The 112,071-nt window shown below is 69.2% G+C and carries 111 protein-coding genes and 3 pseudogenes (2 of these 114 running past the window's edge); 50 read left to right on the forward strand and 64 right to left on the reverse strand.

The genetic code is table 11. From position 1 onward, the window contains the following. Positions 1-140: the final stretch of an NUDIX domain-containing protein gene (locus tag ACRSBM_RS22550; RefSeq protein WP_434445691.1), read on the forward strand. 304 nt of this gene lie to the left of the window's left edge; only the last 140 of its 444 coding nucleotides appear in the window; its start codon lies beyond the left edge, outside the window; it ends in the stop codon at positions 138-140. Between the two features lie 207 nt (positions 141-347). Here the strand turns inward: ACRSBM_RS22550 and ACRSBM_RS22555 are convergent, their stop codons facing one another. Beyond that, positions 348-737, reverse strand: a complete 390-nt coding sequence (locus tag ACRSBM_RS22555; protein WP_434445693.1) for a hypothetical protein — start codon at positions 735-737, stop codon at positions 348-350. Positions 738-921: 184 nt separating this feature from the next. On the opposite strand from ACRSBM_RS22555, the gene ACRSBM_RS22560 reads away from it, so the two are divergent. Further along, positions 922-2,076 (forward strand): metallophosphoesterase, encoded by a 1,155-nt coding sequence (locus ACRSBM_RS22560; protein WP_434445695.1) that lies wholly within the window; start codon positions 922-924, stop codon positions 2,074-2,076. Here ACRSBM_RS22560 and ACRSBM_RS22565 read toward each other — a convergent pair. The 3 genes from ACRSBM_RS22565 to ACRSBM_RS22575 form a co-directional block, all read right to left on the reverse strand. Next, entirely contained in the window at positions 2,063-2,680 is a 618-nt protein-coding gene (locus ACRSBM_RS22565; RefSeq protein ID WP_434445696.1) for a histidine phosphatase family protein, read from the reverse strand. The genes ACRSBM_RS22560 and ACRSBM_RS22565 overlap by 14 nt on opposite strands. Next, the gene (locus ACRSBM_RS22570; protein WP_434445698.1) at positions 2,674-3,864 is read right to left on the reverse strand and encodes an RNA-guided endonuclease InsQ/TnpB family protein; all 1,191 of its coding nucleotides are present in this window, start codon (positions 3,862-3,864) and stop codon (positions 2,674-2,676) included. Before ACRSBM_RS22570 ends, ACRSBM_RS22565 begins: the two co-directional genes overlap by 7 nt. A gap of 71 nt (positions 3,865-3,935) precedes the next feature. After that, entirely contained in the window at positions 3,936-4,850 is a 915-nt protein-coding gene (locus tag ACRSBM_RS22575) for a hypothetical protein (RefSeq protein ID WP_434445700.1), read from the reverse strand. Positions 4,851-5,185: 335 nt separating this feature from the next. Between ACRSBM_RS22575 and ACRSBM_RS22580 the strand changes: the two genes are divergently transcribed. After that, positions 5,186-6,295 (forward strand): hypothetical protein, encoded by a 1,110-nt coding sequence (locus ACRSBM_RS22580; protein WP_434445702.1) that lies wholly within the window; start codon positions 5,186-5,188, stop codon positions 6,293-6,295. Here ACRSBM_RS22580 and ACRSBM_RS22585 read toward each other — a convergent pair. Both ACRSBM_RS22585 and ACRSBM_RS22590 read right to left on the reverse strand, forming a co-directional pair. After that, the gene (locus tag ACRSBM_RS22585; protein ID WP_434445704.1) at positions 6,273-7,451 is read right to left on the reverse strand and encodes a sugar efflux transporter; all 1,179 of its coding nucleotides are present in this window, start codon (positions 7,449-7,451) and stop codon (positions 6,273-6,275) included. The genes ACRSBM_RS22580 and ACRSBM_RS22585 overlap by 23 nt on opposite strands. Positions 7,452-7,515: 64 nt before the next feature. Next, the gene (locus ACRSBM_RS22590; protein WP_434445706.1) at positions 7,516-8,868 is read right to left on the reverse strand and encodes a gamma-glutamyltransferase; all 1,353 of its coding nucleotides are present in this window, start codon (positions 8,866-8,868) and stop codon (positions 7,516-7,518) included. 195 nt (positions 8,869-9,063) lie between these two features. On the opposite strand from ACRSBM_RS22590, the gene ACRSBM_RS22595 reads away from it, so the two are divergent. Continuing rightward, the gene (locus ACRSBM_RS22595) at positions 9,064-9,657 is read left to right on the forward strand and encodes a DedA family protein (protein WP_434445708.1); all 594 of its coding nucleotides are present in this window, start codon (positions 9,064-9,066) and stop codon (positions 9,655-9,657) included. Here the strand turns inward: ACRSBM_RS22595 and ACRSBM_RS22600 are convergent. The 3 genes from ACRSBM_RS22600 to ACRSBM_RS22610 form a co-directional block, all read right to left on the reverse strand. Further along, the gene (locus tag ACRSBM_RS22600) at positions 9,564-10,790 is read right to left on the reverse strand and encodes an MFS transporter (protein ID WP_434445710.1); all 1,227 of its coding nucleotides are present in this window, start codon (positions 10,788-10,790) and stop codon (positions 9,564-9,566) included. The two genes, ACRSBM_RS22595 and ACRSBM_RS22600, sit on opposite strands and share 94 nt — an antisense overlap. A gap of 353 nt (positions 10,791-11,143) precedes the next feature. Continuing rightward, a complete protein-coding gene (locus ACRSBM_RS22605) occupies positions 11,144-11,878 on the reverse strand; it encodes a carbonic anhydrase family protein (protein WP_434445712.1) in 735 nt (244 codons plus the stop codon). Between the two features lie 308 nt (positions 11,879-12,186). After that, positions 12,187-12,348 (reverse strand): hypothetical protein, encoded by a 162-nt coding sequence (locus ACRSBM_RS22610; RefSeq protein WP_434445713.1) that lies wholly within the window; start codon positions 12,346-12,348, stop codon positions 12,187-12,189. Here ACRSBM_RS22610 and ACRSBM_RS22615 point away from each other — a divergent pair. Further along, positions 12,333-13,034 (forward strand): annotated as a pseudogene (locus ACRSBM_RS22615) (serine hydrolase); the annotation flags it as partial. The gene ACRSBM_RS22610 and the pseudogene ACRSBM_RS22615 sit on opposite strands and share 16 nt — an antisense overlap. After that, the gene (locus ACRSBM_RS22620) at positions 13,034-13,384 is read left to right on the forward strand and encodes an MmcQ/YjbR family DNA-binding protein (protein ID WP_434445715.1); all 351 of its coding nucleotides are present in this window, start codon (positions 13,034-13,036) and stop codon (positions 13,382-13,384) included. The pseudogene ACRSBM_RS22615 and the gene ACRSBM_RS22620, both read left to right, overlap by 1 nt. Positions 13,385-13,602: 218 nt before the next feature. Here ACRSBM_RS22620 and ACRSBM_RS22625 read toward each other — a convergent pair whose 3' ends face one another. Then, entirely contained in the window at positions 13,603-14,472 is an 870-nt protein-coding gene (locus ACRSBM_RS22625; RefSeq protein ID WP_434445717.1) for an MBL fold metallo-hydrolase, read from the reverse strand. Positions 14,473-14,554: 82 nt separating this feature from the next. Between ACRSBM_RS22625 and ACRSBM_RS22630 the strand changes: the two genes are divergently transcribed. Beyond that, entirely contained in the window at positions 14,555-15,376 is an 822-nt protein-coding gene (locus ACRSBM_RS22630) for a LysR family transcriptional regulator (RefSeq protein ID WP_434445718.1), read from the forward strand. Here ACRSBM_RS22630 and ACRSBM_RS22635 read toward each other — a convergent pair. After that, complete coding sequence (locus ACRSBM_RS22635; protein WP_434445720.1) at positions 15,373-15,906, reverse strand: class I SAM-dependent DNA methyltransferase; 534 nt, start codon at positions 15,904-15,906, stop codon at positions 15,373-15,375. The two genes, ACRSBM_RS22630 and ACRSBM_RS22635, sit on opposite strands and share 4 nt — an antisense overlap. Before the next feature lie 67 nt (positions 15,907-15,973). Between ACRSBM_RS22635 and ACRSBM_RS22640 the strand changes: the two genes are divergently transcribed. Together ACRSBM_RS22640 and ACRSBM_RS22645 are read left to right on the forward strand one after the other, a co-directional pair. After that, on the forward strand, positions 15,974-17,149 hold the full coding sequence (locus tag ACRSBM_RS22640; protein WP_434445722.1) for an SGNH/GDSL hydrolase family protein: 1,176 nt from the start codon (positions 15,974-15,976) through the stop codon (positions 17,147-17,149). 82 nt (positions 17,150-17,231) lie between these two features. Continuing rightward, entirely contained in the window at positions 17,232-17,792 is a 561-nt protein-coding gene (locus ACRSBM_RS22645) for a DUF4232 domain-containing protein (RefSeq protein ID WP_434445724.1), read from the forward strand. Between the two features lie 161 nt (positions 17,793-17,953). Here ACRSBM_RS22645 and ACRSBM_RS22650 read toward each other — a convergent pair whose 3' ends face one another. The 11 genes from ACRSBM_RS22650 to pdxY all read right to left on the reverse strand — a co-directional run bounded on the left by ACRSBM_RS22650 (position 17,954) and on the right by pdxY (position 29,524). Next, on the reverse strand, positions 17,954-18,883 hold the full coding sequence (locus tag ACRSBM_RS22650; protein ID WP_434445727.1) for a LamG-like jellyroll fold domain-containing protein: 930 nt from the start codon (positions 18,881-18,883) through the stop codon (positions 17,954-17,956). After that, entirely contained in the window at positions 18,883-20,886 is a 2,004-nt protein-coding gene (locus ACRSBM_RS22655; protein ID WP_434445729.1) for a PQQ-dependent sugar dehydrogenase, read from the reverse strand. The genes ACRSBM_RS22650 and ACRSBM_RS22655 overlap by 1 nt, the downstream gene beginning before the upstream one ends. A gap of 211 nt (positions 20,887-21,097) precedes the next feature. Continuing rightward, positions 21,098-21,889: an ABC transporter ATP-binding protein gene (locus tag ACRSBM_RS22660; protein WP_434445731.1), complete on the reverse strand. Its 792-nt coding sequence runs from the start codon at positions 21,887-21,889 to the stop codon at positions 21,098-21,100. An 11-nt stretch (positions 21,890-21,900) separates the two neighbouring features. Beyond that, positions 21,901-22,875: an ABC transporter substrate-binding protein gene (locus ACRSBM_RS22665; protein ID WP_434445733.1), complete on the reverse strand. Its 975-nt coding sequence runs from the start codon at positions 22,873-22,875 to the stop codon at positions 21,901-21,903. Between the two features lie 29 nt (positions 22,876-22,904). Next, positions 22,905-23,726, reverse strand: a complete 822-nt coding sequence (locus tag ACRSBM_RS22670) for an ABC transporter permease (protein WP_434445735.1) — start codon at positions 23,724-23,726, stop codon at positions 22,905-22,907. 136 nt (positions 23,727-23,862) lie between these two features. After that, positions 23,863-24,555 (reverse strand): phytanoyl-CoA dioxygenase family protein, encoded by a 693-nt coding sequence (locus ACRSBM_RS22675; protein WP_434445737.1) that lies wholly within the window; start codon positions 24,553-24,555, stop codon positions 23,863-23,865. Positions 24,556-24,560: 5 nt separating this feature from the next. Further along, on the reverse strand, positions 24,561-25,544 hold the full coding sequence (locus ACRSBM_RS22680; RefSeq protein ID WP_434445738.1) for an ABC transporter ATP-binding protein: 984 nt from the start codon (positions 25,542-25,544) through the stop codon (positions 24,561-24,563). After that, complete coding sequence (locus ACRSBM_RS22685) at positions 25,544-26,365, reverse strand: ABC transporter permease subunit (RefSeq protein WP_434445740.1); 822 nt, start codon at positions 26,363-26,365, stop codon at positions 25,544-25,546. The genes ACRSBM_RS22680 and ACRSBM_RS22685 overlap by 1 nt, the downstream gene beginning before the upstream one ends. Beyond that, a complete protein-coding gene (locus ACRSBM_RS22690) occupies positions 26,362-27,228 on the reverse strand; it encodes a carbohydrate ABC transporter permease (protein WP_434445742.1) in 867 nt (288 codons plus the stop codon). The genes ACRSBM_RS22685 and ACRSBM_RS22690 overlap by 4 nt, the downstream gene beginning before the upstream one ends. Continuing rightward, positions 27,221-28,600, reverse strand: a complete 1,380-nt coding sequence (locus ACRSBM_RS22695; protein ID WP_434445743.1) for an extracellular solute-binding protein — start codon at positions 28,598-28,600, stop codon at positions 27,221-27,223. Before ACRSBM_RS22695 ends, ACRSBM_RS22690 begins: the two co-directional genes overlap by 8 nt. Positions 28,601-28,672: 72 nt before the next feature. After that, entirely contained in the window at positions 28,673-29,524 is an 852-nt protein-coding gene (pdxY, locus tag ACRSBM_RS22700; protein WP_434445745.1) for a pyridoxal kinase PdxY, read from the reverse strand. A gap of 25 nt (positions 29,525-29,549) precedes the next feature. Here pdxY and bla point away from each other — a divergent pair. After that, positions 29,550-30,454 (forward strand): annotated as a pseudogene (gene bla, locus ACRSBM_RS22705) (class A beta-lactamase). Here the strand turns inward: bla and ACRSBM_RS22710 are convergent. Then, complete coding sequence (locus ACRSBM_RS22710) at positions 30,447-30,848, reverse strand: ATP-binding protein (RefSeq protein WP_434445747.1); 402 nt, start codon at positions 30,846-30,848, stop codon at positions 30,447-30,449. The pseudogene bla and the gene ACRSBM_RS22710 overlap by 8 nt on opposite strands. Before the next feature lie 82 nt (positions 30,849-30,930). Next, on the reverse strand, positions 30,931-31,326 hold the full coding sequence (locus tag ACRSBM_RS22715; protein WP_434445749.1) for an ATP-binding protein: 396 nt from the start codon (positions 31,324-31,326) through the stop codon (positions 30,931-30,933). A gap of 123 nt (positions 31,327-31,449) precedes the next feature. Here ACRSBM_RS22715 and ACRSBM_RS22720 point away from each other — a divergent pair, with 123 nt between their 5' ends. Together ACRSBM_RS22720 and ACRSBM_RS22725 are read left to right on the forward strand one after the other, a co-directional pair. Continuing rightward, on the forward strand, positions 31,450-32,622 hold the full coding sequence (locus tag ACRSBM_RS22720; RefSeq protein ID WP_434445751.1) for an MFS transporter: 1,173 nt from the start codon (positions 31,450-31,452) through the stop codon (positions 32,620-32,622). Positions 32,623-32,639: 17 nt separating this feature from the next. Continuing rightward, positions 32,640-33,188, forward strand: a complete 549-nt coding sequence (locus ACRSBM_RS22725) for a copper resistance CopC family protein (RefSeq protein WP_434445753.1) — start codon at positions 32,640-32,642, stop codon at positions 33,186-33,188. 91 nt (positions 33,189-33,279) lie between these two features. Here the strand turns inward: ACRSBM_RS22725 and ACRSBM_RS22730 are convergent, their stop codons facing one another. Together ACRSBM_RS22730 and ACRSBM_RS22735 are read right to left on the reverse strand one after the other, a co-directional pair. Next, positions 33,280-34,428, reverse strand: a complete 1,149-nt coding sequence (locus ACRSBM_RS22730) for an RNA polymerase sigma factor (RefSeq protein WP_434445754.1) — start codon at positions 34,426-34,428, stop codon at positions 33,280-33,282. Further along, on the reverse strand, positions 34,428-34,775 hold the full coding sequence (locus ACRSBM_RS22735; RefSeq protein WP_434445755.1) for a YciI family protein: 348 nt from the start codon (positions 34,773-34,775) through the stop codon (positions 34,428-34,430). The genes ACRSBM_RS22730 and ACRSBM_RS22735 overlap by 1 nt, the downstream gene beginning before the upstream one ends. Positions 34,776-34,835: 60 nt before the next feature. Between ACRSBM_RS22735 and ACRSBM_RS22740 the strand changes: the two genes are divergently transcribed. Further along, complete coding sequence (locus ACRSBM_RS22740) at positions 34,836-37,064, forward strand: PEP/pyruvate-binding domain-containing protein (RefSeq protein WP_434445757.1); 2,229 nt, start codon at positions 34,836-34,838, stop codon at positions 37,062-37,064. Between the two features lie 37 nt (positions 37,065-37,101). On the opposite strand, the gene ACRSBM_RS22745 is transcribed toward ACRSBM_RS22740, so the two are convergent. Further along, positions 37,102-37,395 carry an HPF/RaiA family ribosome-associated protein gene (locus tag ACRSBM_RS22745; RefSeq protein WP_434445759.1) on the reverse strand — a complete coding sequence of 98 codons (294 nt, stop codon included), beginning with the start codon at positions 37,393-37,395 and terminating at the stop codon, positions 37,102-37,104. Positions 37,396-37,716: 321 nt separating this feature from the next. On the opposite strand from ACRSBM_RS22745, the gene pip (ACRSBM_RS22750) reads away from it, so the two are divergent. After that, entirely contained in the window at positions 37,717-38,694 is a 978-nt protein-coding gene (gene pip, locus ACRSBM_RS22750; protein ID WP_434445761.1) for a prolyl aminopeptidase, read from the forward strand. Positions 38,695-39,382: 688 nt separating this feature from the next. Here the strand turns inward: pip (ACRSBM_RS22750) and ACRSBM_RS22755 are convergent. The 7 genes and pseudogenes from ACRSBM_RS22755 to ACRSBM_RS22785 all read right to left on the reverse strand — a co-directional run bounded on the left by ACRSBM_RS22755 (position 39,383) and on the right by ACRSBM_RS22785 (position 45,673). Then, positions 39,383-39,919 carry a hypothetical protein gene (locus tag ACRSBM_RS22755; RefSeq protein ID WP_434445763.1) on the reverse strand — a complete coding sequence of 179 codons (537 nt, stop codon included), beginning with the start codon at positions 39,917-39,919 and terminating at the stop codon, positions 39,383-39,385. After that, a complete protein-coding gene (locus ACRSBM_RS22760) occupies positions 39,916-40,575 on the reverse strand; it encodes a methyltransferase domain-containing protein (RefSeq protein WP_434445765.1) in 660 nt (219 codons plus the stop codon). The genes ACRSBM_RS22755 and ACRSBM_RS22760 overlap by 4 nt, the downstream gene beginning before the upstream one ends. 71 nt (positions 40,576-40,646) lie before the next feature. Beyond that, complete coding sequence (locus ACRSBM_RS22765; RefSeq protein WP_434445767.1) at positions 40,647-41,831, reverse strand: lanthionine synthetase C family protein; 1,185 nt, start codon at positions 41,829-41,831, stop codon at positions 40,647-40,649. Then, the gene (locus tag ACRSBM_RS22770; protein WP_434453180.1) at positions 41,828-42,772 is read right to left on the reverse strand and encodes a thiopeptide-type bacteriocin biosynthesis protein; all 945 of its coding nucleotides are present in this window, start codon (positions 42,770-42,772) and stop codon (positions 41,828-41,830) included. The genes ACRSBM_RS22765 and ACRSBM_RS22770 overlap by 4 nt, the downstream gene beginning before the upstream one ends. Positions 42,773-42,883: 111 nt before the next feature. Further along, positions 42,884-44,892 (reverse strand): annotated as a pseudogene (locus ACRSBM_RS22775) (lantibiotic dehydratase family protein); the annotation flags it as partial. An 82-nt stretch (positions 44,893-44,974) separates the two neighbouring features. Further along, on the reverse strand, positions 44,975-45,127 hold the full coding sequence (gene fxlA / locus ACRSBM_RS22780; RefSeq protein WP_211335582.1) for an FxLD family lanthipeptide: 153 nt from the start codon (positions 45,125-45,127) through the stop codon (positions 44,975-44,977). A 132-nt stretch (positions 45,128-45,259) separates the two neighbouring features. Next, the gene (locus ACRSBM_RS22785) at positions 45,260-45,673 is read right to left on the reverse strand and encodes a hypothetical protein (protein ID WP_434445769.1); all 414 of its coding nucleotides are present in this window, start codon (positions 45,671-45,673) and stop codon (positions 45,260-45,262) included. 327 nt (positions 45,674-46,000) lie between these two features. On the opposite strand from ACRSBM_RS22785, the gene ACRSBM_RS22790 reads away from it, so the two are divergent. From ACRSBM_RS22790 to ACRSBM_RS22800, 3 genes are all read left to right on the forward strand, one after another. Next, complete coding sequence (locus tag ACRSBM_RS22790; RefSeq protein WP_434445771.1) at positions 46,001-47,386, forward strand: helix-turn-helix domain-containing protein; 1,386 nt, start codon at positions 46,001-46,003, stop codon at positions 47,384-47,386. Positions 47,387-47,397: 11 nt separating this feature from the next. Further along, a complete protein-coding gene (locus ACRSBM_RS22795; RefSeq protein ID WP_434445773.1) occupies positions 47,398-48,054 on the forward strand; it encodes a YdcF family protein in 657 nt (218 codons plus the stop codon). Between the two features lie 1,233 nt (positions 48,055-49,287). Beyond that, positions 49,288-49,806, forward strand: a complete 519-nt coding sequence (locus tag ACRSBM_RS22800; RefSeq protein WP_434445775.1) for a lytic polysaccharide monooxygenase auxiliary activity family 9 protein — start codon at positions 49,288-49,290, stop codon at positions 49,804-49,806. Here the strand turns inward: ACRSBM_RS22800 and ACRSBM_RS22805 are convergent, their stop codons facing one another. From ACRSBM_RS22805 to ACRSBM_RS22825, 5 genes are read right to left on the reverse strand one after another with little or no spacing between them, the layout of a single operon-like run. Continuing rightward, on the reverse strand, positions 49,807-50,214 hold the full coding sequence (locus ACRSBM_RS22805; RefSeq protein ID WP_434445777.1) for a DUF1992 domain-containing protein: 408 nt from the start codon (positions 50,212-50,214) through the stop codon (positions 49,807-49,809). It lies immediately after the preceding gene. Further along, a complete protein-coding gene (gene pip, locus ACRSBM_RS22810) occupies positions 50,211-51,128 on the reverse strand; it encodes a prolyl aminopeptidase (protein WP_434445779.1) in 918 nt (305 codons plus the stop codon). Before pip (ACRSBM_RS22810) ends, ACRSBM_RS22805 begins: the two co-directional genes overlap by 4 nt. 18 nt (positions 51,129-51,146) lie before the next feature. Then, positions 51,147-52,127, reverse strand: a complete 981-nt coding sequence (locus ACRSBM_RS22815; protein ID WP_434445781.1) for a YCF48-related protein — start codon at positions 52,125-52,127, stop codon at positions 51,147-51,149. 48 nt (positions 52,128-52,175) lie between these two features. Beyond that, positions 52,176-53,375, reverse strand: coding sequence for an MFS transporter (locus ACRSBM_RS22820; RefSeq protein WP_434445783.1), 1,200 nt, complete (start codon positions 53,373-53,375; stop codon positions 52,176-52,178). Positions 53,376-53,379: 4 nt separating this feature from the next. Continuing rightward, positions 53,380-54,372: an ABC transporter substrate-binding protein gene (locus ACRSBM_RS22825; protein WP_434445785.1), complete on the reverse strand. Its 993-nt coding sequence runs from the start codon at positions 54,370-54,372 to the stop codon at positions 53,380-53,382. A gap of 211 nt (positions 54,373-54,583) precedes the next feature. Between ACRSBM_RS22825 and ACRSBM_RS22830 the strand changes: the two genes are divergently transcribed. The 3 genes from ACRSBM_RS22830 (at position 54,584) to ACRSBM_RS22840 (ending at position 57,247) form a co-directional block, all read left to right on the forward strand. Continuing rightward, a complete protein-coding gene (locus tag ACRSBM_RS22830) occupies positions 54,584-54,901 on the forward strand; it encodes a hypothetical protein (RefSeq protein ID WP_434445787.1) in 318 nt (105 codons plus the stop codon). Positions 54,902-55,070: 169 nt separating this feature from the next. Beyond that, positions 55,071-56,039, forward strand: coding sequence for a C40 family peptidase (locus tag ACRSBM_RS22835; RefSeq protein ID WP_434445789.1), 969 nt, complete (start codon positions 55,071-55,073; stop codon positions 56,037-56,039). A gap of 263 nt (positions 56,040-56,302) precedes the next feature. After that, positions 56,303-57,247, forward strand: a complete 945-nt coding sequence (locus ACRSBM_RS22840; protein WP_434445791.1) for a C40 family peptidase — start codon at positions 56,303-56,305, stop codon at positions 57,245-57,247. A gap of 173 nt (positions 57,248-57,420) precedes the next feature. On the opposite strand, the gene ACRSBM_RS22845 is transcribed toward ACRSBM_RS22840, so the two are convergent. Both ACRSBM_RS22845 and ACRSBM_RS22850 read right to left on the reverse strand, forming a co-directional pair. Beyond that, positions 57,421-57,723 (reverse strand): iron-sulfur cluster biosynthesis protein, encoded by a 303-nt coding sequence (locus tag ACRSBM_RS22845; protein ID WP_434445793.1) that lies wholly within the window; start codon positions 57,721-57,723, stop codon positions 57,421-57,423. Between the two features lie 282 nt (positions 57,724-58,005). After that, positions 58,006-58,650, reverse strand: coding sequence for a hypothetical protein (locus tag ACRSBM_RS22850; RefSeq protein WP_434445795.1), 645 nt, complete (start codon positions 58,648-58,650; stop codon positions 58,006-58,008). Positions 58,651-58,817: 167 nt separating this feature from the next. Here ACRSBM_RS22850 and ACRSBM_RS22855 point away from each other — a divergent pair, with 167 nt between their 5' ends. The 4 genes from ACRSBM_RS22855 to ACRSBM_RS22870 are packed head-to-tail and all read left to right on the forward strand — an operon-like array spanning position 58,818 to position 62,768. Further along, entirely contained in the window at positions 58,818-59,507 is a 690-nt protein-coding gene (locus ACRSBM_RS22855; RefSeq protein WP_434445796.1) for a VIT1/CCC1 transporter family protein, read from the forward strand. 24 nt (positions 59,508-59,531) lie between these two features. Further along, positions 59,532-59,753, forward strand: coding sequence for a hypothetical protein (locus ACRSBM_RS22860; protein ID WP_434445798.1), 222 nt, complete (start codon positions 59,532-59,534; stop codon positions 59,751-59,753). A 7-nt stretch (positions 59,754-59,760) separates the two neighbouring features. Then, complete coding sequence (locus ACRSBM_RS22865; protein WP_434445800.1) at positions 59,761-60,438, forward strand: HAD family hydrolase; 678 nt, start codon at positions 59,761-59,763, stop codon at positions 60,436-60,438. Further along, positions 60,435-62,768 carry a glycoside hydrolase family 65 protein gene (locus ACRSBM_RS22870; protein WP_434445802.1) on the forward strand — a complete coding sequence of 778 codons (2,334 nt, stop codon included), beginning with the start codon at positions 60,435-60,437 and terminating at the stop codon, positions 62,766-62,768. Before ACRSBM_RS22865 ends, ACRSBM_RS22870 begins: the two co-directional genes overlap by 4 nt. Before the next feature lie 187 nt (positions 62,769-62,955). On the opposite strand, the gene ACRSBM_RS22875 is transcribed toward ACRSBM_RS22870, so the two are convergent. Beyond that, the gene (locus ACRSBM_RS22875; protein ID WP_434445804.1) at positions 62,956-63,927 is read right to left on the reverse strand and encodes an alcohol dehydrogenase catalytic domain-containing protein; all 972 of its coding nucleotides are present in this window, start codon (positions 63,925-63,927) and stop codon (positions 62,956-62,958) included. Between the two features lie 84 nt (positions 63,928-64,011). Here ACRSBM_RS22875 and ACRSBM_RS22880 point away from each other — a divergent pair, with 84 nt between their 5' ends. The 4 genes from ACRSBM_RS22880 to ACRSBM_RS22895 all read left to right on the forward strand — a co-directional run bounded on the left by ACRSBM_RS22880 (position 64,012) and on the right by ACRSBM_RS22895 (position 67,355). Beyond that, positions 64,012-65,178 carry a beta-1,3-glucanase family protein gene (locus tag ACRSBM_RS22880; protein WP_434445806.1) on the forward strand — a complete coding sequence of 389 codons (1,167 nt, stop codon included), beginning with the start codon at positions 64,012-64,014 and terminating at the stop codon, positions 65,176-65,178. An 82-nt stretch (positions 65,179-65,260) separates the two neighbouring features. Continuing rightward, positions 65,261-65,932: a response regulator transcription factor gene (locus ACRSBM_RS22885; protein ID WP_434445808.1), complete on the forward strand. Its 672-nt coding sequence runs from the start codon at positions 65,261-65,263 to the stop codon at positions 65,930-65,932. A gap of 113 nt (positions 65,933-66,045) precedes the next feature. Next, entirely contained in the window at positions 66,046-67,086 is a 1,041-nt protein-coding gene (locus tag ACRSBM_RS22890; RefSeq protein ID WP_434445810.1) for an NAD-dependent epimerase/dehydratase family protein, read from the forward strand. A 113-nt stretch (positions 67,087-67,199) separates the two neighbouring features. Then, entirely contained in the window at positions 67,200-67,355 is a 156-nt protein-coding gene (locus ACRSBM_RS22895; RefSeq protein ID WP_434445811.1) for a hypothetical protein, read from the forward strand. 46 nt (positions 67,356-67,401) lie between these two features. Here the strand turns inward: ACRSBM_RS22895 and ACRSBM_RS22900 are convergent, their stop codons facing one another. Next, the gene (locus ACRSBM_RS22900) at positions 67,402-67,683 is read right to left on the reverse strand and encodes a hypothetical protein (RefSeq protein ID WP_434445813.1); all 282 of its coding nucleotides are present in this window, start codon (positions 67,681-67,683) and stop codon (positions 67,402-67,404) included. Positions 67,684-67,762: 79 nt separating this feature from the next. Between ACRSBM_RS22900 and ACRSBM_RS22905 the strand changes: the two genes are divergently transcribed. Then, positions 67,763-68,119: a hypothetical protein gene (locus tag ACRSBM_RS22905; RefSeq protein WP_434445815.1), complete on the forward strand. Its 357-nt coding sequence runs from the start codon at positions 67,763-67,765 to the stop codon at positions 68,117-68,119. A gap of 31 nt (positions 68,120-68,150) precedes the next feature. On the opposite strand, the gene ACRSBM_RS22910 is transcribed toward ACRSBM_RS22905, so the two are convergent. Further along, positions 68,151-69,335: a hypothetical protein gene (locus tag ACRSBM_RS22910; RefSeq protein ID WP_434445817.1), complete on the reverse strand. Its 1,185-nt coding sequence runs from the start codon at positions 69,333-69,335 to the stop codon at positions 68,151-68,153. Positions 69,336-69,456: 121 nt separating this feature from the next. On the opposite strand from ACRSBM_RS22910, the gene ACRSBM_RS22915 reads away from it, so the two are divergent. From ACRSBM_RS22915 to ACRSBM_RS22930, 4 genes are read left to right on the forward strand one after another with little or no spacing between them, the layout of a single operon-like run. Further along, positions 69,457-70,095 (forward strand): glycosyltransferase family 2 protein, encoded by a 639-nt coding sequence (locus tag ACRSBM_RS22915; RefSeq protein ID WP_434445819.1) that lies wholly within the window; start codon positions 69,457-69,459, stop codon positions 70,093-70,095. Then, positions 70,092-70,724, forward strand: a complete 633-nt coding sequence (locus ACRSBM_RS22920) for a TIGR04282 family arsenosugar biosynthesis glycosyltransferase (protein ID WP_434445821.1) — start codon at positions 70,092-70,094, stop codon at positions 70,722-70,724. The genes ACRSBM_RS22915 and ACRSBM_RS22920 overlap by 4 nt, the downstream gene beginning before the upstream one ends. After that, positions 70,721-71,320: a methyltransferase domain-containing protein gene (locus ACRSBM_RS22925; protein WP_434445823.1), complete on the forward strand. Its 600-nt coding sequence runs from the start codon at positions 70,721-70,723 to the stop codon at positions 71,318-71,320. Before ACRSBM_RS22920 ends, ACRSBM_RS22925 begins: the two co-directional genes overlap by 4 nt. Beyond that, on the forward strand, positions 71,317-72,366 hold the full coding sequence (locus ACRSBM_RS22930; protein WP_434445825.1) for a molybdopterin-dependent oxidoreductase: 1,050 nt from the start codon (positions 71,317-71,319) through the stop codon (positions 72,364-72,366). The genes ACRSBM_RS22925 and ACRSBM_RS22930 overlap by 4 nt, the downstream gene beginning before the upstream one ends. A gap of 344 nt (positions 72,367-72,710) precedes the next feature. On the opposite strand, the gene ACRSBM_RS22935 is transcribed toward ACRSBM_RS22930, so the two are convergent. Together ACRSBM_RS22935 and ACRSBM_RS22940 are read right to left on the reverse strand one after the other, a co-directional pair. After that, positions 72,711-73,526: a hypothetical protein gene (locus ACRSBM_RS22935; protein WP_434445827.1), complete on the reverse strand. Its 816-nt coding sequence runs from the start codon at positions 73,524-73,526 to the stop codon at positions 72,711-72,713. Then, complete coding sequence (locus tag ACRSBM_RS22940; protein ID WP_434445829.1) at positions 73,526-74,386, reverse strand: ABC transporter ATP-binding protein; 861 nt, start codon at positions 74,384-74,386, stop codon at positions 73,526-73,528. Before ACRSBM_RS22940 ends, ACRSBM_RS22935 begins: the two co-directional genes overlap by 1 nt. A 98-nt stretch (positions 74,387-74,484) precedes the next feature. Between ACRSBM_RS22940 and ACRSBM_RS22945 the strand changes: the two genes are divergently transcribed. From ACRSBM_RS22945 to ACRSBM_RS22970, 6 genes are all read left to right on the forward strand, one after another. Further along, positions 74,485-75,534: a sensor histidine kinase gene (locus ACRSBM_RS22945; protein WP_434445831.1), complete on the forward strand. Its 1,050-nt coding sequence runs from the start codon at positions 74,485-74,487 to the stop codon at positions 75,532-75,534. Then, positions 75,531-76,175 carry a response regulator gene (locus ACRSBM_RS22950; RefSeq protein WP_434445833.1) on the forward strand — a complete coding sequence of 215 codons (645 nt, stop codon included), beginning with the start codon at positions 75,531-75,533 and terminating at the stop codon, positions 76,173-76,175. Before ACRSBM_RS22945 ends, ACRSBM_RS22950 begins: the two co-directional genes overlap by 4 nt. Positions 76,176-76,242: 67 nt before the next feature. Beyond that, entirely contained in the window at positions 76,243-76,473 is a 231-nt protein-coding gene (locus ACRSBM_RS22955; protein ID WP_434445835.1) for a hypothetical protein, read from the forward strand. Positions 76,474-76,475: 2 nt separating this feature from the next. Continuing rightward, the gene (locus ACRSBM_RS22960) at positions 76,476-77,024 is read left to right on the forward strand and encodes a DUF6879 family protein (protein ID WP_434453182.1); all 549 of its coding nucleotides are present in this window, start codon (positions 76,476-76,478) and stop codon (positions 77,022-77,024) included. Further along, positions 76,981-77,883: a helix-turn-helix domain-containing protein gene (locus tag ACRSBM_RS22965; protein WP_434445836.1), complete on the forward strand. Its 903-nt coding sequence runs from the start codon at positions 76,981-76,983 to the stop codon at positions 77,881-77,883. The genes ACRSBM_RS22960 and ACRSBM_RS22965 overlap by 44 nt, the downstream gene beginning before the upstream one ends. 62 nt (positions 77,884-77,945) lie before the next feature. Then, positions 77,946-78,185 carry an AMED_5909 family protein gene (locus ACRSBM_RS22970; RefSeq protein ID WP_434445838.1) on the forward strand — a complete coding sequence of 80 codons (240 nt, stop codon included), beginning with the start codon at positions 77,946-77,948 and terminating at the stop codon, positions 78,183-78,185. On the opposite strand, the gene ACRSBM_RS22975 is transcribed toward ACRSBM_RS22970, so the two are convergent. Then, entirely contained in the window at positions 78,171-78,791 is a 621-nt protein-coding gene (locus ACRSBM_RS22975) for a DJ-1/PfpI family protein (RefSeq protein ID WP_434445840.1), read from the reverse strand. The genes ACRSBM_RS22970 and ACRSBM_RS22975 overlap by 15 nt on opposite strands. Continuing rightward, positions 78,791-79,756 (reverse strand): GlxA family transcriptional regulator, encoded by a 966-nt coding sequence (locus ACRSBM_RS22980; protein WP_434445842.1) that lies wholly within the window; start codon positions 79,754-79,756, stop codon positions 78,791-78,793. The genes ACRSBM_RS22975 and ACRSBM_RS22980 overlap by 1 nt, the downstream gene beginning before the upstream one ends. An 81-nt stretch (positions 79,757-79,837) precedes the next feature. On the opposite strand from ACRSBM_RS22980, the gene ACRSBM_RS22985 reads away from it, so the two are divergent. Next, positions 79,838-80,842 (forward strand): GDSL-type esterase/lipase family protein, encoded by a 1,005-nt coding sequence (locus ACRSBM_RS22985; RefSeq protein ID WP_434445843.1) that lies wholly within the window; start codon positions 79,838-79,840, stop codon positions 80,840-80,842. On the opposite strand, the gene ACRSBM_RS22990 is transcribed toward ACRSBM_RS22985, so the two are convergent. From ACRSBM_RS22990 to ACRSBM_RS23005, 4 genes are all read right to left on the reverse strand, one after another. Further along, entirely contained in the window at positions 80,839-81,627 is a 789-nt protein-coding gene (locus tag ACRSBM_RS22990) for a carboxylesterase family protein (protein WP_434445845.1), read from the reverse strand. The genes ACRSBM_RS22985 and ACRSBM_RS22990 overlap by 4 nt on opposite strands. Positions 81,628-81,683: 56 nt before the next feature. Beyond that, on the reverse strand, positions 81,684-84,101 hold the full coding sequence (locus tag ACRSBM_RS22995) for a hypothetical protein (protein ID WP_434445847.1): 2,418 nt from the start codon (positions 84,099-84,101) through the stop codon (positions 81,684-81,686). A gap of 120 nt (positions 84,102-84,221) precedes the next feature. After that, complete coding sequence (locus tag ACRSBM_RS23000) at positions 84,222-84,899, reverse strand: hypothetical protein (RefSeq protein ID WP_434445849.1); 678 nt, start codon at positions 84,897-84,899, stop codon at positions 84,222-84,224. After that, complete coding sequence (locus tag ACRSBM_RS23005) at positions 84,896-85,264, reverse strand: YchJ family protein (RefSeq protein ID WP_434445850.1); 369 nt, start codon at positions 85,262-85,264, stop codon at positions 84,896-84,898. The genes ACRSBM_RS23000 and ACRSBM_RS23005 overlap by 4 nt, the downstream gene beginning before the upstream one ends. A 95-nt stretch (positions 85,265-85,359) precedes the next feature. On the opposite strand from ACRSBM_RS23005, the gene ACRSBM_RS23010 reads away from it, so the two are divergent. Beyond that, positions 85,360-85,911, forward strand: coding sequence for a DivIVA domain-containing protein (locus ACRSBM_RS23010; RefSeq protein WP_434445852.1), 552 nt, complete (start codon positions 85,360-85,362; stop codon positions 85,909-85,911). 48 nt (positions 85,912-85,959) lie between these two features. Here the strand turns inward: ACRSBM_RS23010 and ACRSBM_RS23015 are convergent, their stop codons facing one another. Both ACRSBM_RS23015 and ACRSBM_RS23020 read right to left on the reverse strand, forming a co-directional pair. Further along, positions 85,960-86,367 carry a hypothetical protein gene (locus ACRSBM_RS23015; RefSeq protein WP_434445854.1) on the reverse strand — a complete coding sequence of 136 codons (408 nt, stop codon included), beginning with the start codon at positions 86,365-86,367 and terminating at the stop codon, positions 85,960-85,962. 121 nt (positions 86,368-86,488) lie between these two features. Beyond that, a complete protein-coding gene (locus ACRSBM_RS23020; protein WP_434445856.1) occupies positions 86,489-86,932 on the reverse strand; it encodes an Lrp/AsnC family transcriptional regulator in 444 nt (147 codons plus the stop codon). Between the two features lie 129 nt (positions 86,933-87,061). Between ACRSBM_RS23020 and ACRSBM_RS23025 the strand changes: the two genes are divergently transcribed. Beyond that, complete coding sequence (locus tag ACRSBM_RS23025) at positions 87,062-89,389, forward strand: transketolase-like TK C-terminal-containing protein (protein ID WP_434445858.1); 2,328 nt, start codon at positions 87,062-87,064, stop codon at positions 89,387-89,389. 145 nt (positions 89,390-89,534) lie between these two features. Here the strand turns inward: ACRSBM_RS23025 and ACRSBM_RS23030 are convergent, their stop codons facing one another. Next, positions 89,535-92,015, reverse strand: coding sequence for a DNA gyrase/topoisomerase IV subunit A (locus ACRSBM_RS23030; protein ID WP_434445860.1), 2,481 nt, complete (start codon positions 92,013-92,015; stop codon positions 89,535-89,537). A 32-nt stretch (positions 92,016-92,047) separates the two neighbouring features. Next, positions 92,048-94,099: a DNA gyrase/topoisomerase IV subunit B gene (locus ACRSBM_RS23035; protein WP_434445862.1), complete on the reverse strand. Its 2,052-nt coding sequence runs from the start codon at positions 94,097-94,099 to the stop codon at positions 92,048-92,050. Between the two features lie 456 nt (positions 94,100-94,555). On the opposite strand from ACRSBM_RS23035, the gene ACRSBM_RS23040 reads away from it, so the two are divergent. Genes ACRSBM_RS23040 through ACRSBM_RS23055 form a run of 4 tightly spaced genes read left to right on the forward strand, consistent with a single transcriptional unit; the run spans position 94,556 to position 100,109 of the window. Next, positions 94,556-95,731: a pyridoxal phosphate-dependent aminotransferase gene (locus tag ACRSBM_RS23040; protein WP_434445863.1), complete on the forward strand. Its 1,176-nt coding sequence runs from the start codon at positions 94,556-94,558 to the stop codon at positions 95,729-95,731. A 60-nt stretch (positions 95,732-95,791) separates the two neighbouring features. Then, complete coding sequence (locus ACRSBM_RS23045) at positions 95,792-97,390, forward strand: DUF4331 domain-containing protein (protein WP_434445865.1); 1,599 nt, start codon at positions 95,792-95,794, stop codon at positions 97,388-97,390. Beyond that, entirely contained in the window at positions 97,387-98,679 is a 1,293-nt protein-coding gene (locus ACRSBM_RS23050; RefSeq protein WP_434445867.1) for a tetratricopeptide repeat protein, read from the forward strand. Before ACRSBM_RS23045 ends, ACRSBM_RS23050 begins: the two co-directional genes overlap by 4 nt. Continuing rightward, a complete protein-coding gene (locus ACRSBM_RS23055) occupies positions 98,676-100,109 on the forward strand; it encodes a nickel/cobalt transporter (RefSeq protein WP_434445869.1) in 1,434 nt (477 codons plus the stop codon). The genes ACRSBM_RS23050 and ACRSBM_RS23055 overlap by 4 nt, the downstream gene beginning before the upstream one ends. A gap of 64 nt (positions 100,110-100,173) precedes the next feature. Here ACRSBM_RS23055 and ACRSBM_RS23060 read toward each other — a convergent pair whose 3' ends face one another. Together ACRSBM_RS23060 and ACRSBM_RS23065 are read right to left on the reverse strand one after the other, a co-directional pair. Then, positions 100,174-100,932 (reverse strand): anti-sigma factor family protein, encoded by a 759-nt coding sequence (locus tag ACRSBM_RS23060; protein ID WP_434445871.1) that lies wholly within the window; start codon positions 100,930-100,932, stop codon positions 100,174-100,176. Between the two features lie 217 nt (positions 100,933-101,149). Further along, positions 101,150-101,902 carry a TetR/AcrR family transcriptional regulator gene (locus ACRSBM_RS23065; protein WP_434445873.1) on the reverse strand — a complete coding sequence of 251 codons (753 nt, stop codon included), beginning with the start codon at positions 101,900-101,902 and terminating at the stop codon, positions 101,150-101,152. A 101-nt stretch (positions 101,903-102,003) separates the two neighbouring features. Between ACRSBM_RS23065 and ACRSBM_RS23070 the strand changes: the two genes are divergently transcribed. Beyond that, positions 102,004-102,948 carry an ATP-binding cassette domain-containing protein gene (locus tag ACRSBM_RS23070; RefSeq protein ID WP_434445874.1) on the forward strand — a complete coding sequence of 315 codons (945 nt, stop codon included), beginning with the start codon at positions 102,004-102,006 and terminating at the stop codon, positions 102,946-102,948. Further along, complete coding sequence (locus tag ACRSBM_RS23075) at positions 102,945-103,733, forward strand: ABC transporter permease (protein WP_434445876.1); 789 nt, start codon at positions 102,945-102,947, stop codon at positions 103,731-103,733. Before ACRSBM_RS23070 ends, ACRSBM_RS23075 begins: the two co-directional genes overlap by 4 nt. Here ACRSBM_RS23075 and ACRSBM_RS23080 read toward each other — a convergent pair. Beyond that, entirely contained in the window at positions 103,650-104,405 is a 756-nt protein-coding gene (locus ACRSBM_RS23080) for a lipopolysaccharide kinase InaA family protein (RefSeq protein ID WP_434445878.1), read from the reverse strand. The two genes, ACRSBM_RS23075 and ACRSBM_RS23080, sit on opposite strands and share 84 nt — an antisense overlap. 102 nt (positions 104,406-104,507) lie before the next feature. On the opposite strand from ACRSBM_RS23080, the gene ACRSBM_RS23085 reads away from it, so the two are divergent. Continuing rightward, on the forward strand, positions 104,508-106,022 hold the full coding sequence (locus tag ACRSBM_RS23085; protein WP_434445880.1) for a M20/M25/M40 family metallo-hydrolase: 1,515 nt from the start codon (positions 104,508-104,510) through the stop codon (positions 106,020-106,022). On the opposite strand, the gene ACRSBM_RS23090 is transcribed toward ACRSBM_RS23085, so the two are convergent. Both ACRSBM_RS23090 and ACRSBM_RS23095 read right to left on the reverse strand, forming a co-directional pair. Then, positions 106,015-107,397 (reverse strand): carboxylesterase/lipase family protein, encoded by a 1,383-nt coding sequence (locus tag ACRSBM_RS23090; RefSeq protein ID WP_434445882.1) that lies wholly within the window; start codon positions 107,395-107,397, stop codon positions 106,015-106,017. The genes ACRSBM_RS23085 and ACRSBM_RS23090 overlap by 8 nt on opposite strands. A gap of 57 nt (positions 107,398-107,454) precedes the next feature. After that, positions 107,455-108,309: a bile acid:sodium symporter family protein gene (locus tag ACRSBM_RS23095; RefSeq protein WP_434445884.1), complete on the reverse strand. Its 855-nt coding sequence runs from the start codon at positions 108,307-108,309 to the stop codon at positions 107,455-107,457. 135 nt (positions 108,310-108,444) lie between these two features. On the opposite strand from ACRSBM_RS23095, the gene ACRSBM_RS23100 reads away from it, so the two are divergent. Continuing rightward, positions 108,445-109,143, forward strand: coding sequence for an LLM class flavin-dependent oxidoreductase (locus tag ACRSBM_RS23100; protein ID WP_434445886.1), 699 nt, complete (start codon positions 108,445-108,447; stop codon positions 109,141-109,143). A gap of 44 nt (positions 109,144-109,187) precedes the next feature. On the opposite strand, the gene ACRSBM_RS23105 is transcribed toward ACRSBM_RS23100, so the two are convergent. The 3 genes from ACRSBM_RS23105 to ACRSBM_RS23115 all read right to left on the reverse strand — a co-directional run. Further along, entirely contained in the window at positions 109,188-110,201 is a 1,014-nt protein-coding gene (locus ACRSBM_RS23105) for an MFS transporter (protein ID WP_434445888.1), read from the reverse strand. A 171-nt stretch (positions 110,202-110,372) separates the two neighbouring features. Further along, a complete protein-coding gene (locus ACRSBM_RS23110; RefSeq protein ID WP_434445890.1) occupies positions 110,373-111,704 on the reverse strand; it encodes a cellulose binding domain-containing protein in 1,332 nt (443 codons plus the stop codon). 191 nt (positions 111,705-111,895) lie between these two features. Then, positions 111,896-112,071, reverse strand: partial view of a hypothetical protein gene (locus ACRSBM_RS23115; RefSeq protein WP_434445892.1) — the 3' portion only. It continues 136 nt past the right edge of the window; only the last 176 of its 312 coding nucleotides appear in the window; its start codon lies beyond the right edge, outside the window; its stop codon occupies positions 111,896-111,898.

Consider the following 112,071-nt stretch of genomic DNA (forward strand, 5'->3'; position numbering starts at 1 on the left):
GCGAGCCCGAGAAGTGTTCAGCCGTGCGGTGGTTCAGCCTCGACACCCTCCCCCACGAGCTGATCGCCTACCCGGCCGCCGGGATCACGGCCTACCTGGCCGGCGACTCGTTCGGCCTGCTCGGGTGGGACCCGCGGTAGGCGGTCGACTTGATCGGACGCCTGGGCGGCGGTGCGCGACGCCCAGGCGCGCTTCCGCCGCTCGCCCCACCGGGCGGTTCGGCGTTCCTCTTGAGACGCAGCCGGGATCGACCATGCAGGCCGCGACCTCGGGCCGCACGTCCACGCGCAAGGGCGGGAGGTCGGTCCCGCCGAAACACCCGCGCGTCTTGTCCGGTCGAGCGCTCGCTACAGGCCGAGTGCGCCCTCGATGCGGGCCACCATCGCGTCCTCGGCGTCCACGACCACACCGTCGGCCTCGGCGACCTCACGGCAGATGGCGAGCACACCGCGCGGGAAGGCGGCGGCGTCCTCCGGCGACTTGGCCGCGAGGGTCTTCATCGAGGAGCGCAGGGCCTCCAGGACGACCGGCTCGATCTCCTCGTCGGTGCCGGGGGGCACGGACGGGCGGGCGCCGCCGAGGACGCCGCGCAGGTCGGGCGACAGGTTCGCGAGGGCACGCAGACCGGCGAACCGCTCCTCCAGCACGGGGCCGGGGTCGGCGTGGGAAACCAGCAGCATGGCGCCGTAGACGGCGGTGCGCAGCGTGCGGCTTTCCTCGTCGGTGTAGAAGATCATGTGGCCTACTCCAGGTCGTCGGGTCAGGCGGTTGCTTCCCGTGTTGATATCAGGACTCCGGAGCAGCCCGACGGTTGCCTCCCGAACTGCGAAAACGCCTGTGACGGACATCTACGCGCGCGCACGCGAACAAATGGCGGCCTTCGAGCGTTGAGATGGTTTCAGACCTCAGGAGGATGTGCGCATGACGACCACCGCTACCCGGCCCCGCATCACGGTTCGGCGGGTGGTGTTCACGCTCGTCCTCTTCACCGTGACGACGCTGCTGTTCTGGGTACCGTTCGAGGGCCTTTTCGCGGCCAGTGCGGAGTGGCCGGACCCGGTCCGCCCGGTCGCCGCGGTGGTGTTCGCCGGTACCGCGATCGCGATGATCGTGCTGTTCACGCAACGCGGCAGCGACCGCGCGGCGCGGTTGTCACACTTCCTGCTCGGCTTCGTGTGGATCGCGTTCGTGTGGACGTTGATCTCGGACGTCGTGAGGCTCGCCCTTGCGCTGGGCGGCGTCGAGAACCCGTTCCGCGCCCGGTTCATCGCCGGCCTGCTCGCGGTCCTCATCGTCACCGTGACGGTCTACGGCGTGTACGAAGCCATGCGCGTGCCGCGGATCAAGCGGCAGGACGTGACGATCCCCCGGCTCGACCCGGCGTTCGACGGCCTGACGGTCGCGGTCATCACCGACACCCACTACGGCGCGATCAACCGCGCGAAGTGGTCGCGCGGGATGGTCGACGCGGTGAACGGGCTCAACGCCGACGTCGCCGTGCACGTCGGTGACATCGCGGACGGCACCGCCGAGCAGCGCCTGGAGCAGGCCACCCCGCTCGGCGACGTGAACGCGAAGCACCGCTTCTACATCACCGGCAACCACGAGTACTACTCGAACGCGCAGGGCTGGGTCGACCTGATGACCCGCCTGGGCTGGAAGGCGCTGCGCAACGAGCACGCGACGCTCGAACGCGGTGCCGCCCGCCTGGTGTTCGCGGGCGTGGACGACGTCACGGCCGACCACTCCGGCGAGCCCGGCCACGCCGCCGACCTCGCCCTCGCGCTGCGCGGCGCCGACTCCACCGCGCCGGTCGTGCTGCTCGCGCACCAGCCGTCGGAGATCCGCAAGGCCGTCGAGGCCGGCGTGGACCTGCAGTTGTCCGGCCACACGCACGGCGGGCAGATCTGGCCGTTCCACTACCTGGTGCGCCTGCAGCAGCCGGTGGTCGCCGGCCTGAGCAGGCACAGCGACCGGACGCAGCTCTACACCAGCCGTGGCGCGGGGTTCTGGGGCCCGCCGATGCGCGTGTTCGCACCCAGTGAGATCACGCTGCTCACCCTCAGGGCCGGCTGACGTTCGCCCCGGACAGGTGACCGCTGTCGTTGAACCTGATCAGCCGGGGTGACTTGCCGGTCGTGTAGCGGATGACCGTGAGTGCCGCGTTGTCGTGGTTCAGCGTCAGCCACCGTTCGGGCGGGGCGTCGAGCGCGTCCCGCACCAGCCAGCTGATCAGGAACGAGTGCGTCACGACCAGCACCGGGCCGTCGCCGGGACGAGCGAACCGCGTCTCGGCCTCGTGCGCCAGCGCGGGCCCCCGCGTGCGTTCCGACTCGGGGAACTGGTCGAAGAACTCGTCGTGGCCGGGGACGAAGTGCGGCACGTAGTCGTCCGCCGCCGCTTCGACGCGGCAGGGCACGCGCAGCACCTCGGCGATGATCGTCGCGGTCTCGGTGGCACGGGGCGCGGGGCCGTGGTGCACGGCCGCGAAACCCTTGTCGCGCAGTCGTTCCGCGAGCGCCTCGGCCTGCTTTCGACCGCGCGCGGTCAGCCGTGACTCGTCTTTCGTCGCCTCGCCGTGCCGGACCAGGTACAAATCTCTCTTGACATCCTTCCCAGCATCAGCGCCGGAAATTCCCTTGCGGCCATGCCGCAGCTGGGTTGGTTCCTGCTTCAACACCGACTGCCTCCATAGGGGTAAGGACTGACACCGGCTCCACAGGCGTTTAGCCTCTCTGCCTGCCCGGCAGCGAGGATGTTGCATGCGGCGTTGTGGTCCCGATCGTGCACCGTGAGACACGTGGGACACACCCAGTCGCGGATCTTCAACGGCATGGTTTCCATAACGTGCCCGCACTTCGAACAGGTCTTCGAACTAGGCAACCACCGTGACACCCTGTGCACGACGCGGCCATGCCGTTCGGCCTTTTCCTGGATCAGCCGTATGAACTGTGCCCATCCGGCGTCGTGGATCGCCCGTGCCAACCCACGGTTTCGCAACATGCCCGCAATGTTCAGGTTCTCCACATAGACCGCTTGGTTCTCGCGGACCAGAGTGAGGGCCTGCTTGTGGTGATGGTCCCGACGCGCACGAGACACCTTGCCGTGCAGGATCGCGACCTTGCGACGCGACTTCGCCCGATTCGCGCCGCCCTTGGCTCGCCGGGCTTTCTCCTTCTCCAGACGGGCTAGCTTGCGTCGCCTGCGGTCCAGGTGCTTCGGGTTCGGCACATCCATGCATCGACCGGTCGTATCGACGATCGTCGCCAGCCGAACCAGTCCCAGATCGATCCCCGCTTCCCTCTCGACCGGTGGGAACAGCAGCGGTTCGACCTCCACCACGAACGAGGCGTAGTAGTGACCATCCGGTTCCAGAATGACCGTGACCGAACTGGGCTCGGACGGCAGGTCGCGAGACCAGCGGACTTTGACGTCGCCGATCTTGGCCAAGTACAGACGCCCTGTCTGGCGCAGCGCGAAGCCGTTGCGGGTGAGCCGAAACGCCTGCCGGTTGTCCTTGCGGGACTTGAACTTCGGACGACCGACCTTGCGGCCTCGCCGCGTGCCTTTCACCGAATCGAAGAAGTTCCGATAGGCACGGTGTGCGTCCTGCACCGACTGCACCAGCGCGACCGATGCAACCTCGGACAACCAAGCGCGCTGTTCGGAGGTTTTGGCCTGAGTGATCACTTTGCGCTGCACTTCCGTCGAGGAAAGCTTCTCTCCTGCCCGAAACGCCTCATCCCGACATCGGATCGCGTCGTTGAACACGACGCGCGCGCAGCCGAACGTGCGTGCCAGACACTGCCGTTGAACCTCATTCGGTTCGATTCGGTAGCGGTAGCGAGCCAGCACGGCGATCACCGTAGCGTGTTCCCACAGCAGTTGAACCGCGCCCTGAAAGACGAAGGCTCAGGCAGCAGTTTGCATTCTCGTCACGCCGTGCAGTCTGCCTTGATGGCACTCGCGGCGTGATGGGCGTAGGTGGGTCCGGAGCCGTTCCAGTCCTGACCTCGGGTGAGCAGCTGCACGGTGAGGTTTCCGCTGGCCCTGAACTTCCCGGCGCTGACCCACTGGCCGCGCTTGTCGACCTGCTTGATCGCGAACGACGCCATCGGGGCGCCGCCGACGCCGTTGCGGTCGTAGACGGAGTACACGGTCGGGTTACCCCCGACCTCTTCCAGGTTGCCGTTCGGGATGTGCACGGAGACGTCGCACGTGCCGGACGCCGCGAACGTCCACACCGCGTAGGCGGAGGTGTCGTCCCGGCGGGGGTCGCCGGACATCGGGATCGACACGAACGTGGAGCCGCACCGGCCGTCGCCGTGGTCGACCCAGCCCTTGCGGCCGTCGCGGTACGAGCCGACGCTGGTGTAACCGCCGCAACCCGGGCCCGTGGTGAAGGACTTGGTGCCACCGGGAGCCCTGTTCACCGGGGGTTGCGCGACGGCCTGCGTGGTCGTCGGCACGAGTCCGAGCGCGGACGACGCGAGCGTCGGGTTCATGCTGTTCGACGGCGCCGGTGAGGACTCCTCCGGCAGTTCCTCCGGCGGGGTGATCAGACCGGGGACGTAGCTGTGCGAGGGCTGCGCGGTGTCCGTGCCGCCGCCGTCAGGGCCGCCGCCGAACGTCAGGATCGCGACTCCCGCGAGGACCAGGAGCGCGACCGCGGCGGCGATGGCGGCGATGCGCGGCTTGAACGGGTGGCCCGGCGGCTTCTCCTGCGGCACCGGCGGGTCACCGGCGGCGGCCCAGCGTGCGCGGCCCCTGGCGCGGGCGGCCTCCATCAACGCGGGATCGGGCGCCAGGTGGCGCTCGGTCGGTGGTTCGTCGGGGAACTGGGTCGGCACGGAGCGCAGTGTGCCAGGACCGCACGGTCACTCGAACGTGTGGTTCTTTCACAATCGTGTCGTTTGAGCTGAATGCACAACGGATGGTGATGGTCGGCAGCCCATTCGTTTACGGACCGTCACACCGAGCGGGTCGGAGGACGCCTCATAACTGACTCCCGAGTCAGACCAGGCACCGTCCCACACCTGCGGACACCGGCCGTGAGAGCGCGCCCAACCGGATCTTGCTCAGGTCCGCGGGGTCACAGTCGGGAAACACCTGCGGCACGCCTTGGTCTCGCGGGCGGTTCACCAGGTGCTTTGCCCACCGCGACACGGGGTTTAGGGTGCCCGGCATGTCAGGTAGACAGGTAGTCGTGCTGCTCGCCGCCCTCGTGGCCGGCTGCGGCACGACGATCCAGGGCTCTCCCGTCGCAGCCCCGTCCTTACCCACGGCGTCACCGTCGCAGACCGTCAGCGTGGTGACGCCGACGCCGAGCAGCAGCGCCGCACCACCGACATCCGCCGCTCCCCCGCCGCCGCCTCCCGCACCGGTCGCGAAGTTCGGCAACCCGAACGGCACCGCCGCCGTGCCACCGGAAGCCGCCGCCGAGGACACCTCCAGGCCCACCCGCGTGATCGGCACCGGCACGCCCGCGAGCTGCACGTCGCAGGCCGTTCTGGACGCGGTCGCCGCCGGCGGGGTCATCACCTTCAGCTGCGGGCCGAACCCGCACACCATCCCGATGGCCGCGACCGCGCGGGTCCGCGCGAGGGTCGTCCTCGACGGCGGCGGCCGGATCACGTTGAGCGGCCAGGGACAGCGCCGGCTGCTCGACCAGAACGGGCCGAGGCTCGTGGTCCAGAACATCACCCTCGCCGACGGCAACTCGACCGGTGACACGGCCGACGGCGGAGGAGGCGGCGCGCTGATCGTGCGCGGCGGCCGGCTCAAGGTCGTGAACTCCCGCTTCGCGAACAACAGGTGTGACGCCAACGGCCCCGACCTCGGCGGTGCCGCGATCCGCGTGACCGACTGGGCCGACAACGTGCCGGTCCACATCACCGGCAGCACCTTCGAGGGCGGCGTGTGCTCCAACGGCGGTGCGTTGAGCAGCATCGGCACGTCGTGGGTGGTGCTCAACAGCCTGATGAAGGGCAACAAGGCCATCGGCCGTGGCGCCAACCCCGCGCGCGATGGCACGCCGGGTGGCGGCAGCGGTGGCGCGATCTACAACGACGGCAACACGTTCACGCTGCGGATCGCCGGGTCGCTGATCGAGGACAACCAGGCCAACGAGGGCGGCGGCGCGGTGTTCTTCGTCAGCAACGACAGGTCGGGCTCGATGTCGGTGGAGGGCTCCACGTTGCGCCGCAACCCGAGCCTCGGCTTCGAGACCGTCAAGGGGATCTTCTACCTCGGTACGGGCGAGCGGCCGAAGGTCACCGCCTCGACGATCCAGTGAGCCTGCCCGCGACCAGCAACAGCGCGAGACCGCACACGCACATCGCGAAGCTGAAGCCGTAGACCCAGCGGAAGCCCAGCCCCTGGGAGACGCCGAGCAACGCGCCCGCGACCATGCCGCCGACGATCTGGGTGTTGCTGAACATCGTCGTGGCGTGGCCGGGGCGGCCGGGGTCGAGGCTCTGGAAGTAGGTGATGCCGACGCCCATGATCAACGAGATGACGGTGGCGTGCAGCAACTGCGCGGCCATGACCTGCCACATCGAGTCGGCGAACACCATCAGGCCGTGGTAGCTCAACGAGATCACCGCGCCGATGAGCACGAGCCTGTGCTGCGACGTCCGGTTCGCCAGCGACCCGAACCACAGGATCATCGGGATCTCCAGCGCCGCGCACAGACCCATCGCGAGCCCGGCGTCGGCGGTGGTGCCGTTGAGCTCGGTCGTGACGAACAACGGCAGGCCGCTCACCGCGAGCGAGACGGCTCCCTGCAGGAACAGGAACGCGGCGGAGACGACCGACATGTTGCCGCGCGCCGGTCCCGCCACCTCCTCGGCCTTTTCCTGCCGCGGAACCGCTGCGGGAATCGGCAGCAGCAGCGCCAGCACCGCGACACCGAGCTGGAGCAGGGCGGTGGCGGCGAAGAGCCCGATCCACCCGGTTTTCGCGACGAGCAGCGCGGCCAGCGGCGGTCCGGCGACCCACGCGACCGAGAGCAGCGTCCGCAGCACGCTGACGACCATCGACGGTCCTTGTGAGACCTGGCGGCCGTACGCGAAGAGCTGCGGCAGCAACGACGACGTGATCGCGATGAAGACCACGGACGTGCCGAGCAGGAACCAGTAGTCACGCAGCACGGCGAACAGGCCGTAGCCGATCGCACCGGCGACACCACCCGCGGCGAGCATGTACCGGCGCTGCACCCGGCCGTCGGACAGCCTGCCCATGACCGTGCTCGCGACGACCGACGCGAGCGGGCTCACGATCAGGAAGAAGCCGAGCTGGAACGGCGTGACCCCGACTTCGCTCGTGAGGAACAACGAGCCGAACGGCAGCGCGAGCGCCATCGACACGCCGGACACGACGCTGATGACCGAGAGTTGGAGGAAAGTACGGGACAGGAGCGGCGAGGATCTTCTCTCGCTGAGTGCCGTCACGCGTTCATCGTGCGCGGTGACAGGTGAATCAGGAAACTAGATATCCCATTATGCGGGCAAAATCTCACACGACGACGACCGCACCGTCGCGACGGTGATCTGCACCACCTCTGAGCAGGCCCGATCCGGTCATTTCGACCACCTGGCAACCGCCGAAGAACATGCTCGGAGCGCTGAAGCGGGTGACCGGCAATTCACTTTCCGGTCGAATTCCCGGTTCGACGTGGAGATGGTCGCCGCTCAGGTGCATCCGGGGTGCGTCGACGGCGTCCTGGGCGGGCATGCCGCGGTCGAGGACGTTCGCGAGCACCTGCAGGATCGCGCCGCAGATCCGGCTGGACCCCGCGCTGCCGAGCACGAGTTCGGCGGCGCCGTGGTGGGTGACGACCGTGGGCGCCATCATCGACGGCAGCCGGTCGCCGGGCGCGTGGCTGAAGAACCCGTCGGGCGACAGGTCCTCCTCCCCCATCATGTTGTTCAGGTGCACGCCCGCGATGGAGATCCCGGAGCCCGCGCCGTTCGTGGTCGTGACCGAGCAGGCCGTGCCGTCGGCGTCGAGCACCGAGATGTGCGTGGTGGAGCCGAGGCGGTTCAGGTGCGTCTTCGGCGTGGCGAGCGCGCGGATGAGGTCCTGCTGCGAGGGGTTGTCCGGCAACGCTTCCAGCATCTGCGTGAGCAACGCACCGCCCGCAGCGGGCGGTGGGTTCGTATGGATGTCACGGCCGCGGTGCCGCACGTGCAACGGCTCGCGCTCGGCGACCTCGTAGGCCGCGAGGTCCGCTCGGGTGAGGTCGCCGCCCCGGCCGGTGATCCAGTCGGCGATCGCGGCCGCGATGTCCCCGTTGTAGAACGGCTCGGCGCCGTCACCGCCGAGCCGGTCGAGGGCTTCGGCGAGCTCGGGCTGCACGAGGAGCTCGCCTTCCTCGAAGGCGTTGAGGCCCGCGCTGTGGGCGAGCGGCAGCAGCAGTGACGTCACGTAGGCCTGGTACCGGTTGACCCGGTGGCCTTCGCGGGCGTGCTTCGCCGCCGTGGCCACGAGTTCGTGCAACGGCGCCCGGCCGTAGGTGGCGGCCTTCGCGGCACCGGCGGGCATGCCGTAGGCGGCGACCGACGACGGTCCCACGTGGAACTCCTGCTGCGCGTCACCGAAGTGGACGGTGATCGGGTCGAGCGGAGCCCTGTCCCCGGTCCTCCCCCGTCCCGGCGCCTCGGCCGAGAAGTCCAGCAGCACAGGGGTTTCACCGGCCGGCGCGATCATCATGTACCCGGCGGCGCCGAGCCCGGTCAGCAACGGCTCGGTGACGCACGACGTCAGCATCGCCGCGACGGCCGCGTCCACGGCGTTACCACCAGCGCGCAGCATCGCCGCGCCGGCCTGTGCGGTGAGCGGGTGGCCCGCCGCGATCGCGCCTCGCACCGTCGACCTCCTTCAGGAGAAGGCGGTCAACGGTAGACCTGCTGACGATCGGCCTGCCACCCGGCCTGACCACGTGCGGGCCTGCTGCGGCGGAGAGAGTGGGTCTTCCCGGCGGCCTTGAGGAACGTAGCCCAATCGGAGACGCATCTCCGCCCGGAGGTTGAACAGCAGGGCAAAACGGGTAACTCGACAACCATGGAGTGGATCACTCGGTTGATGGAGGCGTTGGGCTCGCCCGGCGCGGGCCTCGCGGTCGCGCTGGAGAACGTGTTCCCGCCGGTACCGAGCGAGGTGATCCTGCCGCTGGCCGGCTTCACCGCCGGTCAGGGGAAGATCTCGCTGATCGCGGCGATTCTGTGGACCACGGCGGGGTCGGTCGTCGGCGCGCTCCTGCTGTACGGCCTGGGCGCGTGGCTGGGCCTGGAGCGGCTGCGCCGGGTCGCGGACAAGATCCCGTTCGTCACCGTGTCCGATGTGGACAAAGCAGACGAGTGGTTCGACGAGCACGGCAACAAGGCCGTGTTCTTCGGGCGGATGGTCCCGGTCGTGCGGAGCCTGATCTCCATCCCAGCCGGGGTGTCGGGGATGCCGATCGTGAAGTTCACGCTCTACACCGCGGCGGGCAGCCTGCTCTGGAACACCGCGCTGATCCTCGCCGGGTACGCGCTCGGCGAGAACTACCAGCTCGTCGACCGTTACCTGGGCTGGGTCTCGACCGTGGTGCTGGCCGCACTGGCCATCGCCATCGTCTGGTTCGTGGTCTCCCGCGTCAAAGCCCGCCGTTCGTAGAGCACCGACGCCACCGCGATCGCCAGGCCGGCCACCGACAGCGTCACACCGACCCACGCCGTGGACGTGTAACCCCAGCCGGCGGCGATAGCGAGGCCGCCGAGCCACGCGCCCGCGCCGTTCGCGACGTTGAGCGACGAGTGGTTGGACGAGGCCGCGAGCGACGGTGCGTCCGGAGAGGCGTCCATCAGCCGGATCTGGAGCGCGGCCGCGAGGATCTGCACGACGAAGCCCAGCAGGAACAGGAAGACGAACAGGAACGCCGGAATGGTCGCGGTGAGCCCGAACAGCACCAGGATCACGCAGACGGCGATCATCCCGCCGAACACCGAACCCGTCACCGACCGGTCCACGAACCGGCCGCCGAACGTCGCGCCGAGCGTCATGCCGAGCCCGAACACCGCGAGGATCCACGGAACGACACCCGCGGACAGCCCGGCCGTCTCGGTGGTGAGAGGCGCGACGTAGGAGTACACGGCGAACATGCCGCCGAAGCCGATCATGCCGGTGAAGATCGCGAACCACACCGTCGGCCGCCCGAACGCGCGGACCTCGCCCTTCATCGACGCGCCCTCGACCGTCGGCACCCGCGGCACCCACGCCGCGATCGCCAGGGCCGTGACCACCGCGATCAGCGCGACCGCGAGGTACGCCGTGCGCCAGCCGATCTGCTGGCCCGCCGCCGTGGCGAGCGGTACGCCCACGAGGTTCGCCACGGTCAGTCCGACCATCACACGCGCAACGGCCGTGCCGCGCCGTTCGGGAGCAACGAGCGTGGCGGCGACAACGGCCGCGATGCCGAAGAACGCACCATGCGGCAGTCCGGCGACGAACCGGGCGATGAGCAGGAGGGTCTTGTCCTGGGCCGCGGCCGACAACCCGTTGCCCAGGGCGACCGCGAGCATCAGGCCGATCAGCATGCCCTTGCGCGGCAGCTTGGCGCCGAGCACCGCGATCAGCGGGGCACCGACGACGACACCGGCGGCGTAGAGGCTGATCGCGTGACCGGCCTCGTAGTCGGGGATGCGGAAGGTCTCCGCGATCTGCGGCAGCAGGCCCATCGTCGCGAACTCGGTCGTACCGATGCCGAACCCGCCGAGCGCGAGTGCGGTCATGGCGCGGGTGGTGTTCACATTCGCTCCTGGTCGAGGTGTCCGCGGTCGGCACTGACGCAGGACGAATTAGTTAGCGACTGGAACCATCCTACGGTCTTTCTGACGCGCTTCAGAAGCCTCCGGCCGGTGCCACTGCTCACACGCCGGTGCTGCCGGATCGAGACGATGGCGACCGCCAGAACACCGGCGGGAGCAAGGGCTCCGATCCGGTTCGGCGCGGTGTAGCCAGCCCGCCCTCGATCGCGAGGCCGCCGAGCCGCCGCCGCGATGTTCGCCGCCGGCGGCCTGCATACCGCAGTCCAGGGCCGGGTGAGGCCTCACCCGGCCCTGGACGGAACACACCGCCCAGCGGGTCGGTCAGCCGCGAACCGTCAGATACGCGGGACGTCCACGAGCGTCCTGCCGTTGAGCGGCTGCGTCGCACGGGCGTTGCCCGCGGTGAACAGCCCCTTGAACCGCGCGATGGTCGCGGCCGTCACGTGCTGCTCACCAGTGAGGTACCACTCGACGCCCTCGGTGAACGGCGCCGTGGTGAGCGAGCCGGTGTAGTGCAGCGTGTGATGACCACGCGGCAGCAGCCGGTTGAGGTCGATGGGCGCGATCTCCACCGGCGCACCGCACTCGGGCGACAGCGTCGCGAGGACGTCGTCCACGACCGAGTGCGAGCCGACGACCAGCGGAACGCCGACCACCAGCAGCTTGCCCTCGGCGTTGCGGTGCACCAGGTGCATCTCCAGCGGCGTGTTGCGCCCGCCGAACTGGTGCTCGGACGGCGTGTGGAAGTGGAACTGCACCAGGTCGTATCTGGTGCCCGCGACCGTGACGTGGCCCGATCCGGGCTCTACCTCCGCCTCCTCTGTCTCCTCGTGGTCGCGAACCGTGCACCCGTCGGGCCTGGCCGCGTCCTTGCGGACGTACTTCAACTCCAGCGCGGAGTGCCCATAGGTCACGTCCAGCTTCGCCGCGTGCGGGTCGTGCCGGACCGCGTTGGACGTGATGTTGACGGGACTCTGCATCGGCGTCTCCGACTCGGCCGTGCCGACCGCGACGAACGACGCGGCGAGCACAAGCGGAAGGAGGGCCGGAATGGACCGTTTGAGGTTCATTCCACCACTTTTCACCCGATCGGATGCAATAGGGAAGTGGAGTGTGTTCGCACTCTCATCGAACGAAATCATTACGCCGTCTCAATTGGCATTTTCCTTACGAAAGTATTAGGCAGCGAGCTGGAATACGGACCATCTCCGCAGGTGAGCACACGTTCACGCGCTCACAATAAGTTGCCACGACAACTACCGACCCAGGGCGCGAACATTGGCGAACTCGGTGCCATTAATGTCGATTGTCCGATTCGTTCCCATTGCCGAATTCGGAACTGCCATCCATTGGCAATTAACGGAGTCACCGTCCGTAACTAGGATCGACCGGTGGAGTTGAACACGACGTACCGGGCGCCCAGGTCGCCGTGCTCGCCAACGAGGAGGTCCAGGACTTCGCCGCCGGCGTGCTGAGCCTGCACACCGGGGTCGCCCTGGTGGACGAGGGCCTCCTCGACCGCGACCGCCCCGTGCGCCACTACCTGCCGGACCTCCGGCTGACCAACTCGGCCGACTCCCTCACCGCGCGCCACCTGCGGTGCCAGACCAGGGTCGCGGTCCAGATCTTGGTGATCGAACCGATCTTGAAGACCGAGTCCGTCGTGGCCACCTCACCGATCCCCGCCTGGCGCCACTGCGCGAACCCCAGCTCGACACCGTGCCGGACTTCGGTGGCGGCATCCGCGGCTGGGGACTCGGCTGGATGCGGTACCCGGACGGCGTCGTCGGCCACACCGGCGTCTCCAAGGGACAAAAGGCCTTCCTACGCGTCCTGCCGTCCGCAAAGGTCGCCGTGGCAGTCCTGACCAACAGCGCGGGAGCCGAGCCGCTGGCCCACGAGATCTTCAGCGCGACGCTCACCGGCGTCGAGTCGCCGCCACCACCGCGACCACCCGCGAACCCGGCGCCGGTCGAGGCCTGGATGTGCGGCACCTACCGCAACACCCTGTACGACATCACCCTCGGCACCGCCGGCGAACGCGCGTTCCTGACCTACCGCCCGCGCGCCTTCCCCGGGAACCGCGTCGAGGTCGTCCGCCTCGGCGACCGCACGATCATCACCGCCGAACCGGACGCCGGAGGCCACCAAATCCTGTCGCTGGTCGGCACGGGAGATCGCGCCGATTTCCTGCACGACGGCGCCGCCGCGAGGAGGATCTCCTGATGGTCACCGCCGCCGACATCCGCGCCGTGGCACTGACGTTGCCGCGCACCACCGAGCACCTCATCCGCGACCGCGTGAAGTTCCGCGTGGGCAAGATCGTCTACGCGGCCCTGTCCCGCGACGAGACGGTGCTGGGCTTCGGCTACCCGCGTGAGGAACGCGAGGCGCTGGTCGCGAGCGACCCGGTCAAGTTCGCGTTCCCCAGCCAGTCCGACATGCGCTTCCAGTGGGTGCACGCCTCGATGGCCGAGCTGGACGTCGAGGAGATGACCGAGCTCGTCGTCGGCGCCTGGACCATGTGCGTGCCCAAGAAGGTCATCCGCGCCCACTTCGGCGAGGGCTATCTTTAGTCAACACTGAACCTATTGAGCACACCATCGTTGAGCGAGACGAACGTGCCGTCGTGGTGCGCGGTCGGCCGGAACCCGCGCACCAGGCCGATTCGCGCGCCGCGCTCGGAGCAGCCGGTAGAAATCCGGCGGCTCCTCCACCAGCAGGTGCTCACAGACGCGCGGAGAACCGGCGTTGGCCGCGTGGCCGCATTCGAGGAGTCTCACGTGAACCGAGGCTACTCAGCGCACAGGCAGCCCACCCCGGGCTCGATCCACTCCCGCCCCGCCCACTCCGGGTGCCGCTCGACCAGCACCGCCCGCACCTCGGCCACGATCTCGTCGGGCCCCATCGCCGAGTCCCGGCGCCGCCACGTCTCGTCCCGCAGCTCCCCGAGGTAGTCCCGAACCCCTTGCAGCACCGAAAGATCGCCCACCGACCCGTGTCCGGGCACCACGACCCGCGGTCCACCCGCGATCAGCCGGTCCAGCACGTCGATCCACGCGACGCCGGACACGTCGGTGTCGTGCGGCGGGAACCACGGGAAGATCGCGAACTGCCCGGTCTCGGCCAGGTCGCCGGTGAACAGCACGCCCGCGTCCGGTACCTCGACCACCTGGTCGCCCAGCGTGTGCCCGCGGCCGGTCGGCCGCAGGAGCACCGTCCGGCCGCCGAGGTCGAGTGACAGCGTCCCGTCGAACACCTCGTCCGGCACCGGCACCTCGGTCCCGGCCAGCCGTTCGGCGACCGCGCCACCGAACCCGCTGAACATCTCCAGGTAGCCGGATCCCTTGCGGCGCAGGTCATCCGCTTGCGCGCGGTTGACCACATAGGAGCCGCCGAACACGGAAGCGCCGAACGCGTGCTCGGGGTGGAAGTGCGTCGTCGTCAGGTGGATCCGCCGGCCGCGGGCCACCTCCGACGCGAACGCGAGCACCTCGGAGGCGTTGGCGAGGCCGAGTCCGGTGTCCACGACGAGGATGGCCTCGGTGCCACCGACGACGCCGATGTTGGGCACAAGGCTGACGTGCTCGTTCGGGATCACCAGCACGTCGGCGGCCACCTCGACGGCACCGGAGACGCGGACGACGGGGTCAGGGAGGTTCATGCCCCCACTTCAGCGCCGGAGGACACCTCTCGTCCAAGACCGGCTGCGCACACCCGATACCGCGCGAGTATCGTGGCTGGTCATGGAGCTGCGGACGCTGCGTTACTTCGTCGCTGTCGCCGAGGAACTCCACTTCGGCCGCGCCGCGCAGCGGTTGCACATGAGCCAGCCACCGCTCAGCCGGGCGATCAGGCAGCTCGAGTCCGATCTCGGCGCCACGCTGCTGCACCGCTCCCCCGCCGGCGTCACGCTGACTGGATCGGGCCGAATCCTCTTGCAGGAGGCCAAAGCGCTGCTCGACCAGGCCGGTCGCATCCGCGCCAAACTCGCGCGGACGACGATCACCGTCGGCATGCTCGGCGACCACGGCGCGGCGACGCTCGCGGCCGCGTTCCGGCAACGGCACCCGGACGTCGAGATCCGCGTCCGCGAGACCGACCTGACCGACCCCACCTGCGGCCTGCGCACCGGCCAGGTCGACGTCGCGTTGACGCGCGGCCCGTTTGACGAGACCGGCTTGAAGACCCGGATTCTGCGACGAGACCCGGTCGGCGCGGTCCTCAGGGCGGACGATCCGCTCGCACGCCGGGAGCGGATCACCACCGGCGACCTCGCCGACCGGGACTGGTTCCAGTTCCCCGACGGCACCGACGAGGTGTGGCGGAACTACTGGAACGGCGGCGAACCGCGCCGCGGCCCCGTCGTCCGCGCGGTCCAAGAGTGCGTGCAATCCGTGCTGTGGAACGGATCCGTGGGCCTGGCCCCGCTCGGCCACGACCTGGGCCGCGAGCTCACCGTGGTGCCGCTCGACGACCTGCCGCCCAGCCCCGTCGTGATCGCCTGGCGCGAGGACGACCCGCTCACCAGGGACTTCGTCGAGGCCGCGATCCGCGCGTACCGCTAGTGGCGCGTGTGGACGGACACCGCGTAGTCCCCGCCCTGGAACGCCTCCCGGTCCCACGTCGCGAAGCGCTCGACGAGCCTGAGCCCGACCCGCGCGCAATGCTCGTCGTACTCCTCGACGGTGTACCCGCGGTCCAGGCTGAAGCCGGCGACCAGGACGCCTCCCACGTGCCGCGCCACGCCCGCGACCAGCGCGTCCTGCGTGCCGGGCGCGGTGAACAGCGGCACGTTGCCCGCCATGACGACCACGTCGAAGGTGCGTCCCAGGTCGAGCGCGGCCAGATCGGACCGCACCCACGTGATGTCCGGCGCCTGCTCGCGCGCGTAGGCCAGCATCGAGGCGTCGAGGTCGGCACCGACCACCTCGATGCCGTGCCGCGCGAGCTCGATCCCGACGCGCCCGGTGCCGCAGCCCGCGTCCAGCACGGACTTCGGCCCGAACGCCCGCACGAACGTCGCCTCGCCGTGCACGTCCACGCCCGACTCGGCGAGCGAGTCGAACCTGCGCTGGTACTCCGCCCCGTTCCACACGCCGCACAGCATAGATCCGAAGATCAGCGGATACCGTCCGGGTGAGAGCGCTGCCAAGGTCAAGTGCATGACGCGCTTTCTGCTGGCAGTGGCGTTGCTCGTGGCCGCGGCATCACCCGCGCAGGCCGCACCTCCGAGATGGGTCGGCACCTGGGCGACAGCACCGTCCTCGGCCGTGCCCGGCACCGACAACGGCTATCCGAACTTCACGATCCGCAACATCGTGCACGTCAGCGCCGGCGGCAAGGAGATCCGCGTCCGGCTCTCCAACGCCTACGGCCGCACGCCGATCCTGTTCGGCCACGTCACGGTCGCCCGCGCGGCCGGCCCGGACACGCCGCTCGCGGTGCCCGGGACCATGCGCACGCTGACGTTCGGCGGCTCCCGGTCGATCATGGCGCCGCCCGGTGCCGACGTGGTCAGCGACGGTGTGGCGCTGACCGTCCCCGCCGACTCGGACCTGCTCGTGAGCGTCCACACGCCCGAGCCCGGCGGCCCGGTCACGCGCCACCAGCTGACCATGCAGAACTCGTACTTCACCCGCGACGGCGACCACACGGCCGACGAGTCCGCGGCGGCCTTCCGCGAACGCACGACGAACTGGCACTACGTCTCGGGCGTCGACGTGCGCTCGTCGACGTTGCGGGGCAGCGTGGTCGCGCTCGGCGACTCGATCACCGACGGCGCGAACTCGACGTGGGGCGCGAACCTGCGCTGGCCCGACCAGCTCGCCGACCGCGTCAACACCCGCCTGGGCGTGCTGAACGCGGGCATCAGCGGCAACCGGCTCCTGCTCGACGGCGGTTCGGCCGGCCCCAACGCGCTCGCCAGGCTGAACCGCGACGTGCTGACCCAGTCCGGCGTCCGCACGGTGATCGTGTTCGAGGGCATCAACGACATCCAGCAGACCCCGCACCAGACGGACCCCGCCAAGATCATCGCCGCGCTGCGGCAGATCGCCCAGCGCTCGCACGACCGCGGGCTGAGGGTGATCGGCGCGACCATCACGCCGTTCAAGGGCTGGAACAGCTACACCGAGGAACTGGAGTCGGTGCGGCAGGCGGTCAACGCGTTCATCCGCACCAGCGACGACTTCGACGCGGTCGTGGACTTCGACGAGGTCATCCGCGACCCGGCCGACCCGCAGCGGATCCGGCCCGACTACGACGAGGGCGACCACCTGCACCCCGGCGACAAGGGCTTCGAGGCGATGGCGAAGGCGGTGAGGACCGCCACGCTCTGACACCCGATCGAGCGGTTTGAGCCACCCCGTCCGGCGGTTACTCGGAGGTGATCAACTCGAACCACCGGTAAGGGGCCAGCACATGCGTCTCACGATCCTCGCCGCCGTGCTCGCGGTCGGTGCCACGGCCTGCGGGGCGTCGGACCCGGCGCCCCAGGGTCAGGCATCCTCCCCGACCGGCTCGGCCACGCCCACCTCGGCCTCCGCTTCCGACAAGCAGGAGCCGACGGTGAAGGCGGAGCTGACCATGCAGGGCAAGCCCGGTCTGGGCCTGCTCGCCGCGACGAACGAGAGCTCCGCGCCGATCACGTTCCAGGGCTGGCCCAGGCTCGCCTTCACCAACCCCGCGAACGAGCCCGCCGCGATCCCGGTGGAGCAGAAGCTGGTGCCCGGCGAGGGCCCGTCGATCACCCTGCAGCCAGGTGAGACCGCGTTCGCCGGCGTGCAGCTCGACGTCGACGACGAGACCGGCTCGTTCGCCATCAACGAGATGACCGCCGAGCTGCCGGGCATGACGCCGGTGAAGGTGAAGTTCATCGGGACGGACGGCCAGCCGATCACCGACCTGACCACGATGAAGGTCAGCGAGGCGAAGGTCGGGACGATGCAGCCGGCCGCCCAGGGCGTCCTCGTGTTCGACTAGGGCCTGTATCGAAGTCCCGTTCGATGAGAGTCGCGCCTGAGGTGGTTTCTGGTGGTGCGGCCGGATGGCCCGCATACCGGTGTTGTATGTGGGCCATCCGGCCGTGCCGCCAGGGGCCGCCTCAGGCCCGGCTATCGCGGACATGGACTTCGATACAGGCCCTAGTTCGCCATCCAGCGGTACTGCAGGCGCACCTCCCACGGCCGCGCGACGCGGTCGAGGAACATCAGGCTGTCCATCCGGCAGTTGCAGGCGTTGCCCTCGCGGGTGTTCTGCGGGTAGCTCCCGCCGATCTTCATCCCGCGCGGGTCGGTCGCCGAGGAGACGTCCGGTTCCGGCTCGCCTTCGAGCTGCCACGGGTCCCCGGCGGTGACGTACCTGCCCGTCAACGGCTTTCCGTTGCGGTACAGGGCCATCGCGCCCGTGTCGAAGTCGAACGTGGCCGCGAGGAACACCCATTCGTTCTGCGGCAACAGCTTCCGCCAGTCCTCGGCGGCCGCGAACGTCTGCGACCCGCCGCCGTCGACTCGCCGGGCCAGTGCGACCAGCTTCAGCTCACCGTCGACTCCGATCAGCTCCAGCAACGCGCGCACCGCGTGGCCGTTGGAGTCACCGGACAGCACGCCGGCCAGGCCGATCGCGCCGTAGAGGTCGGCCGGGTCGGCGGAGTTCGAGTTCGGGGCCGGGTTCTGGCCGGTCATCTTCACCCAGCCCATGATCGACGCCTGCCGCGCGCCGTTGAACTCCTTCAGCGACGGCACGCCGGTTTCGCTGTACAGGCCTGCCTTCCAGTCGTCGTTGCCGGCGGTGGCGGGGTCGATCTGCTTCAGCTGCAACGAGTTCCGGCTCCGCCCGAAGGCGCCGTCCCGCACGCGCATGTCGGCGCCACCGTTGATCAGCCGCAGCCGGGTTCCCGAGCGGCCGCTGTCCTGTTCCAGGGAGCTGTCGCCGCGTACCGGATGTTCGAAGTCGTAGTACGACACCAGGTCGCGGGCCAGCGTCGGCAGCACCGTGCCGAACGTGGCCTGGGCAGGCGCGGCGAGGCCGAGGCAGAACACCGCGACCACGCCGAGGACGAGCAGTCGCCTCATCACCGGATCCCCCTGCCCTGCACGCGCAGGTCGCGAAGCCTGCCGATGTTGTCGAACGAGCCGAACCCCACCCGGCCGGACGAGAACGTCGTGTCCACGGCGGTCATCAGCGGATAGGACGAACCGTCCAGATAGACCGCGATCTCGCCCGTGTCGGCACAATGCTTCACCCGCACGCGATGCCACGCCGTGTCATTGACGGCGGGAGCCGCGCCGACGGAACGTACGGCGTCCCACTGGTGGTCGAGGCGCAGCCGGTCCGCGTTGTTCACGACGAAGATGCCGTTGTGCGGGTAGATCTTGTTGTCCGACGAGAGATGCGCGTAGTAGAACTCCGTGTCCGACCGGTAGCCGAACACCATGATCACGTCCCGGTTGGACTCCGCGACCGGCGTGTCCAGCCGTACCGACGCATCGACCTGGACGGAACCGAACTCTGGCCCCTTCTTCAGCACCGCGTACTCGAACGGCCGCCGGGGACCGGGCCGGGCCACACCGGGTTCGGCCAGCACGACCTCACGGCCGGGGAACCGCCACAGTTCCGGCGTCACCGGCTGCCACGCACGCTCGGCCCCGGCGCCGTTGACGAAGTCATGACCGGTGCGGCAGGACGCGAAGGTGCGCGCCCCTGTCACCTTCCAGACCTTGCCGTTCGCCTTGGCCAGCACGTAGAGCTCGCCGTCGGCGTCCTGGCCGAACCTCAGGTCGACCCGGTTCGGGTCGTTCACCAGAGCTTTGAGGGTGGTCAGCCGGCCGTCGGCGTACACCATCAGCTCGCGTGACACGGCCATCGGCTGACCGGCGCGCATCTCCCGTTCGTCGGCGTAGTAGAGGAGCCCCTTCACGCCCTCGCCGTAGATGTACTTGCCGTGCAACGAAGGGATCTTCGAGCCGCGGTAGACGAAACCGCCCATCAACGCGTTGCCGCTGTCGGCACACGGCCGGGTCGACGAGAGCCGGTTGTGGTCGAACGCCGTCACCGGATAGGTGTAGCCGTACTTCGCGTCGTCGGCGGGCAGCGGGAACACGCCGCACGACGGGTCGCCGCGCCGGTACTCCCAGATGCCCTCGCGCTCGCTCCAGCCGAGGTTGGCGCCCTTGCGCACCTCGTAGACCGAGTCGACGGCCTTCTCCCCGATGTGGCCCATGAACATCCGGTGCGAGCCACCGCTGTCCCAGCTGAAGCGGTACGGGTCGCGCATGCCGTACGCGTAGATCTCCCCCAACGCGCCCGCCTTGCCCACGAACGGGTTCGAGCGCGGGATGCCGTACCGGCCGTTGACGCCGTTCGTGCCCGCCGGGTCGATGCGCAGGATCTTGCCCTGCGGCAGCGCGAGGTCCTGCGGCAGCGTCGTCGAGACGCCGATCCCGCCGTCGCCGGACGCGATGTAGAGCAGGCCGTCGTCCTCGCTCCACGGCCGCGCCGTCGGGTTGAAGCCGATCTCCTGGAAGCCGTGGATGAACGACGCGAAGCCGACGCGCAGCAGTTCGCGATGCGTGCCGGCGAAGACGTCGGCAGACGAATCCGCGGCGGTCCACTCGGTGATCACCCCGTGCACCTGGGTGTTTCCGAGGGACGGCAGGTCCGGCTTCTTGGACGTCAGCGCGGAACCGGTTTCGGTGTGGACGGTGTAGAACTTGCCGTTGCTCCGGAAGTCCGGGTGGAACGCGGCGAACCCGAAGCCGCTGCCCAGGCCGCGGTGGGTGTGGAAGTCGGGGCCGATCACCGCGCCCAGGTCCAGGAACGCGTGCTGCGCCCCGTTCTCCAGCAGGTACAGCTTGCCGTTCATGTCGGGCACGAACAGCCGGCCGGAGCCGTCCGGCACCTCGCCGAGGTAGTTGATCCTGTTGTAGCGCACCAACCTGGTGTCCGTCGGCGGCGGCACGGGCTGGGACGCGGGCAGCCGCGCGACCTCGGTGAGTTCCAGGCCGATGCCGGAGGCGCCCGGCGTCGGCAGCGGATCGGCGATAGGCACGTCGGACTGGGCCGAGGCGTTCGACACCACGGGCACCCCCGGCTGAGCCGAGGCAACGGGCACGAACAAGGCTGAGAGCACCAAGGTTGTGACGGCCAAGCGGGACAAGCGAGACAAGCGTCGGTACATTCCCCACCACCCTGTGGGCCAAGCCGTGACAGCACGGCAGCGGAAAGCGCTTTCCAACGCGGCGGAGTTCCGAACCTACCCAGCTAATAAAGCTGTTACAACCCCGCCGTCACTCGTGCCCCGGCACCGCTCCGAGCAGGTCCCGGATGCGCGCGGTGGCCGACGCGAACTCCGGCCGCGCCATCGTCGCGGAATAGTCCCGCTCCGCCGGCAGGACGACCTCGATGACCTCCTTGACCACCGCGGGGCGTTGCGTCAGCACGATCACCCGGTTCGCCAGGTACACCGACTCCGCGATCGAGTGCGTCACCAGCAGCACCGTCGTGCCGGTCTCCCGCCACACCCGGTGCAGCTCGACGTTCATCTGCTCGCGCGTCAACGCGTCCAGCGCGCCGAACGGTTCGTCCATCAGCAGCACGCGCGGCCGATGCAGCAACGCACGGCACAGCGCCACGCGTTGCTGCATGCCCCCGGACAGCTCGTGCGGCAGGGCGTTCTCGAACCCGGAGAGCCCGGTCATCTCGATCAGCTCGTCCGCGCGCCTGCCCGCCTCGGCCGCGTTCATGCCGCGCATCTCGGCCTGCAGCAGGATGTTCCTGCGCGCCGACCGCCACTCGAGCAACGCCGCCCGCTGGAACACGAACCCGATGTCGTGCCGTGGCCCGCGTACCTGTTCGCCGAGCAGCGTCACCGACCCCGACGACGGCTGCAGCAGGCCGGACACCAGCTTCAGCAACGTCGACTTGCCGCAACCGGACGGACCGACGATGGACACGAACTCGCCCGGCGCGACGTCGAGCGAGACCTGCTCGATCGCCGTGACCTCCGTGCGCTTCGAGCGGAAGCGCACGGACACGTCGTCGATCGCGACGGCGGAAGAGGTTCCCAAAGTGATGCTCATTCCCGCGGTACTCATCCCTTCGGCGCAACGCTTTCTTCCCAGTAGGCCGAAGGCTCGGCGGCCTCCTTGATGATGCCGGTCTGCTGGAAGGTATCGATGGTCTTCTTCCAGTCGTCCACGGAGTTGACCCCCGGCGCCTTGTCCTTCGTGGCGTCGGTGTGCAGCAACGTCAGCGTCGTCCTGAACTGCTCCAGCACGACCGCCGGTGACGGCAGCTGCTCGGCGGCGCCCTTCATCGACTCGGCCGCGGCCTCCGGTGCCTTCTCGGCCTCGGTCCACGCCTCCTGCGTGGCCGCGACCATCTTCCTCACCAGCTCGGGGTCCTTCTGCAGCATGGACTTCGAGGTCAGCAGGCCGTTGCTGAAGTAGTTCAGCCCGAACTCGGAGAACCGCAGGTAGCCGACGTCCTTGCCGGACTTCTCCTTGATCGTCGGCCCCTGGTCGGACGCGAACCCGAGCAGCACGTCGGTGCGGTTGGAGATGACCGCGGCCATCTTGCCCGCGGGGTCGATGTTCTGGATGGAGACGTCGGACTCCTGCATGCCGTTCCGCTTGAGGAACGCGGGGAACGTCTTCGTCAGCGCGTCGCCCGCGGTCGTGGCGACGGACTTGCCCTTGAGGTCCTCGGGTTTGGAGATGTTCTTCTCGGTGAAGAACTGCACGGACGCGGGCGTGGTCTGCAGGAACACCCCGATGCTCTTGGCCGGCACGCCCTGCTCGACGGCCGTGGCGAGCGCGGACGTGTCGGCCCACCCGAAGTCCGTCTGGCCGGCACCGGTCGCCGTGACGGTCTTGCCGGAGCCCTGGCCGGCCTGGATCTTCAGCTTGATGCCGTGCTTTTCGAAGATGCCCTGCTTGACGCCGTAGTAGAACGGCGCGTGCTCGCCGTACGGGTACCAGTTGAGGGTCAGCGTGACTTCCTTCGCCTCGCCACCGCTCTCGGAAGAAGTGCCACCGCCTCCACCACAGGCAGTGATCACCAGCATCGCGGGAAGTAAACCTGCGAGCAGTTTCCTCATGATCCGCCTTTCGCGAGAAGGGTTGTGACGGCGGCGCCGCGCCGGCTGGCATGCCACGGCAACATCAGCTTTTCGGCGAGGTCGAGCAGGAGAAAGAGCAGAACGCCGACCACCGAGATGACGATCAGGCCTGCGAACAGCATCGGGGTGTCCATGTTGCCGTTGGCCTGCAGGATCACGTAGCCGAGGCCTTCGTTGGAGCCGACGAACTCGCCGACGACGGCACCGGTGACGGCGAGCGTGACCGCCACCTTCAGACCGGCGAACAGGTGCGGCAGCGCGGCCGGGAAGCGGATCTTCACGAACGTCTTGACCGGGCCGCCGCCCATCGTCGCCGCGAGTTCGAGCATCTCGGTGTCGACGGACTTGAGGCCGGTGACCGTGGAGATCACCACGGGGAAGAACGCCATCAGCACGGCCACGACGACCTTGGGCTCGAAGCCGAAACCGAGCCACACCACGAACAGCGGCGCGATGGCGATCTTCGGGATGACCTGCGCGAACAGCAGGATCGGGTACGCGGTGCTCTCGATCGTGCGCGAGTAGACCATCGCGACGGCGACCAGGACGCCGAGAACGCCCGCGATGACGAACCCGAGGATCGTCTCGTAGGTGGTCACCCAGGTGTGGCCCCAGAGGTAGGACCACTTGTCGATCATCAGCTCGAAGGTCCTGCCCGGCGACGGCACGAGGTAGGCCTCGACCAGCCCGGTGGCGGTGACGAGCTGCCAGATCGCGAGGCAGCCGGCGAGCAGCGCGGCCGGACGCCAGGTCCGCCCGACCACGCCTCGCCAGCGGTCTTCCGAAACCGTGTTCACGAAGCTCCCTCGGGTCGGAAAGCGCTTTCCCGTACGACGCTAGGTCCGGTGCACTGAACGGTCAAGATGCGGCGGACGACGAAGCCGACCCGGACAATCGGCCTGTGCCCCGGCGAAGAGCACGACTGAATCGATTTCAAGAGCGTCCGGCCGGGCTGTAGGTGTTGCCGGCGTGGTCACGGCCGCGAGCGAGGTAGATCTTGTGGCTGTCCGGTTTCAGGAACCGGACAGTGGTCGGCATGTACCGCATGGTGTAGCCGCAGCGCCGCAACGCGCTCCGGTTCGGCGGGCTGCCGTGCACCAGCATGGCCGAGTGGACGCTGCACGCCCCGCGTTCCAGTTCCACGTCGACGGCGCGCGACTCGTCGACCACCGTCTCCTGGTTGAAGAACGAGTCGGCGGTGCCGATGTGCTCGACGGCCGCCAGGTGGCTGCCAGGAAGCACCCGCAGGCAACCGTTCTCGACGGTCGACGGGTCGATCGCCAGCCACACGGTGATCGCGTCGCCCGCCGGATCGATGCTGTCCCGCCAGAAGTGCGCGTCCTGGTGCCACGGCACGGGTTTGCCGTCACCGGCGGGCTTGCAGATGAAGTGCGAGGAGAACAACGCGATGTCCGGCCCGATCAGCGACTCGACCAGGTCCAGCACGTCCGGGTCCAGCAGCCACTCGAACAACGCCGGGTCGGTCAGGTGCGGCACGTCCATGTGCTCGGGGCGCTGTCCTTCCGGCAGGGCCGCCAGCTTCGCCTCGAAATGCGCCGCCAGCGCCTCGAACTTCGCCGGAGCGAGCACGCTGGAACGCGTCTCGTAACCGTCGGTCTGGAACATCGTCGTCACCTCACGAGTAGGCCGGACTCCTTGTCATAGCGCAGAACGCGTGCGGGCGGGGCGTCCACGGTCACCGTCGTGCCGACCGCGGGTTCGGCGTCCTCCGGCACGACGTAGCCGATCTGGTCGTCGCCGCAGTCGAGCGTCACCAGCGACGTCACGCCGAGGTTCTCCACAATGGACACCGACCCGGTGAACAGGCCCTCGGTCGCGGGCGAGAGGTACTCCGGCCGCACGCCGACGATCTCCGAGCCTCGCGGCACGAGGTTCATCGGCGTCGAGCCGATGAAGTTCGCGACGAACGTGTCCGCGGGCCGCTGGAACACCTCGCGCGGAGTACCGAGCTGCCGGATCCGGCCCGCGTCCATCACCGCGATCCGGTCGGCCAGCGCCAGCGCCTCCGCCTGGTCGTGCGTCACGAACACGGTCGTCAGCGCGAGCTCGCGTTGCAGCTTCTTGAGGAACGTCCGCGCTTCCAGCCTCAACCGGGCGTCCAGGTTGGACAGTGGCTCGTCCAGCAGCAGCACCTCGGCCGACGCGGCGACGGCACGGGCCAGCGCCGCCCGTTGCTGCTGGCCACCGGAGAGCTGCCCTGGCCGCCGGTCCAGCAACTCCCCCAGGCTCAACCCGCCGGCGGTGCGCGCCGCCGTCTCCCGCCGCACGGACTTCGCCTCGCCCCGCACCCTCAGCGGATAGGCGATGTTCTCCGCCACCGTCATGTGCGGGAACAGCGCGTAGTCCTGGAACACCATCGCCACCCGGCGGTCACCGGGCTGCAGCCGCGTGACGTCCCGCGCGCCGATCGCCACCGCACCGCCGGACGCGGGCTCCAGGCCGGCGATGGTGCGCAGCAGCGTGGTCTTGCCGCACCCGGAGGGGCCGAGCAGGGCGAACAGCTCGCCGTCGGCGATCTCGAGGTCCAGTTCGTCCACCGCCCGCACCCCGTTGGGGTAGACGGTGGACAGACCCTCGACAGTGATACCCGCCATCAGCTCTTGATGCCTCCGTGGAATCGGAACCCGTACCGCTTGCTCACGAACAGGTACAGCACGACCACCGGGATCGAGTACAGCAGCGAGAACACCGGGATGACCGTCAGGTTGGCGCTGCCGCCCTCGTCGTACAGGGTGCGCAGCAGCACTGCCGCCGGCTGCCGGCCGACGTCGCGCAGCAGCAGGAACGGCAGCAGGAAGTTGCCCCAGGCGTTGACGAACGCCCACACGAAGATCGTCGCGACGCCGGGCCGCGCGACCGGCAGCACGACGTGGCCGAGCACCTGCCACGGCGAGGCGCCGAACACGCGCGCCGACTCCTCGTACGACCGCGGCACGGCGTCCATGAAGTCCTTGAGGATGAAGATGGCCGCGGGCAGCATGCCACCCGCGATCACGAGCGCCGTGCCGAACTGCGAGTTGATCAGGCCGAGCTGCAGCATCATCACGAAGATCGGCACCATCGCGGCCGTGCCGGTCACGACGCTCGACAGCAGCAACAGCAGGTACAGCAACAGATCCCGGCCGGGGATCCGCACGCGCGACAACGCGTAGGCCGCCAGCGCGGCGAGCACCGTCGTCACCACGGTCGCGATCGCGCACAGCACCAACGAGTTCACCAACGACGTCAGCGCGTACGGATGCTCGAACGTCGCCGCGACGTTGCCCAGCGTCCAGTCCGGCCACCGCAACCCGAGACCGGGCTTCGAGTCGAAGGGCGCACTCGCCAGCCACAGCATCGGCACCGCGAAGAACGCCAGCACCACCGCGACCAGCACGTAGAAGCCGATCCGCCGAACCATCCACAGAGGACTCACGCCCGCCTCCGCAGCAACCGCAGGTACACCAGGGCGATCACGAGGTTGCCCACCAGCAGCAGCATCGACATCGCGGACGCGTACCCGAGCCGCCCACCCTCCAGCGCCTGCCGGTAGATCAGCACCGGCAGCACCTCGGACTGGTGGTTGGGCCCGCCCGCGGTCAGCAGGAACGGCGTGAAGTCGTTGGCCGTCCACAGGCTGATCAGCAGCGTGTTCGTCAGCACGTGCCCGCGGATGTGCGGGAACACCACGTCCCGCACGGTCTGCCACCCCGACGCGCCCATCAGCCGCGCGGTCTCGAGCTGCGTCGGCGGCACCGCGGCGAGCGCCGAGGTGTAGAGCAGCATCGAGAACGCCGTGCCACGCCAGACGTTGAAGATGATGAGGCTCGTCATCGGGTACTGCACCAGCCACGCGGTCTGCGGCGACCCGAGCAGCATGCCCAGCGTGCCGGTGTCGCGGCTCAGCACCGCGAACCACAGGTACGCCACGACCGTGCCCGGCAGGATCCACGACAGCAGCACGAGACCTTCGACGGTCCGCCGCAGCGCGGGCCGGACGGTCCGCAGCAGCCACGCCAGCCCGAACCCGAGCAGGTTCTGCCCGATCACCCCGGAGCCCAGCACGAACAACGCCGTGAGCCACACCGAGTTCGTGAACAACGGGTCGCGCACGGCTTCGACGACGTTGTCCAGCCCGACGACCTGGGGGTTGGCCGCGGCGGGACCGGTGAGCTGGTAGTTCGTGATGCCGATGTAGAGCGTCCACAACGCCGGGAAGACCAGGAAGACCCCGATCAGCACCAGCGCCGGCGCGACGAACGTGACGGCGCGCCGGACGCCCAGACCGGAGCTATCCAACGTTGTCCTCGCCGACGGCCTTCACGAGTGCCGCGCGATAGGCCGTCGCCGCCTCATCGGGACTCCTGCCCGCCACGATGTCCGCCGTCGCCTGCTGCAACGCCGCCGACACCTTCGGGTAGTCGGCGAGTCCCGGCCGGTACCGGGTGATCGGCAGGACCTTCTCCGCGATGAACGTCAGCATCGGGTCGCCCTTGAGCACCTCGTCGTTGACGTCCTGCCGCTGGGTCGTCTGCGCGGTGCCCGCCAGCGACTCCTTCACGGCCTCGGCGGAGTTCAGGAACTGCATGAACTCCCAGGCCTGCCGGGGATACCGCGTGTTCGGGTTGATCACCCGCACGCCACCGCCGGACACGCTCACGAAGTCCTGCCCGCCCACACCGGCCTTCGGCTCCCTGGCCGGGATGAGCGCCCAGCCGACGGCGGTGTCGCGGTCGGCCATCTTCGCCACGCCGTTCCTGGGTTCCAGGACCGAACGCCAGAAGTAGTCGCTCTCCAGCAGGATGCCGATCTTGTTCTCGCTGAACAGCTGGAACGACCGGTCGCGCCCCTTGGCCTCCTGCTGCAGCACGGGATCGCCGAGCCCGCCACCGTAGACCTTCTGGTACAGCCCCAGAACGTCCTTGACGTTCCGCGAGTCCCCCTGCCACTTCCCGTTCTCGTAGACGAGCTTGCCGGTCCCCGCCAGCGCGGGCAGCACGCCCTGCGTCGTCGTGGCCTCGCCCATCGCGGTGCCGGCGTTGAGCTGGATCGGCGTGACACCCGGCACGGCCTTGAGCTTCGCGCCCGCGTCGAGCACGTCCTGCCACGACCTCGGCTGCCAGTCGGCGGGCAACCCGGCCTGCGCGAACAGGTTCTTGTTGAAGAACAGCACCCGCCCGTCCGTGCCCATCGGCACGCCGTACCGCTTGCCGTCGAACTCGCCGAGCCCCTGCACGGCCTCCGGAATCTGCTCCCAGCCGTCCCAGTCGGTGTTCCCGACGACGTCGCCGAGCGGCTTGATCTGCCCGGCCTGCGCGAACTCGCCGAGCCAGATGCCGTCGATCTCGATGATGTCGGCACCACCACCGGTCTTCAGGTCGAGCGCGACCTTGGTCTTGAAGTCCTCGTCGCCCGCGCCGTTCTGCTCGAACTTGATCGTCGCGGTGACGCCCTTGGCCTTCTGCGCCTCGGTGAACCTGGGAATCACCCAGTTCTGGATCCAGTTGGCCCCTCGGGAGTTCTTCCCGCCCGCCACCGCGTTGGCGACGATCGTCAGCGTGATCTCCTTGGCGTCGGCGTTTCTCGCCTGATCACCGCTCTGCGTCTGCCCCAGACAGCCCGCAAGCAGGCCGCACACCGCCAACAGACCGAACACCGTTGTTCGCCGCATCCGTCCAACCTGGCACTGGATCACCGCGGCCACAAGGTCTGGCCGGCCGCGCGGCCAGACCTGCGGGCGACGTCAGCGCACCTGCTCCGCCTTGAACTGCATCCGCGGCGCCGCGTAGAACTCCTGGGCCTGCACCAGCCGCAACTCGCGCTCACCGGAGCGGTAGGTCAGGTCGATCAGGTCGAAGACGCTCGACGCGGTGCGCTCCAGCGCCAGCGCCGCGTCCTTCGTCTCCACGTAGTGCGCGGTGAACAGCGCGGCCGTAACGTCGCCGGACCCGTTCGCCTTGAACGGCAGGTGCGGGGTGCTCACCAGCCACGCCCCGGCGTCGGCCACGACGAGCATCTCGATCGTGCCCTCCTCCCGGTCCGGCCGCTCGACGCTCGTGACCAGCACGGTCGACGGGCCCATCGCGCGGGCGAGGTCGGCGGAGGCGAGGGTCGAGGAGATGCTCGCCGGCTCGGTGCCGGTCAGGAACCCCAGCTCGAACTGGTTCGGGGTGATGATGTCGGCCACCGGCACGACGCGGTCGCGCAGCAGCTCGGGGATCTCGGGAGCGACGAAGCACCCGGACTTGGCGTTGCCCATGACCGGGTCGCACGCGTAGACCGCCGCCGGGTTCGCGGCCTTCACGCGGCGCACCGCGTCGATGATCACGTCACCGATGCCCACCCCGCCCTGGTAGCCGGACAGCACGGCGTCGACCTGGGGGAAGACCCCGCGCTCCTCCACCCCGAGCAGGATCTCGGCCACGTCCGACGGCGGCAGCAGCGGCCCCCGCCAGGCGCCGTAACCGGTGTGGTTGGAGAAGGCCACGGTGGGGATCGGGACGACCTCGACCCCGATGCGCTGCAGCGGGAACACGGCCGCGGAGTTCCCGACGTGGCCGTGAGCGACGACGGACTGGATGGACAGAACCTTCATCCGGACAGCCTAATAGGCTGAACGGGTGGCCGATCGACGCACAGTTCTCCGCACCCTCGCCCTGCTCCCCCTCGCCGGCTGCGCCGCCCCGCAGGTGACCGAGCCGGCCAAGACGTCCGAAGCACCGGCCACGACGACCACGAGTGCCGTGCCCGTGCGGCACGACGCGTTGTTCGAGCTCGAGAAGAAGTTCGACGCGCGCCTGGGCGTCTACGCGATGAGTGACTCCGGCAGGACGATCGAGCACCGGGCGGACGAGCGGTTCGCGTTCTGCTCGACGTTCAAGGGCCTGGCCGCGGCGGCGGTCCTGCACCGGCACCCGATGACGTACCTGGACACGGTCGTCACCTACACCGAGGCCGACCTGATGAAGAGCTCGGCGATCACCCGGCAGCACGTCCAGTCCGGCATGACACTGCGCGATCTGTGCGACGCCGCCGTCCGCTACAGCGACGGCACGGCGGGCAACCTGCTGCTGCGCACGGTCGGCGGACCCGCGGAACTCACCAGGTACCTGCGTGAGCTCGGCGACACCGAGACCCGCATGGACCGCGTCGAGCCGGACATCACCTCGGCCACGCCCGGCGACCCCCGCGACACCGCCACCCCGCGCTCACTCGGCACCGACTACCAGCGGCTCGTGCTCGGCGACGCCTCCCGGCGGAGAAGCGCGACTTCCTGAAGGACCTCCTCGAACGCTCGGTCACCGGAGCGAAGCGGGTCCGGGCCGGCGTACCCGAGGGCAGCAGGGTCGCGAGCAAGACCGGCACCGGCGACTACGGCACGGTCAACGACATCGCCGTCGTGTGGCCGCCGGACCGCGAGCCGATCGTTCTCGCGATCATGTCCAGCAAGTCCACCGCGGACGCCGAATACAACGAGGCGCTCATCGCCGAAGCGGCCGCCTACGTCGTCAGAAACCTCACCTGACGGTCGACACGTCAGCCCACACCGTCTTGAGGTCGGGGAACCGGTTGTGGCCCCACACCTGTGCCAGGCCGTTGACCAGGAGCAACCCGCGCTGTCTCCGTCCCAGGAACCCCATTCGCCCGAGTTGGGGGAACCGGCCGGGCGTGCCGTCGTCGACCTCGACCCGCACGACCTCGCGTTCAGGCAGGCACAGGATGCGAGCACGGCGCGGCGACGCGGCGTGGTGGTACGCGTTGCTCACGAGCTCCGTGGCCACGACCATCACGTCGACCACGAGGTTCTCGTGCATTCCCTGTAGTAGACGACGCACTTCCGCCCGCACGTCCGCGAGCGGCAGAGCCTCTTCTGGTAGGACGAGGTCCACGCGTTCACTGGACCGTCCTGCGATACCCATCAGCATCTCCCCGCGCCCTGTTCTTTCAAGGCAGGAGGTTCCATACCCAGGAGCGCACACGTCGAAACACACCGGACTTCGGTCATGACTGCCTCGGGAGATCGGCCCAGACCACGGTGCCGCCGTGTGCTCTGTCCACGCCCCACCGGTCGGACAGCCGGGCCACCAGGACCAGGCCGTATCCCCGCTGCGGACGGGAAACCTTGCGCAACGGCGGATGAGCGCGGGCGTCGTGCTCGATCTCGACGCGGATCTTGACCTTCTCCACGACGACGCGCAGGAACGACGGTTCCGACGTGTACCGATACGCGTTGCTGACCAGCTCGTTCACCACCAGCAACACATCGGAGACCGCGTCGGCGTCCTCGCCCGTCAGTTCCACCCGCACCCAGCGCCGGACGGCTGCGAGTGACGGCCGCTGCCTGCCCAGTGGCAGATGTGCGGCCTCGCCCGCCCGCGCTGCCTGGTCGTGCGCCAAACCGCTCCTCGGTCAGTTGATCAGTTCGGAGGGCGGTTACCCAGGCGCATCGGTCGCCAAACCAACCGTTCACCGACGTGAACTACCCTCACCGCTCCGCCGCCACACCGCAGGGGGAACCGCGTGCCCAGATCGTTGACACCACTGCTGGTCGCACTGCTGGTCATGTACTCGGTGCAGCAGATGCTCACCCCGGTCATCGCCCCGCTCTCCCACGATCTCGCCCTCACCACGACCCAGCTCGGGCTCGTGTTCACGGTGGCGGCGGTGGCGCTCACGCTGGCGAGCCCGCTCTGGGGACTGCTGCTCGACGCCGCCGGTCCGCGCCCCGTGCTGATCACCGGGCTCGGTCTGTCCGTTCTCAGTCTGACCGGCTTCGCCGCCGCGGTGACGTTCGGCACCGACGAGACACTCATGCCGGATGTGGCGTTCGTCGTCGTGCTCGTGTTCCGCAGCCTGCTCTTCGGTGCCGGACTCGCCGCGCTGCCCGTCGCCGCGCTGGCCGTCGCGGGCACCGCCGCCCACACCGAGACCGGGCGCACCACCGCCGTCGGCCTGATCGGCGCGGCGCAGGGACTGGCCACCGTGATCGGCCCGGTCGTCGGCGGCACGCTCGCGGTGGTCTCGCTGAGCCTGCCGCTCCACCTCGCGCCCGCGATCGCCGTGCTGCTGACGGTCGTGGTGCTCCTCGTCTTCAAGCCTGCCGCACGTTCCCAGGAGCCGGTGAGGTCGCGGACGTGGGAACTGCTGCCCGCCTTCGGCGTCGGGCTCCTGACGCACCTGGCGCTCGGGCTGGTGCAGGTCGTCGCCGTGTTCTTCGCCGCGGACAGGCTGGACGCCGCTCCGGGCTCCGTCGACGGCGTGCTGTTCGCCGCCGGCCTCGGACTCGTTCTCGCGCAGGGCGTGCTCGTGCCGTTGCTGAAGTGGTCGCCGGCCCGGTTGATGAGGATCGGCACGCCGATCGCGCTGGCCGGCTACGCGCTCATCGCGGCCGTGCCCGCGCTGATGACGTTGGCGTTCCTGGTGGTGGCGGTCGGGGCCGGCTTCGCGATCACGGGGTTCGCCGCGGCGGCGTCACTCGGCGTGGGGCCTCGGCACCAGGGGCTCATCGCCGGGTTGGTCACCGCCACGAGCGGCGTGACGTTCATCGTCGGGCCGGGGCTGAGCACCGTGCTCTACGACGTCGACCCGCTCGCACCGGTGATCGCCGCCGGTGTGGCCGCCGCGCTGGCGGTCGTGCTGTCGCTGCTGCCGGTGACCGGAACGCCGTCACGACCTGCCGCGCTGATCGACTGAGCCGTTACGCTGCGCACGTGAGGCGTTACTTCAGCGTGCTCGTGCTGGCCCTGCTCGCCGCGATGGCCGTGGCCGTCCCCGCGCATGCCCACGCCGAGCTCAAGAGCAGCAATCCGGCGAACGGCGCGGCCCTCGACGCCCCGCCCCAGCACGTCGAGCTGGTGTTCAGCGACGTCGTCAGCCTGCCCGACGGCGCCGCGGTCACCATCACGGGACCCGACGGCGCCACCTGGCCGGTCACCCAGGCACACGCCCTCGACAAGACCATCACGGCGACGATCGACGCGTCCGCGGCCAAGGCGGGCGCGCACACGATCGCCTGGCAGGCCAAGGCCGACGACGGCGACACGATCTCCGGCACGCTCACGTTCACGATGAACGTGGCGGCGCCGCAACCCTCCTCGGCCGCACCGACGTCGTCGGTGCCCGTGAGCGCGCCGGTGTCGAACGCTCCCCCGTCGACCTCGTCGTCGGAGTCCGGTGGCGTGCCGATCTGGGTGTGGGTCGTGGTGGCGCTAGTGGTGCTCGTCGGCGCGATCCTGCTGGTCCGCCGCCGCAAGGCCTAGAGCCATGACCGGCGAGCTTCACCTCGTCTTCCGGCGCCCAGCAGGGCGCCTCGCGGCCGTCTGAACGTCGGTACCGGGCAAAGGCTGCCGGTCACGGCTCAAGCCGTTTCCGCAACAGGTCGCGTTCGGCCGGGTGGTCCGCCCGTTCGAGCGCGGCCTCCAGTGCCGCCGTGGGGTCCTCACCGAGCCGTTGCAACAGATCCGCGCGCACGGCGTGGAACAGGTAATAGCGGTCAAGGTGCAGAGAGTCGACCTCGCGCAACGCCTTCGCCGGGCCGTCGGTCTCGGCGACCGCGACGGCGCGGTGCAGGGCCACGACCGGGCTCGGCGCGATCGCCATCAGCTGGTCGTACAGCGCGACGACCTGGTGCCAGTCGGTCGGCGGGTCGCTGTGCACGGCGTTGATCGCGGCCTGGATCTGGTACGGCCCCGGCCGGTTCCAGCGCAGGCAGCGGCGCACCACGTCCTGGCCCTCTGCCACGAGGTCCGCGTTCCACAGCGACCGATCCTGGTCCGCGAACAGGACGATCTCGCCGTCGCGCAGCCGTGCCTCCCGGCGGGACGTGACGAGCAGCATCAGCGCGAGCAGCCCCCACACCTCGGGTTCGTCCGGCATGAGCGCCGCGAGCACCCGCCCGAGCCGGATCGCCTCGTCCGCGAGCTCCGGTTTGTCGAGGTAGCCCTCGTTGAAGATCAGGTAGACGACGGCGAGCACGGCCTTCAGGCGTTCGGGCAGGTCGGCGTCGCGCGGCACCCGGTACGGGACGCGAGCCGCGCGGATCTTGCCCTTCGCGCGCACGATCCGTTGCGCCATCGTGGGTTCGGGCACGAGGAACGCCCTGGCGATCTCCGCCGTCGTCAGGCCGCCGAGCAGTTTCAGCGTCAGCGCGACCTGGGCCTGCGGCGCGAGCGACGGGTGGCAGCACGTGAAGATCAGCCTCAACCGGTCGTCGGGCACGTCCCCCACCTCCTGCTCTCCCGGCTCGTGCTGGAGCAACGCGGCCTGCGCGTGCTTCTCCTGGCCTTTCGCCGTACGACGCAACCTGTCGATCGCGCGGTTGCGGGCGGTCGTGATGATCCATCCGGCGGGCGAGGGCGGGGCGCCGTCCACCGGCCACCTCGCGACCGCCGTGGTGAAGGCGTCCTGCACCGCCTCCTCGGCGAGGTCGATGTCGCCGAGGACGCGGGTCAGGACGGACACGGCACGGCCGTACTCGGCCCGGAAGATCTCCTCGATCATCAGGACGCGATCGGCCTGACCTCGATCGACAGCGGACGGAGCACGCCCGCGAGCCGGCGTCCCCACTCCAGCGCCTCGTCGAGGTCGGCGGCCTGGATGACCGTGAAGCCGCCGATGTGCTCCTTGCCCTCGGCGAACGGCCCGTCGGTCATCAGCACGTCGTCGTCCTTCGCCGTGAGCACGGTGGCGGTCGACGGCGGGTGCAGGCCGGCCGCGAACACCCAGGCGCCCTTGGCCCGCATCTCCTCGTTGAGCGCCGCCAGGTCCGCCATGATCGGGTCGAGGACCTCGGGAGGAGGTGCCTCTCCGTCGGGCTGGTAAATGCTGAGCAGGTACTTCTGCGTCATCGTGGGCTCCTTTCGCCCCTTGTACGAACGCGGCCGGCCCGTTTCGACAACTATGGCGACATGATCCCGTTGATCCTCCCGCTCGACGACTCGCGCGCCACCCTGGCGGCGGCCGGCGGCAAGGGAGCGTCGCTGGCGAGGCTCATCCGAGCAGGCCTGCCGGTGCCCGGCGGGTTCTGCCTCACGACCCGCGCCTACCGCGAGCGGTCGATGGAGGGCCTGCTGGAGGCGTTCCGGGCGCTCGGCGGGCCGGTGGCGGTGAGGTCCTCGGCCACCGCGGAGGACCTGCCGGGACTCTCGTTCGCCGGGCAGCACGACACCGTGCTGGGCGTGTCCGAGGACGGGCTGTTCGACGCGGTCCTGCGGTGCTGGGACTCGCTGCGCTCCGAGCGGGCCGTCGCCTACCGCGCCCGCAACGGGATCACCTCCGCCGAGATGGCCGTTGTGGTGCAACGGATGGTGCCCGCGCACGTGTCCGGCGTGCTGTTCACGGCGGACCCGGTGACCGGGCGCGCCGAGCCGGTCGTCAACGCGGTGCGCGGGCTCGGTGAGGCGCTGGTCGGCGGTGAGGCGGACTCGGCGGACCTGCTCACCGCGTCACAGAAGGCTTCGTTGATCGCGTTGGGCGAGCGGATCGAAGCGCTGTACGGGATGCCGATGGACGTCGAGTGGGCGCTCGCCGGTGACGAGTTCCAGCTCCTGCAAGCACGGCCGATCACGTCGTTGCGGGTCGAGTGGAACGACACGCTCGACGGCGACTACCTGTGGTCCAACGGCAACGTCGGCGAGGCCGTCCCGGAGGTGATGACTCCGGTGACGTGGTCGCTGGTGCGCGTGCTGTCGAGCATGGCGATCGGGCCGCACCGGATCTCGGGCAACATCGGCGGCCGCTTCTACCTCAACATCAGCACCTACACCGCGCTCGGCACGGCGATCGGCAAGGCGGACGAGATGCTGCGCTCGGGCGAGGAGACGTTCGGCCGCATCCCGGACGGGGTGACGGTGCCGCCGCTGCCGATGTCGCGGGCGGCCGTGCTCCGCGCGGTGCTGCGAGCCGCGGGCGGTCCGCTCAAACAGCAGTTCCTCTACCGCACCCGGCTTTCCGGGCTGGTGCGCGACAACCCAGGGCGGTGCGCCGCCGTGCACCGGGCGATCGCCGCCTGCTCGACGGCCGCCGAGTTGCTCGACCTGTGGCGAACCGATCTCGACCGGCTGCTGCGGTTCGTCTGCCCGATCCTCGACGCGGGTGCGCGCATGATCGGGGGCGGACCCGCGGCGTTGCGGCGGGAGCTCGTCGCACTGGTCGGTGAGCAGGACGCGGCCACCCTGCTCACCGGGTTCCACGACGGCGCCGGACTCGCGAGCATGGGCCCGCTGGTCGGTCTGGCGAAACTACGATCCGGTGAGATCGACCGCGACACCTACGCCCGGACCTGGGGACACCGCTGCGCCGCCGAGTTCGAGATCTCCGCGCCACGACCGGCCGAGGACCCGGAGTGGATCTCCCGGCAACTGGAGACTCTGACCGATCCCTGCGAACTGCTGGCGCGGCAGGCCGCAGCGCGTTCCCTGGCCTGGGCCCGGCTGACGGCCGGCCATCCCGAAAAGGCCGCCAGGATCCGGAAGCGGCTCGACCGGATCGGTGCGAGCGCGCGGGCACGTGAGCAGGCCAGGTCGGAGATGGTGCGGACGTTCGGGGTGATGCGCGCCTTCGTGCTGCGGGCCGGCGAGCTCACGTCGTCCGGCGACGCCCTGTTCTTCCTGCCGATCGACGACGTGCTGCGCGTGCTGGGCGGCGCGACGTCGTTGCTGGACCGGGTTCCCGCGCAACGCCAGGCCTACGAACGTTATCGCGCGCTCCCGCCCTACCCGGCGGTGATCCGCGGCCGGTTCGACCCGGAGTCCTGGGCGGCGTCACCGGACCGGCGCGCCGACCTGTACGACGCGACGGCGGACGTCCCGATGCCGTCCGACGTCACCGGTTTCCCCGGTTCGGCGGGCGTGGTCGAGGGTGTGGCGCGGGTGCTGGCACGGGTCGAGGACGGCGATGCGTTGCAGCAGGGCGAAATCCTCGTGACCACGGTGACGAACATCGGCTGGACACCACTCTTCACCCGCGCACTGGCGGTGGTGACCGACGTCGGCGCACCACTGTCGCACGCCGCGATCGTCGCGCGGGAGCTCGGAATTCCGGCGGTCGTGGGCTGCGGGAACGCCACGACGCGCATCGCCACGGGAGACGTCGTCCAGGTCGACGGAGCCCGCGGAACCGTGAAAAGGGTGCGGTGAACCCACCACCCGTCCGCCGTCGGAGTGGTGGTGGGGCTCAGCTCACCGAGGTCAGCCGCATCGAGACGAGCTGCCGCCGCATGCGTTCGCGCAGCAGGTCGATCACCTCGGTGACCGTTCCGGCCTCCGCGTACGCCTGCACCTCGACCCACTTCAGGTCGAGCCGGGCGTGCGCGTGGATCACGGTCCTGTCCGACGTCAGGTTGACCCAGGCGAAGTCGACCCGGTCGGGGGCGTAGCGGTCCAACGAGCCGATGCACGCCGACGCGTAATCCCGAGCGTGCTCGGGGATGGACTCCGCGAGCGAGACCTGGATGTAGTCCATCGACACCTAGCCTCCTCAAGGCCACGCGACATCGCCGCGCGGCCCGTTCGACCCTACGACTGCGATCGCGGCGCCGAACCGGGCGTTGGTCCCGACGGCACAGGGTCCTTCTCCCCCGGTGTCTCGGAGACCAAACTGTGGCGTCGAAGGACGTGACGAAGCGCCGTCTGGCCAAGGCCGCAGGAGAAGGCAGACGCGGAAGAAGCGGTCGGCCTGACCGGGCACACCCGTGCCCTGGGATCCGCTCCTCCCAGCAAGCCGACGACTTCGCTGCACCCGTCGGTAAATGGCACGCCCTCTCGTCGGCCGGTACGCGATCATGCCGGTATGACGAGTACATCCGACGACGGCCGTTATCCCTCGAGCGAGCCACACAAGTCAGGCATGCTGGACGTCGGCGACGGCCATTCGCTGTACTGGGAGGTGTCAGGCAATCCCGACGGCAAACCGGCCGTCGCGCTGCACGGTGGTCCCGGCTCAGGGAGCTCTCCGAGAACACGGAGCCTGTTTGACCCGGACCGCTACCGCGTGGTCCTGTTCGACCAGCGCAACTGCGGGCGCAGCACCCCTTCGGCGGCCGACCCGGTCGTCGACCTGTCGGCGAACACCACCCAGCACCTGATCGCCGACATCGAGGCGCTGCGCGTCCACCTGGGAATCGAGCGCTGGCTGGTGTGGGGTGGCTCGTGGGGCGTCACACTCGCTCTCGCCTACGCGCAGGCATATCCGGAGCGGGTGACCGAAATGGTGCTCGCGGCCGTGACCGACGGCGACCGCCGCGACACCGACTGGATCACTCGTGACATGGGCCGAGTCTTCCCGCGCGAGTGGGACCGGTTCCGCGACGGCGTGCCCGCCGCCGAACGCGACGGCGACCTGTCAGCCGCCTACAGCCGGCTGCTCCACGATCCCGACCCAGAGGTCCGGGCCAAGGCCGCACAAGGGTGGTGCGAGTGGGAGGACACGCACATGTCGCTGGCCCCCGACGCCGCACCGTCCCTCTCGATCGCCGACCCGGCGTTCCAGCTGGCCTTCGCCCGCCTCGTGACCCACTTCTGGTCCCACGGCTGCTTCCTGGAAGACGGGCAGCTACTGCGTGACATCGAACGGCTCCACGGAATCCCCGCCGTGCTGATCCACGGGCGTTACGACGTGAGCGCCCCACTCGGCACAGCCTGGGCGCTGCACCGGGCCTGGCCCGGAAGCGAGCTCGTGGTTCTCGACGACACCGGTCACGGCGGTGGCAGCATGACCGCGGCGATCGTCGCCGCGACCGACCGCTTCGCCCGCGATCACGCCGAATAGCCGTTGCAGGCCCTAGTTCGCCGACGGAGGCGGCACGGCCACCCGCGCCCGAGCTGACACGGTCGCCGCGTCGTACGGCCGGATCGAGAAGCCCCTGCGCCAGCTCGCGTTCTGCGGCCCGGTCGAGGGCTGCTATCAGCCCTCGACCGGAGTCGAACCGGGATCGATGCCAATTCGCTTTGTTACACAAAGCTGTGACCGGACAGTTCACGTGCGTGTGCCTGGACCTGGTTGGCGGAATCCAGGGCGCGCCGGTCGCGCGGCGGTGACCGGCGTCGGGACGCGCCCAGCGTGCCGATCACCGCGGTCCCCCAGCGGCCGACATCATGGCGAGGCCGACTCGCCGCCCGCCGTGCTCACCGGCGTACGCGAGCCCGAACCACTCCGCCAGCGACGGCGGCACCCCGCCGACGACAAGATCGAGTTTCGGCCGCGTGCCGCATGGGGGTCACCACCACCGACAACCAGCTCCGGACGCCGACACGACTACCGGCAAGTACATCCGGACACCGACAACTTCGCGCGTACAAGACACAACCTTGTCCCGTCTGCTTGAACCTGCCGGAGGACAAGACCGCCGAGCTGCGGCTCACCAGTTGCTTCACCTTCGGCCCCACACGTGTGTGAAGTGGGAGTCCACGAAGACGCGAGTTCACCGTGAAGATGGCTGAGGGGCGCCACTTCCTGGCTACACCGACACGCTGAGAACGGTCCAACGCTTCGTGATAACACGGTAGGTATCGAACCGCTCGCGAGCCGTGTCAGCCAAGTAGGACGTGACAGTGGGCTCAGTGGTTCGGTCTTCACCCCATGTCCGAATCTGTTGGCAGAGTCGGTCGGCCAACCGTTGAGCAGTTGTGCCGTGGCCGATCGCGCCGAGCTCCGCGCCACCGTCCACGCGGCGATAGGTGAGGTAGGCCAGCGAGCCGCCTTCGACTATGGCTGGGCTGCGGTCCCGGATTGCCGGATTGCAGAGGCCTTCGGTTACCGCACCGGCGTCGGCGGCGATTCGGCAGGTACCCGGCTCCGCTCCCGTCATGCGCAGCCAGATGCCGTCGAAAGGCTCTTCTCCTCCAACGGTGACGCCGGACCAAACAAGCGTTTTGGGCTGGCTGAGCACACCGTAGAGGTCGGCGAGGATGATGTCCTGGTCAGAGTCCCAGTGCAGGGCGACGTGCCCTGCGGCATCGATGTTGCCGGACACCTCGTTGTCCTGACCGATCATGGGCACGAAGCCACACAACCGCACCGAGTCCGAGCGCAACACCTCTCCATCGCGACGAACGCGACGCTGCGGGTCTGACCTCGCCAACGCAGCGGCATAATGAGCCGGCCGCCAGGCTTGAGCTGGTCGCGCCAGGCGTCCGGGATGTCGAACGCACCGACAGTGACGATGATCCGGTCGTATGGAGCGTTCTCGGATGCACCGAGCGAACCATCCCTGGTGATCACCTCCACCCGCGGGAAGTCGTTCTCGTCGAGCGCTCGCCGAGCCTGCGCGGTGACTTCAGGATCGATGTCGACAGTCGTAACGTGACCAGCCGGGCCGGCGAGCTCTGCCAGGAGGGCGGCGTTGTAGCCGGTTCCGGCGCCGATCTCGAGGACGTTGTGGCCGGGCTGGACGTCGAGCTGGTCGAGCTGCATGGCGACCACGGTGGGTACGGAGGCGCAGCTGAGCGGAGTGCCGTCGCCATCGCGTTTGGTGATCACTGCGACGTTGGCGTACGCATCCTCAGTGGTCGCCTCCGGGACGAAGCGGTGGCGGGGAATAGTGCGAAGTGCCTGTTCCACTGCAGGGGTTCGGGCGTGACCGGCCATTTTGACGCGGTCGACCATGGCGGCGCGCAGCGCCTCGGGCGAGGTGTCGGTGACGGCGTTCATCGTTTCCTTCTGTGCGGGCAGCCGGATGGTAGCGGGTTGCGATTGGTCAAGATCGAGCTCTGAGGTACAGGTCAGCCCTCTAGCAACAGGCATGCATCCCATCGGGTGATGAGGTCTGCGGTCGTGGTCGCATGCTGTGCGAGCAGCACGCCGGCGGCGCCTTCCAGCAGGCCGGGCTCGGCGGGTTGGCCATTGTCGTGCAGGTGCTTGGTCAGTCGTGCGTGCAATACGGGTAGCTGTTCGGTGAGGCGGTCGTCGGTGGCATCCGCGGCACTGCGGCAGGTGGCCTGCAGAAGGCCAGCCCAGCCGTGACAGAGCGACGGGTCGCTCAACAGCGCGAGTTGTCCATCGTCGCTGATGCATCCGGCGAGGGCATGTTCGGCGGCGCGTTGCCGTGTTGGGTCGTCAAGTGCGATCGCCGCGAGCTGTTGTGCCCGTGCGAGACCAGCGGTGCCGTAACACCAGGACGGGCGTTGGGGTCCCGATTGCCGCAGCGTCTGGTCGTGCCATTCGGCGCGGGAAATCATGCCTGGCCACCAGGCGTCGTAGCCGGTGCCACCGCGCCAGCGGTCGAGCCAGCGGGTGATGTGGCTGATCGCCTCGGTCTGTCCGGCGACCGCAATTCCTCGTCTGCTCGCGGTTGCCAGCAGCGCCAGCGGCCCGGCGACGCCATGCGCGATCCCGAAGTTGGCGTGGCCGCCAGGCCAGTCGTTGGAGGGCTGCCCGCTGGGACTGTCCTCGCTCCACCATCCAGGCAGGTGCTCACCGTTGGCGGTGATCGGTTCGGTGAGCCGCACCAGGTAGGCGAGAACGTCACCCAGCAACTCGGGGTGACGGTCTCGATGTAGCAGTCCGACACCGAGACCGGTGAGTCCGCTCATCAGGTCGAACTCCCGAAGCCGCGGGAGCTGTCCGCGGTCGATGCGGTTGTGGGCCTGGCACAGTCGGTGGCGCGTGATCGTGGCGATGTGCTCGTCGAGTACACGAAGAACTTCGGCGTAGGCGGGTTGGCGGGCCGAGTGCAGGGTGAACGCGACGGCAGGTACTCCTCGGAAGAGCCCCGCAGTGTCAGGGTCGGCGGTCACCGAGTCGCGAATCATCGCGCGAGCCCACTCGTGGGCCGTGCTCCAGGCACCCGCACCCGTGTGCACGTTCTCCAAGTGCAGCAGGGTGAGTCCGGCTGCACCGGTGGACAACGACTGTCCCCAGCCCAGCGCGGCGTCGCCTGGTGGAACGTCGAGTTGGACGAGGTTCATCGGCTGGCCTCCGGCTGACGGGCGTGGACGGCAAGTGCGAGGTGCCGTGCCATGCGCCGCGTTGCCCTTTCGGCATCACGGTCGACGCCAGCAGCACGGTTGTGGTGCATGTGCAGCAAGGACTCCAGCACGGCATCGGAGTCGGTGTCGGCAGACAATTGCGTTCGGTACGCAGCAAGCGCGGCAGCGCGCCGTGTCCAGGTCTTGGCTACCTGTCCGGTCCATCCAGGCCGATCGCCGACATCACTCTGGACGAGGCGGATTGCCTCAGAGAGTACGGCGCGGTCGGCTGTGGCCGTACCTGGAAGGACGGGCCGGGTGCGCAGCCAGGTCATCGCGGCGGTCTGGCCCCCGAGGAACCCTGCCACGATGTCCACAAGACCGAGCACCAGGCCGACGGCGGCATCATTACCAAGAATTGAGTCGTGCCGCAGCTGAGCGGCAACAGCAGCAGAGTCGGCGGCGAACACGTTTTCGGCGGCAGTCATCGACACGCCACAGCCGTAGCGTCCTATCTCCGGCAGGTAGGTGTCGACGGCCAGTCGACCGGCGACGCCGTCGGCGCGGAGTTGCTGCCCCCAGTCGCCCAGCGCAGCCAGGCTGCGGGCGTAGGCGTCGCGATCTGCGGTGGCCAGGCGGAGGCGGATGTGGTCGGTCTCGTACGAGTTGCGGTAGCGCACGAACCACCAGCGGGCCTCGGAGCCAATCGCCTGCAGAAGGTGTGGAATTCGGCTGGCGATGATCTCGTTGATTCGGTCGGGGTGGGTGAAGACCTTGGCGTAGAGCCAGGTGCTGTTCGCTGCTCCTGGCGGTTGACCGTGGCCGCCGTTGGTCAACACAGCCCTGGTCGCAACCGGTGGTGATGGTGTCCGCGGCTGGGTGGAGAACAGGGGCACCGCGATCTCGTGGACGTAGCCACCCGCCCATCCGAACGCCTCCATTGCGGCAGCTTCAAGCAGCACGGCGTGGCCGTGCTTGCGTACGTGGGTTTGAAGAATCGCCACGTGGGCTGGTTCGCCGAGAGTGAGTCGCAGGGAGCGGTCGGCATCGCGTAGTTCCACCGTGGCAGGGCATCGCCACCGACGACGCCACTGACCGAGGTGCGCCGTCCACTGGTCATCGTCGAGGCTGGCGGGAAGGTCTGTGGCGTCGAGCCGCCAACGGGCCGGGCTGAGTACCGCGCGGCCGTGCCGTACGCGCGGAAGCACCGGCAGTTGCTGAGCGTGCGAGCCCCAGTCGAACTCGTGCCACGTGGCTCCCAGCGCGCGGGTGAGATTGGCGAGGAATCGCGCCAGTGGCGGCGCCTGCTTGTCCAGGGCGAGTGCATGAAAGACCTGGGGCTCGATCACTCTCCCCATGGAGAGACTGACCAGGTGCAGCCCGTCGCGGGTCGCGATGATCGCCAGGTCGTCCGGTGCGATCACCAGCTGTTCGGGGTGCTGTGCCCGGTGTTCTCCCAGGGACAATAGGTGAGGCAGATAGGCAGGGACTCGGCAGACGTTCTCACCGGTCGCGTAGATCGGCGGGAACGACAGCTGCACAGGCAGCGCTCCACTGGCGCCGGCAGGCGCGTCCGCGTACAGGTGCTCCAGCCCGGTGTCGGACGCAATGGTGGTGAAGCGCGAGGTGAACGTTCCCGCTGATCGGGCGGGCGCGACGGTGAAGCTGTAGTCGCCGCGGCGCAGTGCGTCCGCGCTGGCCGCGTGCACGCGGGCGGCGAGCTCGACGTGTGCGGGAATCCGTCGCTGCGCGGCGGGGTCACCCACGGTCAGCGCAGTGACGGTGTCCTCGGTGAGGACGATCTCGCCGGTGCCATCGGCCCAGGCGGTCCAAGCAAGTGCGAGAAGCTTCTGCTCGCGTTCGGACGAACCTTCAGACGGCGGCGGCAGAACGCTGCCGGGATAAGTGTGTGGCAGGCCAAGTCCCGCGTCCGGGTCGACGACGTCGGCCAGCGGCACGAGGGCACCGGTACCGTAGCGTTCGCAGAACGCGATGTAGAAGTCTCGCCAGGCCGGGTTCCCGGTCGGCTGGTTGGACAAGCGTGCCAGCACGGTGGCGGCACGCTCGACCTCATGCGCGAGTTGTTCAGGAAGCCGTACTTCGGCGTCCAGGCGAAGGTCCAGAGACAGCGGAACGCGCCCAGCCGTCGACAGTATCCGCATCCGGTCGGCCAATGCCGCTCTCAGGTCGCGCTGCGCGGCGCGGTCCGTGCCTGGCCGGTTGTGGCTGCGCAGATCTTCCTGCACTCGTTCCAGCTCGACGAGGATCGTTGCCGTGGAGGGGATCGCGCCGGCATCGGCCGTGTGCAGGCGATCAACCAGGTAGCCAAGGGAGTCGGTGACGGTCAGCGGCGCTCGCAGGTTGGTGGCGAGAAAACCTTGCCCACAAGAGTTGTGAGCATGGCGATGATGGTGTCGTGATCTACAGCCGGAAACTCAGCGGTCAGCTTGTCAATGAGGTCAGCAACGCGGATGGGTGTGCTTGCGGCATTCTGGACCGCTTGCAGAGCGCGGGTGTTGCGTGCGGTCACCGTATTGGGTCCTTGCGGGACTTCCAATCGCTCGCCACGAGTGGTCGCGAGGTTGGTGAAAACGGCGTCGAGCTGGCGCAGTAGCTCGTGGCACGCTTCAAGTCGGTCGATGAGATCCGCGAGCCACACCGCGTCGATGCGAGCGAAGGCCTGGTGCTCTGAACCCCATCGGCTCTCAGCGGCTGGTCCACCAACAGCGACCGGCGCGACTCCTGCGAACAACCCGAACGGGGTGTGGCGACCAGTGATGCGCAGCAGGTAGCGGATCACGGACAGGGTGACGCGCCGGACCTGCTTGGACTCCATTGTGCCGGTGTCGGTCAGCAGCTGACCGGCGAGTGCCGGGCTCGCATGGCCGATCGCGTCGGCGAGTTCGGTGTGCGTCGACATCTTCAGCAGCCATTCGCGGCACGCCTGGGTGTCGGACAGGTCTGGCCACTGTGCGGGCAGTTGGTGAAGCGGGACTGCCGCGGCGCGAAGCAAGGCAATTCCGCGGTGCCTGTAGGTCGACGCGCTCTTCTGAGTACTCATCCTGCCCTCGCGTTCGTCATCCGGAGGCGAAGCTGAGGCACGGACAGCGCGGTCCGTGCCCCAGCTCAGGTGCAGAGTCAGGTCAGACCGCGCTGATGCACGAGGACGCGCACGTCGGATCGCAGCCGTCGCTCGTGTCGCAGGCCGATGCCACGCCTGGAGTGGCCGTGGTGGTGATCCGCAGGTCGAGGTCGAAGTCCGAGTCGGCGACGGTGTCGATGGTTGGTGCAGACATCAGTGGTTCCTCCATGTACCTGCTTGCTCGATCAAGCAGAGGTTTTCCTTGGTACGAAACGGTTGCGGCGGCACTACAGCCGGTCATAGTGGTGGGACTTCGCCTCCTTGCGGGGGTATGGACATCGGTGGCTCAGTTCCCCGCGGCTTCTTGCCCAATGCAGGGCAGATAGCCGCCGGTGACGGGATCACGAACATCGGCCTCGTCGCGATCGCAGCCAGATCGAATGCAGCGCGGGACCACGCCATGGGGCAGGTACTTCCACGCGAACCAGTGGCCGGCTCTGCACGGCCAGCACGCCGGGCAGTACGGCCAGGCCGGTTGCATCACGTCGGGTACGGGAGGTCGGACGGCGAACTTGCAGGCGGCGAATTGGACAGTCCTGCCATCTCGCGTGACCAGCGTGCGCGGAAACACCCGATCCACGAGGTGCAGGTAGTGCTGGAACCATCCAGCGGCGATCTTCGAACCGCTGTGGTTCGTTTGTTGATTGCCCATGGCTGGCAGTACGACCGTCTGCTCAACGTCTTCGGCTGCGGCGATCATGACGCGAGCTCGTTGTACCGGACTGTGCGACGCCTGCCTGCGGCTGCCCTGTCTGCCGGATCCTCGTAGTCCCAGCCCAGAGGCATGTCCTCGTGGCTGGTGCACAACGACCCGTGCACGCCGTGATCCCACCTGACGGGGAAAGAGTGCTGGTAAGGCCAGATGCCCTCGTAGTACTGCACGGTCCCGGCCCGACGCACCTCCCCGTTGGGGTTCCGGATGAACACACGGGTGCCGGGACGGGGTCGGCCTTGAGTACCTTCCGCGTGGGTGTCCCACCACTGAGTCGGGTGTTCACCCAACTGGCCAGGTTGATGCCTCTCGCTCATGGCCGCTCCCTTGTGGACGAACTCAGACACGTTGCCCGTGCAAGCGAGGTGTCACACGGCGTCATCGCAGACGCTAGGTACGCCCAGCGGCGTGAACCGTGAGGATTTCTCTGGGGTGCCCACCTGCGCGGATGCGAGGGTGGACGCCATGCGAGGAATGACCGACGGCATGACGATCGGGAAACGCGTCGCGTTCTACCGGCAGCGGCGGGGTCTGACCCAGATCGTCCTGGCCGGGCTCGTGGGTCGCACCGAGGACTGGCTGCGGAAGGTTGAGCACGACGTGCTTCCGCTGGACCGACTCTCGGTGCTGCGCCGCCTTGCCTACGCGCTCGATATCGCCCTCGGCGATCTGATCGGCGAACCGGTACTGATGGCCTGGGCAGACGAGCCCAGTCGGCGGACTGTGCCCGCACTCAGGGTGGCGCTCATGGACCACCGCCAGTTCCTGACCGGCCCGCGGCCAGGAGAGCCGGTCCGGCTGGACACTCTGGCCATCAACATCGATGAGCAGTGGAGCGACTACCAGAACTCTCGCTACGCCCGGCTCACCCAGCGCCTGCCACTCCTGATCACCGATGCCCAAGCTGCCTGTCAACGCTACGGCACTACCAGCGACAACGGGTTCCGCGCGCACGCGCTCGCGGCTGCTGCCCACCAGTTGGCCACCGCGTTGCTGACCAAGCTCGGCGAAGCCGATCTCGCGGCGATCTCTGCGAGCCGTGGCCTTGCCGCCGCCAACACCAGCGGCGACATTCTGATGATCGGCTCGCTGTACCGGTCGGTGGCACACGCGCTGTTGTCCATCGGCGAGTTCGAACAGGCCATCGCACTGACCCGAGCCGCCGCAGACCACCTCGAACCCGGCCTCGGCAATGCGACCCCGGAGTACCTCTCGGTCTACGGAATGCTGCACCTGGCCGGCGCGGTCGCCTCATCCCGCCGAGACGACCGCGCCGACACCACGGCATTCCTCACCGAGGCAGACCAGGCCGCAAACAGACTCGGCCGCGACGCGAACTACCTGTGGACCGCGTTCGGCCCCACCAACGTCAAGATCCACCGGGTCACCGCCGCGATGGAACTCGGGGACGTTCAAGTCGCGGTCGACCTCGGTCCCCGCGTCGACACCCGCAGTCTTCCGACCGAACGGCGCGTCCGCCACGCCATCGAGACCGCTCGCGCCTACGTCCGGTGGAACCGCGTTGACGAAGCACTCGCTGTGCTCCTTGCCGCTGAACAGGACGCACCTGAACAAGTCCGATACCACCGGCTGTCCCGCATCCTCGTCCGCGAGATGATCAGACTGCCTTGTCCTGCCACCCGCGCCGTCGAGCTGGCTTACCGGATGGGTGTGCACGGCACCGACCCTCGTCAGCCGTAAGGTGCCTTGACATGGCGACCACCATGCTTCCCCGAGACTTGCGCGCGGATGTCGAGACCTTGTGGGCATACCACGACATGGGTCACGAACCTCGCCGCTGCGACGTTGGCATCGGCCTGGGCAGTCACGACCTCGGTGTCGCCACTTACACCGCCGAGCTTTATCACCAGGGCATGTTCCCGCGCATTGTGTTCACCGGCGCCAATGCGCCCACCACGATCGAACGATTCCCCCGCGGTGAAGCCGTGCACTACCGCGAACACGCCATCACTCTCGGCGTGCCCGCCGAGGTGATCAGCATCGAGACCCAGGCCACGAACACCAGCCAGAACCTCACCAACAGTCGCCAGATTCTTGCCGAAGCGGGAGTCCGACCCGAGTCGGTCATGCTGATCTCCCGGCCGTACCAGCAGCGACGAGCCTATGCGACCTGCCGCAAGGTATGGCCTGAGATCAACGTCATGTGCTCGTCCCAACCGCTACCACTCGACAAGTACATCGCCGGCATCGGCGACGTGGACCGCGTGATCAACATGTTGGTCGGCGACACCCAGCGCATCACCGAGTACGCCCGGCGAGGATTCGCCATCGAACAGGACATGCCCGACAACGTCGTCGACGCGTTCCAGCGGCTTGTTGCGGCCGGGTACACCAGCCGCCTTGTCTAATTGCCGCCGCCGTGCGCGGCGAGGCACAGAGCAGTGAGGCCAGCTCGTGCGTGGATAAGGGCGACATGATTACGTTGTGGATGTGCGGCCGCTTCTTCGCTAAGCAGACTTGACAGCTTTAGCCGGACAGGACAAGTGGTGTCCGTTCCACTCAAAGTTGGCGGCCGCCCGAACGGCTGACCTGCGGTTTCGCTAATTAGCTCCGGGCAACTGGCAGACGAAGCGTCCAGACCTAGTTGGCGGAATCTGTTGGTGTCGAGTTCGAGCGCGCCCGGTTGAGAGCGCATCCTCGCGGTCATGGTCGGTCGAATCGACTCAGCAGGTCACGGCGAGCGCGAGACCAGGAGCAGGATCTGGACAAGACAGGTGGAATCATGCGGCAGCACTCGGTGGGACAAGCCCAGAGTTCGTCGCTTCAGGCCAGGATGGCAGCGCTGACGCTACCCAGTTCGATCCGACTCCCGACGCGGTCAGGAGTGCAACGCTCATGAAAAGCGTCATGTGACCACCTCCTCGACGCTCACTTTCTGCCCACTTGAGACTGATGTACGAGGCAACGTGAGTGAAAAGCAGGATGATCGCTATCGCGAGCATGTACGCATGGACGGAACCCAGCCCGAGGAAACCCTCGCCTCAAGCGACGAACCCGATCATGCTATCAACGAGCACCGACAGCCGGGAACGGCGTCTCCAGATCGGAACACCCGCTGAGTTCACGACGTACCCGAACGCGACCTCGATGGCCTCGAATGGGGCTGCCGGAGCGCCCCGAGGACCAGCTCCAGTTCGGGCACGCGGGACTTTCTCCTGGCTGCTCGCGGTGCCGCAGGCACCGTAAGCAGCCATGAATCCCGAACTTCGCCACCGCACCGCCAACTAGGTCCGAATGCCGCGCTTGGCAGCTGTCGGAACCTAGGTGTTGAGGTACTCGGGCCAGCCGTTCCGGATCAGCGAGTTCAGCTTGATGAACAGCCGCTCGGAGCGTTCAAGGACCGCAGGGGTCGATCTCGAAGCCGCCTTGGACCGCGGCCGGCGCGCCGCCATGTTTCCCAGACACCCGCCAACCGGCCCGCAACTATGCCGGACTCCGCCGTCTTCGCGCGTGGACAGGACACAACCTGACCGATCTACCGGACACGTCTTGTGGCGCCACGATTACGCGCGGTATGGTCTAGACCTTCAATCGCCGCCGCGATGTAACGGGAGTACGCACATCAAGGCAAAGGAAGTCACATGAAGATTGGACGCAGGGTTGCGGCTGCCATGGCCGGCGTTGTCGCTGCACCGTTGCTCGTCGTGGCTCTCCCATCCGGCACGGCGTTCGCGCACGGCTACGTGTCCGCGCCCGCCAGCCGTCAGGCGCAGTGCGCCAGCGGCGTCGTGAAGGACTGCGGGGCCATCCAATGGGAGCCGCAGTCGGTCGAGGGTCCCAAGGGCCTGCAGAGCTGCCACGCCAACCTGTCGCACTTCTCCGTGCTCAGCAACGACAACAAGGGGTGGAGGGTCCACAACACCGGGCGTTCGGTGACGTTCAACTGGACGTTCACCGTCCGGCACCGCACGCGGGACTACGACTACTTCGTCGACGGCCGCAAGGTGGCGACGTTCAGCGGCAACAACCAGCAGCCGCCGGCCAGCGTGCAGCACACCGTCAACGTCGGTTCCCCTGGCAGGCACAAGATCCTCGCCGTGTGGAACATCGGTGACACCGCGAACGCGTTCTACTCCTGCATCGACATCAACGCGAGCTGATCACCGGCCGCGTGAGGTCCCCTTCCTCTCACGCAGCAGCTCTTCGACGTCGAACGGCATGAGGTTCAACGGCGGACCGGACAACGGTTTCCGCAGCGCGTCGAGGATCTTCGCGTTCATCTCGCCGATGATCGCGCGCGCCTCGTCGTCGGTCTCGGCCGCCAGGGCACGGGCCCTGGCGGTCTCGGCCTGCTTGCGCAGTACCAGGGAAGGGGGCAACCCTGCAGTGCCCTCTTCCTCCCTGACCTTCTTCTTGATCCACCAGTCCTCGTCGGCCGGTTCGCCGGCGCCGGGCAGCGGCTTTCCCGCGCTCGGCAGGCCGTCGAACTCGCCGCGCTCCTGGGCCTCGCGGATCTGCCTGTCGATCCACGACTCGAAATCCATCCCGGGTGGTTTGCGCTGTGTCACGGGGAGAACCTCCTGACCGCCGTCTGAATCGCCTCGCCGAAGGCGGGGCCGCCCTTGTGGCCGGCGTCGTCCACGAGGGTCAGCTCGGCTTCCGGCCACGCCTGCGCCAGCTTCCACGCCGTGTCCGCCGGGCAGCTCATGTCGCGGCGGCCGTGGATCAACGCGGCCGGGATGCCCGCGAGCTTGCCCGCGTCCGCCAGCAGGCCGCCCACGAAACCGTGGTTCGCGTAGTAGTGCGCGATGATCCGCGCGAGCGCGACCACCTCGGCGGACGCCCGATCGGCGAACACGTCCGGTTTGCCGAAGTTCTCCAGCGAGAGCACCGTGTCCTCCCATCGGCACCACTCGACCGCCGCCTGCTCCCGCACGGCCGGATCCGGGCTCTCCAGGAGGTTCGCGTACGCGCGAACGACATCCGGCGCGTCGCCCGCGTGCGCGCTGAACCGGGCCCAGGCCTCCGGGAAGAACCGGGAAACGCCCTTGTACAGCCAGTCCAGCTCACGCTCGGACGACAACGTGACCGCGATGAGGATCATCTCGGACACCCGCTCGGGATGCCGTTGCGCGTAGGCGACGGCGAGTGTCGTGCCCCAGGAACCGCCGTACAGCAACCACTTCTCGATGCCCAGGTGCTCGCGGAGCTGCTCCATGTCCGAGATCAGGTGCTCGGTGGTGTTGACGCTCATGTCGGCGGCCGGGTCGCTCGCGTGCGGCGTGCTCTGGCCACAGCCCCGCTGGTGGAAGATCACGATCCGGAACTTCTCCGCGTCGAGCGACTTCCGCGCGCCCTTCGCCGGCCCGCCGGGGCCGCCGTGGAGGAACACGGCAGGCTTCCCGCCGGGGTTGCCGACGACCTCCCAGTAGACCTGGTTGCCGTCGCCGACGTCGAGCATGCCGTGTTCGTAAGGCTCCACGATCTTCAGCGTACCGAGCTACACCGACACGAGCTTCCAGGTCAGGCCCGCGTCGTCCGACCGGTGGATCTCGGCGAACTCCTGGCCCGGCCCGCCGCGCACCAGCGTGGCGTGGCGCGCGTCCGAGAACGCCAGGTCCTCGAACGGCGGTCCGCCGAGGGTGAGCGGCGTGTCCCACTTCTCGCCGGGAGCGCGGTGCACGAACGACCAGTCACGCCCGGTCGCGGCCACGAGCGCCGCCTCCGGTGACACCGCGAAACCGGTCGTGATGCCCTCACGCGGCGGCACGCCGACGGTCTTGAACGGCTCACCGCCGGAGGACCTGCGCAGCTCCTTGGTCATGTTGCCGAAGCCGGGATCCGAGCCGCACAGGGCATAGCGGTCGGCACCGACCGTGCCGAGCCGGGTCACCGCCTCGACCGGGCACGGCGCGGGCTCCTCCAGCCAGCCCGCCGCCGACCGCGTCCAGTACCGGTTCTCCACGAAGGTCGTGGACAGCGAGACCTGGCCGGGCACGATGTCACCGCGCGCCTGGCCCTTGACCTCCACCCCGGGCACCGGCTGCCACGGGCCGAACCACAGCTCGCGGTGGAACAACCGCGACGACGTGCCGTCGTAGACCACCGCGAGGAACCCGGAGTCGTCGAACCCCAGTGCGCCCACGGTTCCCTTGATGCCGGACGGTTCCCAGCGCGTACCGCCGTTGCTCGTGACGAACAGCTGCTCGCCGTCGGTCACCATGCCGGCGGCGTCGTTCCCGAAGACGACCCGCAGCCGGTCGGTCCCGGGCACGGACAACGCCGGTGTCTTCACCCGCGTCCAGGTCGCCCCGCCGTCCAGCGTGCGGACGAGCTGCGGGCAGTTCGCGGTCTGGCACAGGGTGTCGAGGCCCAGCACCCAGCCGCGGTCAGCGGACGGCCACGACGTCGACGCGGGCACGACCCCGGTACCGGCGTGCGCGACGGAGGTGGCCGGTCCCGCCACTCCGATCAACGACAACGAAAAAGCAAGAACAGCAATGCGTTTCCCCCACATCGCCTACTCCCCTCAAGAGGCAGGTTCCCACTCAACACCTCTCGCCCGTGCGGCGGCAACCACCCACAACGCCACCAGAACCCCGGCGGCACCGGCCAGTACCAGGACCGCCCGCGCGCCCAGGACGTCGATCAGCAGACCACCGGCGAGGTAGGAAACCGCTGCGGCGACACCGATTCCGCCGTAGAAGTTGGCGAACACCCTGCCCGTCCGATCACCGGGCACCAGCCGCTGGACCAGCGTGCTGTGCGCGACGTCCATCGCCGCGATGCCGAGGCCGCGCACGGCCTGCAGCGCGAACGCCGACGCCACACCCCACGCCAGCCCGGTGAACAGGTTGCCGGCACTGCTGATCACGAACCCGGTGACGAGCAGGGCCACCATGCTCCACCGCGCGGATCCCCTGGCCAGCAACGCGTAGCCGAGCAGCAGACCGACGCCGACCGCCCCGAGGACCACTCCCGCGACGGTCTCCGACTCGCCGAACACCCCCATCGTCAGCTGCAGCACCGCGACGTCGTCGATGGCGGTGCACGCGACGACACCGCAGAAGCCGAGGAACACGATCCGCAGCGCCCGGTTCCGCCAGATCTCGCTCAGGCCGGCCTTCGCGTCGGTGAACACCGTCTCCCCCGGCTCCGCCGGGACGACGAGCTTCGGCAGCCGCAGCAACAACAACGCCGACAAGCCGAACGACACGGCGTCGACGAGCAGCACGCCCTGGGTGTCCATGAACGTCAGCAACACGGCGGCGAGGAACGGCCCGATCACGTCGGCGCTGTTGGACCCCAGGCCCAGCGCGGTGTTCGCCTGCGCGAGATCCTTCTCGGCGACCAGGCTCGGCACCGCGGCCCGCGAGGCCGGGATGAAGACCTGCCCGATCACCGCCCGCACGCCCACCAGCGCGAGCAGGACCGGCAATGGCGGCAGGGTGAACGCGATGACCGCCAGCAGCACGCCCTGGGCGACCTCGCAGACGATCATGACGGTGCGCCGGTCGAACCTGTCGCTGACGACGCCGGTCAGCGGGCTGAGCAACGACGGCGCGAAGTCGCCCACGAGCAGCAGCGCGGCGACCGCGACGGCCTTACCCAGCACGGACTGCACGTGCACCATCAACGTGACGAGACTGAGCGCGTCCCCCACGACGGAAACGACCCGTGCGATGGTAAGCACGCGCAACGGGCCGTTTTCCTTCAGAAGCGTCAGCACATGGCTACTTTGCCAAGGCCTGCTCCAAGTCTTCAGCCAGTTTGTCGATGATCTTGGCGTAGGAGGCGTAGCTCAACGGCGCGACCGCGTTCCACGCCACGAACCGGTCGGCCTTCACGGCGGGCAGCCCCTGGAAGACCGGATGGCCCTCCTTCATCTTCTCCGGGGTCATCCACGCCGTGCGGGCGTCCCACATGATCACGTGCTCCTTGTACGTGCCGGAGTTCTCCCACGACAGCGACTGGAAGTAACCGCCGCCCTCGGCGTCCGGCTTGTCCGGCGTGAGCATCGGCAGGCCGAGCTCCTTGGAGTACCAGTCGAGGTCGGGGTTGCGACCGGGGACGGCGACGTAGAAGAGCTTCGGATCGCCGGCGACGACCTGGATCTTCTGGCCCGCGTCCGTCATCCTCTTCCCGATGGCCCTGAGCCGGTCGGCGGCCTTGGTGAAGGCCTCCTCGTCGGCCTTCACCTTCGCCGACTCGACGTCGCCGCCGAGGGCCTTGGCGAGCTCGCGGAAGCGCTTGATCCCGTCCGGCAGCTGGATCTTCGACTGCCCGATGCCGACGGTCGGGGCGACCTTGAGCACCTTCTCCTCGAACTCGGCGGTGAGGTGCCAGAGCCCGGTGACCTCCGGGTAGTAGCCGGCGACGACCAGGTCGGCGTTCAGCGCGGCGAACTTCTCGAAGTCGATCTCGCCGTAGCCGGGACCGGTGACGTCCGTGACCTGGTTCGGGTCGATGCTGCCCGCCTCGGGGTCGACGCTGCCGTCCGCCCGCTTGAGCGGGCCGAACGTGCCGACCACGTTCACGCCGTAGTCCTTGAGGGCGCCCGCGGCGGACACCTGGGCGACGACGCGCTCGGGGCGCTTCGGCGCGGTGACCTCCTTACCGCGATCGTCCTTGAAGGACCACTGGTCACTCTCTTGCTCCGTGGGAGCGTTTCCGCCACACCCGGCCACTAGGCCGAGCAGCAGAACCGCGGCAACTGTCCTGCGCACCTGTCCACCTCCTGAGTTTAGGCTTGCCTAACCTATCAAGAGGGTTCGCGGGATCGTGCACGCCGGTAGGTCTGTCACCTTGCGAGATCAGTCCGCGACAAGGCGTCGCCTCGCCGTCTCGCGGCCCTGAGAAAGCCGCCGTCGCATGTCGATTCCGCGGTCGCTCCTTCGACGTATCCGTAGAAGGCAGGTACCGGATCGGAGGGTCGCCATGATCGCCACGCTCATCGCAACACTGGCCGAAGAGGACCACGCGGAGGACGACGGCGTCCTGGCGCCCGACGACCGCCTCACGTGCCACGTGCACGGCGGCTGGATCCACCGCTGCGTCTCGTCACCCGTGCACGCCAACCCGGTCACGCGGCACCGCTGGTGCCGCGGCTGCGACACCCCGCTCGGCGTGGTGGTCGACGAGCTCACCGCCGACGTCTCGATGCACTGCCCCCGCTGCGGGCGCGGCGGCAGCACCGCCACCGCCCGGCTGATCGCCGCGTGCCGTGCCTCGATCGAGGCGCACCGGGCCGCCTGACGACGGAAGTCGCGTCGGCACCCATGCCCTGTCGGCGACCTGATGGACGTCGAACAGGACGGAACCGCCCGCCGTCGCCGAAAGGCCGTTCACCGAGCTCGACTGAACCCCTGCACCCGATCGGCCGTACGCCTTCCCAGAAGCCGATTCCGACTCCTGAGGAGGCCGCGTGCCCGGCCGTGCTGCAAGGACCACCGCGTTAGCCGCCGTAGTCGCCGCGACGGTGGTGTCGATGCCCTCGGCGCACGCGCAACCCGCCGCTGACGCGTTGAAGGTCTACAACGACCTGACCAGGGAGGCCGAGAAGCTCAGCCAGGACCACCTCAAGGCGCAGAGCGACCTGTCCCAGGCGAACGCGACAGCGGCCGCCGCCACCGAGGCCGAGAAGAAGGCGCTGGCCGAGTCCGAGCAGTTCCGCGGCCAGGTCGACGTGCTGACCGAGGCGACGTTCGAGGGCGCGCGGTTCAACAACATCTCCGCGTTGCTGACGTCGTCGTCCCAGCAGGACTTCCTGGAGCGCATGCAGGCGATGAACATCATCGCCGCCGACCAGAACGACGCGGTGCGGCGGCTGGACGCGACGCTGACCGCCGCCGGCAAGGCCCGCACCGACGCCGCCGCCGCGGCGTCCGCGGCGGAGAAGTTCGCCGCGGACGTGTCCACCCGCAAGGTCGCGATGGACCAGCAGGTGGCGGCCGCGCGCACGAAGTACCGGTCCCTGTCCGCGCCGCAGCAACAGACGCTGAAGGCTCCCGGCGACCAGTCACCCGTCCCGGTACCGGCCGGCGCGGCGGGCCGGGCGCTGAACTTCGCGCTGGGCGAGCGCGGCAAGCCGTACGTGTTCGGGTCGAACGGGCCCAACTCGTGGGACTGCTCGTCGCTGATGCAGGCTGCCTACCGGGCCGCGGGCGTGTCCATCCCCCGCGTCACCTACGACCAGGCGAAGGTCGGCCGCCCAGTGGGCCGCGGCGAGGTCGCTCCGGGCGACCTCATCATCTACTACGCAGGTCAGTCGCACGTGGCGATGGCCGTGGACGGTGTCCGGGCGGTGCACGCGTCGACCGAGGGCGTGCCGGTCAAGATCGCCGACATCGACTCCATCGGACCCATTTCGGTGATTCGCCGGGTGGTCGGGTGACCACCGTCTCCACCCCGCGATAAACCGACGTAGCCGACTGTGAGAGCGTGCTGGCCAGTAACTGTTGGGGACCCGGTGGTGGACGAACACAAGGTCGTTCCGTAACCTAGCCGAGACCTTCGGCCCAGCAGTTAACCCAAACGGGGCACCCGCCAAGGTTGCCGCCTTACGCGCAGTAGTTCTCGCTGGGGCGGCTGCCAGGAAAAAGGAGGACCCGCGACGTGGTGTCGCACCCCTCACGCCGCGCCGTGCGTGGAGCACTCGTGGCGACCGCAGCGGTCGTCGCAACTGCCCTCCCCACGGCCCCGGCCACCGCGCAGCCTTCGGCCGCGGACGCGCTCAAGAAGTACAACGAGCTTTCCGAGCAGGCTTCCAAGCTCAACCAGGACCACCTGAAGGCCAAGGACGACCTCGCGGCCAAGCAGGGCGAGTTGGACAAGGCCAAGGGCGACCTCGCGGCCGCCCAGAAGGCCGAGGAGTCCCTCCGCGGTCAGGTGGACCTCCTCACCGAGGCCACCAACTCCGGCGCGAACTTCAGCCAGATCTCCGCGCTGCTGGTGAGCGACTCGCAGCAGGACTTCCTCAACCGGATGTCGGCCATCAACATCCTCGCGGCCGACAACGCCGAGGCGCTGCAGCGGCTGACCGACGCCGTCAACGCGGCCGACGCGGCGACGAAGACGGCGAACGAGGCCACCGAGACCTCGAGGAAGCTGCTCGCCGAGATCGACCAGAAGAAGGCCGATCTCGACAAGCAGATCGCCGACGCGAAGGCGCAGTACCAGTCGCTGAGCGCGTCCGTTCGCAACCAGATGGCCCAGACCGGCGACACGTCGAACATCTCGGTCCCGGCCGGCACCGCGGGCAGGGCCCTGCAGTTCGCTCTCGACCAGCTCGGCAAGCCCTACGTCTACGGCTCCAACGGCCCGAACACGTGGGACTGCTCCTCACTGATCCAGGCCGCGTACCGTCACGCGGGCGTGGCCATCGGCCGTACCAGCTACGCCCAGGCGGACGCCGGTCGCCGAGTCAGCCGCGGTGAGGTCAAGGCAGGCGACATCATCGTCTACTACTCGAGCCAGTCCCACGTGGCGATGGCGGTGGACGGCATCCGTGCCGTGCACGCGTCGACCGAGGGCGAGCCGGTGAAGATCGCCAACATCGACTCGATCGGCCCGATCTCGGAGATCCGCCGGGTCGAGGGCTGACGTTCTCGTCCGTTCTCGTCGTGAACGCCCCTTGCCTTCGGGCAGGGGGCGTTTCGCTTTCTGTTGTGCCTTCGTGGTCCGGCGACCCGTTTCGCGCGTCTGGTTCGGGGTTCCGCGACACGGGCCGGACCCCTGCGGAGGACCCGGCCCGTGTCAGCGGCAAACCGCGTCGATCAGGTCGGCAGGTCCTGGCGCGCGATCGCGAAGGCCGGGTTGCCCTCGTCGTCCTGACGCACGTCGAGGACCTTGTCCTCGAGGTACTGGGCGGCCGCCGGTTCCAGGATGACCTTGGCACCCGCGGGCGCGGCCACCACCTCGTCGCCGTCGACGGCCTCGCTCAGCGACAGCTCGAGGGCCGCCTGGCTGTTCTGTTCGGTGGCCAGGGCGAAACGCAGGCCGATGTCGTCTTTGGTGCCCTCTGACTGCGACGTCAGCTCGTTGATGACCTCGGCTGCCATCGGCGTCACTTCGAGCATGTCGGCCCCTTATATCGGAAACAATAAACTTGTCAGGTGTTCCCAGACCGGGTCCTGTTCAATCACAGATCGCCGAAGTCGCAGGTCAACGGCCCGCGTCGGGCGTTGCCGGCACCGGCGAACCGCCGGCGGTCACGGCAGGCACGGACCGAGTCAGCGATGTGTGACGGCGCGGAAACGGTCCGCCCGCGCCGGCAACCAGCCTGTCGCCGCCAGGCGCGCCGTCGGCACGGGCGCCGCCGGCTCCGCGGAGCGCCCCCTCACGCCTCCGCGCATGGCCCCCTACGCCACCCGATGAGCCGGCCGCGACACCTCGTTGCGCACGTGCCCGCAAGCCGAGCACACCCGCGGCACCGGAACCAGCTCCGCCACCAGCCGCCACGAGTCGGCGAACGACGGCACCTCCCGGCCCGGCACGAGCAGGCTGTCGAGCACCTCCTGGCGGCGGCGGCCCTTCTCGCGGCTGCGCTCCACCGGGTCGCGGCGGTGGGCCAGGGCACGGGACTCGGCGCGGGCCCGCTCGCCCTCCGACGACAGGTCGCGACGGGACCGGGGGGCGTGCAGGGCGGCGTTGCGGCGGTTCACGCGGTACCACTCGCCCAGCGACGTGCCGGTGAGAGGCGGTCTGGCCAGCTTCGCGCCGTCGGCGGTCCAGGTGCGCAGGCGGGCGCGCAGGAACTCGTGGGCCACCTGGGCGCGGGAGCGGGGGCGGCCCTGGCGGGTGCCGTCCGGCTTGGTGTCGATGGCGACCAGCAGGGCGTCGACGCTCCAGCCCGCCGCGAACCACGGCTCCAGCAGGCGCCGCACCCAGCGGCGGTCGGCGTCGGGCCAGGAGGCGCGCACGCACAGGGACTCGACGGCGACGTCCACGTCGGCGGGAGTGGACGGCACCACGCGGCCTGGCCAGCGACGGGGTTCGATCTGCATCGGGACTGACCTCCTTGAGCACGCACACGAACACCTGTTCGACATGCTGCCACGGGGGTCTGACAAAAAATGAACACCCGTCACCTGACCAGGCAAAACTCACCCGAACAGCAGAGCGGCAGCGGTGTGCCGGCAGCCAGCCGGGCGATACCCGTTAGCCTGCGGAAATGACCCACGACGAGGTCACCGGCGACCGGATGAACTGGCTGCGGGCAGGCGTCCTCGGCGCGAACGACGGCATCGTCTCGACCGCCAGCCTCGTGGTGGGCGTCGCCGGTGCCACGACGGACCGCGCCCAGATCCTCGTCGCGGGGCTCGCGGGCCTGTTCGCGGGCGCGATGTCCATGGCCAGCGGTGAGTACGTCTCCGTCAGCAGCCAGCGCGACGCCGAACGCGCCCTGCTGGCCAAGGAGCGCGAGGAGCTCCGCACCATGCCGGAGGAGGAGCTCGACGAGCTCAAGGAGATCTACGAGGGCAAAGGCCTCGACGAGGACACGGCCGAAGAGGTCGCCAGACAGCTCACGAAGCACGACGCCCTGGGAGCCCACGCCGAGGCCGAGCTGCACATCGACCCGGACGAGCTGACCAACCCGTGGGGCGCCGCCATCGCGAGCTTCGTCGCGTTCACCATCGGTGCCCTGCTCCCCCTCGCCGCGATCGCCCTCACCCCCACCAGTCTGCGCGTGCCGGTCACCGTGGCGGCCGCCGTCCTCACCCTCGCGCTGACCGGCTTCATCAGCGCGAGGCTCAGCGGCGCGGGTAAACGGCGGGCGGTCGTCCGCAACGTCGCGGGCGGGCTGATCGCGATGGGCGTCACTTACGCCATCGGCTCGCTCGTGGGGCAAAGCATCGGATGACGCAGAAGTGGGTATTGCCCACGCATGAGCGAAGAACGCGGTGCGTACGTCCCCGAAGACATGGACTACGAGGGCCTCGACGAGGACAACCTCAAGAAGGACCCGCTCGAGGAGGGCATGGACCCGCCGGAGGACTGGGCCGAGTCCACCAAGTACGGGATGACCGAGTACGAGCAGGCCCACCCGCGGCCGTTGGACGAACGTCTCAAGGAAGAACGCGGCGATGTCGGAGAGACGGGTGCATGATCGAAGCATGAGCCTCGGCGTCCCGGAGAAGATCACGGCGTTGCTGTTCGACCTCGACGGAGTGCTCACCAGCACCGCCGTCCTGCACCGCCAGGCGTGGCGGCAGACGTTCGAAGCGATGGGTCAGCCGTTCAGCGAGCAGGACTACCTCGCCTACGTGGACGGAAAGCCGCGCTACGACGGCGTTCGCAGCTTCCTCACCTCGCGCGGCCTCGCGCCGACCGAGGACCAGGTCCGGCGCATCGGTGACCAGAAGAACGACGTGGTGAACGAGATCATCGACGAACAGGGCATCTCGCCGTACGCGGGCTCGGTCCGCTACCTGCAGGCCGCGCGGGCAGCCGGGCTGCCCATCGGCGTCGTCACGTCGTCGGCCAACGCCATGCGCGTGCTGCGGGCGGGGAACCTGCTGGACTTCGTCGACGCGCTGGTGGACGGCAACGTGATCGTGGCGTCGAACCTGCACGGCAAACCGGCGCCGGACTCGTTCGTCGAGGGCGCCAGAAGACTGAAGACGGCACCGGAGAACGCCGCCGTCTACGAGGACGCGCTGGCGGGCGTCAAAGCCGGGCACGACGGCGGCTTCGGGTTCGTCGTCGGCGTCGACCGCGGCCACCAGGCGGAGGCGCTCAAGGCCAACGGCGCCGACGTGGTCGTCAACGAGCTCGACGAGCTGCTGTCATGAGCTACGCGATCGAACCGTGGCAGCTGCGCTGGCAGGGCCTGTCCGTGGGCAACCTGCACCAGACCGAGTCGACGTTCGCCCTGTCCAACGGCCACATCGGCATGCGGGGCACGCTCGACGAGGGCGAGCCGAGAGGTCTGCCCGGCACCTACCTCAACGGCTTCTACGAGGAGCACCAGCTGCCGTACGGGGAGGGCGGCTACGGCTACCCCGAGGCCGGTCAGACCGTCGTCAACGTCACCGACGGCAAGATCATCCGGCTGCTGGTCGAGGACGAGCCGCTGGACATGCGCTACGGCAACGCCGTCGAGCACGAGCGCACGCTCGACTTCCGCTCGGGAACGCTGCGCCGCCGCACGGTCTGGGAGTCGCCGACCGGCCGGCGTGTGACCGTGCGCAGCGAACGGCTCGTGTCGTTCAGCCAGCGCGCGGTCGCCGCGATCCGCTACGAGGTCGAGCCGGAGGACGACCTGCAGCTGGTCGTGCAGTCCGACCTGCTGGCCAACGAGCCGATCCTGAGCCGCAGCAACGATCCCCGCGTCGCCGCCGCGCTGGACTGCCCGCTGGTCAACGACTTCACGATGGCGGAGAAGACGCGCGCGGTGCTGTGCCACCAGACCAAGGTGTCCGGTCTGCGCATGGCCGCCGCGATGGACCACGAGCTCGACGTCGCCCTCTCGACGAACGACCTGCACGACGAGCCCCGCACGGAGATCCGCGCCGAGGACGACCTGGCCCGGTTCACCGCGGCGGTGGACGTGCCCGCCGGCGGATGTCTGAAGCTCACCAAGTACCTCGCCTACGGCTGGTCCGGCCAGCGTTCGACGCCGGCGCTGCGGGCCCAGGTCGAGGCCGCGCTCGCCGGCGCGTGCCAGACCGGCTGGGACGGGTTGCTGAAGGAGCAACGGGCCTTCCTGGACGACTTCTGGAACGTCGCCGACATCGAGGTCGAGGGCGACGACGCGCTGCAGCAGGCGATCAGGTTCGCGCTGTTCCACATCCTGCAGGCCGGTGCCCGCGGGGAGACCCGTGCCATCCCCGGCAAGGGCCTCACCGGCCCCGGCTACGACGGCCACGCGTTCTGGGACACCGAGATGTTCGTGCTCCCGGTGCTCACCTACACGGTGCCCGACGCCGCCCGCGACGCGCTGCGGTGGCGTCACTCCACATTGGACAAAGCCCGTGAGCGTGCGCACGTGCTGGGGCTCAAGGGCGCCGCGTTCCCGTGGCGTTCGATCAACGGCGCCGAATGCGGCGCGTACTGGCCGGCCGGCACGGCCGCGTTCCACGTCTCGGGCGACGTCGCGTTCGCCACCCAGCAGTACCTGAACGCGACGAACGACGAGTGCTTCGACCGCGACGAAGCCACCGAGATCCTCGTGGAGACCGCACGGCTGTGGACCTCACTCGGCCACCACGATCCGCACAACGGGTTCCGGATCGACGGCGTCACCGGCCCGGACGAGTACTCGGCGATCGTCGACAACAACGTCTACACCAACCTGATCGCGCAGCAGAACCTGCGGGCCGCCGCCGACGCCGCCGAGCGGAACCCCAGTGACGCGACGGAACACGAGATCGCGACCTGGCGCAGGGCGGCGGACGCGATGTCGATCCCGTACGACGAGTTGCTGCAGGTGCATCCGCAGGCGGACAACTTCACCAAGCACGCGGAGTGGGACTTCGAGAACACCCCGGAGGAGAAGTACCCGCTGCTGCTGCACTTCCCGTACTTCGACCTGTACCGCAAACAGGTCGTGAAGCAGGCGGACCTGGTGCTCGCGATGCACGTGCGCGGCGACGCGTTCACCGCCGACGAGAAGGCGCGCAACTTCGCCTACTACGAGGCCCGCACGGTGCGCGACTCGTCGTTGTCGGCGGGCACGCAGGCGGTGCTGGCGGCGGAGGTCGGGCACCTGGGGCTGGCGTTCGACTACCTGGTCGAGGCCGCGTTCACCGACCTGCACGACCTGCACGAGAACGTCACCAACGGCCTGCACATGGCGTCGCTGGCGGGCGCGTGGACGGCTTTGGTGGCGGGTTTCGGCGGCATGCGCGACCACGGCGGCGAACTGACGTTCGCCCCGCGGATCCCGGACGAGCTGACCCGCTACTCGTTCCGGATGTGCTTCCAGGGCACGAGGATCTCCGTGGAGGTGGCCGGGAACGAGGCCACCTACCGGATCGTGGACGGCACGCGGCTGGAGACCAGGCACCACGGCGAGCCGATCACCATCACGGCGAACGGTCCGGTGACCATGCCCATCCCGGCGCCTCCCGATCTCGAACGACCCCAGGGACCGTTCGGGCGGGAGCCTCGCCGGTACTGACTCGGAGCAGGGAGACCTGGCAGTCAGGTCTCCCTTCACGAGCACGCTCGGGTACACGTTGCGCGACGGCCGGTCGTCGAACGAACCGTCGCGGCGACCTCACCGCGGATCGGCGCGGAGCTGGGCTTCCCGCGCGCCGCGGCCGTGCTCACCACCGGCTACCCGGCGGTCGTGCTGATTGCCGCTTTCACAGCTCCAGCACCACCTTCACGTCGCCGGGCCGCGGCTCGAAGGCCTCCGCGAAGGACTCCAGCGGAACCCGCCGAGTGATCATCGCCGACAGCCACCCGTCGTCCGCGCGGTCGAGCATGGCCGCGGCCTCGCGGTAGTGCCGCACGTTCGAGTTGACGGTGCCGAACACGATCCCGTTACGCAGCACCAGGTCCCGGTTGAACTGCCCGACGTCCGCCGGCAGCACCTCGGTGGACGGCACGCCGGTGAGGCAGACGAGGTCGCGCCCGAGCAGCTGCGCGACGAGTGAGGGCGCGCCGGTCGCCTCGATCACGACCTGGTGGTCCGGCAACGTCCGGTGGTAGGTGGCGCCCAGCGACTCGACCAGCGCGGGCTTCGGCCCGTCGGCGGCGAGGTCGAACACGTGCACGTCCAGCCCGCGCTGCACCCCGATCAGCGCCGCCAGCAGCCCGATCGGACCCGCGCCGGTCACCAGCACGCTGTCGAACGGGAACAACGCCAGCCGGTCCAGTCGTTCCCAGGCCTTCACGACCACCGAGGCCGGTTCGACGAGCACGCCTGTCGAAGAGCTGACGGCGACGGCATAAGCAGCCGGAACCGTCCACAGTGTCGAGCCGTAGCCGTCCAGCCCGGTGATCCCGCGCTCGGTGTACCGGCCGTTCCTGCACATGTCGAACTCGCCGCGCGCACAAGCCACGCACGGCACCGGATCAGGTCTGCGGACCACTCCCGCCACCAATGATCCCGGATCGAAGCCCGGTCCGCTGATCACGCGTCCCAATGACTCGTGTCCGATCACGAGGGTCCCGCCCGTGCCGAACTCGCCGCGCACGATCTCCCGGTCCGTCCCGCAGATGCCGATCGCCACTCCCTCGACGAGCAAGTCGCCTGGTCCGGGCACCGGATCGGGGAGTTCGGCCAGTTCCAGCGATCCGGCTCGTGCAAGATCCACAGTCAACGCGCGCATGAAGACCATTCTTGACATATGAACACGTTCACGCAGAGTATGAGAGCGCTCTCACGAACCCTGTCTCAGTGAGGAGATAGTCCGATGCGCAAGCTCCTGCTGCTCGCGACATCGGCCCTACTAGGGCTGACAACGATGTCCGCACCGGTGCAAGCGGCTCCACCGAGCCAGCTTCCGCTCACGATCACGAACAACTCGGGCCGTGGCGACGCGGTCCACCTGTACATCACCGGAATCTACAACGGCCGGCTCGGCTACGTGAACGGCAACGGCCAGTTCACGCCGTGGTCCGGCGGGGCGATCCCACCCGTTCCCGCGCCGGACTTCTCGATCCCCGGCCCGGCCAACGGAGCCAGCCGGACCGTGCAGATCCCGCTCAACCTGGCCGGTGGCCGTATCTACATGTCCTTCCGGGACAAGCTGAAGTTCAGCCTCGTCCCGGACGGCCTCGTGCAACCGGCACCATGGGCGGGCGGCGACCCCAACCGCGACATCCTGTTCGACTGGAGCGAGTTCAGCTACGACGGCGGCGGTCTGTGGCTCAACAGCTCCCAGGTGGACATGTTCGCGGTCCCGCACGCGGTCGAGGCGACGTCCCAGGGCGGCACCACGAAGCGGGTCGGCCAGCTGGTCGCGGGCGGGCGCAACCGCATCTTCGACCAGCACCAGCAGCTCGGCGGTGACTGGGCACGCCTCGCGTACTCCCGTTCCGACGGCACCCGGCTGCGCGTGCTGAACCCGAGCAAGGGACTCGACGCGGGCCTGTTCTCGAGCTCGTACTTCCAGAACTACGTCAACAGCGTCTGGTCGACGTACCAGAGCACGCCGCTGACGGTCGTGCCGTTCCAGCACGAGCCGAACCGCAAGTTCACCGGCCGCGTCAGCGGCGGGGTCATGCGGTTCACCAACACGGCGGGCCAGCAGGTCGCGGAGTTCCAGCGACCTTCCACCCGTGACGTGTTCAACTGCGACGGCAGGCTCGCGGCGCCGAACAACGAGCTCGGCGCGATCTCTCGGTCGCTGTGCGCGGCGCTCAACCGGTCGACGCTCGGCTTCCTCCACACTCAGCCGACGTACAACGCGAGCGAGTTCTACACCCGCGCGACCACGAACCACTTCTCGAAGATCGTGCACGCCAACATGACCGACGGAAGGGCCTACGGCTTCGCGTTCGATGACGTCGGCGGCTTCGAGTCACTTGTCCACGAACCGAACCCGCGTTCGGCAAAAATCACGCTGACCGGATTTTAGGCCGAAGTATTCTTGATTTTGATCGACTTTCACTCCACTGTGTGAGGCGCCGTCGCCGCGGCTCTCACACAGTGGAGTCTTCGTGTGCGTACGGCTCTTGCTGGTCGAAGACGACGAGCGAATCCGGCAGGCGCTGAGCCTCGCCTTGTCCGACGAGGGTTTCACCGTTGACGAGGCCGGTTCAGGGGAAGAAGCGCTCACACGGTTGGTGGCAGAGCCATTCGACGTGCTGCTGGTCGACCTCACGCTGCCCGGTGTCGACGGGCTGGAGGTCGTGCGGACCGTCAGGGCCCGCGGTGACCTGCCGATAATCGTCGTCACGGCCAGGGCGGACGCGCGCGACATGATCGCGGGACTGGAGGCCGGAGCGGACGACTACGTCACGAAACCGTTGATGGCGAGTGTTCTCGCGGCCCGCGTCCGAGCGTTGTTGCGCAGGCGCGGACCGGGCCGTGACGCCGTTCGGATCGGGAAACTGGAAATCCGTCCGCAGGAAGGGATAGTGCACCGTGCGGGCGAACGCGTTCATCTCACGAGAACGGAATTCCGGCTGTTGCTGGAACTCGCTGGTGCGGGCGGGCGAATCGTCACCAGGGAGCAGTTGCTGCAAAAGGTTTGGGGATATGACTACTTCGGCGACACCCGCCTGATCGACGTCCATATGAGAAGGCTGCGCCGCAAGATCGAGGAGAACCCGAACGATCCGGTGCTGCTGCTCACCGTGCGCGGGACGGGGTACCGGATCGGCTCGTGAGGCTCACGTGGCGCTGGAGGACGGCCGGGGCCGGGTGGAGATGGTCTTACGGAGTTCTGACGGCTGGTCGTCCGGACGCGCCCTGCCGGGCCGGGCGGTCCTACGGTCGGTGCATGCGAGTACTGATCACCGGCGGGGCAGGGTTCATCGGGTCACACGTCGCGGACGAGCTGACCTCCCAGGGCCACGAGTGCGTGGTGCTCGACGCGTTGCTGCCCGAGGCGCACGGCGCCGTTCCATTGCTGGACCACGAGATGGTCGTCGGTGACGTGACCGACGCGACCGTCCTGCGACCGTTGTTGTCCACTGTGGACGCGGTCTGCCACCAGGCGGCGATGGTCGGGCACGGCGTGGATCCGTTCGACGCGCCCTCCTACGCCCGGCACAACGACCTGGGCACGGCGGTGTTGCTGGCCGAGATGCACCGGGCCGGGGTGTCCCGGCTGGTGCTGGCGTCGTCGATGGTCGTCTACGGCGAGGGGCGCTACCGGTGCCTGTCCCACGGGATCGTGCGGGCTGAGCGGACCGCTGACGACGTCGAGCGGGGCCTGTACGAACCGCGGTGCCCCTGCGGTGACTTCGTGGTGTCCGAGCTGGTGCCGGAGGACGCACCGCTGGAGCCGCGCAGCACCTACGCGGCGACGAAGCTGGCGCAGGAACACCTCGCCGCGGCGTGGGCCCGGCAGACCGGCGGCAGCGTGTGGGCGTTGCGCTACCACAACGTCTACGGCCCGCGGATGCCGCGCGACACCCCGTACGCCGGCGTGGCGTCGATCTTCCGGTCCGCGCTGCACAACGGCGTCGCCCCTCGGGTGATGGAGGACGGGCGGCAGCGGCGCGACTTCGTGCACGTCACCGACGTGGCGCGGGCCAACGTCCTGGCCCTGTCGTCCCCGCGCCCCGGCTTCGAGGCCGTGAACGTCTGCTCCGGCACCCCGCACACCATCGGCGACCTGGCCTTCGCCCTCGCCGACGCGTGCGACGGCCCGGCCCCGCTGATCGTGGGCGGGTCACGGCCGGGCGACGTGCGGCACGTCGTCGCGTCGCCGGCGAAAGCGTTGGACGTGCTGGGTTTCGAGGCCCAGGTCGGTTTCGAGGAGGGTGTGCGGGAGTTCGCGTTCGCCGCACAGCGGGAGCCGGTCACGAGTCCGTGAGCACCAACTGGTCGTTTCGGGAATGAGCCGTGGGTCTTGTGCTCGGTGATGCCGGTCGGCGAAGGTGCTTCCGAACGACAGCGCTCCGGCTGGAGCGAGTGGAGGGAAGCCGGATGGTAGAGCGGTATCGCGTGGAGTGGACCTACGAGGGCAGCTCGATGGGGTCGTACGGCGCCTTCGATCTGACCGGCGCCGAACGCTGTCAGGCCAGGATCATGGAGGACCCGATCGCCGAGGACGTCCGGATCGTCCAGGCCGAGCCCGAGTAGAGGAGTCCGGCTGGTCGCTTCCAGGCGGCACGGGACCGCAGGCCCGCTACCAGACCGGCCCCTGTGCGGTCGGCTCGCTCCGGAAACGGTCGGCAGGAGTGCGGCTGCCCTGACGGAAGGCCGCGAGACCGGCATCGAACCCCATCGCGGACCCCACGAACAACACCGACTCGTCGCCCGCCACGAAGATGCTTCCTCCACCCCGGACGCCCGCCGGCCACACACAGATCCCGAGTCCGTCGGGCAACTCCCGTACCGTGAGCGCTCCAGCAGTGCCGAGGTCCTCGAAGAGCCTCGCCGCTCTGCGGGTCAGGCGATCGACGTCCATGCCACACTCCCTTTCCCCACCCGGACCATACTTCTCCCGCCGGCCCTCGACCTTGCGCACACCGAAGAAGGAGCTTGTTGTGGATGCCGCCACGGCTCGGTTCATCGCAACCATCACGGCACTGCCGCCCGAGACGCTCGCCGCCGCGTTCGACCACGCCGTCGGCCTGCGCCGGGAGGGCGGCCGCGAAGCGAGCCGTGCCCTCCGGCTCTCCGCGTCGGAGAACTCTGAGCTCGACCACGCGGTGAGGTCGGCACTGCTTCCGCGCAGCGAGGAGCTCAACGGGTACCGCGCGGGACTCCACTCGGACGCCAAGTCCGTCTGCGCGATCGCGGCCAGGGCGGTACGGAAACCCGCCACGCTCTCTGCCGAGCAGTACGCCCTGCTCACCGCCCCGTTCACGGCAGCAGGGGTCGCTGTCCCCGCGGCCGGCTGATCGCTTCGGGAAGAGGTCCTGCGGGAGCCGGTCACCAGTTCGTGAGCACCAGGTGGTTCACCGCCAGAGCCGTCACGGCCTGGGCGGCGAGCCACCTCCTCCGCTGGTCCAGCCGCGCGGCGCCGACGAGGAGCCAGACCGCGAACGGCAGCCAGATTCGTTCGGTCTCGGCCTTGCTCAGCCCGGACAGGTCGGCGGCCAGGATCGCGACGGCCGCCGCGACGACCCACCGGTCCCCGCGCAGGCCCTTGATTCCCGCCGGGCCGATGACCAGCGCGAGTGCCGCGAGGTTCGCCAACACCCAGTACCAGTACGGCCTGATGTCGCCGATGCCCTGGTAGTAACGGAGCTGGACGAGCTCGTAGCCGTCGAGCCACCAGAACCCGCCGATCGCGAACGCCGCCACCACCGCGAGCGCACCGGCGAGGGCCCAAGCGATCCGGCGCACGCCGCCATCGCTCCGCCAGAGGGCGACGAGCGCCAGCGGGGCCAGCAGCACCAGCCCGTAGGACAGGAACAGGCACCAGCCGAGCACGATGCCGCCGAGCAGCGGCCACCTCGTGAGCAGGTAGATCCCCACGGCCGCGACACCCATGAACATGCCGTCAGCGGACGCCCCGACCCACACCGCCCCGGGAAACAGCACGAGGAACGGCAGCACGGCGTTGTCGCCGATGGCCTTCGGGATCGCCACGACCGCGAGTGACCCGACCAGGACGCAGAAAACCGACGCCGCGGCGCCTCCCCCGAGCCCGACGCGGTCCAGCCCGACGAACGTGAGCAGCGCGCCCGGTGGGTGCCCGGAGACGTGCGTGGTCCACGAGTCCGGCTGGAAGTCGGGGATCCGCGCGGCGAAACCCCGCAGCATGGCGGGAATGTCCGTGACACCAGGGACCTCGTGCAGGTACTCGTCCCCGGTCGTCAGCCTGGTGACGAACCGGTCCCAGCCGTCGATCATCGCCAGCGCGAACGTCCACGCCGTCGCCGTCACGTAGGCGATCGGCAGCGCGAACCTGTGCCGGGCGAGCTCGGAGCCCTTGGCTACGACCAGGAACGCGATCAGGACCGCGGCGGGCGTGCCGGGGCCGGCGTGCGGCTGCCAGTCGCCGAAGAGCGGTGCCGCCTCGGCGAAGAGGAGACCGGGGGCGTTGCCGTTCACGAGCAACCCGGTGACGATGGCGGCGACGACGAGCAGCCCCGCGATGACTAGACGCACCGCGCCCAACCTAGAGGGTCCCAGGGGGTCTCGCAGGTCGCGCAAGACAATCGTAAGAACTCTTTAGTGCGTCACAATTCCGTAAGCACCGCAACACTTTCCGATGGTCCAGGGTGGACATATGGATGTCGTGTTGCCCTGCCTGGACGAGGCCGCCGCACTGCCCGCGGTCCTCGCCTCACTGCCTCCCGGAGACCGCGCGATCGTCGTGGACAACGGGTCTGTCGACGGCTCTCCCGACGTCGCCGCGGCTCACGGCGCGCTGGTCGTGCACGAGCCGAAACGCGGCTATGGCGCCGCCGTGCACACCGGTCTGCTCGCGGCCACGTCCGAACTGGTGGCGTTCGCCGACGCGGACGGGTCGCTGGACCTGGCCGAGCTGCCGGGAATGGCCGCGCTGCTGGCCGGCGCGGACCTTGTCGTCGGGCGTCGGCGGCCCGTGCACGCGGGAGTGTGGCCGTGGCACGCGCGGGCGGGCAACGCCGTGATCGCGACCTTGTTGCGGCGCAGGGGTTTGGACGTCCACGACATCGCGCCGCTGCGCGTGTGCCGGCGGGAGGCGTTGCTGGCGCTGGACGTCCAAGATCGGGCGTTCGGCTACCCGCTCGAACTCCTGGTGCGCGCGGCCGAAGCCGGTTGGCGGCTGCGGGAGGTCGACGTGGCCTATCGGCCCCGGGCCGCCGGCACGCGGTCCAAGGTGTCGGGTTCGGTGCGCGGCACCCTGCGTGCGGCGCGGGACATGGCGGGGGTGCTGCGATGAAGTTCTGCCTGCTGGTGATGGCCAAGTCCCCGGTGCCGGGCCAGGTGAAGACCCGCCTGTGCCCGCCGCTGACGCCACGGGAGGCCGCGGACGTCGCGGCGGCGTCGTTGCTCGACACGCTCACGGCGGCGCTGGCCACGCCTGGCGCCGTGCCCGTGGTGGCGCTGTCCGGGGTGGTGCGGCGCGAGGACGTGCGGGACGCGCTGGCGGAGTGCGTGGTCATCCCGCAGCGGGGTACGACGTTCGCCGAACGGCTGGTGCACGCGCACGCCGACGTCGCGCGGTTCGGGATGCCGGTGCTGCAGATCGGGATGGACACGCCGCAGGTCACGCCGTCGCTGCTGGAGTCGTGCGCGCGGTTCGAGGAGGCGGCGCTCGGGTTCGCGCTGGACGGCGGCTGGTGGGCGCTCGGGCTGCGGGACCCGCTGCGCGCCGGGGTGTTGCGGGACGTGCCGATGTCGCGCGCCGATACGGGAGCGTTGACGCTGAAGGCGTTGCACGGGCTGGAGGTGCGGACGCTGCCGGTTCTGTCTGATGTGGACACGATGGCGGACGCCCGCGCGGTGACCCGGCTGGTGCCGGGCAGCCTGTTCGCGGCGGCGCTGACCCAGGCGGCGGTGGCCCGATGATGTTCGACCAGGCCCTGAAGGGTCATCCCGGCTGGCTCGACCTCCCCGGCACCACCTCGCGCGAACTCAGCGTCGCCCGCTGGCACGCCGACGCGGACGGCGGCGACTCCGTCCTCCTCGACTCCTGCACCGGCCCCACCCTCGACGTCGGCTGCGGCCCCGGCCGGCTCGTCGCCGCGCTGCTGGCCCGCCGGATCCGGGCGCTCGGCGTCGACGTGTCCCCGGAGGCGATCCGGCGCACCACCGAACGCGGCGGCATCGCGATCCGCCGCGACGTGTTCGACCTGCTGCCGGGCGAGGGCCGCTGGCAGCACGTCCTGCTCGCCGACGGCAACATCGGCATCGGCGGCGACCCGGCCGCTCTCCTGCGCCGCGTCCGGAACCTGCTCAGGCCCAGCGGAACCGTAGTCGTCGAGGTCGAGCCACCCGGTGCGGGCCTGACGGTCGGCCAGGCGCGGGTGCGGACCGAGGACACCCGCGGTCAGTGGTTCTCATGGGCTTGGAGCGACGCGGAGTCCCTGACCACCGACGGTTTCTTCCTGCTGTGGCAGACCGAACGCGCCGGACGCTGGTTCGCGTGCTGGGAGCGGCTGTGAAACTCCCCGTCTTCAGGGCCCCCGCCCACCACACGGGCGTGACCAGCCGGATCGGCATCTGGCTCGGCATCACGTCCGGGCTGTGCTTCGTCACCGGGCTGCTCAGCCACGGCGTGCAGCACGACTGGCCGTGGCCGACCCGCCCGGTCGACCTCTACCGCGTCACCCAGGGCGTGCACGTGATCTCCGGCGTGGCGTCGATCCCGTTGCTGCTGGCCAAGTTGTGGAGCGTCTACCCGAAGCTGTTCGAACGGCCGCTCGTCCGGTCCGTGCCGCACGCGCTCGAACGCGGCTCGATCTTCGTGCTGATCGCGGCGTCGTTCTTCGAGCTGGTCACCGGGCTGTTCAACGCGGCGCAGAACTACCCGTGGTCGTTCTACTTCCCCACCGCCCACTACGCGGTGGCCTGGATCATGATCGGCGCACTGCTGGTGCACATCGCGGTGAAGATCCCGCTCGTCCGCCGGTCCCTCGAACCCGAGTCCGGCGGACGCACCATCCTGTCCCGCCGGGCTTTCCTGCGCACGACCGCGCTGACCACCGGTGTCGCGGTCGTCGCCACGGCCGGCGTCACGGTGCCGTGGCTGCGCAAGGTCTCCGTGCTGGCGTGGCGGTCGGACGGCGACCTGCCGGTCAACCGCACGGCGATGGCAGCGAACATCGTTGTGCCACAGGACTGGCGCCTCAAGGTGGGTCCGCGGAGCTACTCACTCGCGGAACTGAACGCCCTGCCGCAGACCACCGTCGACCTGCCCATCGCGTGTGTCGAGGGCTGGAGCCAGTACGCGACCTGGACCGGTGTCCGGATCTCCGACCTGGTCCAGGGCCGAGGAGACGTGCGGGTCGAGTCGCTGGAGAAGGACGGGCTGTACCGGGCGAGCACGCTGCCCGAGGCGTTCGCCCGGGACCCGTTGACGTTGCTGGCGTTGCGGCTCAACGGCGAGGTGCTCAGCCTCGACCACGGCTACCCGTGCCGGCTCATCGCACCGAACCGGCCGGGCGTGCTGCAGACGAAGTGGGTCACGTCGCTGGAGGTGCGGGCGTGAGCGGCGTACTCGGCGCGAGGGTCCTGCTGGGCGCCACAGGTGTGGCGCTGGGAGCGTGGGGCGCCTGGCTGCTCCTCCCCCAGGTCACCGTCGAGCTCCTGCTCTGGCTCGGCGGCGGTGTCGTTCTGCACGACTTCCTGATCGCCCCGCTCGTCGGCGCCTCCGGGTTGGTCGTCAAGCGCCCGTCCGTCGGCGTCGGGCTGGTCAGCACGGGAATCATTGCGCTCCTCGCGGTCCCGTTGCTCTGGCGCGAGCACAGCGGCCCGGTCAACCCGGGCCTGCACGACCGCGACTACCTCACCTCGGTCGCGGTCGTGCTGGGCCTGATCTGGGCCGCCGTGGCGCTATACGAGGTCGCGGCGCACCTTCAGCACCGTCGCCGCACCCACGAAGAACACGACGTACCCGGCGAGGAACAACGCCGCGGTGGTGCCGCTGAGGTCGGTCAGCACGCCGGGAGCACCCGATCCGCCCACGGCTCCGGCGAGGTTGCCGGCCGCGCCACCGGGCAGGACCTCGGTCAGCGACTCGACGGGCCCGAGCAGGGAACCCACGCCCCGCAACAGGTTCTCGGTCACGATCGCCCACATCAGCCCGAGACCGACGGCCAGCGCGGGCCCCTTGGTGACGACGCCGAGGAACACACCGAACCCCGTCCACATGGCGGCGATCAGCAGTGACGCGCCCACGGCCTCCAGCGCCGCGGCGCCGGGAGGACTCCAGTCCCAGCCCTCCAGCGACGCCACGGTGATCGCCGCGCCGAGGTCGACCACGAACGTCAGCGCCACCAGGACGACCACGATGATCCCCAGCGCCCCCAGCGTGCCCGCCATCGCCGAGACGCGGCGCGGCCCGGCGGTCAGCGTGGTCTTCCAGGTGCCCCAGCCATACCCGCTGCCGACCGCCAGCGCCGCCAGCACCAGGATGATCGCGCCACCGAACATGGGCAGGCCGCGCACGACCGCCGCACCGACGTTCTCCGGCTGCATCGAGCTGATCAGCTGCTGCTGCGAGAGGTCACGCGTGTTGGTGCCGCCGTTCAACGCCAGGTAGTTGAACACGTAGCCGAACGTCAGCGTCAGCACCAGCCAGACGCCGATCAGCACCCACGTCGCCGGCCACTTCCACAGCCGCAACAGCTCCGCCTTCACGCTGCCCATCACGCCGCTCCCGTCATCTCGAAGAAGACCTCTTCCAGCGTCCGGCGCAGCGGCCGGACCTCCCGCACGTCCACGTCGGCGTGCACCAGCGTCCGCACCAGCGCACCCGCGTCGGTCTCCCGCACGTGCAGCACGCCGTCGCGCAGCTCGCTGCCCTCGATCAGCACGTGCGCCTTCTCGATCGGGTCCGCCCTGACCATCAACACTGTGTCGCCGCGCAGCTGCTCGACCGTGCTCTCCGCGACGAGCTTCCCGTTCGAGATCACGCCCACCCGGTCGCAGATCTCCTCGACCTCACCGAGCAGGTGGCTCGACAGCAGCACCGTCTGCCCCTGCGCCGCGAGCGCCCGCACCAGGTCGCGCATGTCGGCCATGCCCGCAGGGTCGAGGCCGTTGGTCGGCTCGTCGAGGATCAGCAGTTCGGGCCGGCCGAGCAGGGCCGCGGCGACACCGAGCCGTTGCTTCATGCCGAGCGAGTACCGGCGGAACTTCTCGTTCGCGGCGCTCACGAGGTCGACCTGCTCCAGCACCGCCTCGACATGCGACCTGCCCACCCCACGGCGAGCGGCGTGCACGCGCAGGTTGTCGCGGCCGGACAGGTACGGGTAGAAGCCCGGCCCCTCGATCAGGGAACCGACCTCGAGCAATGCCTTGGGGGTGCCCGGTGCCTCACCGAGGACACGGGCCGAGCCGCTGGTCGGCCTCACGAGCCCCAGCAGCATGCGGATCGTGGTCGTCTTGCCCGCGCCGTTGGGACCGAGGAACCCGTAGACCTCGCCCCGCCGCACGGACAGACTGACCTCGTCCACCACGGCGCGGTCGCCGTAGCGCTTCGTCAGCTTCTCCGTCGTCACGATCATGGCTCGACAGTGGTCCAGCGAGCGCCTCACGTCGTCCGCCGTGGAACGTCATGAAGATACGCACATCTGCGTACGTCCCCGGTCGTATCGTCAGCGGCATGCGGATCAAATGGCAGGACGGCGCGCTGAGCGTGGCGCTGCTCGTCTTCGGCATCGGGGGCACGCGGTTCGCCGCACGTCTTCAGGGCGCGGAACCCCTCGACGTCCTCGCGTACGTGCTCATCGCCCTGGCCGCCGCGGGCCTGCTGTTCCGCTCGGTTCGTCCGCTGTGGACGGTCAGCATCACGACCGTCGCCCTCGCGGTCTACCTGGCGCTGGGCTACCCGTTCGGGCCGGTCCTGCTGAGCGGCGCCGCGGCGATGTACGCGGTGGCCGTGTACGCGCGCATCGAACTGGCCGCCGCCGGTGCCCTGCTGTACGCACTGGCGATCCTGCCGTGGTGGAACGACTCACTGACCTCGTGGATCACCTGGTCGGCCGGCTGGATCCTGCTGCCCGGCACGGCGGGGGTGCTGATGAAGCTGCGCAAGAAGTCCGTTGTGGACGTTCGCGAGCGCACCGCGATCTCCGAACGCCTCCGGCTCGCGCAGGAGGTCCACGACGTCGTCGGCCACGGTCTCTCGGTCATCGCGATGCAGGCGGGGGTGGCGCTGTACGTGCTGGACAAGGACCCCGCGAAAGCGCGCGCCTCGCTGGAGGCGATCCGCGACACGTCGAAGGAGGCGCTCGACGGCCTGAGGTCCGAACTGGACACCCTGCGCGGTTCGGCCCCGCTGACGCCGACGATCACCCTCGCCGACATCCCGGCGCTGGCGGCACGGATGCGCGAGGCGGGACTGGAGGTGTCGGTCGAGGTCGAGGAGATCACCCTGCCGGACACCCACCAGCTGGCCGTCTACCGGATCGTCCAGGAGTCGCTGACCAACGTCCTGCGCCACTCCTCCCCCGGCGTCACCGCATCCGTTCGCGTCTATGCCGTACGCGGCGAGCTCGTGGTCCACGTGACCGACACCGGCACACCCGCCGCGTTCACCGAAGGCCACGGCATCACCGGCATGCGCGCACGGGCCGAGGCGCTGGGCGGCACGCTCCAGGCCGACGCGGCACACGGCTTCGCCGTGATCGCCCGGATACCGTTCCCGTCATGATTCGCGTGGTGGTGGCCGACGACCAGCCGCTCGTCCGCATGGGGCTGCGGACGTTGATCGAGACCGAGGACGGCGTTCAGCTGGTGGGAGAGGCCGCCGACGGCCGCGAGGCGTTGTCGCTGATCCAGTCGGTGAAGCCCGACGTGGTGTTCCTCGACATCCGCATGCCGCTGCTGGACGGCCTGGAGGTGCTGCGCCGCGTCAGCGCCGATCCGGCCTGCGCCGAGGTCAGAATCGTCATGCTCACGACGTTCGACCTCGACGAGTACGTGTTCGAGGCGCTGCGGACCGGCGCGTCCGGGTTCCTGGTGAAGGACTCCGACCCCACCGACCTCCTGCGCGCCGTGCACGTCGTGGCCGACGGCGGTTCGCTGCTCTCCCCGTCCGTCACCCGCCGGGTGATCGACAGGTTCGCCTCCGGCGCGTCGGCGCGGCCCGTGCCGCACCTGGACAAGCTGACCGAACGCGAACGGGAGATCATGCGGCACGTCGCGTCCGGCGCGTCCAACGACGAGATCGCGGCCGTGCTGGTGATCTCGCCCGCAACGGTGCGCACGCACGTGTCGCGGGCGATGGTGAAGCTGGGCGCACGGGACCGCGCCCAGCTCGTCGTGTTCGCGGTGCAGTCGGGGCTCACCTGACCGGGTCATTGACCGTTCGTTGCCAAACCTGCCACCGTTCTAGCAAGTTCTAGAAATGGAGGCACCCGTGCAAGTCACCTTCCTGGGCAAAGATCCGCAGTCCGAGGACGATGGTTCGCCCACGCTGTTCGCCACTGACCGAACCGATCGCCGGACCTACATCGCTCAGGGTTGGGTCGTGACAGATCCGGAGGCGCTGGCAGCGATCGGTCCGCTACCGGCAGGCGAGGCCATCATCGAGATCCCGGAGGACGTGCTGCGCTTTTACCAGCGCAAAGAGCAGGGAGAAGCGCGCTGAGCATCTACCACGACTATCCGAGCCCGCACTTCGACGAGCTCTTCACCTCGTTCGAGCACACGGCCTACCGGCTCGAAGTGCGCGATCGCTACAACGCGAAGGGCGAACGAGTCGCCGATTTCCTGGCGGGCAACCTCGACGCGGAGGACGTCCGGGAAGGGTGGTGGCTGCCGAACGTCCAGGCAGCGACCGCGGCCGGGCGGAAGTTCGAACGTGTCCGCGTGGTGAGCATGCCTCCGACCGACTACAGCCGCTACGGTCTGTTCAGCTCGCGGCACAACATCGGCGCGGGCGAAGACATTCGGTATCTCGTGCGCACGGAGGCTCAGGAACTGGGACTGCCCAACCACGACTACTGGCTGTTCGACTCCCGCAAGCTGGTGCGACTGCATTTTGACGACTCCGACGATCACCTGGTGAGCGTGGAGATCATCGAGGACGACTACGAGCAGATCGTCCAAGCCAACTACTGGCGTGACGTCGCGTGGCATCACGCGGTAAAGAGAGGTGATTTCGTCGCAGGACACGCCATCCAGGGCGTCGGCGACTGACGTCCACGAGGCGCGTGTAGCGCTGGGAAAACGACTCCGTGACTTGCGTCGCCAGGCAAACCTGAGCGGCAAGCAACTGGCGGAGTCGTTGGCATGGCCACCATCGAAGGTATCCAAGCTCGAGAACGGCCGCCAAACGCCCACCGATGACGACGTCCGCAGCTGGACACGCGTGACGAACGGCCAGGGCGAAACCGAGGCGCTCCTAGCCTCGCTGCACACGCTTGAGACCCAGCATGCGGATTGGCAACGCCTTCTCCGCGCGGGCATGCAGTCTCATCAGCGCACGATCTTGCAGCAGGACGCGAAGTACTGCTTCTACCGCGTGTTCCAACCGTCAGCCGTTCCCGGCATCCTGCAGACACCCGAGTACGCAAAGGTGCAACTCCGCCGCAGCGAACCGCTATTCGGACCGCGCGATGACGTCGATGCGGCAGTCCGCGTCCGCATGCAACGTCAGCAACTCCTGTATGAGCCGGATCGCCGCTTCCACATCGTCCTCACCGAGGCCGCGCTGCGTTACCGCCGGTGCGAGCCCGAAGTAATGCTCGCGCAGTTGGACCGCCTGATCGCATTGGCGACGCTGCCCAATGTGAAGCTGGGGGTCATCGGCTTCGCGACGCCGTACACGGCGGCCGCTCCCATGCACGGGTTCTGGCTGTTGGACGAGGACCACGTCCGGGTCGAGACGTTCTCCGCGGAGCTCAACCTCGCCCAGCCCCAAGAGATCGAGCTGTACGGCAAGATCTTCGAGTCTCTGGCCGGCATCGCCAGCTACGGCCGAGCAGCCCGCCAGATCATCATGCGGGTCATCGACGACCTTTCCCGGGAAGTCGAGGAAGATCCCCCAACCGGGTAACCCAGGAGAAATTGCGAGAAACCGGCTGGCCCAACACCAGCCGGTTCTCCTACAACAGGCACATGGACTGGAACAAGGCCGCCGACGAGACAAAGACCCTCATGCAGGCGCACGAAGCGCTGAGCCGTCTGATGCCCCGCCCGAACGCCCCCGAACGGGCCTGGGCCGAGTACTACCGCCACAGCGCCGCCGTCTACGCACGGGTCGCCGAGATCGACCGCGGCCACTTCCACGAGACGATGTTCTGGGCGACCCGCGAACGCGAGAAAGCGGAGGCCATCGAGCAGTCAGCCCGTACGTGAGTCGAACGCGGCCTTGAGGCCCGCCGCCACCGAGTCAGGGATCGAGTCGTAGGAGCGCGGCGGCTGCGGGTCGTACTCGATGCCGACCTGCACGGCCTGCGCCACCATCTCTCCGAACTCGGTCTCGACCAACCGCAACGCCATGTCGATGCCCGCCGAGACGCCCGCCCCGCTGACGACCTTGCCGTCGAACACGACCCGGTCGGTGCTCACCTCGACGCCGCGCACCTCCAGGTCCTCGCGGGCGGCCCAGTGCGTCGTCGCCTTCGACACCAGCCCCGCTTCCGCGAGCAGCGTCGACCCGGTGCACACCGATGTCGTCCACTTCGTCGTCGGGTGCACCTCCCGCAGCCACTCGACGACGCCGCCGGAGTCCTTGAGCAGTTCCTTCCAGTGCCCGGAGCCCGGGACGACGACGATGTCGGTCGACTTCAGCGAGTCGAACGTGTCGGTCGGCACCACGGTCAGCCCGTTGTCGGACTTCACCGGGTCGAGCGTCGCCGCGACGAACCTCGTCGTGACGACCGGCACCGAGCCGATCACCTCGTACGGGCCGACGAAGTCGAGCGCGGTCATGTTCGGGTAGAGGACGAACGTTGCTTCCATCAGGCGACAACCCCAGTGGTCCGGAAACGGGCGCGGTAGCTGCCCGGCGAGACGCCGAGCACGCGCAGGAAAGCTCGCCGCAGGGTTTCGGCCGAGCCGAACCCCGACTGGCGGGCGATGAGGTCCAACGAGTCGCCGGTGCTGGCCAGCCTGTCCGCTGCGGCCTCGACACGGGCTCGTTCGACGTATTGTGCGGGAGAGGTGCCCACGCTGCGGGAGAAGACACGGGCGAAGTGGCGCACGCTCATCATGGCCTTGCGCGCCATGACCGGCACCGTCCACTCGCGGGCCGGGTCGGCGTGGATGTCGTCGAGCAACGCGCGCAACGAGCCGTCCTGCACCGGCTTCCCACGGGTGTGCACGCTGAACTGCGACTGGCCGCCCGAGCGCTGCAGGAAGACGACCAGGTACTGCGCGATCCTGCGGGCCAGCACGGGTCCGTGGTCCTGCTCGACCATCGCGAGCGCGAGGTCGATGCCCGCCGTCACCCCCGCCGACGTGGACACCTCGCCGTCGCAGACGAAGATCGCGTCCGGTTCGACCTCGACGCCGCGGTTCTCCAGTTCGCCGGTGAACGCCCAGTGCGTGGTCGCCTTCTTGCCGTCGAGCAACCCCGCGCTCGCCAGCACCACGGAACCGGTGCAGACGCCGGCGACACGCCGTGACTTCGCCGCCAGCCGCCGCAGGTTCGCCATGAGCACCGCGTCGGACGCGGCCTCCTCGTACCCCCAGCCGCCGACGACCAGCAGTGTGTCGACAGGACGGTCCAGCGTGAGCAGGTCGGCGCCGGCCTCGATGCGCACCCCGGCCGTCGCGGTGAACGGCCGTCCCCCGATCGTGGCGACCTTGACGTCGTAGCGCGGCTCGCCGTAGTTCGCCGCCTGGAACACCTCGATCGGTCCCGCCAGATCCAGCAGCGCCGTGTTGTCGTAACCGACCACGACCACTTCCCTCAGATTCCCCACACCTCCACTTTCCTCAACGCGCGTGGAGGCGGCAACGCCATATCCCCCTCGGATTCGGCCACCCACGTAAACTGATCAGCGATGCGGAGAGTGCTGCCCCTCGCGGTGATCGGACTGCTCGCGATGCTGCTGGTCGTGAGCGATCACCCGTTTCCCCCGCCCTCGTCCCCTGACCGCGAGTCGAGGACGGCGGTCGTCGCGCTCGGCGACAGCACGATGTCCGGTGAGGGCGCCGGCAGCTACGAGCCCGGCACCGACGGCGAGGACGGCGGCAACTGGTGCCACCGCTCGCGCGAGGCCGAGATCATGCAGACCGCGATCGAGGCCGACCAGAAGATCAACCTGGCCTGCTCGGGCGCGAACTCCGACAAGCTGCGCAACGAGCAGCTGCCGCGGTTGCGCCAGGTCGCCGGGGCGAACCGGGTCGTCGCGATCGTCGTGGCCATCGGCGCGAACGACGACCCGCGCTTCTCCGAGATCCTCAACAAGTGCTTCGAGGCGTGGGGCAGGCGCAGCGACTGCACGTCGGACGTGGCGCCGGAGTGGTCCAAGCGCGTGCGGCGGATGGTTCCCAAGGTCGAGAACACGCTCAGCGCCATCCGCCAGACCATGCGCGACTCCGGCTACCTCGACTCGTCCTACCAGCTCGTCGTCCAGTCGTACGCGGCGCCGGTCTCGCCGAAGATGCCGCGTTCGCTGCAGAACCTCTCCGGCTGCCCGCTGCGCACCACCGACCTGGAATGGGTCGTCGAGGAGGCCGTGCCGGAGCTGTCGAACGGCCTGCGCACCGCCGCGGCGAAGGTCAACGCCCGCTTCCTCGACCTCTCCCGCGCCGGCGAGGGCCACGAGGCCTGCGTGGGCGGTGACGACCCGTCGTCCGAGTGGTTCACGCGGCTGTCGGTCGACTGGGAGGGGCTGGACGACGAGAAGCGCGCCTCGCACGCGTTGCAGGAGTCGTTCCACCCCAACGCGCGCGGTCACGAGCAGATCGGCCGGTGCCTCACCGAGTTCCTCGCTACGGACGAGCGCGACGGCGCGTGTGTGCCGCGGCTGGACGGCTCGCTCGGGTTGACGACAGAAAGCTAGACCCAGCGCTTGAGCTCGTGGACCGGCCAGCCAGGGTCACCCTCGCGGGCGAACCTGGCCCACGCCCGCGCGATGTCGCCGCGGAACATGTCCGGGACGTCCGCGCCGTGATGCGCCGGTTGCCTGGCGTAGATCGACCGGAACGCGCGTCCGTGCTCGGCCGCGAGTCGCATCGTCGGTTCCTGGAACAGCTCGGCGTCTTCGTCGGCCGTGTGGCACACCATCAGGTCCACGTCGTACGGACCGCGCAACGGGCCGCGCGGCAACGTGTCGCCGTCCACGATCGGTTGGTACAGCACCACATCCGGCTCCGCGGCCCGTTGCACCTCCACGGCTTCCTGTGGTGTGAAGAACCGTCCGGCGAGGCTGTGCGCGATCGCCCGGTGGAACAGGCCCTTCGCTGTCGGCATGACCATCAGACTGGCCACCGTCTGCGCGCCTGAGGACTGCCCGGCGACGGTGACGTTGCCCGGGTCTCCGCCGTAACGCGCGATGTTGCGCTGGATCCACCGCAGTGCCGAGACGACGTCGAGCAGCCCGCGGTTGTGCCGGACCCCTTCCAGGGCACCGTATCCGTCGACCGCGAGCCGGTAGTTGCAGCTGACGAACACGACTCCGCACGAAGCCAGGAAGTCGCCCGCGTACTCCGGTTGTGCCGACGAGCCAACGGTGTTCGCGCCGCCGTGGATCCACAACAGCACCGGCGCGGGACCGTCCGTTGTGGACCAGACATTCAACGTGTGGGCATCGCCGAACGCGCCGGCCGGTTCGCCGTCGCAGTCCACCGGTGGGTGGAGGCGCAGCGGGCCGACCGGCGGTTCCGCGTACCGAATCCCGAGGTTCAGGCCTGCACCGTCACCTGGTGCGAGACCGGCAGCACGCGCAGGTTCGCCGCCGCCCGTTCCAGCTGCGAGAGCACGCTCGGCCGCAGCCCGGCGATCTCCTGGTCCGCCGCGGCACCGGCGATCTCCTGCAGCAGCACCTGCTGCGGGTGGTCGCCCTCGGCTTCGGCGACCGCGAGCACCCGGAACGGTGTGCCGGGCGGGAAGACCACACGTTCCTCGGTGGCCACGGCGACCCGGTCGGCCACCTCGACGCGGCGGCCGGTGACCGACCACAGCAGGTACTCGGTGGCGCCCTCGATGCGCTGGGACGGGTTCGCGACGGCGTCGAGCAGGCCGTGCTCGACGATGACGTCACCGCTGCGGTAGCGGCGCGGGCCGGTCGGACCGCTCACGCCCCACACCGTCGCCACGCCGTTGTGCACGGGCAGGCGGTTCAGGCCCGAGACGATGCACGCGACGTACGGGCGCAAGCGGCCCAGGCGTCCCATTCGGAGCGTCTCGACGACCATCTCCTCGTCCTGCGACACGCACGCGAGCAGCGCCGTCAGGTCAGTGACCATGGCCTCGAACGCGGCCGGGTCCTCCTCGGCGTCAGGGCGCTGGGCGAGCAGGCGGCAGACCGTCGCCGCGTGCACGCCGTAGCGCTCACCGAGTGCGCGCCGGACCGTGTCGCGTTCCGCGTCCGAGCTGCTGTGGTCCGGCGGCACCGTCTCGCGCTCGCCGTTGCCGTCCGCCGGGAGCTCCCACATGGCCAGCGGCTGCAACGGCAGCGGGCCGTCCACCCGGAACCTGACCGGGGTGGAGTCCGGGTCGTCCGACGGGAACGCGGCCTCGTCCGGGTCGTCCAGCGCGTGCGACGTCACCGCCGCGATCGCCGGGCCGGCGTCCATGCTCGCGTACGCGGGACGTTCCGGTTCGGGCTCGGCCGGAGTGACGGGGGTGAAGAAATCGGTGCCGTCGTCCGCCGAGTCGCGCGACGACAACGCGTGCGCCGCGGCACTCAAGGCCGACGTGATCTGGGCAGGTCCGGCCGGAGGAGCGGCCGGCGGTGGCGGCGGTGGCGGCGGTGCGATCACCTTGGAGTCGCAGAACACGAGGCGCAGCAGCTTGCGCACTTCGGGCTCGAGGCGTTCCACGAGCGCAGCGCCGTGCACCGCGACCGCACCGGGCGTCGTGCGCCCAGGCGTGCCCACGGTCAGACGTGCCCACTCCGGGTCAACGGGCTGAGAGCGCACCTCGGCGGCGTTGTACGGCTCGTCCTGCTCGCGCACCCACAGTCCGGAGGGCACGACCTCGAGCACGACACCATCGCCGAGGGAGAACACGCCGGGCGAGACCTCAGAGAGGCCCGGCACCGGCGTCCGGTAGCCCGACACGACGGGCACGGACTCGTTCGGCACGCACAGCACCTCGGTCACGAACGGCCGCCACGTCTGCTGTCCGCGCGGGTCGACCGCGATCACGGCCGGCCCCCCGCTGCGCAGGTTGCCGACCGGAAGGCCGGTGAACATCGCGATCGGCTCGCCGATCTCGTCGGCGATGCGGCTGCCCAGCCCGGCGTCGATGCCGTACGGGACGAGCCGCACGCGCGACCGGGCCGCCTGGGGCAGCGCCGTCAGCAGCCGGCAGATTTCGTCGATCGGGATCGACGACTGGCCGGGGCCGCCGACGACCATCGTCAGCACGTTGTCGCGGCACGGCAGCGCCACGATCGGCCGCGAGTCCTGGGCGGCCGGGTCGAACGGCGGCGTCTGCGCGCGCAGCCACAACCCGGACGGAATCGGCTCGGAGACGCCGATCTCGCCCGTCGGCCACGGCGAGTTCGGGTCCATCGCCTCCCACTGCGGCACCGGGAACCGGCGGCCGTAGGGCATGGGCGAGGCGTTGGGCTGGAACCGCACCCAGCTGCCGTAGCCCTGCGTGCCGACGACGAACGCGGCACCGGGCACCGTGGTCAGCACGCCGTCCGGCGCCACGACCTCGGCCTGCAACTGCTCGGCCAGCCACTGCGCCGGCGCGGTCGGCCGCATCGAGCCCACGTGCGACACCGCGAGCCGGACGGGCCCGCGGCCGCTGAGCGCGGTCACGACGTGCGGCCAGAAAGTGCTCTGGTCCCCGCTCGGGAAGTCGACCACGACCACGGTCCGGCCACGGTCGACCGGAAGCGCGCGGGCGAGGCCGGTGGCACCCTGACTCGGGCCCTCCGGTGGGGAGACGACGAGCGTCGCCCCGACGAAGCTCGCCGCGAACGGCGTCCTCTGGGGTACCGGCTCCGGCGGCGGTGCTGCTGCCGGCGGCTGCTCGACGGGGTACAGATCCCTGTCGTGAGCTGTGCTCGGGTACTGCTCCGAGTACTGCTCCGAAGCCTGGGTCTGCGTTTGCTGGTCGCCATGGGCGGCGGCACGTCGGCCCATCAAGCGCCTGATCACCTCCGTGCCATCCCGTTCACTCGCCCTTTCGGCTCAACCCGGGCAACGGGGGTGCACGCTATCAAGACGCACCGCACCGCTGTCACCCAGTCGGGTTATTTGACCTCATCCGATAGTTACCCATACCGCACGCGCCCGGCCGCACACTCCGTTCGGGCCGATGATCGCGGACGACGAGTAGGCCTTGCGTCCCTCACGGCCAAGTTCCCACGCCAGCAGCACGTGGTCCACGCCCAGTTCCACCGGCTGCTCCACCTGGGCGACAAAAGTGCCCAACACGAACGCGGGCCCCCCGTCCGGGGCAACCGGCTGAGCCGACGGACAGTCGAGCGCGGCCCACACGATCTCCGGGAGCACGTGCTTCCCGTCGTTCGGCAGCACATCGGACGGCCGCCAGACCCCGGCCCACTCGCTCCGGCCGTCGAGCGGTCCGAGCAGCGCGGCGATGCCGTCATCCCGGCCGGGACCGCATCCGAAGCAGGTCGGGAACGGGTGCTTGTCGCGCCACGGCACCTTCGCGGCGGCGCCGCGTGCCTCGTCCAGCGTCGGAGCGGCGGGAACCTCCAGGTCGAGCGTTGCGGCCTCGGCGGACGCGATGACGGTCTCGCCGTCGAGCAGCTGCCCGTCGCGGACCTCCATCTCACGGTCCAGCGGCACGGGCTTGCTCAGCCGGACGCTCACGGCCGCGCTCCGGACGTGCGCGGCGAGCAGACCGGCCGAGTACCCGCCGTTGCCCGACCCGGGCGGCCCGTTGAACCTGCTCGCGACCTTCACCGTGCTCATTCCAGGCCCTCCGCGTACACCCACTGGCCGTTCTCCCTGACGAACCTGCTCCGCTCGTGCACCACACCCCCGACGTAGTGCGCCCGGAACTCGACGACACCCTCGTTCTGCAGCAGCCCGCCGTTCTCCGTCGCCAGGATCTCGAGCTTCAGCCAGCGGTCGGCCGCGTCGACTCCGGCACTCGACGGACGGTGCTTCGCGGCCCACGTGCGCAGCAGGTAGTCCTCATCGGACACCACGAAAGCGCTGTAACGCGAACGCATCAGCTGCTCGGCGGTCGCCGCTTTGCGGACACCGGAGTGCAGCGCACCGCAACAGTCCACATAGGACTGACCGGTGCCGCAGGGGCACAGTTTGTTGGTCACGCCGACATTGTGCCTGGTGAACCCGATAGAACCGATGACCCTCCCCGTACGTACCCCTTCACAGGACTGACTCGCGGGAGGCAGAGGAGACGGCAGTGAGTGTCGACGGCAGGACTGAGCTCGTACCGCTGCGCACGTGGTTCGGGCTGCGATGGCGCGGCTACGACCGCGACGAGGTGGACGACTACGTCGCCGAACTGGAGGCCGAGCTCCGCCTGGTCTCCGCCGACCGCGACGCGTCGGAGGCCCGCGCGGAAGCCCTGGCCCTCCAGCTGATGACGGTCCAGGAGGAGAACGCCGCCCTGCAGGACGGCCTGCAGCGCATCTGCCTGACCCCGATCGACGCCAAGGGCCTGCCGGAACGGCTCGCCCGCATGGTCGCCCTCGCGGAGGAGGAACGCCGCGAGGTGATCAGGGACGCCCAGCTCAAGGCCCTCATGATCGTGGCAGAGGCCGAACAGCGCGCCCTGCGGCTCGACGAGGAGGCGGCCGCCAGGCGCGAGGGAATCCGCGAGGACTTCCGGCTCGCGATGTCCGCCCGCCGCGCCGAGGCCATGCGCGCCTTGGCCGAGCTGCGCTCCGTGGCCCGTGACGAGGCGGACCGCATCATCGCCGAAGCCAGGATCCAGAGCCTGCACATCGAGTAGGGCCTCAGCGGGAAGGCTGGTGGACGTACCCTCCGCCCGGCCGGGTAGTCAGCGCGCCGGACCGAACGCCCGGCCCACCGTCTGCGCGAGCGCACGGCGCCGGCGCTCGTGGTCGGCTTCCGGATCGGCCGGCGTCGCGGCGTGGAACAAACTCGCGGGCGACCAGGCGAGCGCGAGCATCGACACCATCGCGAGCACGTCCTCCGGCGCGACCGCTGGATCGATGTCACCCGCGCGCTGGGCGTCGGCGATGGCCCCCAGCTTCTGCCCGCTCTCCTCGGGCATCGAGGTGACCAGGGCGCCCGCGGGGACGCGTTCCAGCCTGGCCCAGGTGGCCAGGCGGACCAGGTTCGGCCTCGTGAGACCGGCGTCGTAGAGAGCGACGGCATAGCCCGGCAGGTCGCGGGCGGTGAACGGCACGATGTTGACGAGCTCGTCCACGTGCTGCTGGAACACCGTGTCGAACAGGCGGTCCTTGTCGCCGAAGTAGGCGTAGAGCTGCGCCTTGTTCGCCTTGGCGTTGGCCGAGATGCGGTCGACCCGGGCACCCGCGCCGTCGTCGAGTTCGGGTAAGGGGTCAGCGGCGCTTCCTGCCGACCACCATCAGGGTCTTGGTGCCGATCACCCGGCCGCCCTCCCGCATCCGGTCGATGACGTCGCGCAGGTGGGCGAGGTTGTGCAGCCGCACCCTGGCCAGCGCGTCGGGGTCGCCCGCGACGGTGACGATCTCCTGCACCGCGGGGATGCGCATCATCGCCTCCGTGACCTCCTCGACGCTGACGTCGCCGGCGAACCGCAGTTCCACGAACGCCTCGAGACCCGCACCGAGCTTGCTGTGGTCGACGAGCGCGGTGTAGCCGGTGATCACGCCGAGCCGTTCCAGGCGTTCGACGCGCCGCTTCACCGGTGCGGGCGACAGGCTGACGCGCTCGGCGATGTCCACCAGGGAGCGACGGCCGTCCTCGATCAGCAACGCGAGGATCTCGCGGTCGAGGTCGTCGAGCGTTCCGGAGTCGGCCACGCCCAACTTTAGCCTTTCGCGCACTTTTCCGTCGTCTGCAAGCGCGGTTGACGAAGGAAAATTGCAGGAAACACGCCAAAGCGCGCGTAATACTTGCGGCCCGAAAGTGCCGTTGGTTCCACTGCGCACATGACGACGCTGAGCACCCGTGAGACCACGATCGATCTGGACGCCCTCCGGGCCGTGGAGCAGCGGGTGCTGTGGCTGTCGACCGCGATCGTGGATCACGCCAACCGCGTCCGGCCCAACCCCGGTGGCATGAAGGTGGGCGGCCACCAGGCGTCGAGCGCGTCGATCACCAGCATCATGACCGCGTTGTGGTTCGAGCATCTGCGGCCGCAGGACCGGGTCTCGGTCAAGCCGCACGCCTCCCCCGTGCTGCACGCCATCGAGTTCCTGCTCGGGCAGCTCGACGAGGAGCACCTGACGACGCTGCGCTCGTTCGGTGGGCTGCAGAGCTACCCGTCGCGCACCAAGGACCCGGTGCCGGCCGACTACTCCACCGGCTCGGTCGGCATCGGGGCGACCGCGCCGATCTGGGGCGCGCTCTCCCGGCGCTACGTCGGCGGCCACTTCGCCGAGCAGCCCCTGGGCCGCCAGTACTCGCTGGTCGGCGACGCCGAGCTGGACGAGGGCGCGTGCTGGGAGGCGATCCTCGACCCCATGGTCGCGAACCTGGGCGAGATCGTGTGGATCGTCGACTTCAACCGCCAGTCGCTCGACCGCGTCGTGCCCGTGCTGGGAGCGGACCGGTTGCGCGCGTTGTTCACCGCCGCGGGCTGGCAGGTGATCACGGTCAAGTACGGCGCCGAGCTGGAGGAGCTCTTCACCCGCCCCGGCGGGGACGCCCTGCGCGACCGGATCGACACGATGACCAACCCCGAGTACCAGCGCCTGCTGCGCCACACCCCGGACCGGCTCCGCGCGCTCCTGCCCGGCGACGGCCCCGACGCCGGCCGCATCGCCGCGCTGCTGGCCGGCCTCGACGACGCCCACCTCGCCGGCGCCCTGCGCAGCCTCGGCGGACACGACCACAACGCCCTGCGAACGGCGTTCTCCGAGATCGACGACACCCGGCCCACGGTGATCATCGCCTACACCGTGAAGGGCCACGGCCTGCCCACCGCCGGACACCCGCAGAACCACTCGGCGCTGCTGACCGAGGCCCAGTTCGGGGAGCTGGCAACGCGTTGCGGGATGTCCGCTTCCCAGCCCTGGCAACGGTTCGAGCCCGGCAGCCAGGAGGACCTCCTCTGCCGGAGCGCCGCGCGACGCCTGCGCCGCGACGCCGTCCCACTCGCCGAACCCCCTGCCGTGCCAACGGATCTCGGCCGCACTCCGGCGGGCACCGCCACCACCCAGTCGGCCCTCGGCAGAACCCTGCTCGACCTGAACCGCGTCGCACCCGAGGCGGGCGCGCGGGTCGTCACCGTGTCGCCGGACGTCAGCTCCAGCACCAACCTCGGCGGCTGGGTCAACAAGGTCGGCATCTGGTCGACCACCGAGGGCGTCGACTGGTTCGCCGACGACGCCGAGACGATCCTGCACTGGCGCGAACGCCCGACCGGCCGCCACATCGAGCTCGGCATCGCCGAGACCAACCTCGTCGGCCTGCTGGGCGAGCTCGGCGCGACCTGGAGCCGCTGGGGCCGGCCCCTGCTGCCGATCGGCGTGCTCTACGACCCGTTCGTGACGCGCGCGCTGGAACCGTGGTCGTTCGGCCTCTACGCGGGCGGCCAGTCGATCCTGGTCGGCACCCCGTCCGGCGTCACGCTGGCCCCCGAGGGCGGCGCCCACCAGTCGATCACCACTCCGTCCATCGGCATCGAACAACCCGGCTGCACCACCTGGGAACCAGCCTTCGCCGTCGACACCGAATGGTGCCTGCTCGCCGCCCTGGGCCGGCTGGGCCGCCCCGACGGCTCCTCGGCCTACCTGCGCCTCTCGACCAGGCCGGTCGACCAGACCCTCGCGGCGGTGCCCACCGACCCCGCCGCACGAGAGCGACGCCGCCGCCAGGTCGTCGCGGGCGGCTACGCCCTACGCCGCGCCGCGGACGAGCCGGCCGCCACCATCGTCACCATGGGCGCCCTCGTGCCCGAGGCCCTGCAGGCCGCCGACCGGGCCGACGCCCTCGGCCTGAGCACCGACGTCCTCTGCCTCACGAGCCCGGACCTGCTGTTCCGTGCGCTGCAGGCCCGCCGGGGCCGCGGTGACGCGCCGACGTGGATCCTCGACACCCTCTTCCCGGCCGACCGCGCCGCACCGCTGGTCACCGTCCTGGACGGCCACCCGCACACCCTCGCGTTCCTCGGCGGGGTGACCGGGCGGGGCTCGGTGCACCTCGGCGTCTCCGGGTTCGGGCAGTCCGGCGACCTCGACAGCGTCTACCGCGCGCACGGCATCGACACCGACAGCATCGTCAGCGCGGTGCTCGACGTCACCGGGAGGGCGTGACCCCCGCCGTCGTCGGCGAGGGCCGGTGTCTGGCCCTCGCCGGTGACGACGTGGCTCAGTCGCGTTCGGTCACGGGCCCGACCACGACCCGGCGCCCGACCCGCGCCCAATCCCGCTTGATCAGGTGCCCGACGACAGTCCTGGCTCAGTCGCGTTCGACCAGGTGCCCGACGACGTCCGGACCGGGATGCGCGTGACCCGAGCCGTCGCGGCGCGGATCGATGTCCGGCAGCTCGACCGGCGAGCCCTTGTCGTCGGCGCCGGCCGGGCGGGAACCGATCCACGCCACCAGCAGGTGCGACTCGCCCTTCAGGAACCGCTGCGACCGCACACCGCCCGTGGCGCGGCCCTTGGCCGGGTACTCGCTGAACGGCGTGACCTTGACGCTCTGGCCGGACGAGGTGACGACCATCGGCTCGCCGTGCTCGGCGTCGTCCGTGCGGATCGCCCCGAAGAACACCACGTACGCGTCGCCGCTCAGGTTGATGCCGGCCATGCCGCCGCCCTTGAGGCCCTGCGGGCGCACCAGCTTCGCGTCGTAGCGCAGCAGCGAGGAGTCGGAGCTGACGAAGGCGAGCGTCTCACTGCCGTCGGTGAGCCAGGTGCAGCCGACGACCTCGTCGCCGTCCTTGAGGCTGATGACCTCGAACTCGTCCGACCGCACCGGCCACTCCGGCGCGCACACCTTCACCGTGCCCTGGCGAGTGCCGAGCGCGAGGCCCGGTGAGTCCTTCGGGTCGAGCGGCGCGATGCCGACGACCTTCTCGCCCTTCTCCAGCGGCACCAGCTCGCTCGCCGCCATGCCGCCGCGCAACGACACGGTGCCGCTCTGCTCGGGCAGCACCGGCAGCGGCAGCACGTCGGTCTTGAACGCGCGGCCGAGGTTCGTGATCAGGACGACCTGGCCGCGTGCGGTGGAGTGGACCAGCGCGGACACCGCGTCGTGCTTCACCCGGCCCGCCCGGCGCTTGCCCTCCGACGCCTCCTCCGACTCCGCCGCGGTGCGCGCGACGAGGCCGGTGGCGCTGAGGATGACCTGGCACGGGTCGTCCGCGACCTCCAGCGGCCCGGCGGGCTTGGACGCCGCCAGCACCTCCTTGAGGTCGCCGCCGATGAGGCTGGTCCTGCGCTCGCCGCCGAGTTCCTTCGCGACGGTCGCGAGCTCGGTCGAGACGAGCTTCTTCAGCACGGACTCGTCGTCGAGGATCGCGGACAGCTCGGCGATCTCCTTGCGGAGCTTGTCCTGCTCGCTCTCGAGCTCGAGCTTGTCGTACCTGGTGAGGCGGCGCAGCGGCGTGTCGAGGATGTAGGTGGCCTGGATCTCGGACAGCTTGAACTGCTTCATCAGGCCGTCCTTGGCGGCGGCGGCGTTCTCGCTGCCCCGGATCAGCTTGATCACCTTGTCGATGTCCAGCAGCGCCAGCAGCAGACCCTCGACCAGGTGCAGGCGTTCCTCGCGCTTGCGGCGGCGGAACTTCGTCCGCCGCGTGACGACCTCGTAGCGGTGCTGCAGGAAGACCTCCAGCAGCTGCTTGAGACCGAGCGTCCGCGGCTGCCCGTCGACCAGCACCAGGTTGTTGATCCCGAACGACTGCTCCATCGGCGTCAGCCGGTACAGGTCCGCGAGCAGCGCCTGCGGGTTCACACCGACCTTGCACTCGATGACGAGCCGGATGCCGTTCTCGCGGTCGGTGAGGTCCTTGACGTCCGCGATGCCCGTGAGCCGCTTGGACTTGTTCACCTCGTCGGTGATCTTCTCGACGATCCGCTCGGAGCCAACCCCGTACGGCAGCTCGGTGACCGTGATGGCCTGGCGGCCCCGCGATCCCTCCAGCGGCCCGGTCTCGACCTTGGCGCGCATCCGGACCACGCCGCGACCGGTCTCGTAGGCCTTCCGGACCTCGTCGAGGCCGAGCAGGATGCCACCGGTCGGCAGGTCGGGCCCGGGCACGAACTCCATGAGCTTGTCGAGGTCGGCGTTGGGGTGGTTGATCAGCCACCGCGCCGCGCCCACGATCTCGCGGAGGTTGTGCGGGATCATGTTCGTGGCCATGCCGACCGCGATGCCGGACGTGCCGTTGACCAGCAGGTTCGGGAACGCCGCCGGCAGCACGGTCGGCTCGTTGAGCGAGCCGTCGTAGTTCGGCCGGAAGTCGACCGTGTCCTCGTTCAGCTCACCGACGAGCTGCATGGCGACCGGCGACATGCGGCACTCTGTGTAGCGGCTCGCGGCCGGTCCATCGTCTGGGCTACCAAAGTTGCCATGCCCGTCGATCAACGGCTCGTTGAGGCTGAAGTCCTGCGCCAACCGCACGAGAGCGTCGTAGATCGCCGTGTCACCGTGCGGGTGGTAGCGACCCATCGTGTCGCCGACCACGCGGGACGACTTCACGTACGGGGTGTTCGGGCGCTGCCCGTTGTCGTGCATCGAGTACAGGATGCGGCGGTGCACCGGCTTGAGGCCGTCCCGCGCGTCCGGCAGAGCCCGCGAGTGGATGACCGAGTACGCGTACTCCAGGTACGAGTCCTCGATCTCCGTCTTCAGCGGGTTGTCGAGCACCTGGGCGCCGGCTCGGTCGAACGCGGCCGGGTCGACCTTGGTCGTGGGTCCCTTGCGGCGTGCCATGACTTCGTGACTCCGTCTGGTTTCTGGAAGGCTTAGAGGTCGATGGCCGACTGGTCGACCCGTGCGGCGGACTCGACGAGCCAGTTGCGGCGCGGCTCGACCTTCTCGCCCATCAGCAGTTCGAGAGCTTCCTCGGCGGCTTCGGCGTCGTCCATGGTGATGCGGCGGACGGAGCGGCTGGCCGGGTTCATCGTGGTCTCCCACAACTCGTCCGCGTCCATCTCACCCAGACCCTTGAACCGCGGCACCGGCGTGACGACCTGCTTGCCCGCCTTCTGCAGCGACGCGACCTTCTGCTCCATCTGGCGCTGGGTGAAGGTGAAGTGCGTCTCGGGGTTGCGGCCGCGCGTCATCACCTTGTGCAACGGAGGCATCGCCGCGTAGAGGCGGCCGTCCTCGATCACCGGGCGCATGTACTTGGCGAACAACGTGATCAGCAACGTCCGGATGTGGCTGCCGTCGACGTCCGCGTCCGCCATCAGGATCACGCGGCCGTAGCGCATCTGCGAGATGTCGAAGGTGCGGCCGGTGCCGGCGCCCAGGACCTGGACGATGGAAGCGATCTCGGCGTTGCGCAGGGTGTCGGCCAGCGAGGCCTTCTGGACGTTGAGAATCTTGCCGCGCAACGGAAGCAGCGCCTGGTACTCGGAGACGCGCGCCATTCTAGCCGAGCCGAGGGCGCTGTCGCCTTCCACGAGAAATAGTTCGCTACGCGAAACACCCGTGGTCCGGCAGTCGACGAGCTTGGCGGGCATCGCGGCGCCCTCCAAAGCCGTCTTCCGGCGAGCCGCGTCCTTCTGCTGCTTCTGCGTGAGCCGGACACGGGAGGCGTCGACGACCTTCTGCAGGACGGTCTTGGCCTCGACCTTGGTCTTGCGGTCCTCGGTCCACGCGCGGACCTGCTGGTCGACGATGCCCTGCAGCACCTTGGTGATGCCGGCGGTGGAGAGCTCGTCCTTGGTCTGCGAGGTGAACTGCGGTTCGGGGATGCGGACGTGGATGACGGCGGTCATGCCCTCGAGCACGTCGTCCAGGGTCGGCATCTCCTCCTTGGGCTTCAGCAGGCCGCGGGTCTTGGAGATGGCGTCCTGCACGGACTTCAGGACGGCGCGGTCGAAGCCGCGGCGGTGGGTGCCGCCGTGCATGTTGCGGATGGTGTTGGTGAAGCATTCGACGATGCGCTCGTAGCCGGTGCCCCAGCGCAGGGCCACCTCCACCTCGGCCTGACGCTCCACTTTGGACCGCATCACGCCGTTCTCGTCGGCGGCGTTCTCGAAGTAGGTGCCGGAGCCGGTGATCACCAGGGTGCCCGAGACCGCCCGGTCGCCCGAGGGGGCGAGGAAATCGACCATGTCCGTCAGGCCGTTGGGGTAGTGGAAGACCTCTTCGGAGATCGCGTCTTCCAGCGCTGACCGCAACACGTAGGTGACGCCGGGCACGAGGAACGCCGTGTTGCGCAGCTTCATGCGCACCACCTCGACGTCGAGCGCGGCGTTGTTCTCGAAGTAGCGGGTGTCGTACCAGTAGCGGATGGAGGTGCCGGTCGACTCGGAGCGCTTCATCTTGCCGGTGACCTGCAGGCCGCTCTGGCGGGTGAACTTCGCCTTGGGACCGGGGCCGTCGAAGACGCCGGGAACGCCGTGGGCGAACGACATCTCGTGCACCTTGCCGGCGCGGCGGACCGTGACGTCGAAGCGGTGGGAGAGGGCGTTGACGGCGGAGGCGCCGACGCCGTGCAGGCCGCCGGAGGTCTTGTAGCCGGAGCCGCCGAACTTGCCGCCGGCGTGCAGCTTCGTCAGCACGAGCTCCACACCGGACAGACCGGACTTCGCGTGCACGTCGGTCGGGATGCCGCGGCCGTCGTCGTCGACCTGGACGCTGCCGTCGGCGTGCAGCGTGACCACGACCTTCGAGGCGTGCCCCGCCACGCCCTCGTCCGTCGAGTTGTCGACGATCTCGCTGAAGAGGTGGTTGATGCCCCGGCTGTCGGTCGACCCGATGTACATGCCGGGCCGCTTGCGGACGGCCTCGAGTCCTTCGAGGTGCGTCAGGTCGTCGGCCCCGTACAGGGTCTCTGCGGTCACGGGTACTGCTCCCTGGATCGTGTGCGGACTGCCAGCAGGGTATCCGGCCCTGCCGACAATTTTTCGCAGGACGCCCGTCACGGAAGTGGAAACCGTCCTGATCGATGCGTCACACCGGGCCTCCCGCACCGCCCAGTACGCCCTCGCAGAACCGCTGACCTGCGCAATCGCTCGTGTTAAGCCCAAACGACACGCTGGCTGGCGAACGTCGCGCACGCGAGTGCGCTTCACGGCCGGGTACCCGAGCACGTGCGGGGCCAACCCAGCATCCGGATCAGCGGGATTCCTCCGTCCTAAGTGGACATGAGGAGCCTCTGAGGCCAGGTCGGCGGCACGGCCGGCCGAGGTTGCGCACGAGACCGTTCCGAGACCTTCCCGAAACGGACCCGTGAACCGGGATGAACGGCGGCACGTATGCCCCGGTGTCGGAGACGGACCGAGGGACGGAGTGATCGCGTGCGGCATGGTGTGGACTCGGGTCTCTTCCAGCAGACCGCGCACAGCCCGTCCTACTTCGAGCTGTCGCGGACCGGCGCGGGTGAGCTCGTCGACTTCTGCATCCCGTGCAACCCGTACTTTCCGACGCCGCAGATGTTCGAGGAGCTGTCGAAGAACCTCGAGGCGGTCCTGAAGTTCTACCCCAGCGACTCGGCGAAGATCGCCCAGCAGCTCTGCGCCGTCCTCGGCCTCAACCCGGCGACGATCGCGATGTCGAACGGCAGCACCGAGCTCATCACGTGGATGGACCACCTGTGGATCCACGAGAGCGTCGCCATCCCGATCCCGACGTTCGGCCGCTGGACCGACCAGCCGATGGAGAGCAACAAACGAGTCGACATGTTCCCGCTCCAGGAGAGCGACAGCTTCGAGCTGGACATCGACGAGTACATCAAGTTCATCCGCGCCCGCGGGTCGCGCACGGCGGTCATCTGCAACCCGAACAACCCCGACGGCGGTTATCTGCCGCGCAGGGAGATCGTCCGGTTCATGGACGAGCTTGCGGACCTGGACCTGATCGTGATCGACGAGTCGTTCATCGACTTCGTCGAGGTCGAGCGCAACCCGTCGGTCGCAGCCGAGGCGTCCATCCGGCCCAACGTGGTCGTGCTGAAGAGCCTCGGCAAGAACTTCGGCCTGCACGGCATCCGGTTCGGCTACCTGGTCGCGAACCCCGGTCTGGCCGGGAAGATGAGCCGGACGCTGCCGAAGTGGAACCTCAACTCCCTGGCGGAGACGGTCGTGTTCATGCTGGCCGAGCACGAGGCGGACTACGCCGAGAGCCTGCGTCTGCTGGCACGGGACAGGTACCGGATGGGCATGGAGCTCTCGCGCCTGCCCGACCTGACCGTCTACTCCTCGCAGGCCAACTTCCTGCTGGTCAAGCTCGGTGGCGGCATGGACGGCCGCGAGCTGCGCGACCACCTGCTGTCGCGGCACCAGGTCTTCATCCGCGAGTGCGGCAACAAGCTCGGCATGAACAGCAGGTTCGCGCGCCTGGTGGTGCGGCCGGAGCACGACGTCGACCGGCTCGTCGAGGGCATCCGCGACTTCACGCAATCGAGGTGGACGAACGACCACGCGAGCCATCCGACCCATTCCAGCGAACCGTCGCTGCTGATGCACAGCGCCTGAACGCACAGCGCCTGACAACACAGCGCCTGAACTCATTTCTTGTCGAAAGGTTGCCCAGACATGTCATCACCGCACGTCCTCAGCGGTCGGCGCGGCCAGGTGGCTGCGGCCGCGCTGGTGGGCGCCACACTGCTCAACGCGGCCTTGTTCGGCGGTACGAACGCCACGGCGTCGTCGCACCGCGAGGCCCCACTGGTCGCGGGCGACCCGGCCGTGGACAACACGGACCTGTACGCGTTCGTCAGCCCCGACCACAAGGACACCGTCACGCTGGTCGGCAACTGGTCCCCGTTCCAGGAACCCAACGGCGGCCCGAACTTCTTCCCCTGGGCCGAGGACGCGCAGTACGACTTCAACATCGACAACGACGGCGACGCCAAGGCCGACGTCATCCTGCGCTGGCAGTTCCGCGACGACGACCGGCGCAAGAACAACACGTTCCTGTACACCAACGGCGTCGTGGACTCGCTCGATGACGAGAACCTGCTGTTCCGGCAGCGCTACGACATCGAGGCGATCTACGAGAACGGCCAGAAGGTCAAGCTGATCAGCAACGCCCCGGTCGCGCCGTCGCCGAACGGCGCGGCGTCGATGCCGGACTTCAAGAAGCTGCGCGACCAGGCGACCCTGCAGCTCCCCGGTGGCGGCAAGGTCTACGTGGGCCCGGCGGAGGACCCGTTCTTCCTCGACCTGCGGGTGTTCGACCTGCTCTACGGCGGCAACCTGAGCGAGGTCGGCCAGGACACGCTGCGCGGCTACAACGTCAACACGATCGCGATCCAGCTGCCCAAGCAGGCGCTGGCGCTCCGCAACGACGCCCATCGCAACCCGAACATCGGCATCTGGAGCACCACGCAGCGCCGCACGATGAAGCTGTCGCCGGGCAAGGCGGAGGCCGTCGGTGACTTCGTGCAGGTCTCCCGGCTGGGCAACCCGCTGGTGAACGAGATCGTGGCGCCCGCGGGACTCAAGGACGCGTTCAACGGCCTGCGCCCCGACCAGGACGCCGGCGTGAAGGAGCTCGTGGACCGGGTGGTGAACCCGGAGCTGCCGAAGCTGATCGAGCAGATCTACAAGATCCCGGCACCGCAGGGCCAGCGCGACGACCTGGCCGAGATCTTCCTGACCGGCATCACGCGCAAGCTCGGCGCGCAGATCAACGCCGACCTGAACTCGCAGGTCGACAACGCCGACGCCGACAGGAACCGGTTCCGGCCGGCGGAGATGCTGCGGCTGAACATGATGATCGAGCCGAACGCCAACCCGAACCGGCTGGGCCTGCTCGCCGGTGACACGCAGGGCTTCCCGAACGGCCGCCGCCTCACCGACGACGTGGTCGACATCGGCATCCAGGCGTTCGAGGGCGCCGCGGCGTCGGGCAAGCTCGTCGACGCGCTCGCCACGGGTGACAAGGTCGACCAGAACGACCAGCCGTTCGAGGCGGCCTTCCCGTACGTGGCCCTGCCCCGCAACGGCACGGCCGTCAACACCTCGGGCACCACGGCCGAGGTCGCGGTCAACCCGGTCGGCAGGATCGGCGACATCGACCCGATGGCGATGACCACGGCGGTCGGCTCGGCGTTCGTCTTCGGCGCGGGCTTCTTCCTGTGGCGCAAACGCCAGCAGCAGATCCGCAAGTACGGGTCGCACTCGAAGTGAGGTACCAGCAACGGCAGGCCGTCGCGGTGGTTCTCCTGGTCACCGCGGCGCTTGCCTACCTTGCCGCCTCCGGTCCTGCCGACAGCAGGGCCGGGGGCGAGCCCCCTGTTCCGGCTGTGGCGCGGCAGAACCAGATGCACCGCGTGGTGCACCAGTTGCAGCAGCGGCTGCACACGGTTCCGCAGGACAAGGTTTCCTGGGCGCAGCTGGGTGCGTCCTATGTGGAACTGGCGCGCGTCACGGCCGATCCCGCGTACTACGCGAAGGCCGAGGGCGCGCTGAAGAACGCGGGCGACACGGGCCTCGCCGCCATCGGCATGGGCACGCTGGCCAACGCCCGCCACGACTTCCACGCCGCCCGCGACTGGGCGGCGAAGGCACTGGCCGCGCTGCCGTCCTCCGCGGAGGCGTACGGCGTGCTGGCCGACGCGTTGACGCAGCTCGGCGACGACGCGGGCGCGCAGGAGGCGGTGCAGAGGATGCTCGACCTCAAGCCCGGCACCGCGTCGTTCTCCCGTGCCTCCTTCCACTTCGAGCTCCACGGCGACGTCGAGGGCGCCCGCGACGCGATGGAGCGCGCGCTGAAGGCCGCCGCGACGCCCGAGGAGATCGCGTTCTGCCGTTACCGGCTGGGCGAACTCGCGTTCGACCACAACCGGCTCGACGAAGCCGCTCAGCACTACACGCAGGGGCTGGCGGCGAGAGGAGACGACATGACTCTCACCCAGGGCATGGCCAAGGTCGCGGCGGCACGGGGTGACGTCCCGGTGGCGCTGGAGGACTACCGCAGGCTGGTGGCCCGCGCTCCCCTGCCCCAGTACCTGCAGGAGTACGCGGAGCTGCTGGAAGCCAACGGCGAACAGGACGAGGCCGCCAGGCAGTACGAGGTGCTCACGGAGCAGCAGCGGCTGATGGAGTCCCAGGGCGCTTCCGACGACCTGGCCGCGGCTCTCGTGGCCGCCGACCGCGGTGACGGCATGCAGGCGCTGCGCCGGGCCGAGGCCGAGTGGAGCCGCCGGCAGAGCGTCTTCGTGGCCGACGCGATGGCGTGGGCGTTGCACGTGAACGGGCGGAACGCCGAGGCGCTGACCTACTCCGACCGGGCCGTGGCACTGGGCTGGCAGAACGCCACCTTCTCCTACCACCGCGGCATGATCCTCGCCGCGCTCGGCCGGGTCGCCGAGGCGCAGGAAGCACTGGTGCGGGCGCTCACGCTGAACGCGAACTTCTCCCCGCTGCAGGCTCTGAAGGCGGGTCGCAAGCTCGCCGAGCTGCGAGGCGGCCGGTGAGCCTGTCCGGCCGGGTCGTCCGACCCGCCCTGGTCGCCGCCCTGCTGCTGGCAGGCATCTTCTTCGTCAACGGCGAGGCGTTCGGCCACCCGCTGGGCAACTTCAGCGTCAACCACTACCACGGGCTGCACCTGCACCCGGACCGCGTGGACCTGAGGTCCGTGGTCGACGTGGCGGAGATCCCGACGCTGCAGGAGAACCTGAGGAACCGCGACCCGAAGCAGTGGTGCGACGAGGTGTCCCGCACCGACCTATCCACTGTGGACGGACGGCGGATCACCTGGACGCTGTCGAGCTCCACCAAGTCGCACCCGGTCGGCCAGGCCGACCTGATCACGACCCGGCTGGTCTGCGAGTTCACCGCCAAGGTGGACCTGGACCGGCCGGCGCGCCTCGAGTTCCGCGACGAGTCGAACGCCGACCGGGTCGGCTGGCGGGAGATCACCGCCGCCGGCACCGGGATCAGGCTCACGGACTCACCGGTGCCCACCGAGAGCATCAGCGACGAGCTGCGGACGTACCCCGAGGACCTGCTCAGCAGCCCGATGGACGTCCGCTCGGCCACGTTCACCGCCTCGCCCGGCAGCGGGTCGGAGCCGAAGCAGGCCGCCGGCTCCCCCGTCCAGTCGTTCAGCGTCACGGCGGCCAAGCTCAACGACATCCTCGGCAGCGACGACCTCACGCCGTGGCTCGGCTTCCTGGCTTTGTTGCTCTCACTGGTCCTGGGCGCGTCGCACGCGGCGTTGCCAGGTCACGGCAAGACGCTCATCGCCGCCTACCTGGCCGGGCGTCAGGGCACGCCGAAGGACGCGTTCATCGTCGGTGCGTCGGTCACGGCCACGCACACGGGTGGCGTGCTGGTGCTCGGTCTCGTCATCAGTGCTTCCAGCGCGCTGGCCGGTGAGCAGGTGCTGCGCTGGCTCGGGCTGGTCAGCGGGGTGCTGATCGCGGCGATCGGCGTGCTGCTGCTGAGGACCGCGCTCACCCGTGAACCCGCACTCGCCGGCGCCCAGGTCGGCCACGGGCACGGACACGCGCACGGACATGGCCACGGGCACGGGCCCGGGCACGGACATGGCCACGGGCACGGGCCCGGGCATGGGCACGGGCATGGGCACGGTTACAGCCGGGCGAGCCTGATCGGCATGGGCGCGGCCAACGGCCTGGTCCCCTCACCGTCCGCGCTCGTCGTCCTCCTCGGCGCGATGACGCTGGGCCGGACGTGGTTCGGCGTGCTGCTGGTCGTCGGTTACGGATTCGGCATGGCCGCCACGCTCACCGCGGTCGGACTACTGCTCGTGAAGGCGCGAGAACGCGTCGAGAAAGTCCTGGACGGTCGTGCCACCCGCGCGCTCTCCCATTACGCACCTGTCGGCACAGCCGCGATGGTGATCGTGGTCGGCGTGTGGCTGACATTGCAGGCCGCTTAATTACACCAATGCAAGTCGATGGGGCCGGATTCGAAGAATCCGGCCCCATCGACTGTTTCCGTCCTTACAGGTTCGCCACCACGAACGCCTTGCCCTCCGCGTTCTCGACCGAGATCGACTTCACCTGGTCGGGCGGAACGCTCACCATGCCCCGCACGGTGGCACCGTCGACCCTGCCCTTCTCGGACGAGGTCCACGCGAAGGCCTCGGTCTTCGTGCCGTCCGTCCCGACCACGACCAGCCTGCACTTCTGTGCGGCCGGCAGGCCGTTGATCTTGGCCGTCACCATGTACCGGTCCTGCGACGACGGGGCTATCTCCGCCACCAGGCTGATCCCGCCGGTCGACGAGGCCTCGCCCGTGCGAGGTCCCGCGATCGACGTGCCGGGAGCCTGGTTCTGCATGAGCACGGCAGCACCGCCGAACGCGACCACCGCGGCCACCGCCGCGGCCGCGAGGTAGCCCGGCCAGCGCCGGGGTTTGGCGTGCTGTGGTTCGGGGAGGTCCTCCACCGGCTGCGGACCGGCTCTCAGGCGCTGGTCCGCCACCCGCGGCCGCGGGATGACCGACTCCTGCCTGATCTGCCGCAGCGTGCGCTGCAGCAGCAGGTCCGACGGCTTGGGCAGGTCGTCCTCGAGCTCGTGCAGGAATGCCTCTCGGGGCACCTCGTCGAGTGCTCTGCGGATCCGATGGAAGTCGGCGACCTGCGCACGGCAGGACGGACAACCCCTCAGGTGCTGCTCGACGCCAAGACTTTCGTGCGCGTCCAGAACGCCGAGCGCGTAGCAGCCAAGGGTGACCGCGTCGTGCGCGCCAGCTGTCATACGACCTCCTCGTCGTCCCGATTCGACCCCCGCGGCGAAACGGTGTCACCAGGAAAACGGGCGGATAGGAGTGGTTGGTTCAGCCCCGCGAACGAGTTCATTCTGATCGCGCATAACAATGGCATTACGTGACCACGCTACGACGGTTCGCATCCCGCCTGAGCAGCGCTTTTCACTCGATCGGACGACTCAAGGCGCCGTGCGGTGTCTTGAATGGCTACAGGCACGTCTCTCGACGAACCAGCGGTCGTTCTTCGGATTCGATGAACACCGCGAGGCCGTCCAGGACGCGTGCGAGACCGAACTCGAAGTCGTCGAGCGGGCGTTCGAAGCCGCCGGAGTTCCAGATGTGCGTCATCATCGGCAACCGGTCCGGCGTGAAGTGCTCCCAGAGGGCTTCCCGGCCGTCCCACCAGTCCTCCTCGGACACCCCGGTCTCGCGTTCGGCCTGGACGCGGTCGGCCATCGTGCGGCCGACGCCGTCGACGAAGTGGGCCACCGCCGTCACGACCGCGACGATCTCCTCGGACGTCAGGCCGAGCTCGGACACGACGGCGTAGGCGGCGTCCTGACGGGTCATCGCGTGCGGGCCGGGCATCCGCCGCGAGGTGGTGAGCTGGAGCATCCACGGGTGCGCGCGGTACATCCCCCACATCTGCCGCGCGAAGAACTCCAGACCTTCACGCCACGGCCCCTTCGGCGTGTACTCGGTCTCGGCCCACACCGCGTCGACCATGAGGTCCAGCAGCTCGGACTTGCCGGGGACGTGCCGGTACAGCGACATCGCGGTGTTGCCGAGCGTCTCGGCGACCCGGCGCATGGTGAGCGCGTCGACGCCCTCGGCGTCGGCCACCTTGATGGCGGCCTCGACCACCCGCGACTGGCTCAGCGCGGCCTTCGGTCCCCTCGTCGGCTCGGCCGGCGGCTCCCACAACAGGCGCACGCTGCGGTCCCGGTCGCTCTGCTTCACCCAGCCCCCTCTTTCACAACCTGCTTGCCTGTGAATCCTAGAACCGTGTACAACGTACACCTCGCTTACTTTGTACACAGTTACGCCACGGGGGTGAAGTCGTGGGACACGCGGTGCTCGCGGAAGGCCTGCGCAAGAAGTTCGACAAGAAGGCGGCGCTCGACGGGTTCGACCTGGCCGTGCCCGCGGGAACGGTCTGCGGGCTGCTCGGCCCGAACGGCGCCGGCAAGACGACGGCGGTGCGCATCCTGGCCACGCTGCTGCGCCTGGACGGCGGCCGCGCCGAGGTAGCGGGCCACGACGTGGTGCGTGAGGCACCGGCCGTGCGCCGTCAGGTCGCGTTGAACGGCCAGCAGTCCACGGTCGACGACGTGCTGACCGGCAAGGAGAACCTGGTCATGTGGGGACGGCTCTACCACCTCACCAAGCGCCAAGCGTCGCTCAGGGCCGACGAGCTGCTGGAGCAGTTCGGCCTCACCGACGCCGCGGACAAGCGGGCCAAGCAGTACTCGGGCGGGATGCGCCGGCGGCTGGACCTGGCGTCGAGCTTCATCATGCGGCCGTCGGTGCTGTTCCTGGACGAACCGACGACCGGACTCGACCCGCGCAACCGCGGCGAGGTGTGGCGGGAGGTGAAGCGGGTCGTCGCGGAGGGCACGACGGTGCTGCTGACCACGCAGTACCTGGACGAGGCCGACCAGCTCGCCGACCAGATCGTCGTGCTGGACACCGGTCGCGTCGCCGCGCAGGGCACACCGGAGGGGCTCAAGTCCAAGCTCGGCGGCGACCGGATCGAGGTGGTGGTCCGCACCGCCGACGACCTGCCGGTCGTGCGGGACGTGCTCGGACCGGACGCCGAGGTCGACCCGGACGCGTTCCGGGTGAGCGCGGCGGTGGCCGACCGGGTGGCGGCGCTGACGCGGGTGACGTCGGCGCTGGCGGCGAAGGGCGTGGAAGCCGAGGACATCGCACTGCGGCGCCCCACCCTGGACGAGGTCTTCCTGGCGATCACCGGTCACAAGGCAGTCTCGGAGGTGCGGGCGTGAACGCGGTCAAGTTCGCGGCGGTCGACTCGTGGGTCGTCGCCAAGAGGGACCTGATCCACTGGGTGCGCGAACCGGTCAGGGTGTTCGCGAACCTCGCCTACCCGATCATCTCGGTGCTGATCTTCGGGCTGGTGTTCGGCAGCGCGATGAACGTCTTCGGCGGCGGCGACTACATCGAGTTCCTGCTGCCGGGCATGTTCGGCCAGACCATCGCGTTCGGTGTCGGCACCACGATGATGATGGTGTCGATGGACGCCGACCGCGGTGTCACCGACCGGTTCCGCGCGTCGCCGATGTCGCAGACCGGCGTGGTGGCCGGCCGCAGCATCGCCGACCTGGTGAACTCGTCGCTGGAGCTGCTGGTGCTCGCGCTGTGCGGCCTGGTGATCGGCTGGTCGTTCCGCGACGGGCTGCTCAACGCGCTGGTGGCGTTCGCGTTGTTCCTGTGGCTGCGGTTCGCGCTGGTGTGGATCGGCATCTACCTGGGCCTGCTGGTGAAGCCGGAGGCCGCGCAGGCGTCGTGGATGTTCCTGTTCCCGCTGACGATGTTCGCGAACACGTTCGTCTCCCCGGAGCTGATGCCGGGCTGGCTGCGGGTGGTGGCGGAGTGGAACCCGCTGTCGTCCACCGTGGCGGCGGCGCGCGAGCTGTTCGGCAACCCCGGCGTCGGCGGCGACTCGTGGGCCGCGCAGAACTCGCTGCTACTGGCTGTGCTGTGGCCCGCGGTGTTCGTGGCGATCTTCTGGCCGCTGTCGGTGCTGAAGTACCGCAACCTGAGCCGCTAGACGGTCACCTTCTCCCAAGGAGACCCGGAACTGGCCGGCGAGCCACTGCGCGAGCAGTCGCCGCCAGTTCCGGACCCTGGCCAGCTGCTCGGGCCGGAGGGCCTCGTCGGCCTCCCACTCCTGCCAGTCCTCGCTCGCGAGCCAGCCGATGCAGCCCGCGATCCGGTGCACGCGCAGCAGGTTCAGGTCCGGCCGGTGCCCGTAACCGATCCAGAAAGCTTGCGGCAGAACGGTTCCGTGCAGGTAGAGGTGTTCCTCGAACGCCGCGAGCTCGTCGAGCGGGTTGCCCTGCCCGGGGTTGTCCCAGTCGATCAGCGTGGCTTTTCCCTCGCCGACGATGATGTTGTGGAGGTTCACGTCGTTGTGCAGCAGGCCGACGCTGTGGATTCGCCGGAACGCCACGCCGATGCCGCGCCACACCTCGTCGGACACCGGCAGCGCGTCCGCGAGCGTCCGGCCCTCGACGTACTCGACCAGCACGTCGCCGCGGCCGTTGTGCGCGAGGATCTCCGGTGCGCCGGGCACGACGAACTTCGGCAGGTCGCGCGCCACCTTCGGTTGCCGCAGCACGGCTTTGCGCCCGTCGGCGAGCGTCACGAGGTGCAGCACGTTGGTGAGGCCCTCTCCGTCGAGGGGCTCGACGCGCACGGCGGTCTCCAGCAACCGGAACAAACACCCACCTCCAGTAGGCCTTGGTGTAACACACGGCACATCGGACAGATAAGGAACGTCGGGGGATGCATTCGGCGGCGAAGTACGCATGGAGGCATACCGATGGTTCAACGTCCTCGGCGCTTGGCGCTCTTGTCGGTCCTGGCGCTGGTCTTACCACTCGCGGTGACCGGACAGGCACTCGCTGATCCCACCAACAACTCCCCGGCCAAACTCACCAAAGCCGTGACGCTCGGCAACGTCCTGCGGCACCTCGACGCGTTCCAGTCCATCGCGGACACCCACGGCGACCGCGCGGCCGGACGTCCTGGATACCAGGCCTCGGTGAACTACGTGGTCACGCAACTGAACGCGGCCGGCTACTCGCCGACCGTGCAGGCGTTCGACTTCCCGTACGTGGAGGACGATTCGCGGCTCGACCGCATCGCGCCGGCCCCGCGCGTGTTCGCGCGGGACACCGACTTCACCCGCAACGGCTTCACCCCGACGTTCGAGGGCGACGTCACCGGCGTCGTCCAGCCGGTCGACGTGGTCGTCCCACCCACTCCGGCACCCAACGGCAGCAGCAGCGGCTGCGAGGCCGCCGACTTCGCCGGGTTCGTCCCCGGCCACGTCGCGTTGATCCAGCGCGGCACCTGCGGGTTCAACGTGAAGGTGCTGAACGCGCAGGCCGCGGGCGCGTCGGCGGTCATCCTGTTCAACGAGGGCCAGCCCGGCCGCACCGGCCTGACCACACCGATCGGTGACACGCCCGGTCTCGCGATCCCCGTGGTGTTCGCGACCTACGCCGTCGGCGAGGAGCTCGTCGTCCTCACCCCCGGCGCCACGGTGCGGGTGAAGGTCGACTTCACCGAGGAGACGCGGACCGCGTGGAACGTGTTCGCCGAGTCCCGTGAGGGCAACCCGGGCAACGTCGTCATGGCGGGCGCCCACCTCGACAGCGTGCAGGACGGGCCCGGCATCAACGACAACGGCAGCGGCACGGCGGCGTTGCTGGAGACCGCGATCCAGATGAAGAAGGTCAAGACCAACGCGAAGGTCCGCTTCGCCTGGTGGGGTGCCGAGGAAGAGGGCCTGCTCGGGTCCGAGCACTACGTCGCCACGCTGCCCCAGGCCGAGCAGGACAAGATCGCGCTGTACCTGAACTTCGACATGGTCGGCTCACCGAACCACTTCTTCGGCATCTACGACGGCGACGACTCGAGCGGCACCGCACCGGTGCCGATCCCTCCGGGGTCGGCGCAGATCGAGGACGTGTTCGAGAAGTTCTACGCCGACCGGGGCCTGCCCTCGGAGGACACGGACTTCTCCGGACGGTCGGACTACGGCCCGTTCATCGCCGTCAACATCCCGGCCGGCGGCCTGTTCACCGGTGCCGAGGAGGTGAAGACGGCCGAGCAGGCGGCGAGGTACGGCGGGACCGCGGGAATCGCGTTCGACCCGTGCTACCACCAGCCGTGCGACGACCGGTCGAACCTGAACCTGACCGCCTTGGACGTCAACGCCGACGCGATCGCCACCGCGGTGATCACGTTCGCGTTCGACACCTCGACGGTGAACGGCGTGCGCGCGCCCGGCAAGTCGCACGGACGCGCGCCGCAGGGTTCCTCTAGCTAGCCCAGAGGTCGCACCGATCCTCCGCCGGCTCGACCGGCACGCTCGCGAACACCCGGACGTCCTGGCGCGACCAGCCAGGACGCCCGGTCCGCGCGAACCTGGTCCACGCCCGCACCATCTCGTCCGACAGCCGCTCCTGCTTCGCGGTGAGCTTCGTGTCGCCGTACCTGAACAGGAACGGCAGCTCCGAGCCGTGATAGGCGCCGTACGGGAACTCGGGCATGCCCTGGAAGATCATCGGTGGCTCGGGTTCGGCGAACTCGTAGCCGAACGCCCCCGTCTGCTCGCGCAGTTCCGCGGTCGTGCAGGAGGAGGTCATGTCCGTGAGCGCGGCGGAGAGCGGAACTCGTTCGTCACCACCTCGCGGCGGGTAGGCGGCGAGGATCCTCTTCGCCTTCGCCGCACCGAATCCCTCGACCAATGCCTGTTCGTAGCCGGCGGCGTCGAGCCGCGGGTAGAACATCGCCACGAACACCGTCAGCTCGTCGCGCGCGGTGCCCACAAGAACCGGGATCTCGTGGAAGCGGCCTTCCCGGAGTGCCGTGATCGGGTTCTCCGGCAACGCTTCCGTGCCGTACGCGGGCGACGAGAAGAGCGGCGTCAGCGCTCGGATCTGCTCGACCGTGAGCCGTCGCAGGCACGCGACGTCCGGGCAGCCCGATGCCTGCGCGCCGGCCTGTTCGACGTCCTCCCGCTCGACCCAGGTGTGCTGGACGTTGTTCTCCCCTGCCGGGAGACCGAGCTGGCACGGTCCACTTTGGATGATCGACCGGTGGAACAGCCCGCGGGTCCTGGGCGAGGTCAGCTGCGCGCACGTCGACAGCCCTCCCGCCGACGCCCCGAACAGCGTGACGTTGTGCGGGTCGCCGCCGAACTGCCGGATGTTGCGCTGGACCCATTCCAGCGCGGCCTGCTGGTCGCGCAGCCCGAACGCGCCCGAGCCGTCGAGGCCCGGGAAGCCGAAGTAGCCGAACGCGCCGAGCCGGTAGTTGATCGTGACGACGACGGTGCCCCTGCTCACCAACCGGTCCGCGCCGTAGTCGGCCCCGGCGCCGGTGGTGAAGCTGCCGCCGTGGATCCAGACCATGACCGGGCGGTTCGCGGCTGCGAGAGGCGCGTGGACGTTGAGGTACAGGCAGTCTTCGTCCTGCTCACAGCCAGGGCCCGGCTGGTCCGCCTCAAGAACGCCGTGCCAGGGCTTCGCGGGCTGCGGATCGCGCCAGCGGTTCTCCCCGACGGGCGGGGCGGCGAACGGGATGCCCTGGAAGCTGCGCTGGGCGTTGGAGACGGTTCCCGACACGAATCCGGTGTCGGTGCGGACGATTCCCGCGGCGTGGGCGGGAACAGCGGTTGCGGCAACGAGGACGGCCGCCATCAAGATGGTTGTGGTTGAACGCATGTCACGATCAACCTAGCGACGGCCGCAACCGCTTTAAACCACGGCTTTGTTCCGCGACAGCAACCTCGCCGCCACCGCCGCCGGCAGGTACATCAGAACCCCGTACACGGCAGGCGGAATCGCCATCGTCTCGTCGCTCAGCACCGTCAGCGCCAGCGTGATCGCGATCGTGGCGTTGTGGATGCCGATCTCCATCGCGCTGGCGATCGCCTGCTTGCGGTCGACGTTGAACGCCTTGGGCACGTAGTACCCGATCAGCAGGCTGAAGATGCTCAGCAGCAACGCCACGGGCCCGAGCGTCGCGATGTTGTCGATCAGCTGCTGGTACGCCTGCGTGATCGCCGCGATGATGACGAGCACCAGCACGACGACGGACGCGATGCGCACCGGGTCGTTCATCCGCAGCGCCCAGGCCTCGAACCTGCGGCGCACCAGCATGCCGATCGCCACCGGCACCAGCACGATCGCGAAGACCTGCACGAACTTCGCCGGCTGCAACCCGACCTCGGCATTGTCCGCCATGAAGTGGGCCATGCTCAGCCCGACCACCACCGGCAGCGTGAAGACCGCGAGGACCGAGTTGATCGCCGTGAGGGTGATGTTGAGCGCCACGTCCCCGCCGGCGAGGTGGCTGAAGAGGTTCGCCGACGTGCCGCCCGGCGACGCGACCAGCAGCATCATGCCGACCGCCAGCACGCCTTGGAGCCCGAACGCGAGCACCAGCCCGAGGCAGATCGCCGGAAGGATGATCACCTGACAGACGAGCGCGATGACGGCCGCCTTGGGGTACTTCGCGACCCTGGCGAAGTCGGCGACGGTGAGCGTGAGGCCGAGGCCGAACATGACCAGGGCCAGTGCCAGCGGCAGGAAGATCTGTACGACTAGCACGGCGGCCTCCGCGAATGTCCAGCTTTGTGCGGTTTGATCTGTTCGGAAGATCCTGGCGTTACTCCCGCGCCGATGGAATCGGCCAGGTGGCGGCATGAGGCACGGTCGAGGCGTCCGTGGAGGACACTGCCGGACGTGCAGATCGGCGTGTTCACCGCGGGCGACCTCCCCCCGTCGGAGATCGTCTCGCTGGCCGTCGCGGCCGACGAGGCCGGCTTCGACGTCTTCGCGGTCGGCGAGCACCACAACCCGCCGTACCACTCCTCCTCACCCGCGACGCTCCTCGCCCACATCGCGGCGAGAACGACCCTGCGGCTGTCCACGGCGACCACGCTGATCACCACGAACGACCCGGCCCGGCTCGCCGCCGAGTACGCGACGCTCGCCCTCCTGGCCCCGGACCGGACGGACCTGGTGCTCGGGCGCGGCAACACCGCGAGGGTGTTCGGCTGGTTCGGCAGGGAGATCGAGTACAGCCTGCCGCTGACGATCGAGCACTACACGGCGCTGAAGGTCCTCTGGCCGGACCGGCCGTACGTCTGGCACGCCTGCACCCGCTCCCCCGAGATCGCCGACCTCGCGGCGGAGAACGACGACGGCCTGTTCGTGTTCGCCGGCCGGACCGAACACCTCGGCCGCTACCGCGACCAGGCCGCGCACCCCAGGGTCGGCGTGCTGGCCGACCACCTCGACGACGGGCTGGCGGAGGCTCCCGACCGCCTCCTGGTGAGGGCCGGCGGCCCCGCGGACGTCGAAAAGCTATGGTCGGACGTGTGTTCAGCCTTGCCACACCGCCGCTCTTCGCGAGACTCCGCGCGGCACGGAACGTCCTGATCGCCGGCGCGGGCGGGCGCGGGCGCTCCCCCACTGACGCCACCTCATCGGCGCCGGATCACCAGCGCCACCACCAGGACCAGCACACCGACGGCGACGGCCGAGCCGAGCACCCACAGCCCGTAGACGGCGAAAGCCACGAACTCCGACCCGATCGCGGCCACGGACGTGACCGTCGCGCGTGAATCGGACTCGATCCGGTGCTGCAGCTCGGTCTCCACGTGTACCAGCACGAACCGGTACAGTCCGTAGAACAGTCCCAGCAGGACGATCGCCACCGGCACGGCCAGCCACGCCGCCACGATCAGCAGCACACCCGACGCGAACAGCACCCAGCCGCGCAACGGCAACCGCCCGGCCAGGTGCGCGCCCGCCGCCCCCATCAGCGGCACGCCGATCGTCGCCATCGGCACCCACACCGTCGGCACGTGCCAGTCCTGGGCCAGCAGCGTGAAGTACTCCTCGAACGCGTCGAGCGCGTACACCAGAGCCACCGCGAGCACGGCACGCCTGATCGGCACGGCCTCACGCAGACCGGTCCTCAGCGTCTCGAAGTACCCCGGTTCGTCGTCCTCGTCGGCGCGTTCAGGTTCGGGGAACCGCAAGGCGATCACGGACGACGCGAGGCACATCGCGACCGAGGTCCAGCCGGCCAGCTGGTAGCCGCCGAGCGAGAACAGGGCGGTGGCCACCACCGCGACCGGGACCTGGGCGATCAGCTCGATGGTGTCGACACGGGCGTTGAGCCGCCCGTACCGGTCCTCGTCGCCGTTGGCCGCGAGTCCGTCGTACAGCAGGGCTTCGAACGCGCCCGACTGCAGCGTGCCGCCCAGCCCCCACAGCACGAAACCGGCGGCGAATCCCCAGAACGACGGGAACAGCACCCAGGCCGCGTACCCGGAGGCCTGCAGCACACCGGAGGCGACCAGTGAGCCGCGCCGCGAGAACCGGTCGGCGAGCGCGCCCGAGGGCACCTCGAAGACCACCGCGGTGAGCGACCAGATCGCGAGCAGCACCGAGATCTGGGCGTCCGACAGCCCGCTGTCGGCGAAGAGCAACGCGTACAGCGCGTAGATCGGGATGAGGTGCGAACACCACGCCCATGCCGTCGCGGTTCGGGAAAGATCAGTTGAAGATCAATGTCGTCGGCGCATGGCACAAGAGTAAGCCGCCAGCGCCACCGATTAAATGGCGCTGACGGCTCGTGGTCGATCAGGGACCGGCTGTGCTCAGAACCCGGCGGTGATCTTGGTGAACGCGAGGTCGGACTGCTGGATTCCGGAGCAGCTCGCCGAGACCTGGCCGTCGCAGCCGCCGCGGTCGCGGTTGACCGACCAGAAGGCCAGTCGCCCGAGGCCGTTGGACTTCGACCAGTCGCGGATCGCCGTCCAGTCGTCGACGGTGGTGAGCTCGAAGTGGTCGGACAGGCCGTTCATGCCGGAGATGCCCACGTGCTTGAACGCCTCGGCGTCGCTCCAGCCGAAGGTCGACTTGAGCTTGTTCTTCAGCCCCGTGGCCGCGGCGATGGTGTCGGTGCGGATGTTGGAGCTGTGGAAGTCGAACGGCATGATCGTGAACACGTCGATGTTCGCGTTCAGGGCCTTGGCCTGGTCGATCAGGCGGGCGCCGTAGAAGTTCGGGCCGGTGGTGCCGGTGCCGAACGTGACGATCGTCTGGATGCCGGGGTTGTTCTGCTTGACGATCTTCAGGGCGGTGATGATCCGGTCCTGCACCGTCGTGTTCTCGAACTCGTCGGTGTTCTCGATGTCGATGTCGATCGCCTTCAGCCCGTAGGCGTTGATGACCTGCTGGTACGCGCCGGCCAGCGCCTCGGCGGTCGCGCAGTTCGGTCCCAGCTTGTTGCCGCTCCAGCCACCGAACGACGGCACGATGTCACCGCCGGCCGCGCGGATGGCGTTGATCGTCTGCTGGTCGACGCCACCGGTCAGCGGGCGCTGGCTGTCCCACGAGGGAGTGCAGCCGCCGCCGGACAGCACGAACGCGAGGGTGAACCACTTGACGCCGGTCGAGCTCATGACCTGCGTCGCGCTCTGCGGGTTGCCCCAGCCCAGGTACAGGTAGGGCGCGCCACGGCCGGTGCCGGGCACCGGTGGGTTCGACGTCGTGGTGGTCGTGGTGGTGGTCGTCGTCGGTGGGTTGCCGGTGCCGTCGCACGAACCGCCGTTGATCTTGCAGTCGGCCGGGCTGCCGCCCGAGCCGCGCACGGTGAAGCCGAAGCTCGCCGAGCCACCGACGGGCACGTTGCCGTTCCACGTGTTGCGGACGGTGATGGTCTGCCCGTTCGCGGCGTAGCTGCCGTCCCACAACGACGCGATCGACTGCCCGCTCGGCAGCGTGAACTCGACGGTCCACGACGAGAGAGCGGAGCCACCGCTGTTGGAGATGGTGTACTTGGCCTCGTAGCCGCTGCCCCAGTCCGACGTCTTGGTGAACGCCGCCGTAACGCCCGTCGCGCCACTCGCGGGAGCGGCGACAACGCCACCGACCACCGTCGCCAATGCCAGCGCGGCGGTCAGGAACTGCCAGCGGAACTTCTTCATGGTGCTCCATTCACGTGCAGGGGGTACGTGATGGCGTGCACGTTAACTGGTCTAAACCACTCACTCAAGGGGACGAACCGGACATCGTCCACCCACGCGAGAAGCGTTCCGAGAGAACGCTCTCACGATCGGTCCACTTGGAATAGTGGCAGCTCGGAACCGGCGAAAGTCGCTGAACTGCCCGGAACCGGTTACGCGTTCTGGTCCATTCGGTCCGCCGCCCGCTCGTCCAGCAGCTGCAGCAGGGCGTAGGTGGTCTGGCGCTGCTCTTCCACCAGCTTCGTCAGCCACGACCCGAAGTAGAGGAACCCGCCGACCCCGATCAGCCCGACCCCGAGGATCCCGCCCGACACGACGTAGGGGATCT

It is taken from the genome of Lentzea xerophila, from assembly GCF_051094245.1.
In the GTDB taxonomy this organism is placed as follows: domain Bacteria; phylum Actinomycetota; class Actinomycetes; order Mycobacteriales; family Pseudonocardiaceae; genus Lentzea; species Lentzea xerophila.

What these genes read in the sequence shown, in the direction of transcription:
- ACRSBM_RS23060 (WP_434445871.1), bottom strand. Translation starts at nt 100,932, where the DNA reads ATGACAGCTGGCGCGCACGACGCGGTCACCCTTGGCTGCTACGCGCTC.
- ACRSBM_RS22970 (WP_434445838.1), top strand. Translation starts at nt 77,946, where the DNA reads ATGGACTGGAACAAGGCCGCCGACGAGACAAAGACCCTCATGCAGGCG.
- ACRSBM_RS22895 (WP_434445811.1), top strand. Translation starts at nt 67,200, where the DNA reads ATGGTAGAGCGGTATCGCGTGGAGTGGACCTACGAGGGCAGCTCGATG.
- fxlA (WP_211335582.1), bottom strand. Translation starts at nt 45,127, where the DNA reads ATGTCTGCACCAACCATCGACACCGTCGCCGACTCGGACTTCGACCTC.
- ACRSBM_RS22860 (WP_434445798.1), top strand. Translation starts at nt 59,532, where the DNA reads ATGAGCGAAGAACGCGGTGCGTACGTCCCCGAAGACATGGACTACGAG.
- ACRSBM_RS23110 (WP_434445890.1), bottom strand. Translation starts at nt 111,704, where the DNA reads ATGAAGAAGTTCCGCTGGCAGTTCCTGACCGCCGCGCTGGCATTGGCG.
- ACRSBM_RS22940 (WP_434445829.1), bottom strand. Translation starts at nt 74,386, where the DNA reads ATGATCGTGACGACGGAGAAGCTGACGAAGCGCTACGGCGACCGCGCC.
- ACRSBM_RS22785 (WP_434445769.1), bottom strand. Translation starts at nt 45,673, where the DNA reads ATGATCGCCGCAGCCGAAGACGTTGAGCAGACGGTCGTACTGCCAGCC.
- ACRSBM_RS22935 (WP_434445827.1), bottom strand. Translation starts at nt 73,526, where the DNA reads ATGGGCAGCGTGAAGGCGGAGCTGTTGCGGCTGTGGAAGTGGCCGGCG.
- pip (WP_434445761.1), top strand. Translation starts at nt 37,717, where the DNA reads ATGACGAGTACATCCGACGACGGCCGTTATCCCTCGAGCGAGCCACAC.
- ACRSBM_RS22560 (WP_434445695.1), top strand. Translation starts at nt 922, where the DNA reads ATGACGACCACCGCTACCCGGCCCCGCATCACGGTTCGGCGGGTGGTG.
- ACRSBM_RS22830 (WP_434445787.1), top strand. Translation starts at nt 54,584, where the DNA reads ATGATCGCCACGCTCATCGCAACACTGGCCGAAGAGGACCACGCGGAG.
- ACRSBM_RS22945 (WP_434445831.1), top strand. Translation starts at nt 74,485, where the DNA reads ATGCGGATCAAATGGCAGGACGGCGCGCTGAGCGTGGCGCTGCTCGTC.
- ACRSBM_RS23090 (WP_434445882.1), bottom strand. Translation starts at nt 107,397, where the DNA reads ATGGCGGCCGTCCTCGTTGCCGCAACCGCTGTTCCCGCCCACGCCGCG.
- ACRSBM_RS22995 (WP_434445847.1), bottom strand. Translation starts at nt 84,101, where the DNA reads ATGGGCCGACGTGCCGCCGCCCATGGCGACCAGCAAACGCAGACCCAG.
- ACRSBM_RS22850 (WP_434445795.1), bottom strand. Translation starts at nt 58,650, where the DNA reads ATGCAGATCGAACCCCGTCGCTGGCCAGGCCGCGTGGTGCCGTCCACT.
- ACRSBM_RS22870 (WP_434445802.1), top strand. Translation starts at nt 60,435, where the DNA reads ATGAGCTACGCGATCGAACCGTGGCAGCTGCGCTGGCAGGGCCTGTCC.
- ACRSBM_RS22855 (WP_434445796.1), top strand. Translation starts at nt 58,818, where the DNA reads ATGACCCACGACGAGGTCACCGGCGACCGGATGAACTGGCTGCGGGCA.
- ACRSBM_RS22795 (WP_434445773.1), top strand. Translation starts at nt 47,398, where the DNA reads ATGGCGACCACCATGCTTCCCCGAGACTTGCGCGCGGATGTCGAGACC.
- ACRSBM_RS22665 (WP_434445733.1), bottom strand. Translation starts at nt 22,875, where the DNA reads ATGCTGGTGATCACTGCCTGTGGTGGAGGCGGTGGCACTTCTTCCGAG.
- ACRSBM_RS22620 (WP_434445715.1), top strand. Translation starts at nt 13,034, where the DNA reads ATGGTCACCGCCGCCGACATCCGCGCCGTGGCACTGACGTTGCCGCGC.
- ACRSBM_RS22925 (WP_434445823.1), top strand. Translation starts at nt 70,721, where the DNA reads ATGATGTTCGACCAGGCCCTGAAGGGTCATCCCGGCTGGCTCGACCTC.
- ACRSBM_RS23000 (WP_434445849.1), bottom strand. Translation starts at nt 84,899, where the DNA reads ATGAGCACGGTGAAGGTCGCGAGCAGGTTCAACGGGCCGCCCGGGTCG.
- ACRSBM_RS22760 (WP_434445765.1), bottom strand. Translation starts at nt 40,575, where the DNA reads ATGAACGCCGTCACCGACACCTCGCCCGAGGCGCTGCGCGCCGCCATG.
- ACRSBM_RS23085 (WP_434445880.1), top strand. Translation starts at nt 104,508, where the DNA reads ATGGTTCAACGTCCTCGGCGCTTGGCGCTCTTGTCGGTCCTGGCGCTG.
- ACRSBM_RS22555 (WP_434445693.1), bottom strand. Translation starts at nt 737, where the DNA reads ATGATCTTCTACACCGACGAGGAAAGCCGCACGCTGCGCACCGCCGTC.
- ACRSBM_RS22695 (WP_434445743.1), bottom strand. Translation starts at nt 28,600, where the DNA reads ATGCGGCGAACAACGGTGTTCGGTCTGTTGGCGGTGTGCGGCCTGCTT.
- ACRSBM_RS22660 (WP_434445731.1), bottom strand. Translation starts at nt 21,889, where the DNA reads ATGAGCATCACTTTGGGAACCTCTTCCGCCGTCGCGATCGACGACGTG.
- ACRSBM_RS22640 (WP_434445722.1), top strand. Translation starts at nt 15,974, where the DNA reads ATGACGCGCTTTCTGCTGGCAGTGGCGTTGCTCGTGGCCGCGGCATCA.
- ACRSBM_RS22975 (WP_434445840.1), bottom strand. Translation starts at nt 78,791, where the DNA reads ATGGAAGCAACGTTCGTCCTCTACCCGAACATGACCGCGCTCGACTTC.
- ACRSBM_RS22880 (WP_434445806.1), top strand. Translation starts at nt 64,012, where the DNA reads ATGCGCAAGCTCCTGCTGCTCGCGACATCGGCCCTACTAGGGCTGACA.
- ACRSBM_RS22875 (WP_434445804.1), bottom strand. Translation starts at nt 63,927, where the DNA reads ATGCGCGCGTTGACTGTGGATCTTGCACGAGCCGGATCGCTGGAACTG.
- ACRSBM_RS23025 (WP_434445858.1), top strand. Translation starts at nt 87,062, where the DNA reads ATGACGACGCTGAGCACCCGTGAGACCACGATCGATCTGGACGCCCTC.
- ACRSBM_RS22680 (WP_434445738.1), bottom strand. Translation starts at nt 25,544, where the DNA reads ATGGCGGGTATCACTGTCGAGGGTCTGTCCACCGTCTACCCCAACGGG.
- ACRSBM_RS22650 (WP_434445727.1), bottom strand. Translation starts at nt 18,883, where the DNA reads ATGAGGCGACTGCTCGTCCTCGGCGTGGTCGCGGTGTTCTGCCTCGGC.
- ACRSBM_RS22800 (WP_434445775.1), top strand. Translation starts at nt 49,288, where the DNA reads ATGAAGATTGGACGCAGGGTTGCGGCTGCCATGGCCGGCGTTGTCGCT.
- ACRSBM_RS22605 (WP_434445712.1), bottom strand. Translation starts at nt 11,878, where the DNA reads ATGAACCTCAAACGGTCCATTCCGGCCCTCCTTCCGCTTGTGCTCGCC.
- ACRSBM_RS22950 (WP_434445833.1), top strand. Translation starts at nt 75,531, where the DNA reads ATGATTCGCGTGGTGGTGGCCGACGACCAGCCGCTCGTCCGCATGGGG.
- ACRSBM_RS22730 (WP_434445754.1), bottom strand. Translation starts at nt 34,428, where the DNA reads ATGATCGAGGAGATCTTCCGGGCCGAGTACGGCCGTGCCGTGTCCGTC.
- ACRSBM_RS23030 (WP_434445860.1), bottom strand. Translation starts at nt 92,015, where the DNA reads ATGGCACGCCGCAAGGGACCCACGACCAAGGTCGACCCGGCCGCGTTC.
- ACRSBM_RS22630 (WP_434445718.1), top strand. Translation starts at nt 14,555, where the DNA reads ATGGAGCTGCGGACGCTGCGTTACTTCGTCGCTGTCGCCGAGGAACTC.
- ACRSBM_RS22900 (WP_434445813.1), bottom strand. Translation starts at nt 67,683, where the DNA reads ATGGACGTCGATCGCCTGACCCGCAGAGCGGCGAGGCTCTTCGAGGAC.
- ACRSBM_RS22890 (WP_434445810.1), top strand. Translation starts at nt 66,046, where the DNA reads ATGCGAGTACTGATCACCGGCGGGGCAGGGTTCATCGGGTCACACGTC.
- ACRSBM_RS22755 (WP_434445763.1), bottom strand. Translation starts at nt 39,919, where the DNA reads ATGATCGGTCAGGACAACGAGGTGTCCGGCAACATCGATGCCGCAGGG.
- ACRSBM_RS22790 (WP_434445771.1), top strand. Translation starts at nt 46,001, where the DNA reads ATGGCCGCTCCCTTGTGGACGAACTCAGACACGTTGCCCGTGCAAGCG.
- ACRSBM_RS22845 (WP_434445793.1), bottom strand. Translation starts at nt 57,723, where the DNA reads ATGCTCGAAGTGACGCCGATGGCAGCCGAGGTCATCAACGAGCTGACG.
- ACRSBM_RS22675 (WP_434445737.1), bottom strand. Translation starts at nt 24,555, where the DNA reads ATGTTCCAGACCGACGGTTACGAGACGCGTTCCAGCGTGCTCGCTCCG.
- ACRSBM_RS22920 (WP_434445821.1), top strand. Translation starts at nt 70,092, where the DNA reads ATGAAGTTCTGCCTGCTGGTGATGGCCAAGTCCCCGGTGCCGGGCCAG.
- pdxY (WP_434445745.1), bottom strand. Translation starts at nt 29,524, where the DNA reads ATGAAGGTTCTGTCCATCCAGTCCGTCGTCGCTCACGGCCACGTCGGG.
- ACRSBM_RS22985 (WP_434445843.1), top strand. Translation starts at nt 79,838, where the DNA reads ATGCGGAGAGTGCTGCCCCTCGCGGTGATCGGACTGCTCGCGATGCTG.
- ACRSBM_RS22595 (WP_434445708.1), top strand. Translation starts at nt 9,064, where the DNA reads ATGGAGTGGATCACTCGGTTGATGGAGGCGTTGGGCTCGCCCGGCGCG.
- ACRSBM_RS22645 (WP_434445724.1), top strand. Translation starts at nt 17,232, where the DNA reads ATGCGTCTCACGATCCTCGCCGCCGTGCTCGCGGTCGGTGCCACGGCC.
- ACRSBM_RS22915 (WP_434445819.1), top strand. Translation starts at nt 69,457, where the DNA reads ATGGATGTCGTGTTGCCCTGCCTGGACGAGGCCGCCGCACTGCCCGCG.
- ACRSBM_RS22625 (WP_434445717.1), bottom strand. Translation starts at nt 14,472, where the DNA reads ATGAACCTCCCTGACCCCGTCGTCCGCGTCTCCGGTGCCGTCGAGGTG.
- ACRSBM_RS22580 (WP_434445702.1), top strand. Translation starts at nt 5,186, where the DNA reads ATGTCAGGTAGACAGGTAGTCGTGCTGCTCGCCGCCCTCGTGGCCGGC.
- ACRSBM_RS22765 (WP_434445767.1), bottom strand. Translation starts at nt 41,831, where the DNA reads ATGAACCTCGTCCAACTCGACGTTCCACCAGGCGACGCCGCGCTGGGC.
- ACRSBM_RS22735 (WP_434445755.1), bottom strand. Translation starts at nt 34,775, where the DNA reads ATGACGCAGAAGTACCTGCTCAGCATTTACCAGCCCGACGGAGAGGCA.
- ACRSBM_RS22865 (WP_434445800.1), top strand. Translation starts at nt 59,761, where the DNA reads ATGAGCCTCGGCGTCCCGGAGAAGATCACGGCGTTGCTGTTCGACCTC.
- ACRSBM_RS23045 (WP_434445865.1), top strand. Translation starts at nt 95,792, where the DNA reads ATGTCATCACCGCACGTCCTCAGCGGTCGGCGCGGCCAGGTGGCTGCG.
- ACRSBM_RS22770 (WP_434453180.1), bottom strand. Translation starts at nt 42,772, where the DNA reads ATGGAGGCGTTCGGATGGGCGGGTGGCTACGTCCACGAGATCGCGGTG.
- ACRSBM_RS22710 (WP_434445747.1), bottom strand. Translation starts at nt 30,848, where the DNA reads ATGGGTATCGCAGGACGGTCCAGTGAACGCGTGGACCTCGTCCTACCA.
- ACRSBM_RS22740 (WP_434445757.1), top strand. Translation starts at nt 34,836, where the DNA reads ATGATCCCGTTGATCCTCCCGCTCGACGACTCGCGCGCCACCCTGGCG.